Annotated in this window: 82 protein-coding genes, 1 tRNA gene and 1 pseudogene (2 of these 84 cut by a window edge); 56 read left to right on the top strand and 28 right to left on the bottom strand. The window is 40.9% G+C overall.

Translation table 11 applies throughout. The features are described 5' to 3' along the window. Both HUN01_RS34380 and HUN01_RS34375 read right to left on the bottom strand, forming a co-directional pair. A protein-coding gene (locus HUN01_RS34380) for a non-ribosomal peptide synthase/polyketide synthase (protein ID WP_181929915.1) crosses the window boundary here: on the bottom strand, positions 1-11,089 show its 5' portion. Its footprint begins 3,068 nt before the window's first position; 11,089 of the gene's 14,157 nt are visible here — the first part of the coding sequence; its start codon is at positions 11,087-11,089; its stop codon lies off the left edge, out of view. Further along, complete coding sequence (locus HUN01_RS34375; RefSeq protein ID WP_181929914.1) at positions 11,086-22,419, bottom strand: non-ribosomal peptide synthetase; 11,334 nt, start codon at positions 22,417-22,419, stop codon at positions 11,086-11,088. Before HUN01_RS34375 ends, HUN01_RS34380 begins: the two co-directional genes overlap by 4 nt. A gap of 738 nt (positions 22,420-23,157) precedes the next feature. On the opposite strand from HUN01_RS34375, the gene HUN01_RS34370 reads away from it, so the two are divergent. From HUN01_RS34370 to HUN01_RS35865, 11 genes are all read left to right on the top strand, one after another. Further along, on the top strand, positions 23,158-25,167 hold the full coding sequence (locus tag HUN01_RS34370) for an ABC transporter ATP-binding protein/permease (protein ID WP_181929913.1): 2,010 nt from the start codon (positions 23,158-23,160) through the stop codon (positions 25,165-25,167). A gap of 303 nt (positions 25,168-25,470) precedes the next feature. Beyond that, entirely contained in the window at positions 25,471-27,075 is a 1,605-nt protein-coding gene (locus HUN01_RS34365) for a serine hydrolase domain-containing protein (protein WP_181929912.1), read from the top strand. A 57-nt stretch (positions 27,076-27,132) separates the two neighbouring features. Beyond that, positions 27,133-27,297, top strand: a complete 165-nt coding sequence (locus HUN01_RS34360; RefSeq protein WP_181929911.1) for a hypothetical protein — start codon at positions 27,133-27,135, stop codon at positions 27,295-27,297. A 130-nt stretch (positions 27,298-27,427) separates the two neighbouring features. Further along, the gene (locus HUN01_RS34355; RefSeq protein ID WP_181929910.1) at positions 27,428-28,225 is read left to right on the top strand and encodes a 2OG-Fe(II)-dependent halogenase WelO5 family protein; all 798 of its coding nucleotides are present in this window, start codon (positions 27,428-27,430) and stop codon (positions 28,223-28,225) included. A 55-nt stretch (positions 28,226-28,280) separates the two neighbouring features. Next, the gene (locus HUN01_RS34350; protein WP_181929909.1) at positions 28,281-29,387 is read left to right on the top strand and encodes a zinc-binding dehydrogenase; all 1,107 of its coding nucleotides are present in this window, start codon (positions 28,281-28,283) and stop codon (positions 29,385-29,387) included. Positions 29,388-29,426: 39 nt separating this feature from the next. Beyond that, positions 29,427-30,263 carry a pyrroline-5-carboxylate reductase gene (gene proC / locus HUN01_RS34345; protein ID WP_181929908.1) on the top strand — a complete coding sequence of 279 codons (837 nt, stop codon included), beginning with the start codon at positions 29,427-29,429 and terminating at the stop codon, positions 30,261-30,263. Between the two features lie 466 nt (positions 30,264-30,729). After that, positions 30,730-31,209, top strand: coding sequence for a hypothetical protein (locus tag HUN01_RS34340; RefSeq protein WP_181929907.1), 480 nt, complete (start codon positions 30,730-30,732; stop codon positions 31,207-31,209). A gap of 107 nt (positions 31,210-31,316) precedes the next feature. Beyond that, positions 31,317-31,697, top strand: coding sequence for a DUF423 domain-containing protein (locus HUN01_RS34335; protein ID WP_181929906.1), 381 nt, complete (start codon positions 31,317-31,319; stop codon positions 31,695-31,697). A 357-nt stretch (positions 31,698-32,054) separates the two neighbouring features. Further along, positions 32,055-32,945, top strand: coding sequence for a phosphate/phosphite/phosphonate ABC transporter substrate-binding protein (locus HUN01_RS34330; protein ID WP_181929905.1), 891 nt, complete (start codon positions 32,055-32,057; stop codon positions 32,943-32,945). Then, a complete protein-coding gene (locus tag HUN01_RS35870) occupies positions 32,905-33,576 on the top strand; it encodes a hypothetical protein (protein WP_238846440.1) in 672 nt (223 codons plus the stop codon). The genes HUN01_RS34330 and HUN01_RS35870 overlap by 41 nt, the downstream gene beginning before the upstream one ends. A 95-nt stretch (positions 33,577-33,671) precedes the next feature. Beyond that, positions 33,672-34,826 carry an ATP-binding protein gene (locus HUN01_RS35865; RefSeq protein ID WP_238845913.1) on the top strand — a complete coding sequence of 385 codons (1,155 nt, stop codon included), beginning with the start codon at positions 33,672-33,674 and terminating at the stop codon, positions 34,824-34,826. Positions 34,827-34,917: 91 nt separating this feature from the next. Here HUN01_RS35865 and HUN01_RS34320 read toward each other — a convergent pair whose 3' ends face one another. The 3 genes from HUN01_RS34320 to HUN01_RS35860 are packed head-to-tail and all read right to left on the bottom strand — an operon-like array spanning position 34,918 to position 36,069. Then, positions 34,918-35,679, bottom strand: coding sequence for a nucleotidyltransferase domain-containing protein (locus HUN01_RS34320; RefSeq protein WP_181929904.1), 762 nt, complete (start codon positions 35,677-35,679; stop codon positions 34,918-34,920). Positions 35,680-35,719: 40 nt separating this feature from the next. Further along, a complete protein-coding gene (locus tag HUN01_RS36465) occupies positions 35,720-35,908 on the bottom strand; it encodes a DUF6717 family protein (protein ID WP_338044520.1) in 189 nt (62 codons plus the stop codon). After that, a complete protein-coding gene (locus HUN01_RS35860; protein ID WP_238845912.1) occupies positions 35,863-36,069 on the bottom strand; it encodes a hypothetical protein in 207 nt (68 codons plus the stop codon). Before HUN01_RS35860 ends, HUN01_RS36465 begins: the two co-directional genes overlap by 46 nt. A 271-nt stretch (positions 36,070-36,340) precedes the next feature. Here HUN01_RS35860 and egtC point away from each other — a divergent pair, with 271 nt between their 5' ends. From egtC to HUN01_RS34240, 15 genes are all read left to right on the top strand, one after another. Further along, entirely contained in the window at positions 36,341-37,129 is a 789-nt protein-coding gene (egtC, locus tag HUN01_RS34310; protein ID WP_181929903.1) for an ergothioneine biosynthesis protein EgtC, read from the top strand. Next, positions 37,104-38,429 carry an ergothioneine biosynthesis protein EgtB gene (egtB, locus tag HUN01_RS34305; RefSeq protein WP_181929902.1) on the top strand — a complete coding sequence of 442 codons (1,326 nt, stop codon included), beginning with the start codon at positions 37,104-37,106 and terminating at the stop codon, positions 38,427-38,429. Before egtC ends, egtB begins: the two co-directional genes overlap by 26 nt. Positions 38,430-38,432: 3 nt before the next feature. After that, positions 38,433-38,612, top strand: coding sequence for a hypothetical protein (locus HUN01_RS34300; RefSeq protein WP_181929901.1), 180 nt, complete (start codon positions 38,433-38,435; stop codon positions 38,610-38,612). Positions 38,613-38,798: 186 nt separating this feature from the next. Continuing rightward, on the top strand, positions 38,799-39,833 hold the full coding sequence (gene egtD, locus HUN01_RS34295; RefSeq protein ID WP_181929900.1) for an L-histidine N(alpha)-methyltransferase: 1,035 nt from the start codon (positions 38,799-38,801) through the stop codon (positions 39,831-39,833). 340 nt (positions 39,834-40,173) lie between these two features. Next, entirely contained in the window at positions 40,174-40,368 is a 195-nt protein-coding gene (locus tag HUN01_RS34290; protein WP_181929899.1) for a hypothetical protein, read from the top strand. Between the two features lie 1,108 nt (positions 40,369-41,476). Beyond that, a complete protein-coding gene (locus HUN01_RS34285; RefSeq protein ID WP_181929898.1) occupies positions 41,477-42,769 on the top strand; it encodes a thioredoxin domain-containing protein in 1,293 nt (430 codons plus the stop codon). Positions 42,770-43,441: 672 nt separating this feature from the next. Beyond that, entirely contained in the window at positions 43,442-44,680 is a 1,239-nt protein-coding gene (locus HUN01_RS34280; RefSeq protein WP_181929897.1) for an acyl-CoA dehydrogenase family protein, read from the top strand. A 69-nt stretch (positions 44,681-44,749) separates the two neighbouring features. Then, entirely contained in the window at positions 44,750-45,940 is a 1,191-nt protein-coding gene (locus HUN01_RS34275) for an LLM class flavin-dependent oxidoreductase (protein WP_181929896.1), read from the top strand. 86 nt (positions 45,941-46,026) lie between these two features. Continuing rightward, positions 46,027-46,683: a methionine ABC transporter permease gene (locus HUN01_RS34270; protein WP_181927421.1), complete on the top strand. Its 657-nt coding sequence runs from the start codon at positions 46,027-46,029 to the stop codon at positions 46,681-46,683. A gap of 119 nt (positions 46,684-46,802) precedes the next feature. Continuing rightward, the gene (locus HUN01_RS34265) at positions 46,803-47,918 is read left to right on the top strand and encodes an ABC transporter substrate-binding protein (RefSeq protein WP_181929895.1); all 1,116 of its coding nucleotides are present in this window, start codon (positions 46,803-46,805) and stop codon (positions 47,916-47,918) included. Positions 47,919-48,523: 605 nt separating this feature from the next. Continuing rightward, complete coding sequence (locus tag HUN01_RS34260; RefSeq protein ID WP_181929894.1) at positions 48,524-49,657, top strand: substrate-binding domain-containing protein; 1,134 nt, start codon at positions 48,524-48,526, stop codon at positions 49,655-49,657. Positions 49,658-50,129: 472 nt separating this feature from the next. Further along, the gene (gene nifH, locus HUN01_RS34255) at positions 50,130-51,095 is read left to right on the top strand and encodes a nitrogenase iron protein (protein ID WP_181929893.1); all 966 of its coding nucleotides are present in this window, start codon (positions 50,130-50,132) and stop codon (positions 51,093-51,095) included. A 562-nt stretch (positions 51,096-51,657) separates the two neighbouring features. Then, positions 51,658-53,067 carry a nitrogenase iron-molybdenum cofactor biosynthesis protein NifE gene (nifE, locus tag HUN01_RS34250; protein WP_181929892.1) on the top strand — a complete coding sequence of 470 codons (1,410 nt, stop codon included), beginning with the start codon at positions 51,658-51,660 and terminating at the stop codon, positions 53,065-53,067. Then, positions 53,067-54,377 carry a nitrogenase iron-molybdenum cofactor biosynthesis protein NifN gene (gene nifN, locus HUN01_RS34245; protein WP_181929891.1) on the top strand — a complete coding sequence of 437 codons (1,311 nt, stop codon included), beginning with the start codon at positions 53,067-53,069 and terminating at the stop codon, positions 54,375-54,377. Before nifE ends, nifN begins: the two co-directional genes overlap by 1 nt. Positions 54,378-54,540: 163 nt before the next feature. Next, complete coding sequence (locus HUN01_RS34240) at positions 54,541-54,810, top strand: hypothetical protein (RefSeq protein WP_181929890.1); 270 nt, start codon at positions 54,541-54,543, stop codon at positions 54,808-54,810. A 441-nt stretch (positions 54,811-55,251) separates the two neighbouring features. Here HUN01_RS34240 and HUN01_RS34235 read toward each other — a convergent pair whose 3' ends face one another. From HUN01_RS34235 to HUN01_RS34220, 4 genes are all read right to left on the bottom strand, one after another. Then, positions 55,252-56,418, bottom strand: coding sequence for a pyridoxal phosphate-dependent aminotransferase (locus HUN01_RS34235; RefSeq protein WP_181929889.1), 1,167 nt, complete (start codon positions 56,416-56,418; stop codon positions 55,252-55,254). A gap of 423 nt (positions 56,419-56,841) precedes the next feature. Continuing rightward, positions 56,842-57,924 (bottom strand): class I fructose-bisphosphate aldolase, encoded by a 1,083-nt coding sequence (locus tag HUN01_RS34230; RefSeq protein WP_069074201.1) that lies wholly within the window; start codon positions 57,922-57,924, stop codon positions 56,842-56,844. 272 nt (positions 57,925-58,196) lie between these two features. Then, complete coding sequence (locus tag HUN01_RS34225; RefSeq protein WP_181929888.1) at positions 58,197-58,511, bottom strand: DUF1622 domain-containing protein; 315 nt, start codon at positions 58,509-58,511, stop codon at positions 58,197-58,199. Next, on the bottom strand, positions 58,498-58,863 hold the full coding sequence (locus HUN01_RS34220; RefSeq protein ID WP_181929887.1) for a DUF1622 domain-containing protein: 366 nt from the start codon (positions 58,861-58,863) through the stop codon (positions 58,498-58,500). The genes HUN01_RS34225 and HUN01_RS34220 overlap by 14 nt, the downstream gene beginning before the upstream one ends. 210 nt (positions 58,864-59,073) lie before the next feature. On the opposite strand from HUN01_RS34220, the gene HUN01_RS34215 reads away from it, so the two are divergent. The 3 genes and pseudogenes from HUN01_RS34215 to HUN01_RS35855 all read left to right on the top strand — a co-directional run. Further along, entirely contained in the window at positions 59,074-59,403 is a 330-nt protein-coding gene (locus tag HUN01_RS34215) for a hypothetical protein (protein WP_181929886.1), read from the top strand. A gap of 337 nt (positions 59,404-59,740) precedes the next feature. Continuing rightward, positions 59,741-60,379, top strand: a complete 639-nt coding sequence (locus HUN01_RS34210; protein ID WP_238845910.1) for an RNA-guided endonuclease InsQ/TnpB family protein — start codon at positions 59,741-59,743, stop codon at positions 60,377-60,379. Next, positions 60,307-60,594, top strand: a pseudogene (locus tag HUN01_RS35855) (RNA-guided endonuclease InsQ/TnpB family protein); the annotation flags it as partial. The gene HUN01_RS34210 and the pseudogene HUN01_RS35855, both read left to right, overlap by 73 nt. A 94-nt stretch (positions 60,595-60,688) precedes the next feature. Here the strand turns inward: HUN01_RS35855 and HUN01_RS34205 are convergent. Beyond that, positions 60,689-60,773: transfer RNA gene (locus HUN01_RS34205), tRNA-Ser, on the bottom strand. Positions 60,774-60,879: 106 nt separating this feature from the next. Here HUN01_RS34205 and HUN01_RS34200 point away from each other — a divergent pair. The 5 genes from HUN01_RS34200 to HUN01_RS34180 all read left to right on the top strand — a co-directional run bounded on the left by HUN01_RS34200 (position 60,880) and on the right by HUN01_RS34180 (position 65,113). Then, positions 60,880-61,248: a 2Fe-2S iron-sulfur cluster-binding protein gene (locus HUN01_RS34200; protein WP_069074190.1), complete on the top strand. Its 369-nt coding sequence runs from the start codon at positions 60,880-60,882 to the stop codon at positions 61,246-61,248. A 93-nt stretch (positions 61,249-61,341) separates the two neighbouring features. Further along, positions 61,342-61,887, top strand: coding sequence for a thermonuclease family protein (locus tag HUN01_RS34195; protein WP_181929885.1), 546 nt, complete (start codon positions 61,342-61,344; stop codon positions 61,885-61,887). 171 nt (positions 61,888-62,058) lie between these two features. Continuing rightward, positions 62,059-62,871, top strand: a complete 813-nt coding sequence (locus HUN01_RS34190; protein WP_181929884.1) for an inositol monophosphatase family protein — start codon at positions 62,059-62,061, stop codon at positions 62,869-62,871. A gap of 74 nt (positions 62,872-62,945) precedes the next feature. After that, positions 62,946-63,899 carry a J domain-containing protein gene (locus HUN01_RS34185; protein WP_181929883.1) on the top strand — a complete coding sequence of 318 codons (954 nt, stop codon included), beginning with the start codon at positions 62,946-62,948 and terminating at the stop codon, positions 63,897-63,899. Beyond that, entirely contained in the window at positions 63,899-65,113 is a 1,215-nt protein-coding gene (locus HUN01_RS34180) for an ATP phosphoribosyltransferase regulatory subunit (protein WP_181929882.1), read from the top strand. The genes HUN01_RS34185 and HUN01_RS34180 overlap by 1 nt, the downstream gene beginning before the upstream one ends. 111 nt (positions 65,114-65,224) lie before the next feature. Here HUN01_RS34180 and HUN01_RS34175 read toward each other — a convergent pair whose 3' ends face one another. Then, positions 65,225-65,407, bottom strand: a complete 183-nt coding sequence (locus HUN01_RS34175; RefSeq protein WP_181929881.1) for a DUF6887 family protein — start codon at positions 65,405-65,407, stop codon at positions 65,225-65,227. A gap of 1,376 nt (positions 65,408-66,783) precedes the next feature. Here HUN01_RS34175 and HUN01_RS34170 point away from each other — a divergent pair. The 7 genes from HUN01_RS34170 to HUN01_RS34140 all read left to right on the top strand — a co-directional run bounded on the left by HUN01_RS34170 (position 66,784) and on the right by HUN01_RS34140 (position 74,838). Continuing rightward, the gene (locus HUN01_RS34170; RefSeq protein ID WP_181929880.1) at positions 66,784-67,686 is read left to right on the top strand and encodes a hypothetical protein; all 903 of its coding nucleotides are present in this window, start codon (positions 66,784-66,786) and stop codon (positions 67,684-67,686) included. A 587-nt stretch (positions 67,687-68,273) separates the two neighbouring features. After that, positions 68,274-69,215, top strand: a complete 942-nt coding sequence (locus HUN01_RS34165) for a hypothetical protein (protein ID WP_181929879.1) — start codon at positions 68,274-68,276, stop codon at positions 69,213-69,215. A gap of 355 nt (positions 69,216-69,570) precedes the next feature. Beyond that, positions 69,571-69,795 carry an indolepyruvate ferredoxin oxidoreductase subunit alpha gene (locus tag HUN01_RS34160; RefSeq protein WP_012407913.1) on the top strand — a complete coding sequence of 75 codons (225 nt, stop codon included), beginning with the start codon at positions 69,571-69,573 and terminating at the stop codon, positions 69,793-69,795. An 84-nt stretch (positions 69,796-69,879) separates the two neighbouring features. Next, entirely contained in the window at positions 69,880-70,608 is a 729-nt protein-coding gene (locus tag HUN01_RS34155) for an ABC transporter ATP-binding protein (protein WP_069074186.1), read from the top strand. 953 nt (positions 70,609-71,561) lie between these two features. Next, a complete protein-coding gene (locus tag HUN01_RS34150) occupies positions 71,562-72,284 on the top strand; it encodes a carbonic anhydrase (RefSeq protein ID WP_181929878.1) in 723 nt (240 codons plus the stop codon). 416 nt (positions 72,285-72,700) lie between these two features. Continuing rightward, the gene (locus tag HUN01_RS34145; RefSeq protein ID WP_181929877.1) at positions 72,701-74,209 is read left to right on the top strand and encodes a UbiD family decarboxylase; all 1,509 of its coding nucleotides are present in this window, start codon (positions 72,701-72,703) and stop codon (positions 74,207-74,209) included. Between the two features lie 101 nt (positions 74,210-74,310). Next, a complete protein-coding gene (locus HUN01_RS34140) occupies positions 74,311-74,838 on the top strand; it encodes an SH3 domain-containing protein (RefSeq protein WP_181929876.1) in 528 nt (175 codons plus the stop codon). A gap of 67 nt (positions 74,839-74,905) precedes the next feature. Here HUN01_RS34140 and HUN01_RS34135 read toward each other — a convergent pair whose 3' ends face one another. Next, complete coding sequence (locus tag HUN01_RS34135) at positions 74,906-76,426, bottom strand: aminotransferase-like domain-containing protein (RefSeq protein ID WP_238845905.1); 1,521 nt, start codon at positions 76,424-76,426, stop codon at positions 74,906-74,908. 216 nt (positions 76,427-76,642) lie between these two features. Between HUN01_RS34135 and HUN01_RS34130 the strand changes: the two genes are divergently transcribed. After that, positions 76,643-76,858, top strand: coding sequence for a hypothetical protein (locus HUN01_RS34130; protein WP_181929875.1), 216 nt, complete (start codon positions 76,643-76,645; stop codon positions 76,856-76,858). Positions 76,859-77,036: 178 nt separating this feature from the next. Here the strand turns inward: HUN01_RS34130 and HUN01_RS34125 are convergent, their stop codons facing one another. Continuing rightward, positions 77,037-77,384 (bottom strand): hypothetical protein, encoded by a 348-nt coding sequence (locus HUN01_RS34125; protein ID WP_181929874.1) that lies wholly within the window; start codon positions 77,382-77,384, stop codon positions 77,037-77,039. A 195-nt stretch (positions 77,385-77,579) separates the two neighbouring features. Next, the gene (locus HUN01_RS34120) at positions 77,580-79,064 is read right to left on the bottom strand and encodes a CIA30 family protein (protein ID WP_181929873.1); all 1,485 of its coding nucleotides are present in this window, start codon (positions 79,062-79,064) and stop codon (positions 77,580-77,582) included. 528 nt (positions 79,065-79,592) lie between these two features. Between HUN01_RS34120 and HUN01_RS34115 the strand changes: the two genes are divergently transcribed. The 3 genes from HUN01_RS34115 (at position 79,593) to HUN01_RS35850 (ending at position 81,002) form a co-directional block, all read left to right on the top strand. Continuing rightward, on the top strand, positions 79,593-80,189 hold the full coding sequence (locus HUN01_RS34115) for a peroxiredoxin-like family protein (protein WP_181929872.1): 597 nt from the start codon (positions 79,593-79,595) through the stop codon (positions 80,187-80,189). A gap of 315 nt (positions 80,190-80,504) precedes the next feature. Then, entirely contained in the window at positions 80,505-80,711 is a 207-nt protein-coding gene (locus tag HUN01_RS34110) for a peptide-methionine (S)-S-oxide reductase (RefSeq protein ID WP_338044519.1), read from the top strand. Between the two features lie 120 nt (positions 80,712-80,831). Then, on the top strand, positions 80,832-81,002 hold the full coding sequence (locus HUN01_RS35850) for a hypothetical protein (protein WP_238845903.1): 171 nt from the start codon (positions 80,832-80,834) through the stop codon (positions 81,000-81,002). A gap of 2 nt (positions 81,003-81,004) precedes the next feature. Here the strand turns inward: HUN01_RS35850 and HUN01_RS34100 are convergent, their stop codons facing one another. The 10 genes from HUN01_RS34100 to HUN01_RS34060 form a co-directional block, all read right to left on the bottom strand. Continuing rightward, positions 81,005-82,339 (bottom strand): LLM class flavin-dependent oxidoreductase, encoded by a 1,335-nt coding sequence (locus HUN01_RS34100; protein WP_181929871.1) that lies wholly within the window; start codon positions 82,337-82,339, stop codon positions 81,005-81,007. A 98-nt stretch (positions 82,340-82,437) separates the two neighbouring features. Continuing rightward, positions 82,438-83,307 carry a MetQ/NlpA family ABC transporter substrate-binding protein gene (locus HUN01_RS34095; RefSeq protein WP_181929870.1) on the bottom strand — a complete coding sequence of 290 codons (870 nt, stop codon included), beginning with the start codon at positions 83,305-83,307 and terminating at the stop codon, positions 82,438-82,440. Between the two features lie 17 nt (positions 83,308-83,324). Then, positions 83,325-84,188, bottom strand: a complete 864-nt coding sequence (locus tag HUN01_RS34090) for a MetQ/NlpA family ABC transporter substrate-binding protein (RefSeq protein WP_181929869.1) — start codon at positions 84,186-84,188, stop codon at positions 83,325-83,327. 107 nt (positions 84,189-84,295) lie between these two features. After that, positions 84,296-85,273, bottom strand: coding sequence for a methionine ABC transporter ATP-binding protein (locus HUN01_RS34085; protein WP_181929868.1), 978 nt, complete (start codon positions 85,271-85,273; stop codon positions 84,296-84,298). Between the two features lie 39 nt (positions 85,274-85,312). Next, positions 85,313-86,206 (bottom strand): MetQ/NlpA family ABC transporter substrate-binding protein, encoded by an 894-nt coding sequence (locus HUN01_RS34080; RefSeq protein ID WP_181929867.1) that lies wholly within the window; start codon positions 86,204-86,206, stop codon positions 85,313-85,315. A 78-nt stretch (positions 86,207-86,284) separates the two neighbouring features. Continuing rightward, on the bottom strand, positions 86,285-87,370 hold the full coding sequence (locus HUN01_RS34075) for an aliphatic sulfonate ABC transporter substrate-binding protein (RefSeq protein WP_181929866.1): 1,086 nt from the start codon (positions 87,368-87,370) through the stop codon (positions 86,285-86,287). Positions 87,371-88,512: 1,142 nt separating this feature from the next. Further along, positions 88,513-89,349, bottom strand: a complete 837-nt coding sequence (locus HUN01_RS34070) for a hypothetical protein (protein WP_181929865.1) — start codon at positions 89,347-89,349, stop codon at positions 88,513-88,515. A 64-nt stretch (positions 89,350-89,413) separates the two neighbouring features. Further along, positions 89,414-90,502 carry an LLM class flavin-dependent oxidoreductase gene (locus HUN01_RS34065; protein WP_181929864.1) on the bottom strand — a complete coding sequence of 363 codons (1,089 nt, stop codon included), beginning with the start codon at positions 90,500-90,502 and terminating at the stop codon, positions 89,414-89,416. A gap of 742 nt (positions 90,503-91,244) precedes the next feature. After that, a complete protein-coding gene (locus HUN01_RS34775; RefSeq protein WP_194367993.1) occupies positions 91,245-91,397 on the bottom strand; it encodes a hypothetical protein in 153 nt (50 codons plus the stop codon). A 76-nt stretch (positions 91,398-91,473) separates the two neighbouring features. Beyond that, on the bottom strand, positions 91,474-92,958 hold the full coding sequence (locus HUN01_RS34060; RefSeq protein WP_203219518.1) for an eCIS core domain-containing protein: 1,485 nt from the start codon (positions 92,956-92,958) through the stop codon (positions 91,474-91,476). Between the two features lie 129 nt (positions 92,959-93,087). Here HUN01_RS34060 and HUN01_RS34055 point away from each other — a divergent pair, with 129 nt between their 5' ends. The 11 genes from HUN01_RS34055 (at position 93,088) to HUN01_RS34005 (ending at position 105,857) form a co-directional block, all read left to right on the top strand. Then, positions 93,088-93,390 carry a hypothetical protein gene (locus HUN01_RS34055; RefSeq protein WP_238845901.1) on the top strand — a complete coding sequence of 101 codons (303 nt, stop codon included), beginning with the start codon at positions 93,088-93,090 and terminating at the stop codon, positions 93,388-93,390. Next, a complete protein-coding gene (locus HUN01_RS34050; protein WP_181929863.1) occupies positions 93,390-93,914 on the top strand; it encodes a phage tail protein in 525 nt (174 codons plus the stop codon). Before HUN01_RS34055 ends, HUN01_RS34050 begins: the two co-directional genes overlap by 1 nt. A gap of 23 nt (positions 93,915-93,937) precedes the next feature. Next, complete coding sequence (locus tag HUN01_RS34045; protein ID WP_181929862.1) at positions 93,938-97,102, top strand: hypothetical protein; 3,165 nt, start codon at positions 93,938-93,940, stop codon at positions 97,100-97,102. A 38-nt stretch (positions 97,103-97,140) separates the two neighbouring features. Beyond that, positions 97,141-97,695: a CIS tube protein gene (locus HUN01_RS34040; RefSeq protein ID WP_181929861.1), complete on the top strand. Its 555-nt coding sequence runs from the start codon at positions 97,141-97,143 to the stop codon at positions 97,693-97,695. Between the two features lie 216 nt (positions 97,696-97,911). Beyond that, positions 97,912-99,645 (top strand): VgrG-related protein, encoded by a 1,734-nt coding sequence (locus HUN01_RS34035; RefSeq protein WP_181929860.1) that lies wholly within the window; start codon positions 97,912-97,914, stop codon positions 99,643-99,645. Between the two features lie 29 nt (positions 99,646-99,674). Continuing rightward, positions 99,675-100,172, top strand: a complete 498-nt coding sequence (locus HUN01_RS34030; protein ID WP_181929859.1) for a PAAR domain-containing protein — start codon at positions 99,675-99,677, stop codon at positions 100,170-100,172. Between the two features lie 24 nt (positions 100,173-100,196). Then, a complete protein-coding gene (locus HUN01_RS34025; protein ID WP_181929858.1) occupies positions 100,197-100,583 on the top strand; it encodes a four helix bundle protein in 387 nt (128 codons plus the stop codon). Positions 100,584-100,732: 149 nt separating this feature from the next. Beyond that, complete coding sequence (locus HUN01_RS34020; protein WP_181929857.1) at positions 100,733-101,146, top strand: GPW/gp25 family protein; 414 nt, start codon at positions 100,733-100,735, stop codon at positions 101,144-101,146. A 100-nt stretch (positions 101,147-101,246) separates the two neighbouring features. Further along, positions 101,247-103,445 carry a putative baseplate assembly protein gene (locus HUN01_RS34015; protein WP_181929856.1) on the top strand — a complete coding sequence of 733 codons (2,199 nt, stop codon included), beginning with the start codon at positions 101,247-101,249 and terminating at the stop codon, positions 103,443-103,445. 121 nt (positions 103,446-103,566) lie between these two features. Next, positions 103,567-104,598 (top strand): phage tail protein, encoded by a 1,032-nt coding sequence (locus HUN01_RS34010; protein WP_181929855.1) that lies wholly within the window; start codon positions 103,567-103,569, stop codon positions 104,596-104,598. 59 nt (positions 104,599-104,657) lie between these two features. After that, on the top strand, positions 104,658-105,857 hold the full coding sequence (locus tag HUN01_RS34005) for a DUF4159 domain-containing protein (protein WP_181929854.1): 1,200 nt from the start codon (positions 104,658-104,660) through the stop codon (positions 105,855-105,857). 444 nt (positions 105,858-106,301) lie between these two features. On the opposite strand, the gene HUN01_RS34000 is transcribed toward HUN01_RS34005, so the two are convergent. From HUN01_RS34000 to argZ, 4 genes are all read right to left on the bottom strand, one after another. Next, on the bottom strand, positions 106,302-111,740 hold the full coding sequence (locus HUN01_RS34000; RefSeq protein ID WP_181929853.1) for an ATP-binding sensor histidine kinase: 5,439 nt from the start codon (positions 111,738-111,740) through the stop codon (positions 106,302-106,304). 619 nt (positions 111,741-112,359) lie between these two features. Beyond that, positions 112,360-112,920 carry a RidA family protein gene (locus HUN01_RS33995; protein ID WP_181929852.1) on the bottom strand — a complete coding sequence of 187 codons (561 nt, stop codon included), beginning with the start codon at positions 112,918-112,920 and terminating at the stop codon, positions 112,360-112,362. Positions 112,921-113,253: 333 nt separating this feature from the next. Then, a complete protein-coding gene (locus HUN01_RS33990) occupies positions 113,254-113,778 on the bottom strand; it encodes a DUF2085 domain-containing protein (protein WP_181929851.1) in 525 nt (174 codons plus the stop codon). Between the two features lie 34 nt (positions 113,779-113,812). Continuing rightward, positions 113,813-115,343: the 3' portion of a bifunctional arginine dihydrolase/ornithine cyclodeaminase gene (gene argZ, locus HUN01_RS33985; RefSeq protein WP_181929850.1), read on the bottom strand. It continues 581 nt past the right edge of the window; 1,531 of the gene's 2,112 nt are visible here — the last part of the coding sequence; its start codon lies off the right edge, out of view; it ends in the stop codon at positions 113,813-113,815.

Below are 115,343 nucleotides of genomic sequence, written 5' to 3'. Positions count from 1 at the left end.
CAATACCTTCTAGCAATGTCACAAAATGACCCATCATCCGTTCGATAGTGCTGCTATCAAACAAGCCAGTGTTGTACTGCCACCACCCCACTAGTCCAGTGCCAGTGTTCTCCATGACTAAAGTCAGATCGAACTTTACTGTGGAAGTCTCTATTGGCAACTCACTGACACTTAACCCGGTCAACTCCAATTGAGACACAGGAGTATTCTGGAGAACGAACATCACTTGGAACAGTGGTGTATGGCTCATGTCTCGTTCTGGTTGCAATGCTTCCACCAACATTTCAAAGGGCAAATCTTGATGAGCGTATGCGGATAATGCCATTTCTCTCAGGCGCGGGAGTAATTCGCTAAAGCTGGGGTTTTCTGCCAAGTTCGTCCGCATCACTAAAGTGTTGACAAAAAAGCCAATTAGCCCTTCTGTCTCGGCGCGATCGCGGTTAGCAATTGGTGTCCCCACCAAAATATCTGATTGTCCGGTGTAGCGATAAAGCAGGGTATTATATGCTGCTAACAAAGTCATGAACAGGGTACAACCTTGCTGTTGACTCAGTTTTTCTAACTTTTGGGTTAGTTCCGCAGAGAGTGTAAACTCCAGATGCGCGCCATTGAAAGTCTGCACAGAACCTCTGGGTCTATCTGTGGGTAGTGGCAAGAACGTAGGTGCATTTGCCAATTGTTGTTTCCAGTAACTCAATTGGCTATTGAGTACTTCCCCTTGTAACCATTGTCTTTGCCATAAGGCGAAATCTGCATACTGAATCGGCAGTGGTAACAAGGGTGACGGTTGACCTTGAGAATAAGCATTGTACAGTGCTTGTAACTCCTTGATAAACACACCTATTGACCAGCCATCAGATACAACATGGTGCATACACACTACTAACCACTGTTCTGTAGAAGACAGCATCAGTAATGTTGCTCTGATTAATGCTTCTGACTCTAAGTCAAAAGGCTCAATTACTTGTTGTTGGAGTAATTTTTGTGCAGCCGTTTTTTGTTCTGTTACGGGTAAATGTTGCAAGTCAACAACTGCAACTGTCCAATTAGTCTGGGTTTGAATGATTTGTAAAGGCTTTCCATCAACGACAACAAAGTTGGTGCGTAATGCTTCGTGGCGATGAATAATTTCCCTAAAGCTTTGTTCTAAGGCAACAACATTAAGAGTTCCGACTAAACGCAAACCAACGGGGATGTTGTATGAGGCACTGTTCGGGTTTAACTTGTCTAAAAACCACAAACGCTGTTGAGCATAAGACAGTGGTATTTCTCCATTCTCTGCCCGCTTTAAGATGGGTGGTGCAACAATTTCTAAGTCTTGTTGCTGCAACTGTTGAATGTTTTGGGATAATTGAGCAATTGTTGGTGCAGCAAATAAGGTACGCAATGGTAGTTCTACTTTCAAGTTGGTACGGACGCGGGAAACCAGTTGCGTTGCTAGTAGCGAATGTCCTCCAAGTTCAAAGAAGTTATCATGTATACCCACAAGCTCTACTTTCAGCACTTGCGCCCAAATTAGTGACAAAATTTCTTCAACTGGGTTACGTGGAGCAACATACTGATCTGATAATTGACTGTGTAAATCAGGTGCTCTCAATGCGCGACGGTCTAATTTTCCGTTGGAGGTGATTGGTAGAGCTTCCAAGATAACTATTGCACTTGGCAGCATATACTCTGGTAACTTCTCCTTCAGAAAGCTACGCACAACGCTTACAGAAACTCTCTGCTCTGGCTGTGGCACAATGTAAGCGACTAAGCGTTTATCACCTGGAGTATCTTCTCGCACAACCGCACAAGAAGCCTGTACATTACTATGTTGGCTCAGTACTGCTTCAATTTCGCCCAACTCGATGCGGAAACCGCGAATTTTCACCTGATTGTCAATGCGTCCCAAGTATTCGATGTTACCGTTAGCTAAATAACGTGCTAAATCCCCTGTCTTGTAAAAGCGAGAATCAGGGTCAGGACTAAAGGGATTTGGGATGAATTTTTCTTGTGTTAACTCTGGGCGGTTCAAGTAGCCTCTGGCTAAAAGCACACCAGCAATGTACAATTCCCCTTGTACACCAATGGGTACAGGCTGTAAATATTTATCTAGGATGTAGATTTGAGTATTAGAAATAGGTCGCCCAATTGGAGGTAGTAGCGGCCAAGTGTCTACTAAATTAGGCAAAGTAAAACTGGTGGCTACATGGCTCTCGGATGGCCCGTAATGATTGTGCAGAGTACAGTTACTTAGCTGACTCAGCCACTTGGAAATGGCAGGAGTAATCTGCAACTGTTCCCCAGCAGTAATGATTTCCCGCAAATGAGTATTTACTAACTCACTACCAACAGCGAATTCTGCTAGTTGTTGTAATCCCACAACGGGGAGAAACATTCTTTGAATTGCTTTTTCTTGGATTACTCTTAACAAATTTGAGGTATCGTGGCGTAATTCCTCAGTTATTAAGAACAATGTACCGCCAGAACACCAAGTAGTGAAGATTTCTTGAAAGGAGACATCAAAGTTAATCGAAGCAAATTGTAGGGTTTTTGCTCCACGAGCAATTTTCAGATTGTCCGGATGCCACAAAATCATATTACAAAGGGCAAGCTGATTCATGGCTATACCCTTTGGTTGACCTGTAGAACCAGAAGTGTAAATTATGTAACCCAAGTTATTGGCTTGTACGCCAGTGATGAGATTATCTTGGCTGCACTGAGAAATTAATTCAGCGTCAGTATCTAGGCAAACAAGCTGTGTTTGATTTGGGGGCAGTCGGTCAAGAAGCGATCGCTGGGTTAGCAACACTTTAGCTTGAGTATCCTCTAAAATAAAGCTCAAACGCTCAGTTGGATACTCTGGATCAAGTGGTACATACGCTCCCCCTGCTTTGAGAATTCCCAACAGTCCAATGACCATCTCCAAAGAACGCTCGACACACAACCCGACTAGAATATCTGCACCTACACCCAAAGAGCGCAAGTGATGAGCTAATTGGTTAGCGCGACAGTTTAATTGGTTGTAAGTAAGTTGTTGCTCCTCAAACTCCACTGCCACTTCATCGGGTGTCAGTTCTACCTGTTCCTCAAATAACTGATGTATGCACTTATCAAGGGGATAATCAACTTGAGTATCGTTCCACTCAAAAAGTAATTTTTGTTGCTCAACTTCACTCAGCAGGGGCAATTGTGAGATTTGCTGTTGAGGATTAGCAACAATGCCTTCAAGCAAGGTGACAAAATGACTTGTCATGCGATCGATAGTACTAGCGTCAAACAAGTCAGTGCTGTACTCCCACAATCCTATCAGCCCAGTAGGACTGTTCTGCATGATTAAGGTTAAATCAAACCTGGAAGTTGTCAGTTTTACTGGTAATGGACTGACATTTAGCCCAGTTAGGTCTAATCCAGATGCAGTGGGCGCATTTTGGAGGACAAACATTACCTGAAACAGTGGTGTATGGCTAAGATTCCGTTCTGCCTGTAATGCTTCTACCAGCATTTCAAAAGGTAAGTTCTGATGAGCGTATGCCTCCATTGCCATGTCACGGACGCGAGTCAGTAATTCGCTAAAACTGCGATCGCCTGATATCTCTGTCCGCATGACTAAGGTATTGACAAAAAAGCCTATTAACCCTTCAATTTCGGAGCGATCGCGGTTAGCAATTGGCGAACCCACTAATATATCTTCTTGTCCGGTGTAGCGATAAAGCAGGGTATTATAAGCCGCTAACAAAGTCATAAACAAAGTCACCCCTTGTTGTTGACTCAGTTTGGTTAATTGTTGAGTTAACTCAACAGATAGGGCAAACTCAAGATATGCACCATTGAAAGTCTGCACAGCAGGTCTGGGTCTGTCTGTGGGTAGTGGCAAAAACGTAGGTGCATTTGCCAATTGTTGTTTCCAGTAACTCAATTGGCTATTGAGTACTTCCCCGACTAACCATTGTCTTTGCCATAAGGCGAAATCTGCGTACTGAATTGGCAGTGGTAATAAGGGTGAAAGTTCACCTTGAGAATAAGCATTGTACAGTGCTTGTAACTCCTCGATAAATACACCTATTGACCAGCCATCACTAACAACGTGATGGATAGACACTGATAACCACTGTTCTGTAGGAGACAACATCACTAATGTCGCTCTGATTAATGCATCATGAGCTAAGTTAAAAGGCTGAATTGCTTGTTGTTGGACTAATTTATGTGCAGCAGTTTCTTGTTCTGTTACTTCGGCTTCGCTCAGTACAAGTAAGGGTAAATGCTGCAATTCAACAACTGTCAGTGACCAATTTGGTTTTATTTGAATGATTTGAGTTGGTTTTCCATCAACGGAAACAAAATTAGTGCGTAATGCTTCGTGGCGATGAATAATTTCCCTGAAGCTTTGTTCCAAAGCGGCAATATTCACACTTCCGACAAAGCGCAACCCAATTGGGATGTTGTAGAAGGGACTGTCCGGCTCGAACTGGTCTAAAAACCACAAACGCTGTTGAGCATAAGACAATGGTAGTTCTGCATTGTTTGTCCGCCTTAAGATGGGTGGTGCGGCAAGTTCTAAGTCTTGTTGCTGTAATTGCTGAATTAATTGTGCTAACTCTGCAATTGTCGGTGCAGCAAATAACGAACGCAATGGCAGTTCTACTTTCAAGCTGGTACGCACACGAGAGACGAGTTGCGTTGCTAATAGGGAGTGTCCTCCCAAGGTAAAAAAGTTATCATGTCTGCCTACAAGCTCTATTTTTAAGACTTCTTGCCAAATCAGTGCCAGGATTTCTTCTAGGGGTGTACGTGGAGCTACATATTTATCTGATAATGTACCACTTGGCTCTGGTGCTGGTAGGGCGCGACGGTTTATTTTGCCGTTGGAGGTTAGGGGTAAAGATTCTAAGATGGCGATCGCACTTGGTATCATGTATTCTGGTAGCTTTTCTTTGAGGAAGCTACGCAGAACGCTTACTGTAGGTGTTATCTGTGGCTGCGGTACTATATAGGCGACTAGGCGCTTATCACCAGGAATATCTTCGCGGACGATGACTACAGATGTTTGCACATCTTTATGTTGACTTAGTGCTGCTTCGATTTCTCCCAATTCGATGCGGAAACCACGGATTTTTACTTGGTTGTCGATACGTCCCAGATATTCGATATTGCCATCTGGTAGATAACGAGCCAAATCTCCGGTTTTATAGAGACGGGGACTGGCAACTGGAGATTGCACTATTTTTCTCCTCCGCTCCCCTGCCCCTCTGCTCCTCTGCTCCCCTGCTCTCCTGCTTCCACTGAAAGGGTTGGGGATAAACTTTTGTTCTGTTAACTCTTTTGCGTTGAGGTAGCCTCTCGCTAATCCTGCACCACCGATGTGTAACTCTCCTGGAACACCCACAGGTACTGGTTGTAAGTTTTGGTCGAGTATGTAGATTTGCGTATTAGAAATTGGGCGACCAATAGGCACTGTCTTCAAATTACTCTCTGGTTGACATTCCCAGAAGGTGACATCAATTGCGGCTTCTGTCGGCCCATAGAGATTATGCAATTGACACCCTAAACAAGCAAAAAAGCGTTCTTGAAGTTCTAAAGGCAGTGCTTCGCCACTACAAATAACTTGCTTCAAGCTACTGCAATCTTTTAAACCTTGTTCTTCTAGAAAAATCTGGAGCATCGAAGGAACAAAATGCAGTGTAGTAACTTGCTGTTCTAGTATTAGGTTGACCAAGTAACCACTATCTTTATGTCCACCTGGTTTAGCTACAACTAAACGCGCTCCAGTCAATAATGGCCAGAAAAACTCCCAAACGGAGACATCGAAGCTGAAAGGAGTTTTCTGTAAAACGCAGTCTATTTCTGTTAATTGATATGCTTGCTGCATCCACAGGAGGCGATTGCAAATCCCTAGATGCGTATTTATCGCTCCTTTAGGCTTTCCGGTGGAACCCGAAGTGTAAATTACATAAGCCAAGTTACTAGCTTGCACACCAGTGATTGGATTTTGCTGATTCGACTGGGGAATGATTTGCCAGTCCGTATCTAAGCAAACAACACGCGCTTGATGTTCTGGTAATTTCTCAACTAATTGCTGCTGACTCAGTAATACTGAAACTTGAGCGTCTTCGAGCATAAAACTCAAACGGTCTTGGGGATACTCAGGATCAAGTGGTACGTAAGCCCCACCAGCTTTGAGAATACCAAGTAATCCCACCACCATCTCCAGAGAGCGCTCCACACATATTCCCACCAGCACATCGGCGGACACTCCCAAAGACTGCAAGTAATGCGCTAACTGGTTAGCACGACAATTTAACTCGTGATACGTCAATTGTTCATTCTCAAACACCACCGCCACAGCATCGGGTGTACGCTCAACCTGTTCTTCCAACAACTGATGAATACATTTATCTTGGGGATAATCTACGCTTGTATCATTCCACTCAACTAATAACTGCTGTTGCTCAAATGCTGTGAGCATTGGTAATTGAGAAATCCGCTCTTTGGGATTGGCGACAATACTTTCCAGCAGTGTCACAAAATGACCAGTCATGCGCTCAATGGTGCTGCTATCAAACAAGTCAGTGTTGTACTCCCACCACCCGACGAGTCCATTGTTAGTGTTTTGCATTCCTAATGTAAGGTCAAACTTAGCGATCGCACTTTCTATAGGCAATTCACTGACACTTAACCCAGTCAACTCTACTTCAGATGTGGGGGCATTATTAAGAACGAACATCACTTGGAACAGTGGTGTATGGCTCAAGTCCCGTTCTGGTTGCAATGCTTCCACTAGCATTTCAAAGGGCAAATCTTGATGAGCATAAGCGGATAATGCCATTTCCCGGATACGTGGGAGTAATTCGTTAAAACTGCGATCGCCTGATATCTCTGTCCGCATCACCAAAGTATTGACAAAAAAGCCAATTAACCCTTCTATCTCAGTGCGATCGCGGTTAGCAATTGGCGAACCCACCAAAATATCTGTTTGTCCCGTGTAGCGATAAAGCAGGGTATTATATGCCGCTAGCAAAGTCATAAACAAAGTTACCCCTTGCTTTTGACTCAGCTGCACCAACCGTTGAGTTAGTTCACCAGACAGATTAAACTCAATATATGCACCATTGAAAGTCTGCACAGCAGGTCTGGGTCTATCTGTGGGTAATGGCAAGAACGTAGGTGCATTTGCCAATTGTTGTTTCCAGTAACTCAATTGGCTATTGAGTACTTCCCCAACTAACCATTGTCTTTGCCATAAGGCGAAATCTGCGTACTGAATTGGCAGTGGCAACAAAGGTGAGAGTTGACCTTGAGAATAAGCATTGTACAGTGCTTGTAACTCCTCAACAAACACACCTATTGACCAGCCATCAGATACAACGTGGTGCATACACAATACTAACCACTGTTCTGTAGAAGACAGCACCAGTAATGTTGCTCTGATTAATGCTTCTGACTCTAAGTCAAAAGGAAGAAGTGCTTGTTGTTGGACTAATTGCTGTGCAGCAGTTTTTTGTTCTGTTACGGGTAAATGCTTTAACTCAACAACTGATAGTGTCCAAGGTATATTTTCCTGTTCCCTGTTCCCTGTTCCTTGTTCCCTCCAATTGTGAATGATTTGAGCAGCTTGTCCATCAACAGTAACAAAGTTAGTGCGTAATGCTTCGTGGCGATAAATAATTTCAATTAAGCTTTGTTGTAGCGCGGCAACATTAAGAGTTCCGATTAAGCGCAACCCGAAGGGAATGTTGTATGAAGCACTGTTCGGCTCGAACTGGTCTAAAAACCACAAACGCTGTTGAGCATAAGACAGTGGTAAGTTTGCATTCTCTGCCCGCCTTAAAATGGGTGGTGCAGCAAGTTCTAAGTCCTGTTTCTGTAACTGCTGAATCAATGGCGTTAATTCCGTAATTGTTGATGCAGCAAATAACTCACGTAATGGTAGTTCTACTTTGAAGCTGGTGCGGATGCGTGAAACCAGTTGTGTTGCTAGTAGTGAGTGTCCCCCAAGTTCAAAGAAATTATCGGAAATACCCACTTGCTCTACTTTCAAAACTTGCGCCCAGAGGAGTGCAAGCATTTCCTCAACGGGTGTACGCGGGGCGACATATTTTTCTAGGAGTGCGGTGTCTAATTCTGGTTTTGGCAGGGCGCGGCGGTCTACTTTGCCGTTGGGAGTCAAGGGGAAAGATTCCAAGATTACTATTGCCGAAGGTATCATGTAATCTGGCAGCTTTGCTTTGAGGAATTGACGTATTTCACCCATCGTAGGTTGACGGTCTTGATGCGTTACGATGTAGGCGACTAAACGTTTATCTCCAGGGGTATCTTCGCGGACAATGACACAAGATATCTGCACATCGCTGTGTTGGCTCAGGACTGCTTCAATTTCGCCCAACTCAATCCGTAAACCACGTATTTTTACTTGGTCGTCGATGCGTCCTAAGTATTCAATATTGCCATCACTTAAATAACGTACTAAATCCCCAGTTTTATATAATCTACTCCCTCCTGCCTTCTGCCTTCTGCCTCCTGCCGACGCTCGCGGACTCGCTAACGCTGCGCTATCCTCAAACGGATTAGGAATAAATTTTTCTTGTGTTAAATCGGTGCGGTTAAGGTATTCCCTAGCTAGACCATCTCCGCCAATGTATAATTCTCCCGGTACACCAATACCTACTGGTTGTAGTTGGGAATCTAACAAATAGATTTGTGTGTTAGAAATTGGTTGCCCGATGGGAATAGTTGTTGCGCATTCTGGCACATCCTGCACCAAGTACCAGGAACTAAATGTTGTATTCTCTGTTGGCCCGTAAACATGAAGTAGTCGCTGCGGCGCACCATTGTTGAGTACTTCTTTAACCCATTTAGGATCGACAGCCTCGCCGCCAAATAGAAGATGCCGTAGTGAATTGAAAGCAGAGGGGACTTCTTGAGCAATTTGATTGAACAAAGCAGTCGTCAAGAATAATACACTGATACTTTGCGATCGCATAAAGTCCGCAAAATCTCTGGGCGAAAGTGCCAAATCCTTTCTCACCCCTACCAACCGCGCTCCGTTCAGTAAGGCTCCCCAAATTTCAAAAGTAGCAGCATCGAAGGCGTGATTTGAGGCTTGGGCAATTACATCACCAGCCGAAATGCTGATATAGTTGGTTTCTTTGACCAGTCGAACTACACTTCGATGGACAATGCTCACACCTTTGGGTTGACCTGTAGAACCGGAGGTGTACATTACATAAGCTAAGTTATCAGGTGTGACGCTGGTAGTTGGGTTCTGTTGTGTGTGTTGATTGATGATATCCCAGTTTGAGTCTAAGCAAATTACACTAGCTTTGCCGTTGCCTAGTTTATTAACTAGTTTTTCTTGAGTCAATATGACTGATAACTGAGTATCTTCGAGCATGAAGGTCAATCGCTCTTGAGGATATTCTGGGTTAAGTGGCACATAAGCACCACCCGCCTTGAGAATCCCCAATAGTCCCACAATCATTTCTAAGGAACGCTCCACACATATCCCTACCAACGCATCAGCTTTCACACCCAAAGACTTCAGGTAGTGCGCCAACTGGTTAGCACGGTTGTTTAATTCGCGGTATGTGAGATATTGATTCTCGTACACCACTGCTACAGCATCGGGTGTAAGCTCTACCTGCTCCTCAAACAACTGATGAATAGATTTATCTTGGGGATAGTTAGATTGGGTATCGTTCCATTCAACTAATAGCTGTTGCTGCTCAGATTTTGTTAGGATTGGCAACTGGGAAATTCGTTGCTGAGGATTAGTAGCGTAGACGCAAAGCGGCTTGTCGTCAGACATCGCCTCAAGCATTGTTCTAAAATGACCCAGCATCCGGCTAATCGTTCCATCTTCAAACCGACTAGTGTCGTACATCACCCTCAGCGACAACTGCTCACCAGGGGAAACTGAAACTGCCAAAGGATAATTTGTTTGTTCAATCCACCTAAAATTCGAGAGGGAAAAATCGCTATTGCCTTGTAGAACAGCAGTATCAACAGGATAATTCTCAAAAACAACAATACTCTCAAATAAAGATGTACCTCTGGGAACATCACTCAGCCCCTGAATCTCTACCAATGAGCTATAGGAAAACTGCTCAGATTCAATCTGTTGCGCCTGTAAATCCTTCAATAAACCGAGCAATTCAGTCTGCTCGGAGATTTGCACCCGCACTGGCAGAGTATTGATAAATAACCCCACTATCGACTCTACACCAACAAGTTCAGGCGGACGACCAGACACAGTTGCACCAAAAACCACATCTGTTTCTTGGCTATAGCGAGACAGCAACAATCCCCAAGTCGCCTGCACCAAATTACTCATCGTCAATTGATGCTGTCTGACAAAAGACACCACTGCTGCTGTCGCTGACACAGTTAAGTCAATTTGCTGTTCACCATAGCCCGAATGCTGCTCCCGCATTGACAATGGTTTATCCACAGTCAAAGGAGTTGGTGTAGTAAAACCTTGGAGTTTTTGTCGCCAAAATTCTTTAGCTAAATCTCGATTCTGTTGCTGTAACCAAGCAATATAGTTGCGGTAGCTGACAGTTCCAATGTTAGATAAACTTTTACCTTGAGAAATAGCTTGATAAAACTCCAACAGGTCTTGGAAAACCAAAGGTGACGACCAGCCATCAAGTAATAAATGATGATGACACCAAACAAACTGATAAGTATCTCCATCTAACTGGATTAGATGTAGACGCATCAATGGCGCTTGCGACACTTGAAAACCCTGTTGTCGCTCAGAATCCAGAAAAGTTTCTAATTGCTGTTGCTGCTCTTGTGCAGATAACTCCCGCCAGTCATAAGTTTCGACCGTCACATTTACCTGTCGATACACCACTTGAACTGGCTGGCTCAAAGACTCCCAAAGGAAAGCTGTGCGAAAGACGGGATGCCGAGCTACAACTTGCTGCCAAGCTTGCTCGAAGGTTTTTACATCTAGGTTTCCTGTTAAAATGCAACTTATCTGCTCAAAATATACGCCTGAGTCTGGAGCATATAAACTTTCAAACAGCATCCCCTCTTGCATGGGAGATAAGGGATAAATATCTTCAATATTTTGGCGGTTAGTTTTGCTAAGTTCTAATTTCATAAATTTCCAAATATCTGATCTAGTTCTAGTTGGTTAAGTTGAATTAATGGGAAATCTGTAGGCGTATAACCTGCATTTTCTGTTGATAAACAATGAGCAATTAACTCTTGCAAAGTTTCGACAAATTCTTGGGCAATATTCTCAATCGTTTCGTAATGATGGATATTGCTGCTGTATGTCCAATCTATTTGCAGTTTTTCGTTGATAACGATGGCATTAATATCTATCAAATAATGGCGCTGACCTTGTAAACTCTGGCTGTTGCCGCTAGGTTCATGAGCTATTTGCATCAGAGAAGATGTATTCACAACTTGAGCAAATTGTCCCAAATAATTGAAGCTAATTTCTGCCTGGGGAATTTTTTCTAGTTGGGCACTAATTTCTGCGTCAATATTTAGATAACGCAATAAGCCATAGCCAATGCCTTTATTAGGAATTACACGTAATTGTTCCTTGACGGATTTTAACGCAGTACCAAGATCATCTATAGTTCCCAGTTCCACAACCACTGGAAAAATCGTTGTAAACCAACCAACAGTGCGTGATAAATCTACACCATCGATTATCTCTTCCCGCCCATGACCTTCTAAGTTGAATAACACTGACTCAGAGTTAGTCCATCCGCTCAACACTAGTACTAAGGCAGTTAACAAGATATCGTTTATTTGTGTTTTATAAGCTTTCGGAACATCTTGTAAAAGTGAAAGAGTTTCGGTTTCGTTTAATGATACTGTTACTGTTCTAGCCGATGCAGTAGTGTTTATTCCTTGTGCATAGTCTACCGGGATGGAGTCAACTGCATCGTAAGATGCACTCAACCAATAATTTAGTTCTGATTTCAAGACTTCTGATTGGGCATATTCTGTCAGTTGTCGCGCCCAATCTTTGAAGGATGTAGTTTTTGCAGGTAGTTGAATGGTTTTGCCTTGACTTAGTTGCTGGTAAGCTGTCTGCAAATCTTCTAACAATATCCGCCAAGAAACACCGTCTACTACAAGGTGGTGAATTAATATCAGTAATCGCGCTTTTTTGTGAATACCCAGCCAGAAAAATGCTACTTGCACGAGATTTTCTGAAAGATTTAAACTCGCCTGTAATTCATTGGCTGTGGTTTCAATGACAGTTTTTATCTCAGTTTCTGGAACTGTGGATAAGTCAAAACGGGGAATAGTAATATTATCGGTTGGCGCGGCATGAATCTGCTGCCATATTGTGTCTTTTTGGGTGAATCTTAACCTTAGAGCATCATGATGTTTTAGTAGTTTCAGCCATACTTGCTCTAATATTTCTAGGTTAAGGTCTGATGGTACTGTGAGGATAAATGATTGATTAAAGTGGTGTTTTTCTGGTAATTTCTGCTCGAAAAACCAGTGTTGAATTGGTGTTAGAGGTAATGCCCCTGTGACTAATCCTTGTTTAATTGAGAGTGCTTTTGTTGTGCCTGCAACTGTGGCTAATTGGGCGATGGTTTTATTGGCAAATAGTTGTTTTACCGTCAGTTCTATTCCGGCAACTTTTGCTCTACTGATGATTTGAATGCTGAGGATGGAATCTCCTCCTAGTTCAAAAAAGTTATCATGTATGCCTATTTGCTCTACTCTTAATACTTGCTCCCAAATTCGAGTTAATTTTTCTTCAACGGGGGTGCGCGGTGCTACTAGGCTGCTTTCTATTCCTGTGCGTGCTTCTGGTTCTGGTAAGGCGCGACGGTCTATTTTGCCGTTGGGGGTAAGCGGTAGGGATTTTAGAGTGACGATCGCACTTGGTACCATATATTCTGGTAGCTTTTCTTTGAGGAAGCTACGCAGAACATTTACTGTGGGTGTTATCTGTGGCTGCGGTACTATATAGGCGACTAGGCGCTTATTTCCAGGAATGTCTTCGCGGACGATGACTACGGATGTTTGCACATCACGATGTTGGCTGAGTGCTGCTTCGATTTCTCCCAACTCAATGCGGAAACCCCGGATTTTTACTTGGTTATCGATACGTCCCAGGTATTCGATATTACCATCTGGTAGATAACGTGCTAAGTCCCCTGTTTTATACAGACGCTCGGAATTAGAGGATTGGTACTCTATTTCCCCCCTGCTCCCTGCTCCCTGCCCCCTGCCTCTTTTAAACGGGTTGGGGATAAATTTTTGTTGTGTTAACTCTTTTGCGTTGAGGTATCCTTTTGCTAATCCTGCACCACCGATGTGTAACTCTCCTGGTACACCCACAGGTAGTGGTTGTAAGTTTTGGTCGAGTATGTAGATTTGCGTGTTAGAAATCGGACGACCAATGGGGACAAGTTGTGGATAAATCTCACGTTGACAATTCCAGAAAGTTGCATCAATACAAGCCTCTGTTGGGCCGTAGAGATTGTGTAAATTTACATCTAGCTTACTTAACAAGCTTTCTTGCAGAGTAACGGGTAAGACTTCACCACCACAGAACACGTGTTTGAGGGAGTGACAAGTTTCGATTCCTCCCTGTTCTAAAAGCATTTGCAGTAAAGATGGAACAAGTTGAATAGTAGTTACCTGCTGCTGGGCAATTAACTTTAAGAGATAAGCACTGTCAGTATGACCTCCTGGTTCAGCTATTAACAACTGTCCACCTGCTAACAATGGAGCGTAGAATTCCCAAACTGAGGCATCAAAGCCAAAGGGAGTTTTTTGCAGTACTTTGTCCTTTTCAGTCAGGGGGAATGTTGCTTGCATCCAGAACATGTGGTTGCAAAGGTTACTGTGAGATAGTATTACCCCCTTCGGTTGACCAGTAGACCCAGAAGTATAAATCACATAAGCTATGTTACTAGGTTGCACCTTAGCAATTGGATTCTCCTGGCTAGACTTAGCGATCGCAAACCAATCGTTATCTAAGTAGACTACACGCGCTTGATGTTGAGGTAACTTCTCAACTAGATGCTGTTGGGTTAGCAGCACGGAAACTTGAGCATCTGCAAGCATAAAGCTTAAACGGTCTTGGGGATACTCTGGGTCAAGTGGTACGTAAGCGCCGCCCGCCTTGAGAATACCAAGTAATCCCACCACCATCTCTAAAGAGCGCTCCACACATATCCCCACCAGCACATCGGCGGACACTCCCAAAGACTGCAAGTAATGCGCTAACTGGTTAGCACGACAATTTAACTCGTGATACGTCAATTGTTCATTCTCAAACACTACCGCTACAGCATCGGGTGTACGTTCCACCTGTTCTTCAAACAACTGATGAATACATTTATCTTGGGGATAATCTACGCTTGTATTATTCCACTCAATTAATAATTGTTGTTGCTCAAATGCTGTGAGTATTGGTAATTGAGAAATCCGCTCTTGAGGATTAGCAACAATAGCTTCTAGCAATGTTACAAAATGACCAGTTATCCGTTCAATTGTGTTGCTATCAAACAAGTCAGTGTTGTACTCCCATCCTCCCACTAGTCCAGTGCTAGTGTTTTCCATTGATAAAGTTAAATCAAACTTTGCCGTGGAACTTTCTATGGGCAAGGAACTGACAGTTAACTCAGTCAACTCTACTTCAGATGTGGGGGCATTATTGAGAACGAACATCACTTGGAACAATGGTGTATAGCTGAGATCCCGTTCTGGCTGCAATGCTTCCACCAACATTTCAAAGGGCAAATCTTGATGTGCGTAGGCGGATAATGCCATTTCCCGGATACGCGGGAGTAATTCGTTAAAACTAGGATTTTCAGATAAATCAGTCCGCATCACCAAAGTGTTGACAAAAAAGCCAATTAACCCTTCTATCTCGGTGCGATCGCGGTTAGCAATTGGTGTCCCAACTAAAATATCTGTTTGTCCGGTGTAGCGGTAAAGCAGGGTATTATATGCCGCCAACAAAGTCATAAACAAAGTCACCCCTTGTTGTTGACTTAACTGCAACAACCGTTGAGTTAGTTCACTAGACAAAGCAAACTCTTGATATGCGCCATTGAAAGTCTGTACAGCAGGTCTAGGTCTATCTGTGGGTAATGACAAGAATGTGGGTGCATTTGCCAATTGTTGTTCCCAGTAACTTAATTGGCTTTGTAGTACCTCTCCTTGCAACCATTGTCTTTGCCAAATTGCAAAATCTGCGTACTGAATCGGCAGTGGTAACAAGGGTGACGGTTGACCTTGAGAATAAGCGTTGTACAGTGCTTGTAACTCCTGGACAAACACACCTATTGACCAGCCATCACTGACAACGTGGTGCATACACACTAATAACCACTGCTCTGTCTCGGACAGCACTATTAATGTCGCTCTGATTAATGCTTCTGACTCTAAGTCAAAAGGTTCAAATGCTTGTTGTTGGACTAATTTTTGTGCAGCAGTTTCTTGTTCTGTTAAAGGTAAATGCTTTAAGTCAACAACTGCAACTGACCAATTTGGTTGTGTTTGAATGATTTGAGTAGCTTGTCCATCAACTGTGATGAAGTTAGTGCGTAATGCTTCGTGGCGATGAATAATTTCGATTAAGCTTTGTTCTAAGGCGACAACATTAAGAGTTCCGACTAAGCGCAACCCGAAAGGGATGTTGTATGAACCACTGTTCGGCTCGAACTGGTCTAAAAACCATAAACGCTGTTGAGCATAAGATAGTGGTGTTTCTGCATTCTCTGCCCGCCTTAAGATGGGTAGTGCAGCTAGTTCTAAGTCTTGTTGCTGCAACTGTTGAATATTATGCGATAGTTCAGCGATCGTTGGTGCAGCAAATAGCGATCGCAATGGCAGTTCTACTTTCAAGCTGCTACGCACACGGGAAATAAGTTGCGTTGCGAGTAGTGAGTGTCCGCCTAGCTCAAAGAAGTTATCATGTCTGCCTACAAGCTCTACTTTTAGGACTTGTTGCCAAATCAGTGCCAGTATTTCTTCGATGGGGCTGCGTGGGGCGACATATTTCTCTAATAATTCACTACTTGGCTCTGGTGCTGGTAAAGCGCGACGGTCTATTTTGCCATTGGGGGTTAGGGGTAAAGACTCCAGGATGACTATTGCCGAAGGAACCATGTAATCTGGTAACTTTTTCTTGAGGTTGCTACGCAGTTCGCTAATTGTGAGTGTTACTTGTGGTTGGGGTACGATGTATCCTACTAGGCGCTTGTCACCAGGAGTATCTTCACGAGCTATGACACATGATGCTTGAACATGGGGATGTTGGCTCAGTGTTGCTTCGATTTCTCCCAACTCAATGCGGAATCCCCGAATTTTTACTTGGTTATCGATACGCCCCAGGTATTCTATATTTCCATCTGGTAAATAACGAGCCAAGTCCCCAGTTTTATATAATCTACTCCCTCCTGCCTCCTGGCCTCTGCCTCCTGCCGACGCTCGCGGACTCGCTAACGCTGCGCTATCCTCAAACGGATTGGGAATAAATTTTTCTTGTGTTAACTCTGGTCGGTTCAAGTAGCCTTTTGCTAATCCTGCACCACCAATGTGCAGTTCTCCTGGTACACCAATGGGAACTAGTTGTAAGTTTTGGTCTAGTATGTATATCTGGGTATTGTCAATTGGGCGACCAATAGAAATCAAGCTCTCGCTGGATTCGAGTTGATATATTGATGACCAAATAGTAGCTTCTGTTGGCCCATAAAGGTTCCACAAAGAAGCGCTCCTGGCAAGCAATTTACTAACTAGATCCCAAGGTAAAGCTTCACCCCCGCAAAGTATTTTTAAATCGCTAAATTGGTAGTTGGAGTCTAAAAGCAATCTCCAAGTAGCCGGAGTTGCTTGCATAATTGTTGCCTTAGACTTAACTAGCAAATCAAATAACTCTCTTTCATCAAGGGTCACGTCACGACGGGCTATGACTAGACATGCACCTACAGTTATAGGCAGAAAAATTTCTAAGGCAGCAATATCAAAGGAAATAGTAGTGATTGCAAGCAGTGTATCTTGTTTTGTTATTCCTGGGCGCTGCTGCATGGCAGATAGGAAATTGCTCACAGCCGTATGTGAAATTTGCACACCTTTGGGCTGGCCTGTAGAACCGGAAGTATAAATCACATAAGCTAAGTTACTAGCTTGGACATTAGTGATGGAGTTTCCTTGAGGCAACTGAGAAATAAACTGCCAGTTAGTATCCAAGCTTACAAGCTGCGCCTGACATTCAGGTAATTTTTCAACTAAATGCTGTTGGGTAAGCAGCACTGAAACTTGAGCATCTTTTAAGATAAAGCTCAGACGGTCTTGGGGATACTCTGGGTCTAGTGGTACGTAAGCGCCGCCCGCCTTGAGAATACCAAGTAATCCCACCACCATCTCCAGAGAGCGCTCCACACATATCCCCACCAGCACATCGGCGGACACTCCCAAAGACTGCAAGTAATGCGCTAACTGGTTAGCACGACAATTTAACTCGTGATACGTCAATTGTTCATTCTCAAACACCACCGCCACAGCATCGGGCGTGCGTTCCACCTGCTCCTCAAACAACTGATGGATACATTTATCTTGGGGATAATCTACGCTTGTATCATTCCACTCAACTAATAACTGCTGTTGCTCAAATGCTGTGAGCATTGGCAATTGGGAAATCCGCTCGCTGGGATTTGCCACGATCGCTTCAAGTAGAGTCACAAAATGACCAGTCATCCGTTCGATAGTGCTGCTATCAAACAAGTCTGTGTTGTACTCCCACCACCCAAACAGCCCATTGGGAGTGTTTTCCATTGATAAAGTTAAATCAAACTTTGACGTGGTGATTCCTATTGGCAAGCCACTGACACTTAACTCAGTCAACTCTATTTCAGACATGGGAGCGTTCAGGAGAACGAACATCACTTGGAACAATGGTGTATAGCTGAGATCCCGTTCTGGTTGCAATGCTTCTACCAACGTCTCAAAGGGCAAATCTTGATGAGCGTATGCGGATAATGCCATTTCTCTGAGGCGCAGGAGTAATTCTTTAAAACTGGGGTTCCCTGCTAAATCAGTCCGCATTACTAAAGTATTGACAAAAAAGCCAATTAACCCTTCTATCTCGGAGCGATCGCGGTTAGCAATGGGTGTCCCCACCAAAATATCTGATTGTCCGGTGTAGCGATAAAGCAGGGTATTATATGCCGCCAACAAAGTCATGAACAGAGTACAACCTTGCTCTTGACTTAGCTCCAACAACCGTTGAGTTAACTCAACAGACAGAGTAAACACATGATATGAGCCATTGAAAGTCTGCACAGCAGGTCTAGGTCTATCTGTGGGTAGTGGCAAGAATGTGGGTGCATTTGCCAACTGTTTTTCCCAGTAACTCAAATGGTTTTGTAGTACCTCTCCTTGCAACCATTGTCTTTGCCAAATTGCAAAATCTGCGTACTGAATCGGCAGTGGTAACAAGGGTGACGGTTGACCTTGAGAATAAGCATTGTACAGTGCTTGTAACTCCTGGACAAACACACCTATTGACCAGCCATCACAGACAACGTGGTGCATACACACTAATAAGCACTGTTCTTTTGAAGACAGCATTACTAATGTCGCTCTAATTAAGGCATCATTTGCTAAATCAAAAGGCTCAATTGCTTTTTGTTCCAGTAATTTCTGTGCAGCAGTTTGTTGTTCTGTTACTTCTGCTGAGGCAGAGGCTTCGCTCAGTACAAGTAAGGGTAAATGCTGCAAGTCAACAACTGCAACTGTCCAATTTGTTTGAGTTTGAATTATTTGTGTTGGCTTTCCATCAACAGTAACAAAATTGGTGCGTAAGACTTCATGGCGATCAATAAGTTCTTTTAAACTTTGTTCTAAGGCGGCAACATTAAGAGTTCCTACTAGACGCAAACCAATGGAGATATTGTATAAGGCACTGTTCGACTCTAACTGATTTAAAAACCATAAACGCTGTTGAGCATAAGACAGTGGTATTTCTGTATTCTCTACCCGCCTTAAGATGAGTGGTGCTGACAGTTCTATATTTTGCTGCTGTAACTGCTGAATTGATGGTGCTAACTCGGCAATTGTTGGTGCAGCAAATAACTCACGCAATGATATTTCTACTTTCAATCTGCTACGCACACGGGAGATGAATTGCGTTGCTAGTAGGGAGTGTCCCCCTAGTTCAAAGAAGTTGTCATGTCTGCCTACAAGCTCTACTTTCAGAACTTGTTGCCAAATCAGTGCCAGGATTTCTTCGATAGGGGTGCGCGGAGCTACATATTTCTCTCTTAATTCACTACTTGGCTCTGGTAGAGCGCGACGATCTATTTTGCCGTTGGGGGTTAGGGGTAAAGATTCTAAGATGGCGATCGCACTTGGTACCATGTATTCTGGTAGCTTTTCTTTGAGAAAGCTACGCAGTTCTTTAACTGTGGCTGTACTTCGACTTACCTCGGCTCCGGCTCCATCGAGCGAAGTCGAGATGCTCGGCACAAGTCGCTCAGTACAAGTCTGCTCTGGTTCCAGTACGATGTAGGCTACTAGGCGCTTGTCACCCCTGTTATCTTCACGGGCTATGACACATGATGCTTGCACATGAGGATGTTGGCTGAGTACTGCTTCAATTTCTCCCAACTCAATGCGGAATCCCCGGATTTTTACTTGGTTGTCGATGCGGCCCAGGTATTCGATATTACCATCTGGCAGATAACGTGCTAGATCCCCAGTTTTATATAATCTACTCCCTCCTGCCCCCTGCCCCCTGCCCCCTGCCGACGCTCGCGGACTCGCTACCGCTGCGCTATCCTCAAACGGATTGGGGATGAATTTTTCTTGTGTTAATTCTGGGCGATTGAAATAGCCTCGCGCTAACCCTGCACCACCAATGTGCAGTTCTCCTGGTACACCCACAGGTAGTAGTTGTAAGTTTTGGTCAAGTATGTATATCTGGGTATTGGAAATTGGACGACCGATGGAAATTTTTTGGTCTTTGGGAGTGCATTTAGTGATCGCTGCACAAACACTCGCTTCTGTCGGGCCGTAGGCGTTGAAGAAGTTTCTGCCTTTTGACCATTGTCGCATCAGTTCCAGAGGACAGGCTTCTCCGGCGACAATGATCGCTTGCAATGTTGGCAGTTCTTCTACTGGCAGGACTGCTAAGGCTGATGGTGGTAGGGTGACATGGGTAATGCCATCATTCTTTAATCGCTCAATTAAAGGCATACCCGGCATGATCGAGTCTTTTGTTCCTAAGTAAAGTCTTGCCCCCGATCCCAAAGCCATCAAGATTTCTGATATGCAAGCATCAAAACTGAAGGAGGCAAACTGGAGAACTCGACTATCACCAGACAAACCGAAAGCCTGAATTTGAGCGTGAGCGAGATTGCACAACCCACTATGCTCAACCATTACCCCTTTGGGTTTGCCTGTGGAGCCGGATGTGTAAATCACATTCGCTAGATGAGTAGGCGTGACTACCTGAATCGGGTTGTTCTGTTTGTTTTGCAGAATTTCTGACCAGACTTCATCTAAACAAATCAGTTTTGCCTGATACTCAGGTAGTCGATCCAGGAGTCGCTGTTGACTTATTAATACTGGAACTTGAGCGTCTTCGAGCATGAAGTTCAGACGGTCTTTGGGATATTCTGGGTCAAGTGGTACGTAAACTCCACCCGCCTTGAGAATGCCCAATAGTCCTACCACCATCTCTAAGGAGCGCTCTACACAAATCCCCACCAGAACGTCGGGTTTCACACCCAAAGACTGCAAGTAATACGCCAACTGGTTAGCACGGCTGTTTAATTCGCGGTACGTCAATTGTTGATTCTCAAACACCACCGCTACAGTATCGGGTGTACGCTCTACTTGCTCCTCAAACAACTGATGAATACATTTATCGAAGGCGTAGTCTACTTGAGTATCATTCCACTCAACTAATAACTGCCGTTCTTCAGATTGTGTGAGCATTGGTAATTGGTCAATTCGTTGCTGGGGATTTGCCACAATTGCTTCGAGCAAAGTTACAAAATGCCCCATCATCCGCGCGATCGCACTGTCATCAAATAAGTCGGTGTTATAATTCCACGTACCTTTGAGTGAGTCTGTCCCCTCAAGAATAGTTAAGGTTAAATCAAAGGTGGCTCCTTTAGACCCTGAAATCAATGATTCCAAAATCAAACCATTATTAATATCTATATTCTGGTGAGAGCGATCGCAGACGAAAGCTACCTGATAGAGTGGCGAAAAACTGGGGTTGCGGATAGGTTGCAGTTGCTCCACCAGCAGGGGAAAGGGATAATCCTGATGGTCTTGGGCATCTAATACACAAGAGTGCGATCGCTCCAGCAACTCTTTAAAAGTCGGTTTTCCTGAAATATCTCCTCGCAAGACCACAGGATTAGTAAAATAACCCACAATATTTTCAAACTCCGAACGGCTCCGATTCACCATTGGAGAGCCAATTAAAATATCTTCTTGATTGGTATAACGTAGTAATAGTATTTGTAGTGCTGTCAATAAAACTATATAAAGAGACGCACCTTCTCTCTTCGCCAATTTTGTGAGCTTTTGCCGCAGTTCTTCGTCAACAGTAAACAAGCGGGAAGCACCATTATAGGTTTGGCTCTCAGGTCTTGGTCGATCTGTTGGCAAATTTAGCAATGGCAACTCACCAGATAGTTGTTGCTGCCAGTAAGTCCACAAACTTTCTCCAGCTGAACTAGCGAGCATTTGCTCTGACCACTTGACGTAATCTCGATACTGATAGTTTTGTGTAGATAGTTGGGCTGCTACACCTGTAGCAATCGCTTTATACAAGGTGCAAAGTTCACCGATTATGATTTCTAAAGACCATAAATCTCCCACTATCTGATGTAGCGTGACTAAGAAAATATGTTCTTTGGTGGCTAATTTATCAGTTTTAATATTGTTAATTAATAAATCAAACCGCAATATTGGCCCTTGTTCTAAGTTGAAGGGGCGATCGCTTTTTTCTGAGAGCCAGTTGTTTAGATTGTCTTGGCCAAGATCGAAAGCTTCTTCGATACTAAAGTCAACTTGCTGATTTTCGTGAACTGTTTGCACAGGTTCGCCGTTAATGGTTGCAAAGGTAGCCCTCAAAACTGGATGTCTTTCAACTAGAGCTTGTGCTGCCTGCTTTAGGGCGGGAATATCTAAATTTGTAACTAATCTTGCTGTATATGTGATGTTGTAAGCAATACTGTTGGGTGCTAATTGATATAAAAACCAGAGTGCCTTTTGACCGTGAGACAGGGGATAAGTTGCAGCCTGAGCAGTACTCTGGGATAAAATTCGGATAATTTCTGGTTCAGATTGCTTCATTTCCCGCAATAACTCAGAGGGGAGTGATTTTTCAGGCGATCGATAGCGCAGTTTGTCTCCATCAACCCAAAGCTCAACATTCTTCGCTGAAAGATTTTCTAGAATCTCTATTAAATTCATGATTTTACTCTAATCGATACTAATTTTAATAAACTAATATTTTCCTCTGAAGCTACCTTGAAATTTTACAGTCTTAGCTAAAACGAAAGTTAATATTAACTATGCTTTCTGATATTAATAATTATCAGAAATTTCTTTTTCCAATGATATATTTTACTAGTCTTCAATGAAAGTTTACTTTTGAATAAGCGGAGTTTGTTTATTTAAAAGTAAACTTTTTAATTTAATTTATGAATTATCTCACCTTAGTCAACAAAATACAATACCAATTAAGACAGTTAAGCGGACAGTTAAGTGGACAGTTAAGACAGTTAAGACAGTTAAGACAGTTAAGAGGTATCCACTCGGTAAATTGGGGTAAAAACAAAAAATAAAATGTAAATTGGTTTATACTGCGTTATAGAATATGAAACGTGGTTATAGAATATGAGACATGGCGCAAAAATTATTTGCTGAAAACTTATTAACTGCTGTCAACTTTCGACACCAAGGAGCTTGCAGCAGATTTAATGAATGCGTCAGTTAGTAGAAATATTGGGCTAAATAATACCTTCACAAGCATGTTTACCAATTTGTGATAAAAAGCCCATAATTCTCCAAAAAGCCCAACGATTACACTAGGTCAATTTGCTATTTTATTTATGGCTATAATGCTTATTTAGTAAGTAATTGAGCCTTGATACTACTTATATATAACTAGCTTAATTATTAGCTAAAGTCTTCGTTTAGTTTCAGAATATGCCAACCCAAGTTGTTCAAGCTCAACCTTCAACAAATGCTTTTTTAGGTTTTCTTCAATTTTGGAAAGACGTAAAAGCAGTCGCACAACCTTACTGGTATCCACACGAGCCAGGAGACAGAGCATTTTCAGAGGTGATTCGCTCATGGGGAATGCTTATTCTCCTAATATTATTAATAATTGCGCTTGTTGGTGCAAATGTTTTTAATAGCTTTATTAATCGCTACTTAGCCGATATCATAATTAAAGAGAAAGAAATATCTCAGTTTTATGATGCTTTACTACTTTATGGTTCAGCTCTAGCATTGGGAACTCTCTTAGCGGGGTTCTCCAGACTAGTGAGAAAAAAAATTGCTCTAGATTGGTATCAATGGCTGAATAATAATATTTTATCAAAATATTTAAACAGTCGAGCTTATTACAAAATCAACTTTAAATCTGATATTGATAATCCAGATCAACGTTTATCTCAAGAAATCGAACCCATTGCAAGTAATGCTTTAAGTTTTTCAGCTACTCTCCTGGAAAAAATACTGGAGATGACAGCTTTTTTATTAGTTCTTTTGTCAATCTCTGAGTCTGTTGCACTGATTTTAGTTACTTATACGGTTATAGGCAATTTTATTGCTGTCTACTTGACCCAAGAATTAAATAAAATTAATCGAGAAGAACTCGAAGCGAAAGCTGACTACACCTATTGCCTGACTCATTTACGCACTCATGCTGAATCAGTAGCTTTCTTTCGAGGAGAGAAGCAGGAATCAAATATTATTGCCCGTCGATTTAGTAATTTGATAAAAAATGCTAAACGCAAAATTGATTGGGAGAGGAATAGTGAGATTTTTAATAGAGGTTATCAATCTGTAATTCAAATATTTCCATATATAGTATTTGGGCCTTTACAGATTAGAGGTGAAATGGAATTTGGAGAAATTATCCAAGCATCTGTATGTTGCTATTTTTTTGCTAATGCTTTGGGTGATTTAATTAATGAATTTGGTAATTCTGGGAGATTTTCTAGCTATGTTGAACGGTTATCTGAATTTTCAAATGCTTTAGAAGAAGTAACTAAAGAACCAGAAAATGTCAGTACTATTAAAACAATAGAAGAAAACCATCTCGCTTTTGAGAATGTCACCTTACAAACGCCTAACTATGAACAGGTAATTGTCGAAGACTTGTCGTTGTCGATTCAGCCAGGTGAAGGTTTATTGATTGTTGGGCCAAGTGGTCGAGGTAAAAGTTCTCTATTAAGAGCAATAGCTGGTTTGTGGAATGCTGGGACTGGGCGTCTAGTGCGACCTCCTTTAGAAGAAGTCTTGTTTTTACCCCAACGTCCTTACATAATTTTGGGAACTTTGCGCGAACAGTTACTTTATCCTAATACTAATCGTCAGATAACTGACGTAGAACTCAAAGCAGTGTTACAACAAGTTAACCTGCAAAACTTACTTAGTCGAGTTGATGGCTTTGATACTGAAGTTCCTTGGGAGAATATATTATCGATAGGAGAACAACAACGCTTGGCTTTTGCACGACTGTTAGTGACTCATCCTAGCTTTACTATATTAGATGAAGCAACGAGTGCTTTGGATTTAAAAAATGAAGGAAGTTTATATCAACAGTTACAATCAACGAAAACAACATTTATCAGTGTTGGGCATCGGGAAAGCCTGTTTGATTATCACCAATGGGTTTTGGAATTGTCACAAGATTCTAGTTGGCAACTTGTGACTGTTCAGGACTATCGAAATCAAAAAGTAAGTCTTACTAAACCCCCAACAGATGGTCAAATCAAAATAGATGATTTATCTCAATATAAAGCTAAACATAAATCAGAAATAAGCACAAGCGAAAAGCTTACTCATAAAGAAATGAATGAACTAACGTACTATTCTCTTAGCACTATTAGAAGCAAGGCAAGCAAAGGAGAGTCTATAACTACTAAGGATGGCGTTAGCTATGGATATGATAAAGATCCCAAAGTACTGAAATGGGTGAGAGTTTAATAGCCGCTAGCCTTGAGAAGTCAAGAAAGCAGCTTTTCTAAACACTTAAAATACTTAAAATGTTTAATTAAATAATCATGCCAGGGGAAGGGAAGAGAGTAGTCTCTCTCTTCTTTGCGATTATTAACGTCAAAAATTTGGACAGGATAAATATTAAACAAAAAAAGTATTATCAGGATAAATAACTTTTTAATAAAAAATACATTAAAAAATTGTATCGCTTTCTATTTTGAGAAAACCCTAATTTACAAGATATAAATGACAAATTTTCCATGCTAAAAACAACCCAGTGGCAAAAAAGTAATGTTGCTAATTACCAAAGTCGATGAATTATTCGTCCGGTGGGATAAACCTAATTCCCCTGGCTGTGCTATTGCTGTTATTCAGAATGAGGAGATAGTTTACCAACGCGGTTATGGTATGGCTAACTTGGAATACAACATTCCCATAACCTCTAATTCTGTCTTTGATATTGCTTCTAACTCCAAGCAATTTACAGCAATGTGTATCGTCTTACTAGCCAGACAAAAATTGCTTGACTTAGATGATGAATTACAAAAATATATTCCAGAAATTCCTCAATATAGTCACCCTATTACTATCCGCTATTTAATCGAACACACCAGTGGTTTGCGTGACTATTTACATTTAATGTTATTTGCTGGGATGAGGTTTGAAAATAAGTATTCAAACGAAGAAATTATTGCCTTAATTGCTCGGCAAAAAAGCTTAAATTTCGAGCCTGGAACTGAGCAATTATACTGTAATTCTAGCTACATTTTACTAGCAGAAATTGTGAGACGCATCTCTGGCAAATCTTTACGTGTATTTGCCCAAGAGCATATTTTTGCCCCGCTAGGAATGAATAATACCCATTTTCACGATAACTTCAGAGAAATCGTGAAAAATAGAGCCAATGGATACGCTCCAAAAGATGGAGGGGGTTTCCAGATCGATATGTCTTTTCACGATTTCTGTGGAGACGGACAGCTTTACACAACGATTGAAGATTTACTACTTTGGGATCGAAATTTCTATCACAATATCCTAGGTGGATATGGACAAGATTTAATTGAAGAGGTAACTACTCCACGCAAACTCAATAATGGCGAAATTATATCAGGTGCATTTGGGTTGCAGATTGGCGATCGCGGCGGCTTAAAAACAATTAGTCACGGAGGCTCTTGGACGGGTTATCAGAGTAATTTTATTCGATTTCCCGAACGCCAGTTTTCTGTTATCTGTCTGGCTAATTTAAGTACGCTTAACGCGACTAAATTAGCTTTTCAAGTTGCTGATATATATTTAGAAAATGATTATATTGAAAATATCGATAAACCTATTTCGCGTTCTATTAGCTCTATTAATTTACCTGTAGTGGAGCTACAACTCAAAGTTGGATTTTATCATAACCCCACGATTGGAAGCATATTGGAGTTAGAGATAAAAGATGAAAAATTAATGGCTAAACTAGCATCGATGTATTTTCAACTTATTCCAATTGATACCAATCATTTTCAATCTGTCGATAATGAAATTGACTATGATATTGAGTTTTCTGAAGATATTACTCGCATGATAGTAAAATTAGATCCTGGTAATGGTATTAAAACCTACACATTTGAAAAAATACTAGATTCTCCAAAAAATATATTAGTCGATTATCCTGGTACTTATTATTCTGCTGAATTAGAGTGCGGTTTTAAAATAAATCTAGTAGATAATAAATTATATTATAAGAGCAAAAGCTATCCACCATCTCATCTCATAGTTGCTGGACAAAATGTGTTTATTAGATATCTTACATATATAGATAAGTTTGAATTGGTGCGAGATCGGGAAGGTCGAGTTATCGGTTTATATCGTTGTTGTGACAGGGTACGAAGACTGTATTTTAGCAAACAGTAAATAATCAAGAGCAGTAAGAAGCCATTCTCAAAGCTATTTATGGAGAACGTAGTAAAAATGAAAGACTTAGTTGCTTATATAGTGATGTTAGGCTTATTCGCACCAGAACAATTTTTGTCTCACTTACAAAAAAGTTTGCCTAGCGAATTGATAGCCAAAAATATGGTGTTAGGACTACTTGGTATTCTCAAATTCAGTGGGGCTTATGTACCAGTTGACTAAGAGTATTCTCAAGACTGCTTGAGCGTTGAAATTTTGCACTTAGCACAAGCAAACATAGCATTGCTGAATATGAATATGAATTGAGTTTGACTAAAGCTGAAGTTGAAATTTAAATGTAAGGAATTGTTTTATGACTGCTACTTCTAACCAGATTAAATCCAAGGTTTGGAACAAAAAGCAAGAGTATCCCTTAACTACAGAGTCTTTAAGAATGCTGTTTGAAAACCGAATTCCTTTAATTCGGCTAAAAGAATTTGCTACACCCCAAGAGTGTGAGATGTTAGTCAATCAAGCTGAATTATTCAACTTTGATTGCTATCAAAATGTGAATCCCAAGATTGAGCGAATTGGTATCACAGTCTTTGAATATAATCGCATTAGTAAAGCAGCTTATTTTCAAGCAGTAGAACGCACAACTAAATTAAGAGACTGCATTATGGCAGCCTCTTTTAATCCATTAGAACGCTTAATGGTGAAAATTCGAGAGTGTACAGGCGCGACTGTACGAATTGCTTCGGAACCACTCTATGGTAGTTATTATGCAGGACTGATCAGAAAAATAGAGCAGGGTACTCAACTTCATATTGATTATGCTCCGTTAGAACAATCAAAATGGGAAATTGGTACAGTTATTTATCAACTTTCTTGGAATTTGTACTTGAAATTTTCTCCAAACAATCATGGTCAAACACGCATTTACGATCGCCAGTGGCAACCAGGAGATGACCAATATAAACTCGATTCCTACGGTTATGGTGATACAGTAATTGCAGATGCAGACGCGATCGCCTTCCAACCTTATGTGGGAGATGTGTTCATTTTCAATACACGCAACTTTCACATTGTTGAGCCGATGGATGGACAACGTGTGACTTTCACCTCTGCGATCGGATTACTACCTAACGGTGAAATTATTTTGTGGTCTTGAAGCTGATAAGTAGGAAGTAGGAAGCAATTTGGTAAACATAGTGAGGAAGTGATTCATGCCCTTAGCAGCTGTGATGACTGCACCTAATCAACCAGTTGAAGTCCAACAATTAGCAGAGCCGATTCTGGAAAAGGGTGGAATCATTCTTGAAACCTTATATAGTGAGGTTTGTGGAACTGATGTACATTTACTACATGGGCGTTTAGAGGGAGTACCATATCCCATCATCCCTGGACACTTCTCAGTTGGTCGTGTGGTGGAAACAGGTGGAGCAGTTAGTGATGTCAATGGTAAATTAATTCAGCCTGGAGCGATCGCAACTTTTCTAGATGTCCATGAAACTTGTTACAACTGCTGGTATTGTCTAGTAGCCAAAGCATCCACTCGCTGTCCACAACGCAAAGTTTATGGTGTCACCTACTCAGCGAATGATGGTTTGCTGGGTGGTTGGTCTGAATTGATTTACCTCAAACCAGGGGTTAAAGTTCTAACTTTACCTGAAGAAGTATCACCAAAGCAATTCATTGCTGGGGGATGTGCTTTGCCAACTGCACTACACGCTATTGATCGAGCGCAGATTCAAATTGGTGATGTTGTCGTGGTGCAGGGTTGCGGGCCTGTGGGTTTGAGTGTGGCAATTCTAGCTTTGCTCTCAGGTGCAGGCAAAGTAATTGTAATTGATAAATTTGAGAGCCGATTAGTAGTTGCAAAATCCTTCGGTGTAGATGAAACCCTTGCAATTAAGGCTAACGATCCGCGACAACATATTGAGCGAGTTTTGGAATTGACAAACGGACACGGTGCTGATGTCACTATTGAAGCCACAGGTATTCCCATTGCTGTCAAAGAGGGCTTGAATATGACGAGAAATGGAGGTCGCTATGTGATTGTTGGGCATTACACCAACACGGGTGAAATTCTCATCAATCCACACTTGGAAATTAACCTAAAACATATTGATATTCGCGGAACTTGGGGAATTGATTTCAGCCATTTTTACAGAATGATTGAATTACTAAAACGTCATAGTGATTCCAGCAAAAATATTGCTTGGTCAAGCATAATTAGTCGTTCATATACACTACAAGAAATTAATCAAGCGCTGGCAGATGTAGAGCAAGGCTCTGTATTAAAAGCTGTGATTCAACCTAATCTATCTTGATGCCAAGATATCAAATGACTTAGATAATAGGGAGAAGAGATGCTCGAAAATTTACAAATTGCCTTTATCGGCGGTGGCACGATGGGCGAAATGATAATTAGTAGATTGTTATCAACGAAAATTGTTCAAAAAGCCGATCTAATTATAGTCAGCGATCCAGTTTCTGCGAGATGCCTTCATTTAGAAAGGGAATATGGAGTACGTACTACAACCTCCAACATAGAAGCGGTTCTTGGCACATCTATTGTGATATTGGCGGTGAAGCCGCAGGTTTTGGCAGAGGTTCTGGGTATGCTTAAGGATAAAATTCCACCTAATACTTTAGTAATTAGTATTGTGAGTGGAGCGAGTATTTCATCTCTGTGCCAAGGGTTGAATCATCCTGCTGTTGTCCGTACAATGCCCAATATTGCAGTACAAGTTGGTCATGGGACTACAGTGTGGAGTGCATCATCAAGTGTGACAGAGATACAGCGATCGCATACTCAAGTAATTTTACAAGCGTTGGGCAAAGAATTTGTTACCCAAAATGAACATTACCTTGATATGGCAACGGCGTTGAGTAGCGCAGGGACTGGATTTATATTTCTGTACATAGAGGCGATGATTGATGCTGGGGTTCAGATGGGTTTAACTCGGACACAAGCCCAAGAACTAACATTGCATACGATTGCTGGCAGTGTAGAACTGATGTTTCAGACTGATGAACATCCAGCAGTCTTACGAAACAAGGTAACGAGTCCTGGGGGAGTGACTGCTGTTGGCCTTTACGAGTTAGAAAAAGGTGGTATGCGAACTCTCATCTCTAATGCGGTGCTTGCTGCTTTGAGTCGCACTCAACAATTAGGTAATATAGGAATCCGCTTTGATTTATGAAATTATTTGCGTGGTGCGCGTTCGCGTTCGCGGAGCGTGTCGCAGACAAGCGCAGCGCAAGCGCGATAGGTAGGCAATAGTCAAGAAGGCTTCTTAGTTGTACTGAGTTTTTTCAGAAATCAAATATGATTCCTATATGCTAAGGCATTCAATAATGGCATTAGCGATCGCATAGAGAATTTCACCTAAAGTTGCATATCCGTGTTCTTGTAAATCGCAAGGCACAAAGACAAATTCATCTTGAGATACAAAGAGGGGAATATGTTTGAGTACAGAAGATTTATTTATATTACATGATTACTGGTGTAATTTGTACGCGCTTAATTATGCTTGTTTTTTCAAGCTAGGTACGACAAGAAGTTCGGTACAATTACTAAAAACTGTCCAGGGGAGTAGATTGATATGTTGGAACCTCTGCAAAAGTAAGGTTAGAATCTCTAACAAAGTTCAAATCTGAAGTGGAACTATGAAAACTGCTGAAAAATTGGCTGCCGGTTGGCTACTGACACTCGGATTCATGTTTTTAACGCTCTCAGCATCAGCAGCACTAGAAAAATTTGCTACACGTAAAGTGTACATACCAGTAAAAGATGCGTATGATTTTCCCGCACCAAATCCTACTCCTGAAGAGGATAATACTGCTGTCGGTGGTTTAATTTTTGGTGTCCCTAGCCTCACATTGGGGGCATGGTTAGCATTGGGATTGTATCGTCAAAGTCGGCAGGAGAAAAAGGCACTTAATCAACAACGTAGCGATCGCTTGCAATCGATTTTTTATGAGATGCTACAAGAAAATCATGGGCGCGTAACTGTTTTAGGCTTTGCCATACAGTCACAAATACCCGCAGCTAACGCCAGACAATATTTAGATGAAAAAGCTAAAGAATTCAATGCAAATTTTAAGGTGAATGAAGAAGGGGCTGTATCATATCATTTTGATGTCTAATTGTCATTAGTCATTTGTCCTTTGTTCTTTGTTCCTTGTCCCTTGTTATTAACTAATGACCAATGACTAATGACTAATGACTAATAATAAACTTACGGCTAGGTGTAATGACGCAGATTTTTTTGAGCGTAGCTGCCATTTTAGGCGGTTTGTCAGTTGCTGCTGGTGCTTTTGCTTCCCATGCTTTGCGGGAAAAAATTAGTGAGCGATCGCTAGAAATTTTTGAAACTGGTGCTCATTATCAAATGTATCATGCTCTGGCACTTTTCTTAGTAGCAATCCTAATTAGTCGTAGCGAGTCCCCTCAACCCACTCTCATCGCCAGTGCTTGGCTGTTTATCATAGGTATAACTCTTTTCTCAGGTAGCTTGTATGCCCTTAGCTTAACCGGTATTAAATCTTTAGGAGCGATCGCACCACTAGGCGGTGCAGCCTTTCTTGCCGGTTGGGGTGCTTTAGCTTTTGCTGCTTGGAATTTGAAGTTGTAAAAAAGTTAGGAGTTAGAGTTAAAAATTCTTAACTCCTAACTCCATTTATTAGAGCTTAAATTTCCTCTTTTTCATAACATATCTTATATGAATCGAACATATACAAGCTTTTATAAAAGCTATATAAGCAAGTTTACTTTATGTGCAAAATAAAATTATAGCTAGCGATATTTAATCGTTAGGTATTTGTTCTAAAGTGAAACGCACCCAATATTTTAAAACAAACAGGATTGCCAAATTTATAAAACTTATTTCCGTAATATTACAGAAGTCATGAATACAAAAAAGCAATAAACTGCACAAGTAGATTACTAAATAGCAGTTAAGAATTTTACATTTGTAATATTATTTAGACCTATGAAACGGCGCAACCTGCTTTGGTATTCGCTACTGTTTGCTGCTGGCTGCACAACAGGAGTCAATTCTACTAATAATAGTTCAGATCAGACAGAAATAACTGCACCAAAAAATATCAAATTTGCAGTTACAGATATTACTGGAATTGAAGATTTACAACAAGATTATGGAGCTTTTCGCACTACATTAGAAGACATACTAGACATAAAAGTTGAGTTTTTTCCTGTAGAAAATCCTACAGCGGCAGCACCAGCACTGTTATCGAGAGAAGTGGATATTGTATTTGCAGGGCCTTCAGAATACTTGATTTTGAATGCTAGGGCAAAGGCTATTCCTATAATTGCCATTGAGCGCACGAATTACCATTCCATTATTGTAGTTCGTGTAGATAGCAAAATTAAATTATTATCTCAATTGAAAGGCAAAACAATTGCCATGCGAAAAATTGGCTCAACCTCTGGACATATTGCTCCCACAAAGCTATTAATAGATGCTGGATTAGATCCAAAAACTGACTTCAAAGTTGTCATGTTAGACGATAAGGGAGTAGAAGCCTTAAAAAAAGGTGAGGTAGATGCTTGGGCGACTGCATCTGACAGATACAAAAATATTCTGGAATCTGAGGGCTTACTTGAAAAAGATTTTTCTATAATATTTAAAGGCCCATTACTGCCTAATGATGTATTTGTTGCTAGTAACCAATTAGCACCTAACTTTATAGCAGATATACGCTCGCGCATGATTCAACATCAAGATAAACTAATTCAAAGTTTGTTAACTTCTAAAGCACTTCAAAGATATAAAGGAAGTAAACTAATTGCGGCAAATGATGCCGACTATAATATGATTCGTGAAGTTTATCAAAAAATCGGACAAGGAAAGTTTTTATAATAGTATAGTCGATAAACTAATGATAGTTAATGTAAAAAGCTATTTAAAAATAATTTTGAGCTTGCTTGGTCATTTAAGCGATAACTGGAGCATTTCTAAAAAAATTAGTTATGGCTACACTGTAGCAATTAGTATTGCTTTCATAGGGGCAACAAGTGGTTTGTTAATTGCATACCGCTATGAAACACTTGCCCAAGAACAGTTGAATTTATCTTATCAAAAACAATCACTATTAAAAAATTTAGAAAATACAATAACTAGAGTGAGACTACATCCACAAAAATTAGTTACTGTACTAGAAGATTCTATTTGGCTAGAATTTGAAAAAAATAAATTCATTGATGAAATTAATCAGGTTAATCAGGACTTATCGGAACTAGAAATATTTATAAATAATCATCCTGATAAACTAACAAAAAATAATATAGATAATATAGATTTATTGAATTTATTGAAAAGTTATCAAAAGAATACACAAATATATACTCAAACAGTAAAATTGTTTTGGCAGCAGATTGAAAAAAATCAATTATCCACAAAGGAAGCAAAAGCTAACCAGGAACAGCTATTGTTTTTTTTAATCGAGAAGCTAATCTTTCAGTTGAGTTTGAGAAGCTTTCAGACGAATTAATTCTGATTATAGGACATGCTGAAATTCAAAAAAAGCAAGCAAATGCTAGTTTTAAGAGTGCCCAACAATTGCGAGTTCAAGTTATTATTGGAAGTATGCTGCTATCAGCTGCGATCGCAGCTATACTAGCAGTATATACCAGTCAGTTAATTGCACGTCCCCTACAAATAGTTACTAGCGTTGCCAGAAAAATTACGCAAGAGTCGAATTTTACACTGAGAGCTAATATTACAAGCAATGATGAAGTAGGAACATTAGCTACTTCTCTTAATCAATTAGTGGAATGGGTGGGAGATTACACCCAAGAACTAAAGCTAGCTCACCAAAGTTTAGAGCAACGCGTAGAAGAACGAACCCAAGAACTAGAACTAGCTCGTCAAACTTTAGAGCAACGTGTAGAAGAACGAACCCAAGAACTTCAAAGAACTCTGCAAGACTTAAAAGAGGCTCAGGGGCAATTAATTCAAACAGAAAAAATGTCTTCTCTTGGGCAGATGGTAGCAGGTATAGCTCATGAAATTAATAATCCTGTTAACTTTATCTATGGGAATATTGAATGCGCTAGTGACTATACTCAAGATTTGCTGAATCTAGTGACTTTATACCAGAAACAATACCCAAATCCTATTCATTTAATAGAAGAAAACATTGAAAAAATTGATTTAAATTTTATTCATAAAGATTTGCCTAACCTACTTTGTTCTATGAAAATTGGTGCTCAACGTATTCGAGAAATTGTGTTATCTTTGCGGAATTTTTCTCGATTAGATGAAGCTGAAATGAAAGAGGTAGATATTCATGAAGGTCTTGAAAATACTCTGTTAATTCTGAATCACAGACTTCAACAAGAAATTGAAGTAGTTAAAAAATATGGAAATTTACCCTTAATTGAGTGTTATCCATCACAACTCAATCAGGTGTTTATGAATATTTTGAGTAATGCGATAGATGCTCTGCTAGAGCAAAAAGCTCATTCAGTTAAAAGTCAAAAAAATATTATTATAAGCACATTAAATATAGATAATATTTATATCAAAGTAGGGATCAGAGATAACGGCTCTGGAATTTTACCAGAGATTAAAAATAAACTGTTTGATCCTTTTTTCACAACTAAGCCAGTGGGTAAAGGTACTGGATTAGGCTTAAGTATTTGTTATCAGATAATTGATAAACACAAAGGTAAAATAGAAGTAATTTCAGAATTAGAAGAAGGAACAGAGTTTGCAATCATTTTACCTATTAAAACATAAATAAATTAGTACCATTATCTACAAGTAATACATAATTTAAATTTACTAAAATTATGTATTTTAAAACAATCATGAGCGAGAAGTGATGAACTCATGATTCATAGCTTCTTGTTCTCAGGCGTACCAACAAATTATGCAAAGCCACATTTGCTGAAGGTGCTTCAGGTAATGGGCTAGATTCATACGCCTCCTGCAACTTATTACGCAGACGTTCATATTCTCTTTGATAAAAATCTATATTAAAATCTGACAAAACAGACCTTTCTGTACCTGCTAACTTTTGGGCGATTAAATCAGGAATATATGGTAAATCAAAAACCTCATTGAGATTAATTAAATTAGCTTCGACTATCCCTGTTTGCATCAGATAAATCCCAGCTAACAGGACTCGATAAACATAAAGTAATGGCTTAATTCTATATACATCTTCTTTCTCAAAAAGTTTCCATTGTGTCGTAGCAAAACCAATATAATGGTAGCTATGATGACGGGTAATGCAATTTTTGGCAATAACTTTCAATTCATCATGTTCGGGTGAAGTTGTTAATATTAAGGGTGAGTACAGTTGTTCTAACACATAGCCATTCTTTTTAAGTAGCATCAAAAATAACTTTTTGACATCATGAGTGACTAAATCAATTTCCAAAGATTCACGAACTTCTGAAACTTCAATAGTTTCATTCCCCGTCTCTAATCCCACCACTTCTGTAACTGGTAAAATATGCACACCACGCAAGTCATAATCAGAATCAGCTGACGGAAAGCCATATAAGTGGGAACCACTGATAGTTGCAAATAAAAGCGGGTAAGGCTGTTGTCTAATAATTGTTATAATAGGGTTTGGAATCTTCATGATATTTTCTTATGTTAAATTATAACTTTTGAGATATTGTCTAGAAATAAAGGCTTTCAGCTTTACAATATATTCTATTTGGCGGTTCACTGAAGTATTTGAACAAAGCTGGACATAGCCAACCTTCCAATTTATTTTTATCCCAGTAATACCAATGACCGTTATATTCTGCTCTTAACCAAATTAGTTCAGCTTGATAACCAGGAAAAGGATTTGCAGAAAATAACAATTTAAAGCCTTCATCAACACTAGCAATACATCAACCAAAATATCAATCATTTCGGGTATACCACTGACAAATGGTTCTTGGATTAGTTCCATTCGCTCATCATCAAATACCCATGTTTGATTATGTCTATATGGGAAAATTACCATTATTGAGTTAGACATCAGTCATTGTTTTTTGATTTTTGATTATTGGTAATTAATCTTGATTATTTGTCTATTTTGTTGAACATTACTCCTGAAGTTCAAAATTACGGCAAAATAATACAAGTTTGAATAAAACATTAGTAAGCTAAATGTTTTGTGTAGTGAGGAGGTCAATAGGGTGATATGAGGTAGCACTCGTTAACAAGGATAGTGCAAAATTATCCAAAAGTCAGCTAATTCTCAGTGAAAAGCTTACTCCATACAGCTATTGGGAGCAAATACTTTAATCATGTGCCGTTTACTTGCTTACCTCGGTTCGCCTGTTTCTTTAGAATATCTTCTGTATAAACCAGAACACTCACTGGTAGTCCAGAGTTATCAACCCCGCGAAATGACCTCTGGGGTAGTAAATGCAGATGGCTTTGGTGTGGGTTGGTATCATAGTCAAAAAGATACTGACCCTTTTATCTACAAAAATACCCTGCCTATTTGGAATGATATAAACTTACCCAGTCTCAGCCGTTACGTTGAATCTAAATGTATACTTGCTTATGTCCGTAGTGCTACACCAGGCCAAGCTGTAGATTTTGCTAATTGTCAGCCCTTTAACCATCAACAACAACTCTTTATTCACAATGGACGAATTGAAAATTTCCACAAAACATTACACAGAAAAATCCGCAGCACTTTAACCCAAGAATTTTACGAAAAAATTAATGGCAGTACTGACTCGGAACACATTTTTGCCTTATTACTTTCACAAAGTCAAATCAATAAACATCGACCTCCAGAATATGCTTTACGTAATACATTATTAACGCTTTTAGAGATGGCAAAACGCTATCAAGTAGAAGCCTCACTCAACGTAGTTTTTAGTGACGGACATCGCCTGATAGCTTCTCGTTTTGCTACCAATTCACCAGTTCCATCTCTTTACTGGATAAGAGATGATCCGACTTTTCCAAAATCTGTAATTATTGCATCCGAACCTCTATTTATAGGTAATTGGATTGCTTGCCCAGAAAATAGCATTATTAGTGTGGGAGCAGACTGTGAGATCCAACTTGAGCAAATCTAGTGTGAAAGAGGTTATTTTTCAAGCCTTTTATGAATGTCGTCTGCAAACTTTTGCACTGTTCCAGGATATGGACGAAGCCACATTCTGTAGTCAGCCTCATCCTGACTTTAGCCCTGTTGGCTGGCACTTGGGGCATATTGCCTATATCGAGTCTTTATGGTTGCTAGAGCGCAGTGCAGGTAGCCCTTGTTTGTTTCCGCAATACCGTAAGCTATTTGCGGCTGATGGTTTACCCAAATCAGAACGTGTTCATTTACCAAACTTAGAGGAAATTCGTTATTACCTAGACACAGTTAGAGAAAAAGTTCTCGAATACTTAGAAGTAGCTGACATTGAGCAGCAAGAACGTCTATGGCACTTTTTGATTCAGCACGAAAGTCAGCACTGTGAAATTATTAGTTTTGTCTTGGAATTAAACAAGAGACAGGATGCAGAAGTTGTTGCCCTCCACATCCCCACATCCTGCACTCCTTTTACCGAAATGATTCAAATCCCAGCAGGTGAATTTGAACAGGGAAGCGACTCAATTGATGCACTAGATAACGAGCGCCCCGCCCATCGTGTGTATTTGGATACATATCTGATTGACCGCTATCCTGTTACTTGTGGACAGTATCGTGAATTCATCAAGGCGGGAGGCTACCAAAATCCTCAATGGTGGTCAGAAGACGGATGGCAATGGTTACAAGTTGAGTCAGTGATTCAACCACTTTACTGGTGCAGCGATGCCTACAGCAGCAAGCTACGGAGTTATGATAATCACCCGGTTTGCGGTGTTAGCTGGTATGAGGCCGAGGCTTACTCCCGATTTGTGGGTAAGCGGCTACCTACAGAAGCCGAATGGGAAAAAGCAGTCAGTTGGGATGCACAGACTAATAGTCGCTGCACCTATCCTTGGGGAGATGAAAAACCAACCGCCCAACATTGTAACTGCGTAGGCGTAGCCCGTGGTAGACATCGCCTAATTGGTAAGACAACAGCAGTAAATGCCCACCCTGCTGGGCAAAGTACCTATGGTTTGTACGATACTCTCGGCAATGTCTGGGAGTGGACAGATTCCTGGTTTGATGGCTACAACGGTTTCCAAAGTTACCCTTACACAGGTTACTCGCAAGTTTATTTTGACCACCAACACCGTGTTTTAAAAGGCGGTAGTTGGGCAACTCGTTCTTGGGCACTGCGTTCTAGTTTTCGCAATTGGTATCATCCCGGTGTACGCCAACTTTTCGCAGGGTTTCGCTGTGCTGCTGATGAAAAACTCCACCCACATGGGGATGGAGTTTTTGGGCATGGGGAATAGGGCATGGGGCATGGGGAAGAGTCACCAATGCCCAATGCCCAATGCCCAATGCCCAATGCCCAATGCCCAATGCCCAATGCCCAATGCCCAATGCCCAATGCCCAATGCCCCAAGTCGGCGGGTGGCTATCCCTCTCCATGCCACTTGCGGGATGGAGTTTCCCGCCGACTTTCGATGAAGTAACGGGTTAGTAATAGCACTTAAACGCTTACTTGCTGTCATTTTAATGGGAAAATCGCTACAAATAGCATTAATGCTTGAGCAATATTGCTCAAGCATGATTTTATTAGCTATGACAATGTGTTTCACTGATTGGGGTAAAGGTCTGCCATAAAAGGTAACTTATTACGCCAAGCATACGGAGGTTTAATGTCGATATCTAAAGCTGTTAACAGCAAGGTTACTTCTCAAAGCAGCGTTGAAAAACGCTTGCAGATAGAACGTTTGGTAGAAGCAACTCAAATAGTTGCACCTAGTGCTGGGAGTGATGTGGTTAAGGGATTAACTCAAACACCTAAATCTCTACCCCCCTGTTACTTTTATGACGACCGTGGTTCTGATCTGTTTGAGCAAATCTGTTATTTGCCAGAATATTATCTTACACGCACAGAAACAACGATCTTACAGCATTTTGCTAGTGAAATTGCCCAGATAACTGGCCCTTGTGAATTGGTAGAACTTGGCAGTGGCAGTTCTAACAAAACCCGCATTTTACTAGATGCCTACCAACGGCTAGGCTATCCCCTGCACTACCTACCAATTGATGTGTGTGCAGGTATGTTGGAAAGTAGTGCCAAGCAGTTATTAGAAGATTATCCCTTACTGCAAGTCTATGCCCTGGCAGGAACCTATGAATTAGCCCTTGCAAAACTCCTACCGACGCAATTACCCAGTCGGATGATTTGTTTTATTGGTAGCACTTTAGGTAATCTTACGCCTGATGAGTGTGATGTATTTTTCTCTCAAATTACCAATGCTCTACAAGTAGGTGAGTATTTATTATTGGGGATAGATTTACGAAAGCCGAAACAGATTTTGGAACCAGCTTATAACGACAGCCAAGGAGTAACGGCAGCTTTTAACCTTAATATGCTGGAGCATTTAAATCAGCGGTTTGAGGGTAATTTCGACACCATGCAGTTTGAACACTGGGCGTTTTACAATGAAAACGAGCATCAAATAGAAATGCATTTACGCAGCTTGCGATCGCAAATTGTAGAATTACGCGCTCTTAACCTCAAGGTTAATTTTGCCCTAGATGAGACTATCCTCACCGAAATTTCTCGCAAATTTGACCTTAATACTATCAAACAGCAACTTACCGCACAGGGTTTATTACCTCTTCATGTGTGGACAGATCCAAATCAATGGTTTGGTTTACTGCTCTGTCAACTGCAAGCATAAACAAAATCAGGTATGTCTCACATAATATAGCGGTTCTCTGTTGAGTCCAATCTAGACCTAACAAAAACAGCACCTTCCCTACAAGTGTTGGGAAGTAATACTCCAAACCTCTCTTCTTTGAGGAAAAAGGTTTGGAGAAAGGTCAAATTACATTGGATAAAAACGAAAACTGCTATAAATGATGATATTCGTCCTACCCCTGTGAGAGATTCTAATTTTTCTCTCTCGCGGGGGTAGTATTTTTACTAAGTAATGTTGTACATTGTGTATAAATGCAGATATCTATCAGCGCAAGAAGTAAACTAAATGTTTAGCCACTAATTATTGCTGCATTGAAGGTGTGCGAAAGATTCTGCTGAATATAGGAACCCTTGGTTCAGGCTTAGTTGAAGTTATATTTGTATTAGCAGTAGAAGAATTATCAGCTGCCTCAGAGAGGATAGGTGGTTTGCTATTAGTAGAATTAGCAAAATCACTCAATTGGATAACTGAAGATGAATTTGAAGATACGGAAGTAGTATTATCAGTATTTTGACTGTTGGGCTTGACCGGAGTTTGAGCTTGAGATGGAGTAACCATGAAAGTCGAACTTGTTCCTAATACCAGTATGAGCAAATGAAAAATATATTGTTTCATGGGGATTAATTAAATGGGTTGATAAATATTCAAAGCTTGAAGAAGTTGTGTTTGTTATTAGTTGGAAATAAAATCGCAATTTCCCAATATAAATCATGACGTTGTTTTACCATAAAGCTTGTTCACAGCGATTGAGAAGCGAATATACTACCTGACTTTTCACGTCATGTGGAAAAGTCCACGGAAAATCTAACTTCCAAACCAGTAATTCAAAGTCTCTCTCCTTGCAGGAGAGAGATTTAGAGAGAGGTTTTCCAGATACCGTGAAAAGTTAGAATATACTACTAGCGCTTAGTACATTAATTCCCTAACAACAACCGAACCTCCCTAAATTACCTTTACTACAAGGCAAGGAGAAGGTAAGCTTCTCTTTAGTAAAAAGAGAGCGGTTATTTTAAGACTATGAATCAGTCTGATAGAGAGTTGGCAAATAGATACACCTGGAATAATTGACGCTTTTTAATCAACTAAGCCAGCACAACCATTAATATCTTAGTTATATTTAACCTCTTAATAGAAGAGGGATGTTACGGAAATTGTTAAAAAGGCAGATTTACATAGATAAACTCTTAATTAGCATATTTAACTAACTCAAGCAAAAAGTATATGAACTTTTAACAAAACCTGAGTTTGATGAAGTAGATTTAGTTAATAAATATATGTGTACGTTTAGCAATAGATACTAATCTGACTATGTTAGGTAAATACTCAGAATATAAACCTACAGATCCATGAATTTTCAAATAAGTCAGGAAGCTTGTTTATCACGAATAATTTAAGATTGCTTACTATATATTGAGTTGAGCTATGGAGATCCTAAAACAGCAACCCGTTTCTCTGAGAGGAGGCAATTAAAAATTAGATAAGATTTTTTTTGATTTATGTCTATATTGTAAGGTTTACCATTCCATCATAAACTTTCACAGCAGATGAGATTCTTACAAGTTAAACTAGACTTCTCTATTTAGTGATGGCGACACCCGCATCTCCTATTTTTCTGAAAATATATGAAATTTAGAACCTTAAAATATCCTTTCGCACTAATGCTAGTCAGCTTCAGTTTTTTGCAGACAGCTGATGCTCAAACTCCTGTCGCTAATATTTCCCAGCTATCTCAAGAAGTTTCTGTGCTTCGGAAACAGGGCCCAACAGGGTTACAAGTATTTCTCAAATCCCATACTAATATGCTAAATACCGATTCTTCTGGTGCAGTTATACCTTCCGCTGCACTCCGGATTGCTTTAGATGAACTTTGCCAACAACGCGACTGTTACGCCTCTCGTCTGTACTGGTATACTGACATAGAACAAGCCAAAGCTGCTGCTAGAACCAGTGGTAAACCCATTCTATCTCTGCGGTTATTGGGCAGGCTGGATCAGGATTTGAGTTGTGCTAATAGTAGATTCTTTAGGGTAGCGCTGTATCCGAATGTTGAGATTTCTAAACTACTTCAAGACCGCTTCGTTTTGCACTGGCAATCAGTGCGACCTGTACCTAAAGTAACTATTGATTTTGGCGACGGACGCAAGTTAGAGCGAACGATTACAGGCAATAGCATTCATTATATATTGGACGCATCGGGGCGTCCAATCGATGCAATTCCAGGGTTATACAGTCCCAAAGCATTTTTGCGTCAGCTACAGCAGGCTGAAATAGCAGTAAAAAACTACAGTAAACTTACACCAAGCGATCGCGAGTCTTATTTAAGAAAATACCACAGCGATCGCTTAAATTCTATCCAAGCCCAATGGGTTGCAGATTTATCTCGCCTGGGTATCCAGTCTCCCCCTAAGTTGGTGGAAACTCCGAACAATTCCAGTCAGCCACCTACAGCAGAAATAGCAAGCTCTCTAGCAGTTTCTAAAATGATAGTTGAAAGGCCAATGCTAAGTGCTCTCCAGTCTGATGCTGAACGAAATCAAAACGCTTTAGCTAAAATAACCGACCAGGAAGTTTGGAACAAAATTGCTCAACTCTATGCCGCCGATGTCAAGCTAGATCAAAATAGTATCTCTCTAATCAAAGCTAAAAAGTCTCAGTCTGCAAACACTGAGGAAGATAATTTGCCGATAATAGTGAAAAAATTTGAAGCCACAATGGCTTTAGATACAGTCAGAAATGAATATATGCTGCACAGCCAAATTCATCAATGGTTTATGCAGGGTAAGCAAACAAGCAGTGTGGAAACGCTCAATGAACAGGTATACGCCCAACTATTTTTAACTCCTAGTTCTGACCCTTGGTTGGGGCTTTTCCCCAGCGACAGCTACAGCGCCATTGATAATGATGGCATCCGATAATCGGATAGCACGGATAAGATGTTAATTTTTATCTAAAGAGCCTTTGGCTAGTTGTTGTAATAATTGTGGCGATCAGGGATGAATGAAACGTATATTCACGGTAGCTGAGTACTTCCAAGATACGTTTTCCAGATTAGCAAGTATTGGAAGCGGGTATTTTCGATGCTGTGTAATACTAGGGGGAAGATTTTTCAAAAACTGATACCTCAACCCCATGAGTACAAACGAGTTTGAACGTCATGTTATTGATTGACAGCAGCCCAATTGATTGCTGTATTGCTCAAACAGCACTAGCAAATAACTTACTTTTGATACACGTCGATCGCGATTTTAAAACCATTGGCCAAATGCGTTAGCGCAGCTTAACTAAGTTATCGCTTCAACACCTCCGCTTTCAAACCTGAGTCTTGATTGCAAAAAGACGTTAAAAAAGATTGACAACTTGTGGAAAATTTGGGATAGTAAACTACGGTAATTCGGTAGTTGTTTAGTAGATTAAAAAGCATAAATACACCTGAAACCATTACAAAGCTTTTTGTCGGGTACAGTCGGTGGTTTGAATGTGTTACCAGACGTGATCGCCTCAAGGCTGGAAACATTCGTTGATTTTGTTGTGCCAAAGTTGTGCCGTCGGAATATAGATTTTTCACACCATATTCGGAGATAGAAACAATGATTAAGAGTCTAGAAAAACTTGCAGATCCGACAATCCAGTTTTCGGCTCCGGTAACAGCCAAATCACCAGAACTCCAGCAGCTTTTCGATTTTATTGCTCTGGGGGCAAGTGAGCGCGATCGCGATCGCATCCTTCCCTATGATGTAGTCGAACTGATCCGGCGTTCGCGGTTGGGTGCATTGCGAATCCCCGTTGTCGAAGGTGGTGGTGGTAGCACAGCACGCGAACTATTCGAGGTCGTGATTCGCTTAGGGGATGCCGATCCAAATGTCGCTCACATTGTGCGGAATCATTTCTCTGTTACAGAGCGAATTTTGCGTTCTGAGCGCACCCAAAGGAATCGTCGCTGGCTCAAAGCAGTCGTCGATGGCGCGATTATTGGACTTGCTTCAACCGAACTAGAAGTTAAGCGATCTGGTGGTGGTCAAGTCGCGAATACAAAATTAACACCTGATGGTGATGGCTATCGTCTAAATGGGACGAAGTATTATAGCACTGGCAGCCTTTATGCAGACTTGATTTTCGTGCGTGTGCTAGTACCCGATGGCACTAAAGCGTTTATACTCATTCCTACAAACCGCGAAGGGATTGACCTTGTGGATGACTGGGACGGCTTTGGTCAAAGGCTTACAGGCACTGGAACGACAACATTTAAAAATGTAAGTGTAGAGGCTGATGAAGTAATTTTTGAGACAGATACAGACAAAGACAACCTGCCATACAACATCGTCCCGCAATTATTTTTAACAGCAATCAATGCTGGCATTATTCGCAGCGTTCTACGCGATGCAACAGCCCTTGTCCGTACCCGGCCCCGGACTTTCTACCATGCTGTATCCGAGCAAGCCTCAGAAGATCCAATCTTGCAGCAGACTGTCGGGCAGATTGCCGCCAATGCCTTTGCTGCCGAAGCGATTGTTTTAGCAGCAGCTGATGGTCTCGATCGCCTCCCTGCTGCCCAAGCTCAGGGTGAAGAGGCAGAAACGGCTGCGGCACTGGCAACTTCTCTGAGTGCATCCAAAGCCAAATTGATTGTTGATGATTTGGCTCTACGTTCAGCCACTTTGCTGTTTGAAGTTGGTGGGGCTTCCACAACAAAGAAAAGCTCCAACTTTGATCGTCACTGGCGCAACGCCCGCACCTTGTCCTCACACAATCCAAATCATTTTAAGGCTCGTGCGATCGGCAACTACGAGATCAACGGTATACCATTGCCGCAACGAGGATTCTTCTAATAAACCAGTTTATGAGTATTTATCAGAAGTCGGGGATCTGGCAGCCAAGCGAAACCGTTGAGAGGAACTATGAGTACAATTGACACTACTTTTTTGAGAGCAAGTAAAGAGGCGATCGCTAGTCCCACAGACTATCCCCAAAGCCCATTATCCCAAGCTCTCCGGCAACCAGTACTGCTAGGGCTGTTCTTACCGATTCATCACGGTGGTTGGAGTTCTTCTAACCTCCCGCGTACCACAGACTGGTCGTTTGATTACAATGCCAAATTGACTCAAAAGGCTGAGGAGTTAGGTTTCGACCTGGTTTTCGGCTATTCCACATGGCAGCCGAAGGGCGGACAAGGGCCAACTCGCACAGAAGCAGGTTTAGATGCCTTCATTGCTACTGCTTCCCTTGCTGGTATTACCTCACGCATTCTATTAATCTCAACAATTCACGTTCTCTACGGGCCTTGGCATCCCATCCATCTGGCTAAATTTGGTGCGACACTTGACCACATTTCTAAAGGTCGCTGGGGAATTAATGTTGTCACTGGACACCGGGCTTATGAGCATGAACTGTTCGGTTGGAGCCAAATCGAACACGATCGCCGCTATGAACTCGCTGATGAATTTGTTACCGTCCTTAAACGACTCTGGTCAGAAACAGAGAACTTTTCTTACAAAAGTCAGAGTTCTTGGCAGTTTAAGGATGCTTACATCAGTCCCCGCCCGCTTTATGGTCGCCCCATCCTAGTTAACGCCACTGGCTCGGATGCTGGCATCGAGTTTGCAGGTCGCCATTCTGATATCGTATTTATCACCAGTCCGGCTGGCGGTGACATAGAAAGCGCCTTGTCGTCGTTACCCGCCCATACAGCCCGTGTCAAACAATCAGCGATCGCTAATGGTAGACAAGTCCGCACTCTCCTAAATCCGCTTATTGTCGTGCGTGAAACTGAAAAAGAGGCAGAAGAATATGCTCAGGCGATAATCGACCATGCCGATTATCAGTCAATTGCTGGACGTTCTGGCGTTACCAGCGATGCACATGCTTGGAGGGGGCATCAGAAGGGAAATCTGCGTCATGGTGTTGGCAGTGCGATCGGCGGTAATGTGCAGCTAATCGGTTCACCCGAACAAATTACCGAGCAAATTTTGCAGCTGAATAAAGCTGGTGTTGATGGCTTCCAGCTTGCCTTCTACGATTTTGAGCCGGATCTCGATTTCTTCGGTAAGCGCGTTTTACCACTACTGAAACAGGCTGGACTGAGACTTTAAACGCAGAGGAACACAGAGGTAAGCGCAGAGGAACGCAAAGTTTATTTGAGTCCATTCGCTAAAACTTATGTTTAAGAGGTGCATCCATGCAAGGACAAGAATTACTCCAAAGCTTGTTGCTAGCCACCAGTGAAACTTTTTACATGGTGGGTATATCTACCCTGGTTGCAATAGTATTAGGCTTACCTTTGGGCTTGTTGCTAGTGATGACAGGCCCCGGAAACTTGCTAGATTTTCCCCAAGTACATAAAGTGCTGGGTGCGATCGTCAATACTGGACGCTCATTTCCTTTTATTATTTTGCTTGTCGTTTTAACACCACTAACACGCCTAATTGTTGGCACTTCCATCGGTAGCACAGCCGCTTTAGTTCCCCTAACTCTTGCCGCCATTCCATTTTTTGGTCGTATTGCTGAAACTAGCATTTTAGAAGTTGATAAGGGATTAATAGAAGCTGCCCAAGCAATGGGGTGCAATTATTGGCAAATCGTTCTCAAAGTATTGATTCCCGAAGCTTTGCCTTCACTGATATTAGGTATGACGATTCTGATTGTGAGTTTGCTTAACTCTTCCGCGATGGCCGGGGCTGTCGGTGGAGGTGGATTAGGTAATTTGGCAATTCAATACGGCTACCAACGCTTCGATGTAGGGGTGATGTTTTCTACCATTGTGGTTTTGATTGCACTAGTACAAATTATTCAATTTATAGGTGATTTAATTGCACAGCGAATGAGAAAACGCTGAACGAAAACAGGCATAGGAGCAGAGAGACAAATATAATTCTTGACTCTTAGCTCTTGTACAATCAAGATTAATCGCGTCTCAGCATTCATCATTTAAAATTTACACTAATTAAAAATTTTATGAATAGACGCAGATTCTTCTTAACAGCTTGTAGTTGGTGGTTATTTTTCTTCATTGTATTTTTATACCCAAAAATTAACGTGTCTACCAATTGGCTGCGGCAGAATTTTTTCTTCTCTCTGGGTTGCTTGTTAGCTCTAGCAACAACAGCTTGCTCAGAGGTTAAGTCTAACAGTCCGGCAACTATCGCTGCTAATCCTAGTCCATCCCAAATCGCAGTGTCGAATATAACTCAATTGCGTGTTGCTAAATATAAAGGTGGCTGGGACTTAAATTTAAAGTTAGCTGAACTAGATAATTTCTCTTACAAAACTCAATTTACTGAGTTTACTGGGGGTAATTTGATGGTACAGGCAATCAATGCTGGTGCGATTGACCTGGCCTCAGCTAGTGAAATTCCACCGATTTTTGCGATTGAATCGAAAGCATCTGTAAAAATTATTGCAACTCTCAAAGGGCCTACGGTTGGTCAAGTTCTACTCGTACCCAAGAACTCGACTGCCAAAACGATCGCTGATCTTAAAGGTAAGAAATTTGGTTACGTTAAAGCTACAACTGCCCACTACTTCCTGATTAAGATGTTGGAAAAAGTGGGGCTGACGATGAAGGATATCAATGCAATTCCTTTATCAATACCCGATGGACTTTCGGCTTTTCGTAAAGGTGAGCTTGATGCTTGGGCTACCTACGGTTACTCCATCCCCCAAGCCCAAAAAGAAGGGGCGTGGGTGCTAGAATCTGCAAAGGATATTTTGAGTGGTAACTTCGTAATTATTGCTTCACCCAATGCGATCGCTGATCCACAAAAAAAAGTTGTAATTGCTGATTTTCTCTGTCGTTTGCAGAAATCCCAAGCTTGGCGGGAATCTCATCTTAAGCAATGGTCGAAGAATTATGCAACTACCATTGATGTTGATGAAGGCATCGTTTATCAAGATGCCAAGCAAGGACAACAACAACGTCGTCAAGAATTACTTCCTGTTTCTGATGCAGCTATTGCTTCTCAGCAAAAGGTTGCTGATACCTTTTTTCAAGCGGGTGTAATTTCCACAAAAGTTGATGTAAAACAACTTTGGGACAGCAGTTTTAACGAAGATATCGCCAAATGCCAATAATTGCAGGGTTGACTATTTACATGAGCGAGTGCATACCAATTTAGATGTAAGTCTAGCAACTTTACCCCACTTTCAAACATCTGTTGCTGAAATTAAAGCATTACTATAGCAATCCTAAATGATTTATGAGAAAACACTAGACTCATGAAGTTTAGGGAATGTCAATACTCTGCCACCTGAATCCCTAGCGATAACGTAGCTGTTGCCGCCAAATTTATCATGGATGGTCTGGTTACAGGACGAGCAATTCGTACACGATAATTTGACAGTTATCCAATCGCCTGTTGTTCATTACTATCATCGCAGTAGTGGTGATGACGGTGTGCCTATCACCCACCTGATTTTCGCTTTCGCCCTGGGGGCGAAAGCGACGGTGGGGCATTTTATTACTGGTAAGTGCCTACAAAGTAACCACCCGCAAAAATAATTTGCGCTTGGCAAGCAAACTTGCAATTTCTGTGATAGTCTTTTTATATAGGGAATCAACACAGCGAAAGCACAAAAAGTTGTCAGAGAGAAATGATATAAACTCAAAGACCATACTTTCGCCTTGGCAGATACAAGTTAAATCCGCTACGGCTTTTTGAAACTAAGAGACAAAGCCAATGAAGCAGGATAGTGATCTCCGTAATAACTTGAAGTCCATTAGAACTCGCTTAGGCATGAGCCAACAAGATTTGGCTAACATCGCTAGTGTGACTCGTCAGACTATTAGTGGTGTAGAGTCGGGACTATATGCTCCTTCAGTAGCCATAACACTTCGCTTGGCCAAAGCGCTTGGCTGTCAAGTAGAGGATCTATTCTGGTTAGAGCGAGATTTACCTGAAATTGAAGCAGTTCTTGCCAAACCCGTTCCTAATGGTCAGCAACTACGAGTTAGTGTGGCTCGTGTCGGAGGACAATGGATAGCTTATCCCTTGATTGGTAAGGATGCTTTTCGCCAAGATATGATTCCGGCTGATGGTGAAGGCACTAGTCAAACAGGTACAAATAAAGTTCAAGTCCGTCTTTTGGACGATAATCTCGACACACTTCATAACACCGTTGTGATTGCTGGTTGTGCCCCTGTGATTTCACTATGGGCAAGAGCCACCGAACGCTGGCATCCTCAACTGCGAGTCCAATATAACTTCGCCAACAGCATGGCGGCATTGCACAGTCTATGCAGAGGTGAGGCGCACATCGCTGGGATGCATTTGTACAATTCTGAGACTGGTGAGTATAATACTCCCTTTGTTCGAGATGTTCTGGCTGGGAGGGAAGCAGTTCTGATTACCCTTGGTGTCTGGGAGGAGGGACTTTTGTTGAAGTCAGGGAACCCAATGGGAATTAGAACAGTTAGCGACTTAGTTGCTGGGGGAGCGACTATTGTTAACCGCGAAATCGGTTCTGGTAGTCGGATGCTTTTGGAACAAACACTCCAAAAAGAGCAGATACCGTTCGATGCTGTTCAGGGCTTTGACAATATACTCAAAAGTCACCAAGATGTTGCCCAAGCTGTAGTCAGAGGAGTTGCCGATGCAGGTATGAGTACAGCATCTGTAGCTACCGCCTTTGGGCTGGGATTTATCCCTTTACATCGGTCACGATATGATTTAGTGATTCTCAAGGAATATCTCGAAGAAGCACCTGTACAGCAGTTGCTCAGTACTTTGGGACATCGAATGGTTCACTCCCAATTTGAAATTCTCGGCGGTTACGATATCAGCAAAATCGGGGAAGTTGTAGCGACTGTTTAGAGTGGATTGCAATGGTTGGTTGTGTGCTTTAGGGAAAACTTGGCGTAAATTTAAATTCCTGCTGTAACCACTCTTTAGGTATGAGCAACCTTTGATAATTCGTAATTCGTAATTCGTAATTCGTAATTAGGAAATTCGGATTGAATTGTGGTTTCCAGTTTGGAATCTGTAGCTTTCTTTTTCCCGTTGGTATTACTACCGTCAGAGAAATCATTTGGGTGAGGGTCTGGTAATACTTGCAATATTCCTTGAGTGATGTCTTATCGCTCTAGCTATTAGTCAGAAAAAACAATGACTAATGGCCAAAAAACTAACCAAAACTTAAATATGTTCTGGATTAGGACTCTTTTTGCTGTAGAACGAGCGCCTCCAAAAACGTTCTACATAAGGTTACTGCTGTCATTTTACAGCAAGTGCCTACGCCTCATAAACCGACAAACTCACCAAACAAACAATTGCAGGATAAATTATCATGTCCGACGAAAGAATTAGACAGATTGCTTTTTATGGTAAAGGTGGTATTGGTAAATCTACCACTTCCCAAAACACCCTTGCTGCAATGGCAGAAGTGGGTAAACGCATCTTGATTGTCGGGTGTGACCCGAAAGCTGACTCTACTCGTTTGATTTTGCACTGTAAAGCTCAAACTACCGTACTGCATTTAGCCGCTGAACGGGGCGCTGTGGAAGATATTGAACTCGAAGAAGTGGTAATCACTGGTTTTCGGAATATCAGATGCGTAGAATCAGGTGGCCCAGAACCTGGTGTGGGTTGCGCCGGTCGGGGTATTATCACCGCCATTAACTTCCTTGAAGAAAACGGCGCTTACTCAGATGTAGATTTTGTATCCTACGACGTATTGGGCGACGTTGTGTGCGGTGGTTTTGCGATGCCAATTCGTGAAGGTAAAGCCCAAGAAATCTACATCGTTACCTCTGGTGAAATGATGGCGATGTTTGCAGCTAACAACATTGCTCGTGGGGTTCTCAAATATGCTCACACTGGTGGGGTACGCTTGGGTGGGCTAATTTGTAACAGTCGGAAAACTGATCGGGAAGACGAACTGATTAGTACTCTTGCAGCCAGATTAAGTACCCAGATGATTCACTTCGTCCCCCGTGACAATATCGTGCAACACGCCGAATTGCGTCGGATGACTGTAAACGAATACGCACCCGACAGTAACCAAGCTAATGAATACCGTACACTAGCAGACAAGATTATCAACAATACAAATCTTGCCGTTCCCACACCCATCGAAATGGATGAGCTAGAAGATTTGTTGATTGAATTCGGTATCCTTGAAAGTGAAGAAAATGCTGCGAAACTAATTAGCCAAGCAGATGCTGTCAAGAAGCAAGAAGATGCTGAAGGTGAAGCATTAGAAGCACTGAAAAAAGGAAGTGTAGAAATAGTTTCCGGTAGCGACAAGAAGTAAGGTTGTTGTTTAGACTCAGGTGCTAAACACAGAGTAAATATCAGGTGGGCTATTTTTGCCCACCCTCTCACAGAAACAGTGCTTAGTGCTGAATAAAGTTAGAACATAGCTAATGTTTATTCTGTATTGAGTAAAAAGTAAAGTTAGACCGACTAAGCATTACATTAGTTTCGAGTAGCGACTGCTTTGGCTGAGAGTAGGAAGATTCGTTAATACTACTGATTCATTACTTCTTACTCAGAACTCAGAACTTCTGAAAAATACTTTAAAATGGAGGTAATCGAATAGTCAATCTTAACTTCTGTTTGTTTCAAATTCACCGTGCTAACACTAATCTATTAAGGTCTAGACAGCAACATTAATACTTTAATAGTCTAGTTCGTGTTTTTATTTTCTCCTTCTCTAACCTAGTTGGTGTTTATGTTTTAGGGGATGGGAAACTACTTTTCTCATTCCCTTTTATTCCATCCTTTAGATACATGGTTAATAAATGAAAATCCTATGAAAGCCTTTTGAAATTCACTTAACACCTAATAACTTCTACCTATTGTCACCAAAAAAAATGAATCCCACCCCAGGAAAAATTAACGATTCGTTCAGTGACTTCAATTCTGAAGATGCTCCTCAGCAGCAGAAACAAAAGAAAAAAAAGTCCTCCACACAATTACCCCAACCCGGAACTACTCAAGGAAGTTGCGCTTTTGATAGTGCAATGATCACCCTAGTACCAATCACTGATGCTGCTCATGTAGTTCACGGGCCAAGTGGCTGTGCTGCCAGTATTTGGGGAAGTTACAGCAGTCTTTCATCTGGTTCGATGCTGTATAAGATACGTTTTAGCAGCGACATCGATGAGAACGATATCATCTTTGGTGGAGCCAAAAAGCTGTACAAAGGCATTTTAGAATTAGCAAGACGCTACAAACCGGCAGCGGTATTTGTTTACTCCACTTGCATCACCGCCCTGATTGGGGATGACATTGAGGGAGTTTGCAAAAATGCCACTGAGAAAACAGGAATACCCACTATACCTGTACATTGTCCTGGATTCATTGGGAACCAAAATTTGGGCAACCGTGTTGCTGGTGAAGCAATGCTGGAACACGTTATTGGAACAGCTGAACCAAACACTAGTACACCTGATGACATCAACCTAATTGGTGAACATAATATCGCAGGTGCAATATGGAATGTTCTACCGTTATTGGAGAAATTAGGTATTAGAGTTTTGGCAAAAATTACAGGCGATGCTATCTATAAAGAAGTTTGCTATGCCCATCGCGCTAAACTTAACGTGCTGCTCTCCTCAAAAGCACTAATTAACATGGCAAAAAGCATGGAGAAAAAATATGGCATTCCCTATATTGAAGAGTCTATCTATGGTATAGAATCAATCAATCAGTGTTTAAGAAATATTGCTGCAAAGTTGGATAATCCTGATTTGCAGGAACGTACAGAAAAGCTAATTGTAGAAGAAACTGCTGCAATAGATGAAAAACTCTCTCTGTATATTACCCGATTACAAGGTAAGCGTATGATCCTTTCTATTGGAAGTTTCAAGAGTTGGTTGATTATCTTTGCAGCAAAGAAATTGGGGATAGAAGTTATTGCTATTAGTACTAAGAATAATACTGAAGAGGATAAAATTAGACTCAAAAGTTTGCTGGGTCAAGATGGCATAATTCTAGAGCAAAATAGTTCTGAAGAAATTTTACAGATAATTAACGAAAATCAAGCTGATATGTTAATTGCTGATAAACGCCATCAAGACGCTTCTCTCACAGCTAGGATTGCATTTCTAGATATTAATCAAGAACGCAACCATCCCTATGCAGGCTATATAGGAATCTTAGAGGTAGCACGAGAATTGTATGCTGCTTTTTACAATCCTGTGTGGGAACAAGTATGCCAGCTAGCCCCGTGGGAAGTAGGAGTAGAGGAAGCAGGAAATTCTCAACAGGAGGAAATTTGATGGCGATTATTAGTGTTACGAGTACATCAGTTGCAGTTAATCCCCTGAAGCAAAGCCAAACTGTGGGTGCAGTTTTAGCCTTTATGGGATTGAAGGGAATCATGCCTTTATTACACGGTTCTCAAGGCTGTACTGCTTTGACTAAGAAAGTATTAGTACAACATTTCCGTCAGACGATTCCCCTTTCCAGTACAGCGATGACTGAAGTTGCAACCATTTTGGGTGGTGAGGAAAGAGTTGAACAAGCAATCTTGACTTTGGTGCAGAGATCCAAACCAGAAATTATCGGTCTTTGTAGCACTGGACTTGTGGAAACCAGAGGTGATGATATGGGGCGCTTTGTCAAGGAGATTCGCCACCGTCGCCCAGAACTGGATTATTTACCAATTGTGCTTGTCTCTACACCGGATTTCAAAGGTACATTACAGGATGGCTTTGCTGGTGCAGTTGAGAGTATAATCAGGGAAATTCCCCAAAAAGGCTCCAAGCAAGACCCTTGCCCCACACAAATCACTATTTTGGCGAGTTCTGCCTTTACACCAGGGGATGTCCAGGAAATCAAAGAGATTGTTACCTCTTTTGGACTTGTACCTATTGTTGTACCTGACCTTTCTGGTGTATTAGATGGTTATATAGAAGATTCTTCTAGTGCCATTACAGCTAATGGCACGACTTTGGCACAATTACGCTCAATTGGTAGTTCTGTATTTACTTTGGCACTAGGTGATAGTATGCGCGGTGGGGCGCAAATTTTGGAGCAGAGATTCAATATACCCTATGAGGTATTTGGTGAACTGACGGGATTAACAGCAGTAGATAAATTTCTGCAAGCTTTAGCGGATATCAGTGGTGTCAGCGTACCGGATAAATATCGGCGTCAACGCCGTCAGTTGCAACATGTGATGTTGGAGAATCACTTTTACTTTGGGTGCAAGCGAGTTTCTTTGGCGCTGGAACCAGATTTACTTTGGTCAACAGTTTCTTTTTTGCGATCGCTAGGAGTTGAGATTCACTCAGCAGTCACAACGACACGCTTTCCTCTGCTAGAAAAACTTCCGATCAAGAGCGTCACTATCGGCGATTTGGAAGACTTTGAGCAACTGGCGGTTGGGTCTGATTTGCTAATTACCAATTCTCATGGAGTAGCGATCGCTCAACGCTTAAAAATTCCTCTCTACCGTCAAGGTATTCCCATTTTTGACCAGTTAGATCATGGTCAGTTTACCAAGGTTGGCTATCGAGGTACTATGCAACTTTTATTTGATATTGGAAACCTGTTTTTAGAGCAGGAAACAAAGGTTAAGCATTAAACACAACCAACTCTAATTATTTACTAGATACAATCTCAACGATCAACTTCAGCTTTGATAGTTACTGAAAAGCCGTATACGTTCATTGGTGAATATACCAACCAATCTTCAGCAAATTCGTGCCTAGCTCCTGCATTGACTCAAATAAAATCTTTTACTGTTGATGAATCCAGCACAGCTAAAAAAAACAACTGCCAAAGCGAGTCGTGTTACAAAAAAACTTCGCCGCCGTTTTGATTTCACACAATCTGCGATGCCTGGGTTGGGCGCACAATATGCGCTCACTTGGTTCGAGGTCATTGGCTACACAGTTTTATTAGAGCCAGATATTACTTTAGGTAAGCACCAGATCGGGCGGAGTAGTTATAGTGATGTGGTTTTGTATTACCCACTCTTGATTGATGGTATGTTTCCCATCAATCAGGGTGGATAAGATAACGTGAGTTCGATGAACCTCTCCCTCCCAGCCTGCCTCTGGGAAACGGAAAGGGAGGAGCAAGAAAAATTACGCTTTTTGCTCCCCTCTGGGCGTCGGAGAGGGGCTGGGGGAGAGGTCAAATAAGACTTGTCGAACTCACGTTAAGATAGTCAATTTCAGACACGGTAGTAGATACTGGAAGTAGATTTGGCGATGAACTTTACCATATTGCGTCTACATTTATAAATGAAATAGCCCTGGGGATTTAGGAATATCTAAAATTTTTGATCCCAACAAGAGGACTTTTGAAACATCCTCTTACTAAAAGCCTCTGAAACTTCAAGTTTGGAATACGAAATATTAAATTTTAAAATTAACTCCACCTGTTCTTGAGTCAAAAAAGGTGGAGTTAAGAAGTTGGAGAGTTGGTAAATTATCCTCACAAATAACAACTAACTAAATACGCGACTTGACAAATTTTTCCAATCTATCCATTCCCTTTTCAATCGTCGCCATATCTGTGGCGTAGGAAAGGCGAATGTTGTTATCAGCGCCAAAAGCAATTCCGGGAATGACAGCAACTTGATGTTCTCCCAGCAAAGCGTCACAAAATTCTAGGGATTTTAGACCGGTTTTGCTGATATCAGGAAACAGATAAAAAGCGCCATCTGGTTTTGCGGTACTCAATCCGGGAATGGCGTTGAGTCTGTCTAGCATTACCTGTCGGCGTTTAGCGAAGGCTTGGCGCATTTCTTCGACACAATCTTGGGGACTTTCTAAAGCAGCGATCGCACCATATTGGGCAAAGGTACAAACGTTAGATGTACTATGTCCTTGGATGGTACTCGCTGCTTTAATGATTTCCACGGGCCCTGCTAAATAACCAAGTCTCCACCCAGTCATAGAATAAGCTTTGGCAAACCCATTACTGATCAAAGTGCGGTCAAAAATTTCCTTCCCAAGAGAACCGATGCTGATATGTTCTGCACCGTCGTAGAGAATCTTTTCGTAAATCTCATCAGAGACGACTAGGATATCTGCATCAACTATTACCTGCGCCAGGGCTTTGATTTCATCTGGCGTGTAAACCATCCCTGTGGGATTAGATGGGGAGTTGAGGATAAATAGCTTTGTCCTGGGCGTGATTGCTTTACGGAGTTGTTCGGGAGTAATTTTATAACCCGTCGTGGCATCTGTGGGCACAATTACCGAAACTCCACCGACCAAAGTCACCATTTCGGGATAACTTAGCCAGTAGGGTGCAGGGATAATTACCTCATCACCTGGATCGATTAGCGCCACCATTAAGTTGTACAGAGAATGCTTACCGCCATTGGTGACGATGACATTCTCTGATTTGTAATCAAGACCGTTATCAATTTTAAGCTTACGGGCGATCGCTTCCCTTAACTTTGGTTCTCCGGCGGCGGCACCATACTTGGTTTTGCCTTCATCCAAAGCTTTGACTGCTGCGGCTTTAATATGCGCTGGGGTATCAAAATCTGGTTCTCCAGCGCTAAAACTACAAACATCTATTCCCTCTGCCTTCAATGCCTTAGCCTTGGCTGCGATCGCTAAGGTTAATGAAGGTGTTACCTGACTTACTCTTGCTGCCAGCTTCATTCTTACTTTTTTTTGGCAAATCTTCACTTATCTAAGGATATCCCAGAATCCATGCCAAGATTTGCTTTTTCTGAATTCGTTGGGGATTGGGGAGATGAGGCAATACGCTTCGGTTAAGGCAAGAGACGCGATGAATCGCCGTCTCTACAATAATCAGTCTTTTGTCTTGACGGCGATTTATTGCATCTTTGTTCTGGTTCGGGAAGATTTTTGCAAGAAGTCTTCTTTTGTTATTCCAAAAACGGCGAACCTGGTATTTGTAGCGCCGAAATTTTGAAGCGATCGCAAAAAAGTTGTGGTCAGCCAGATTTCTTATTGAGAAACGTTAGATAACAATGGGGGATTAGGTGACAGGTGATAGGTGACAGTGAATAACCTGTACCCTGTAACCTGTAACCTGTAACCTATTCCCTTCCCCATTCCCTAAGCTATCGTCACATCCGGCGACAAATAAACATCTTGAATGGTGTGAAATAGCTTCACGCCTTCTTCAAAGGGACGCTGAAAGGTCTTCCGCCCAGAAATTAATCCTGAACCACCAGCCCGTTTGTTAATTACAGCAGTGCGAACGGCTTCGGCGAAGTCATTTTTCCCAGTTGCGCCACCAGAATTAATCAGCCCCACACGCCCAGAGTAGCAATTCAGCACTTGGTAACGAGTTAAATCAATTGGGTGATCAGTTGTTAATTCTGTGTAAACCCGCTCATCGGTTTTGCCGTAACTCTTACCACTGGCTTTGGCAACTGCACCGTAACCATTGTTAGTTTCGGGTAATTTTTGTTTGATGATGTCGGCTTCAATGGTTACACCCAAATGATTCGCCTGCCCGGTGAGGTCGGCTGCAAGGTGGTAATCTTTATCTTGTTTAAAGGCGTTATTCCGCAGATAGCACCAGAGAATAGTAACCATCCCTAGTTCATGGGCGCGTTTAAAAGCTTGGCTGATTTCTTTGATTTGTCTGGTAGAATTCTCGGAACCAAAGTAAATTGTCGCACCTACGGCGGCTGCCCCCAAATTCCAAGCTTGTTCCACATCAGCAAACAATACTTGGTCAAATTGATTGGGGAAAGTCAGCAATTCGTTGTGATTGATTTTGACAATAAAGGGAATTTTGTGGGCATATTTGCGCGAAACTATGCCTAATGTCCCTAAAGTAGTAGCAACAGCATTGCAACCTGAAGCGATCGCTAGCTTGACAATATTTTCTGGGTCAAAGTAAATCGGATTGGGTGCAAAAGACGCACCTGCTGAGTGTTCAATCCCTTGGTCTACTGGTAAAATAGACAAATAACCTGTGTTTGCCAGACGACCAGTAGAATAAAGTAGCTGGAGATTACGCAATACTTGAGGGTTGCGATCGCTGTTGAGCCAGATTCGATCTACAAAATCTGGCCCTGGCAAATGTAGTAAATCACGAGAAACTTTTGCTTTGTAGGTAAGCAGGTCTTCTGCCTCTTTACCTAGCAATGACTCGATAGAATTAGCCTCTATGAGCGTTGTAGTCATAGCGTTTTCCTCAAAATTTGAGCAAATGACCTTTGCCTTTAAGATAGCATTTTTAATATTACTAACCTGGTTATGCAAGCATTAACTATATGTAAAATTATTCTGATATATAGTAATCCGATTTGATTTCTGAATCACTCGTAGAGGTAAGGAACTGGGGATTGGGGACTGGGGACTGGGAAGAAGGAATAAAGGTGTACTGAGTTTTTTTCAAAAATCAAATATGAGTCCTATAGCAGTCTTAAATCATTTGTAAAAACTTATTTAACTCATTAAACGTGAGATTTAATTGTCAAAATTTGCATTTTCTCCCAAGTAAATAACTTCTTAAGAAAGATGCGGAGTGATAGGATAACGCTAAAGACCAGAATTTGTCTCCAAGTTTGCAGGTTAATGGTCTTTAACAAAGTTGCTGCAACCATAAAGCTCAAACTTGTGAGCACTCCCTCTGCGACTATAAGCCTTGCCTGGTAAACATTACACCTGATAACTAGAGAAAAGATTGCAGCGATGACATAACCAGCGATCGCTAAAGAACCTAACAACTGGATGATTGCTGCCCATACAGAGAAATTAAAAAGATTCATCCTTGATATTGTTCTTTTTAGTCTTTGCTTGCTCAATTTCTTTTGCCAAAAAGAAATTCAGAATAGTTCGTAGTGCAATGATGGCAGCAAGTTTACCAATCTCATCCCAAGTTGGAGCGATCGTACTACGTAAAATGTCAGCAGCCAGTGAAAACTCAAGGGAAAGAGCCAGCCACATACCTAACCCTAAGCGAATTTCCTCTTTAGCATCGTTCAGCTTTTTACGGCGGCTAAATAAAAAAACTAGGATTTTGATTACGGCTTCCAAAACAGCGATACCAATGATAATGCCAGTGAAGATATCAACTGCTGTCGCAAGTACAGTCGTCAAATTCGTGACGAAAGCTTCCATATTGTTTATTTCATGGGTTCAAGCAAGAAAATGCCCACACACAAAGCATTGGCGATACTTGTCAGTGTTAAGTTAACAAATTCAATACAACCTGCCATCTACTAGCTGCTCAATCATGCTATCTTCGTATCCTATCTAGGATTTACAGAAAAGTAAAACCTATCTTCTCCTGATTGTGGTAATAATCGTTAAAAGAACAAACACAATTCTATGAGTAAGTTTCAAATCGATATCGACTTCAGCAATATAGATTTAGCTTCCCTGGAAACAGAAGACGATTTTGAAAGAGAGGCCAGAATATTACTACCAAAGGTACTGGTCAAACTAGGTGAAAGTGTGGGTGAAAAGACTTGGGAAGAATTACAACAAAAGCTCCAAGGAACTGGAGGTAAACTCAAATCTTCTCCAAGCGAGAAACGCAAGTTTATCCAAGAAACAGGAAGAACTTATCAACGAAATGCCAGTAAAAGGGAAAGACAAGAACTGGAAGACTATATAGTAGAGGAATTACGCCAGCACAAGCAGCAAAGATCCACCTAAGCTTGATGCAAGTGTATTCTAACTTCTATTTTTAGTAGTAGTTTTGGGAGAGTGCATTACGCCAAAGCAAAAAAAATCACAAACTTGCATGATAAGTTCATCTATGAACAGTTTAACTATGGAAAGTTGTGCGTAGCTTGTTTTAACGTGTCGCGGAACTACCCACCTTCAATGTACTCATAAGGTGGGGGTAGGGAGTAGGGAGTAGGGAAGACGGCATTGGTCGCGGCTTGAAACCACGGGCCTTTGCTATCGTCTTGAAAGACGGGGCTTGGTCAACTGTAATATCATATAACAAACTAAAAAGGAGGTAAATAATTTAGTGGCTACGAGGCGAATGACTTTTCGGTTATACCCAAATGAGCAGATAGAGCAGTCTTTGAGATATCACCGAAAGTTGCACAAAGACCTCTACAACGCCGCAGTCAATAACAGATTCACGCAATATCAAAAATTCAACCACAAGGTTGATTATTTTGAGCAGCAAAATTGCTTACCAGCGTTCAAAGACGTTTGGATTGAGTACAAAGAAATTAATTCTCAGGCATTGCAAGCAACTCTTAAGCGTGTTGACTTTGCTTTTGAGCGCTGGTTCATAGGGCTAGGTAAACGTCCAAAGTTCAAATCAATTCGCCATTACTCAGGGTGGAGTTATCCGGCTAAAAGTGGGTACTCTGTTGAGTCAAGTGGCGAGAATGGTTATCTGATTTTGTCTAAGATTGGACGTATTCAGATGCGTGGTCAGGCTAAGTATTGGGGTAAACCAACTACTTGCACTATTGTTTATCGCAATGGGAAATGGTACGCATCTATTACAGTTGAAATTTTAGATCAAGTTCTCAAGCCAGAAATTTTGCCTATTCTCAAACCTGCCCCAAATGTGGACACCAACACAAGAAAACACTCAATATTCGAGTACATGAGTGCTGTGTTTGTAGCTATCGTCAGGATAGAGATATCGCTGCTGCCGAAGTAATGCTTTATTGGGCGAAAGGCACTCTACCGGGGTTAGGAACTAGCCTCGCAGACGCAGAGCCATCTAGCTCTACTTCATCCACCAAGGCGCGGAATCTTGCTGGAAGTATGAAGCAACTAGGGGCGTTGAAGCGTCAAAAATCTGTGGAAGTCTTCGCTAAAAACGAACTGAGGGATGTAGAAACCCACAGTTCAGGCGAAGCCAACTGTGTGTAGTTCATGAATATCTTTGGCAATATTGCGCTTTTTTCTGAACCTTACTATTTGTAGAAATCTGGTTCAAACTATATATTGAGACTAGGTTTGAAAACGGAGAGGGGGGGATTCGAACCCCCGTTAAGTTTCCCTAAACAGACTTTCCAGGTCTGCGCCTTAAACCACTCGGCCACCTCTCCAGGTGCCACAAGTTACGATCATACTATAGAATCCCAGAAAATGCAAAGATAAAGAAAGATATTTTAGATTGAATCTGAAAGTCCTAATCCCACAACGCAAATCCAGATGTCCCGTACATACACAATTAGAGTTCGCGATCGCGCCACTGGCAAAACATACACCTTACAAGTACCTGAAGACCGCTACATCCTGCACACTGGCGAAAAACAAGGAGTGGAACTCCCGTTTTCCTGCCGCAACGGGGCTTGCACCGCTTGTGCTGTAAGAGTTTTGTCAGGAGAAATTTATCAACCAGAGGCGATCGGATTGTCGCCAGATTTACGTCGGCAAGGTTATGCCTTGTTGTGTGTGAGTTATCCCCGTTCTGACTTGGAAGTGGAGACACAAGACGAAGATGAAGTCTACGAACTCCAGTTTGGACGCTATTTTGCTAGGGGGAAAATTAAAGCGGGTTTACCCTTAGATGAGGAATGAATTCAGAAGTCAGAATTCAGGAGTCAGAATGAATTCTGTATTCTGGCTCCTGAATTCTGTTTCGATAAACAATTCAAAATCACCGAATTTGTAATGGTTGTAAGTCTTGGTGAGTGGGTGCGAAAAATAGTGATTTTGGCTTGTTTATTGCTCTTGGTGAGTTGCCAAGCTAAAAACCAACTGCTGAACAGTGAAGCCCAGGTGAAAGTAGCGCGGGTAGTTAGTGGGCAAAGCTTGGAAGTTTTAGGCATGGCTGAACAACCAAATTTGATTTCCCAAGTGCGGTTAGTAGGTGTTGATGCACCAGATTTGCGACAGCGCCCTTGGGGGGAAGCAGCAAAAGAACAGTTAGAGAATCTAATTGGTGGTGCAGAACAGTCGGTAACGCTGGAGTTCGATTTAGAAGCAAAAGACAAAATCGGGCGAACTCTAGCTTATGTGTGGAAAAATAAGGTGTTATTGAATGAAGAATTAGTCAAACAAGGGAATGCGATGTTTGTAGGGCGATCGCCTAACCACAAATATGACCAACGTTTAGAACGTGCCCAACAATGGGCTAGACTCATGGGGCAAGGAATCTGGAAACCAGAAAAACCCATGCGCCTCACTCCCGCTGAGTTTCGCCGCCAAAATCTTTAATTAGTGCTGAGTACTGAGTGCTGAGTGCTGAGTGCTGAGTGTTGAAGGGGAGAGTGGGGGAGTGAGTAAGTGAAGAAGTAATAACCAATGACCAATGACCAATGCCCCATGCCCAATGCCCCATGCCCAATGCCCAATGCCCAATGACAAATGACAAATGACAAATGACAAATGACAAATCTACAAATTTTTCTAGATATTGCGACAGAAGCGGCCTTGGCTGCTGGTGCTATTTTACAAGATTACTTGGGTAAGTTAGAAGACGCAATTATTGAAAAAGGACGCCCTGGTGATTTAGTCACCGCTGCTGATAAAGCCTCAGAAGAGTTGATTTTAGAAATTTTGCGTCGTCACTTTCCCCAGCACTCTATCCTCGCTGAAGAATCAGGGAAATTTGGTAATCAAGAGAATGAATACCTCTGGGCAATAGATCCTTTAGATGGCACAACTAACTATGCTCATCAATACCCATTTTTTGCTGTTTCCATCGGGCTATTAATTAATGGCGTTCCACAAGTTGGTGTAATTTTTGACCCATTTCACAATGAGTTATTTAGTGCTGCTGCTGGCTTAGGAGCAACGCGTAACCATCGTCCCATAAAAGTTTCAAAAACATCTGAACTGAATAAAAGCCTACTAGTAACAGGATTTGCTTATGATCGCCGCGAAACCTCTGATAACAACTACGCAGAATTTAGTCACCTCACCCATCTTACCCAAGGTGTCAGACGTAGCGGTTCTGCATCGCTAGATTTGGCTTATGTCGCCTGTGGGCGTGTCGATGGTTACTGGGAACGGGGACTTTCTCCTTGGGATATTGCCGCCGGGATAATTTTGGTACAAGAATCTGGAGGCAAAGTCACCGCCTACGATGGTACTCCCGTCAAAATTGAGTCAGGTAGAGTTCTCGCTACAAATAGTTATATTCACGACTCCCTCAGTAGCGAACTTTTACAAGTTCCGCCACTGTCAGCATGGGTGTAGCAGATGGGGGCTTTCCTCCCGACTTTGGGTAAACTAAGAGGAATCTAACGCTCCTTTGGTGCAAAAAAATCTATATGTCTTTCAAAATAGATCGTGGACTATTTAAATATGATTTCATAGATCATCACGCAATATTGTGCGTTCCAGTTGATGCGGATGTTAAAGAGATTCGCAAACGCTATCTCCAAGTCGCCCGCCGCTTACACCCGGATAGTAGTTTTACTGAAAGTGCTGAACAAAAACAGCTAGGTAACGAATTTTTATCAAAGCTGGTTAACCCTGCTTACGAAAAACTTTGTGGCGATCGCACTCGCACGGAATATATTTTAATTTTGTCGCAAATTGGCAAGCGCCTGGTACAAGAATCTACTTCGGTAACTTTAAACACCGACTTGGCTAGACAGTTAGTTGAGGCGGCTAATCTCGATCATTTCTATAAAAGTGCGATCGCGAAACTAGCCCAAACTCAATATGATTCTTTAGAGCAAGTGCTGCAAGTTATTGCCCAAGTTAGTGAGTTGAACTTAGTGTATTTAATGCGGAGTGCGGCTAAATCATCCGCAGCGCCGCCGCCACCTGCTCAACCCAAAGTCGTCCAATCAGGTACGCCTCAGCAAAATACACCAAAAAACACACCACCAGCGCCACCAAAAGAAGACTCGGTTGTAGAACAGTATGTTCGTCGCGCTCAATCTTTGATTGATAAAAACCAATTTGCCTCAGCCAAAGTAGAGTTGCAAGAAGCCCTAAAGCTAGAACCTAAAAATAGCCGCTGTCATAGCTTAATTGCAATGGTGTATTTGAAGCAAAATCAGCTAAAAATGGCAAAAATCCATTTTGACAATGCTCTAAAATTAGACCCCAATGACGAAACAGCTCTGCAATGGAAACCTAAAATAGATAAAGCTCTAGGACAACAACCTAGTGATCATAAGGTGACTTCATCCCCCAATAATGGAGATAAGCAACCAGATAAATCTGGTAGTGGTGGTTTGTTCGGTGGTTTGTTTGGTGGGAAGAAAAAATAATGGTGTATCAACCAGCAGCGGGAGCCAGGGATTTATTGCCCTTGGATGTGGAGAAAAAACGCTGGATTGAAGATCGGTTACAGCAAGTGTTTCACCGTTGGGGATATCACAGGATTATCACCTCAACTTTAGAGCGCATGGATACCCTGATGGCGGGGGAAGCAATCCAGCGTCAAATGGTCATTCAACTACAACAAAATGGCGAAGATGATGAATTAGGGTTACGTCCAGAATTAACAGCATCTATTGCTCGTACTGTTGTGACTCGGATGGCAGGTGTCACTTATCCGCAACGGTTGTATTACAACGCCAATGTGTTTCGCCGCACTTGGGAAAGTAGACACAATCGCCAACAGGAGTTTTATCAAGCTGGGGTGGAGTTGTTAGGTACTGGCGGATTGCTGGCGAATGCCGAAGTACTACTGTTAGTAGCAGATTGTTTGGCAGCATTGGGTTTGCAGGGATGGCATTTAATTTTAGGTGAGGCGGGAATTACCCGATCGCTCCTGAGTGCCTTTCCTGCTAATCTACAAGATCAAGTTCGCAGTGCGATCGCTCATCTTGACCGCATTACTATAGATACTTTACCCCTGAGTGACAAACTACGCGATCGCGCCCGAATCATCATGGATTTGCGCGGGCCAAGTGCAGACGTGTTGCAAAAAGTTAGTAGTTTGGATCTAGATGAAGAACAGCGAGAGGCAGTAAATAACCTCAAATCCCTAGTAGAATTACTAGAATCAGAGAAAAATTTTCCGTTAATCCTAGACCTCAGCCTCATCCAGACCATAGATTACTACACTGGCATCGTCTTTGAAGTTGTCAATGATACTGAATCCAAAGCCAGAGTTTTAGGGCGGGGTGGTCGCTATGACCAGCTTTTGGGGCTATATCATCCCCAAGGAGAAAACATACCTGGTATTGGCTTTGGACTCAGCATCGAAGATTTATACCAAGTTTTGTTATCTACTCAGCAATTACCACAGTCAACCCCAGCGAGTGACTGGTTGGTAGCACCAGAGACGGCCAGTGCTAACGCCTTTGCTTTTGCCTACGCGCAAAAACTCAGAGATTCTACTGATTTAGTGCGGGTAGAAATTGATTTGGGGGGAAGGGATGCAGAGGCTATTCGCCAATACGCACGCGATCGCAGCATAGCCCAAATTGCCTGGATCAAAGCTGATGGTTCACCAAAAATAGAACCATTGCGTTAGTGGGAATTGGGCATGGGGCATCGGCGGTGTGGGAGGTGTAGGAAGGATAAGAAGCTTTTTTATAATCTCCCCACACTCCCCAGACTTCCCCATCTCCCAACTCTCCAGTCCCTAATCCTCAAGAGTTTGCTCTTTGACGTGTTCTAAAAACTCTTCAAATGTACCTGTTTTCCCCTGATTGCGAAGACGTATAGCCATCGCATGAATAGCATCCTCGTCGTCTCTATGAGCCAATATGTACTCTCTTAGGTCTTTCATGGTCATTTGTTCAAAATTCCGCTTCGGTTGACTCATAATTCACCCTGACTTTTCACGTCATGTGGAAAAGAAGAGGCGGAACCTAACCCCCCAGCCCCCTTCCCTACAAGGGAAGGGGGAGAATTCAAAGCCTCTCTCCTCGCAGGAGAGAGGTTTGGAGAGAGGTTTTCGAGATCCCGTGAAAAGTCAGATAATTCACCTTTCCTTCTGGGCTAATTGATGCTTCTATCGCTTCACTAGCAATCAATAATGATTAACTCGCCTGAAGAAGACAAGGAGTTGATTTATCCTCCTGCGCCAAAACCCGATCACTGGCATGAAACGATCCAACAATGGTTGGAGTTAGTGCGAAAGAATTCCCATCTGTTGATCAATTGTCGAATACAGAACAGAGTCATCCTCGTATCAACTGTCAGGTTTTGTTGATTGATATGTTGAAGGTATTGGGTGATTCAGAAGAGTTTTCTTGTGACGATCTCGATCTCGCCTAAAAGTATGGTGTCGAACAATCGAAGGTGCAGAGATTTTGTAAAACACGATGTTTCTCTCTATTTAGAAAGTTATTACCTGAATAATATTCCGCTTTTGATTAGACCCATCCTAAAATTAAATTAGCCTAAAAATAGGATATAAAATTTTATATTTATAAATCCTAAAACATGCCTTATATAGGTTTTAGATATTTTACACCATAATAAGTCTTGTTGAATTTAAAAATTTGAAAATCCTATTTTTTGTCTCTAAACTATCATCAACTATGTCAACCCCTTATTGCTCCGTTGATTGAAGACATATAGACAGGCTTGAAAACCCTTGTACAGACTGGGTTATAAATTTCAGGACAAGTCTATTGCCTCACTTTTCCTGCCTCAGTATGACGAGTATTTATACTTAATGATGTCAGCCCTCAATTTGTAACATTTTATGTTGTATTTTGAAGTGTGTAACCTGCGGTCAAAGTTGTCTTAACCTTTAATTTTATATTTGAATTTCTAATCTTCTTTGATGGCAAAAAATGATATATATCAATTCAGAAAAATTGCCATTTTTCAAAAATTCACCAAGAAATTCTCAAAAAATATATTGACTTTATAGACATTTACTGAATATGGCGGCTTTTTGCACAAAATATCATAAGTGGAAGTTATAAGTATTTTAATATACAGTGTTGGCTATTTGCTGTTTGGAACTATGCTATTAGCTAGATAGTAGATGCATCTCAACAGAAAAACGAATGCTTAATATCCAACTGTTAGAACCCTAAATAAGATTCAAACACAGACCTGTTGTAATCCTTATAATTTAGGGATCTACATATCAGGCGTTCATAAATCAAATAGGATTCTTAATATCGGTAATGTGTGCATATAGTTTTTCTCCAAATTCCAAAAATTAACTGAAGAGGTAAAACCATGACTAACTTTCAGCTTACTCCAATTCAGAAGGTAGCAAGTGATTATTATAATGGCAAATTAGCCAAGGCTTTTTCATCTCCTGTTTTTGAAAAACTACATAGAGGTTTCACAGGAATTCCTAATTTAAATGACCTGTTAAATCAGCTTGATAAAGCTCCAGACACCAGCCCACCATCAGTTATAGCTATCCCACCTACTATTGACCAAAATATATATCAAAATCTTTTAGATCTTCAACTTCTGACTAGTTATATTAATGTTGTCAGCCTAGGTTTAATGTACGAGATAAAACCACAAGGCTGGAACATAACCGATCCAAAAGAAGCAACAGATTTTACAAGAAGTTTTGCTAATTCATCATTTAAGGTAATAACACAAGGATTAGCAGGAATTTTAAATATTCAAACTCAACTTGCATCAACAGTTAGGGAGTCAGTAACATTAGGACAAGCTCATAGTATAATATTAAATGAGCTTTTTGGTTCTTTTGGGTTTCCAGACTCAACAATCAAGCAATTGGATTCCATACTGACCCGTACAACAAAGAAATTATACGATTTGTCTATAGATTTCAGAACACAAAGTGAAACTTTAGATTTTGCAGTTCTGCTCTTTTATTTTGAAGAAGTTATGGGAATTAATTATAAAATCCCATATATGCGTCTTTTCTATCTAAGTGTAGATCAGTCATCATGGAGAGCATCAGTAAAGATTGGTAAATCTAGTGCATCCGTAGAACGGTTCTCTTTTAATATGAATTATACTGATACAAGACTAACGATGAATTCGGAACTATTGAGAGAATATCGTCCAGCGATGGAAGCGTACATTAAAGACAGAGTAGGTGACAATCTTCAAAAAATACAAGAATTGACACAACCTTCCATAGTAGACAGGTAGCTGTAGGTAACTGCAAACATAAATCGTCAAAACTTTCAGGATTTCCCACAGTCGGTATACCCATAATATTGCCGCTTTAGATGTAACTTAAAGGATAAAGTGTCCATTTTTTGACCATAAAGTGACCGCAGAACATAACCTGTAGTTAAAGCCTATTTGAAAAAACTGAATGTGAGATCCAGAGATTTTGTACAACAAAAAAATAGGACTTATAGCTTAATTGGTACTTCCACTTTATCCTTTAATTTCGCCCACTTTATTCTTTAAACAACATCTGTCCCGGCAAGATTACAGCACTTCCTTCCGGCGGCTATGAGGTACATCCCCAAAACTGAAAGCTTTGATAGGAGAGGGGCAAGAGGAAAACTGTATTGCATAATAGCCGGAAACACTGTATGGTTCCGATTTTTTACAACCTATCTAACTTTTTAAACAGCCTCTAAGAAGAATAGTATCATTATTTAGATATATAGGGATCTGGTTTGATTCCTTAAATTATTTGCGTAGGCACCAAAAGGCAACAGGATTGTAGAGAATTTAGTTTTACCAAGTTCTGTTCAAAAACAAAATCGTAGTCCTATAAAATTATGACTAATTTTGAAAATCTGACAATTAACCAGCTAATAAATAGTTTTAATAATAGCCAATTAGCTAAAGCTTTTTCATCTTCTGTTTTTACAGAAAACACCGGAAATAAATTACCGAAACCAATATATGATTTGCATCTACAAAATTTTTTAGACAATCACAGTAAAGCCCAAGAGGCAACACCAAAAACAATTATTGTTGTACCACCCACATCCAATATAACGACAGATATATACAATAATCTTTTAGCTATCCAATTACTGAATAATGTTATTTTTGTTGAAACTTTAGCTGAGATTTACCGCAATAATCCAAACGGTTGGGATATAGGTGTTCCACAAGAAGCTTCAGATTATATAATATCTTTTTCTAATGCAAAATTGAGAGTAATAACAAACCAATTACAAGACATTATAAGTTTTAATCAGGGAATTGCATCAAATATTGATCAATCATTAACATCAAGAGAAGTTCATAATTTATTATTAGATAAAGTTTTTGGATCTTTTGGTTTTCCACCGTCAACAATGAATCAATTAGATAACATACTTACTAATATAGCCAATAAATTTTCGAGTTTAAATTTACAATTTAAAACAGAAAGTGATACTTTAGATTTTCTAGTAGTTATATATTATTTTGAACCCATTCTGGGAATTGATTTGGCACTCCCGTATATGAATTTTTCCTATATTCGTATAAATCAGAAATCATGGAAAGAATTAGTAAGAATTGGTAAAGTGGGCGTATCTATAGAGAGATTAAATTTTCAGATGAGTTATTTCTCTCAAAAAGGATTGATGAATCTGCAAAAGATTAAAACAAATAGTGAAGGTTTGAATACTACTATCAGTATAAGATTAGGTAATAAAGTAAAAGCGATACTAGAAGAGATACAACCTTCCATAATAGAAGAAGGGAAATCGGACAAGCATTTGTGATACCCTAGAATAAGTGTATTTTATCAATACCTCTATGTAATGAAATTTGTAAGCATTGAGGTCAGGGTGATATTGACAAGTGTGGTGTATTACACACTTGCTGTTTGCTCAAATAGTTCATCAAGCTCGGATGCGGGGAGTGCCGCTTTCAATAGAATTGGCACTATTACGGTTAATGGACTTTGTTGGGCAATCGTTCAAACCCACATTCGGCAACCTAAGAAAGACTTGTTGTGTTGTAAATTGTCCTCTTCTACCCTTATCTCGTTGTCCCCACTCCCCACTCCCCACTCCCCAGTCCCCACTCCCCTGCTAGGCTAGAAATAGCCGATACAGAAAAGAGGGAATCGAGAACATGCCGCACACGATTGTTACAGAAGTCTGTGAAGGCGTCGCTGACTGCGTAGATGCCTGTCCAGTAGCTTGTATTCATGATGGCCCAGGCAAAAATGCCAAGGGAACTGATTGGTACTGGATTGACTTTGCCACTTGCATCGACTGTGGTATATGTCTCCAAGTTTGCCCTGTGGAAGGGGCAATTCTTGCAGAAGAACGACCGGAGTTGCAAAAAACTCCGTAATAGTCCATAGTCAACAGTCAATAGTCAATAGTTATGTTTGACTTGACTGTTGACCAATGACAAATGACAAATGACCAATGACAAATGACAAATGACTATTTACTAGACGTTCAAAATGTCCACGCTGGATACATCAAAGATGTGGATATCCTGCAAGGTGTGAATTTCCAGGTTGCAGCAGGAGAATTGGTGACAGTGATTGGCCCCAACGGTGCGGGTAAATCTACTTTGGCAAAAGCAATTTTTGGACTTTTGATCCCCCACACAGGCACAATTACCTTCAAAGGTGAAAATATCGTGGGGCTAAAGTCCAATCAAATTGTCCAACGAGGAATGTGTTATGTACCGCAAATAGCCAATGTCTTTCCCTCTCTCAGTGTTGAAGAGAACTTGGAGATGGGTGCTTTTGTGCTTAACGTTCCTTTGAAACCAATTAAAGATAAAATATTTACTATGTTTCCCAGACTAAGCGATCGCCGTCGTCAACGCGCTGGTACTCTCTCTGGAGGAGAACGCCAGATGCTAGCGATGGGAAAAGCTTTAATGTTGGAGCCTAGCTTACTGATTTTGGATGAACCATCTGCTGCTTTGTCCCCCATCTTGGTGACACAAGTGTTTGAGCAGATTAAACAAATTAATCAGGCGGGTACTGCGATCGTATTAGTAGAACAAAATGCCCGTAAAGCTTTAGAGATGGCTAATCGTGGATATGTATTAGAGTCGGGACGTGATGCGATCTCCGGCCCTGGTGAAGAATTGTTGAATGACCCGAAAGTGGGTGAGCTATATCTAGGAGCGGGTAAGAGACATTAATCTTTTTTAATCACTCTTGCCCCATTCAACATAACACCAGCTTCATAAGGGAGCTTCATCAGGCGATAGCGATGCCTCTGGTGGGCTGCGCCGACGCTATCATATAACTAAATACAAATCCTGCCACTGCCGCGACCGTCGTTTTCGATGCTCAAAGAATTCTCCCCAATAATCCTTGCGTTTCTAATCACATCTACAGCGAGTAGAAAGGTAAAACAGGACAATCATTCAGGAAAAATTGACCAAAATGTAAATTACCCGGATTTGTCAGAACCCCCATTAGCAATTCGTAATTCTTGATTACGTCATGGATGAGTATTTAAACCCAAACCGTAAGGTTGCAACCTATACAACCTATATCCGTATTGCTCACAAGCTTCAAACGTTTGATAGAGAAGAGGGGCAAAGGGGCAGGGGAGAAATCCGGGTATAGAAGTCTCTGACTCTAATGGCACTAACTGGTTTCTTAAATTACGAATTAGTAATTACATTGAGTGCTTTTGGCAATTTGGCATCCAAAATTTTTCTGTTGCAGTTTTAATTGAGATATCAACAGGGTTACAGGGAAATTGAGAAAATTCTACAAGGGATAAATTCCCGTCTCAAAACCCCACCCAATGGCCAGTTGTTGACGCCCACGCTCTCCGAACCACCCTAAAGTGGATGCAGCGCAAGCGTCATCGCTTCACCACAACTGGCTAGAAATCAAACAGAAAACACATAGTACAAATGAACTTACACAGATTTAAGTTGGGTGATGACAGGCATCACTTAGCCAAGAAGATCATATCAAAGCGATCGCACCATTTATTTAATATGCTTACCTACTTAACTTCTAAATTACGATTAATGTGAAGATTAAATGACTCTTAAATCGTGTAAAAAGGTACTCTTGTATCTTGCTTGAATCTGATATCTTCCTGAGAACAGCTTTGTTGTTATCAGCTAGATTAATGAGTCGAATTAATGGATTTGTAGGGCGACGTGATTTCTTAAAATTTGCAAGTGTAGTAGGTATTGCGGCTACTGCTTTTGGTGATAGCTTTTGGAATTCAGAGCAAACTGCTGTTGCTGATATTCACCCAGTTAACCCTAATCCAATCAGTCCGAATGAAGCCATCAGACGTTTACTGGATGGTAATCAAAGATTTATCCAGCAAAAACGTCAATATCCCGCTCAATCACTAGAACGTCTACGATTAGTTGCTAAAGCTCAGTATCCGTTTGCCGCTATATTAGGCTGTGCAGATTCTAGAGTACCTGCGGAAATCGTTTTTGATCAAGGACTTGGAGATTTATTTGTCGTGCGAGTTGCTGGTAATGTCGTCAGTGACACGGTTATAGGTAGTCTGGAATACTCTACAACCGTATTGGGTTCGCAGTTAATTGTAGTTTTGGGTCATAAAAGATGTGGTGCAGTAGCAGAAGCAATCAAGAACGAACCACTTCCTGGCAGAATTGGTTTAATTATTGAGAGCATTAAACCATCTGTAGAAAGAGTAAAGTTCAGAACTGGTGATAATATGCAAGATGCGGTTATAGCTAACATTCAGTATCAGACTGAAAAATTGCAGGAAAGCTCAACTATTTTAGCTAAATTGCTTCGTGAAGATAAACTAAAAATTGTTGGCGCTTGTTACGACATTGACACTGGTAAAGTCAACATTATTACTTGAACAAAACTAACAAAAATTCAGAAAAACCTAAAAGCAATGCACAGCCTAAGCTTGTAACAAATAAACCTAGCAGGAACCACATAACAAGGCCACCTGCCAGGAAGGTATAGTATATTCTGGCCATGTTTGATTAGGTTAGCGCTTATTTATAAAAAATAATTGCGTATCCCTAGATACAATAACTAAATACTTTGGGAAACACAGTTAAGAAAAGTTACTAAATAGGTTAATTTCCAATTAAAACCAATAATTTACAGAATGAGGACACGGGGCACGGTAAAATATTTACCAAATGCACCATCCCTATACTTCTCTATGAGAGGCTGTGCTAACGGCAAAGCTCAGTACAAGTGCCTCATGCCCCATAATATAAGAAAGCGCTTCACACTTCTTAAACAATCAGTTTTATTAGAACAATGGCGAGAGACTTACGGGGATTCATTAAAATTTTGGAAGAAAGAGGACAATTAAGGCGAATTTCAGCTTTAGTTGACCCAGATTTAGAAATTGCTGAGATTTCCAACCGGATGCTGCAAAAAGGTGGCCCAGGGTTGTTGTTTGAAAACGTCAAAGGCGCTTCTTTCCCGGTGGCGGTGAATTTGATGGGAACTGTGGAAAGGATTTGCTGGGCGATGAATATGCAGCATCCAGAGGAATTGGAAACTCTGGGGAAAAAACTCAGTATGCTGCAACAGCCAAAACCGCCGAAGAAGATTTCCCAGGCGATAGATTTTGGAAAAGTATTGTTTGACGTGGTAAAGGCGAAACCAGGACGGGATTTTTTCCCTGCTTGTCAGCAAGTTGTACTTCAAGGTAATGATTTAGATTTAAACAAGTTGCCTTTGATACGTCCTTATATTGGTGATGCTGGCAAGATTATCACGCTGGGATTGGTAATTACCAAGGATTGTGAGACGGGGACACCAAATGTAGGTGTGTATCGTTTACAACTGCAATCCAAGAATACGATGACCGTTCACTGGTTATCGGTGCGGGGTGGGGCCAGGCATTTGCGAAAAGCGGCCGAACGTGGGAAGAAATTAGAAGTTGCGATCGCACTTGGTGTTGATCCTCTAATTATTATGGCAGCTGCCACACCCATCCCTGTAGATTTATCAGAATGGCTGTTCGCTGGACTGTACGGCGGTTCTGGTGTGCAGTTGGCGAAATGTAAAACCGTCGATTTGGAAGTTCCCGCAGATTCAGAATTTGTCTTAGAAGGGACGATTACACCAGGGGAAGTTTTACCCGATGGGCCTTTTGGCGACCACATGGGTTATTACGGCGGCGTGGAAGATTCGCCGTTGGTACGCTTTGAGTGTATGACGCACCGGAAAAATCCGATTTACTTAACAACATTTAGCGGCCGTCCACCTAAAGAAGAAGCGATGATGGCGATCGCACTAAATCGCATTTATACGCCCATACTGCGGCAACAAGTATCAGAAATTGTCGATTTCTTCCTCCCAATGGAAGCTTTGAGTTACAAAGCGGCGATTATTTCCATAGATAAAGCATATCCGGGACAAGCGCGACGAGCAGCTTTAGCGTTTTGGAGTGCTTTACCACAATTTACATACACAAAATTTGTAATTGTTGTGGATAAAGACATAAATATTCGTGATCCGCGTCAAGTTGTGTGGGCGATTAGTTCCAAAGTTGACCCAGTGCGGGATGTCTTTATTCTGCCAAATACACCTTTTGATACCTTGGATTTTGCCAGTGAAAAGATTGGCTTAGGTGGACGTATGGGAATTGATGCAACTACAAAAATTCCGCCAGAAACAGACCATGAATGGGGTTCACCTTTGGAATCTGACCCAGAGGTGGCGGCGATGGTAGAGAGACGATGGGCAGAGTATGGTTTAGCAGAGTTGCAGTTAGGAGAAGTAGACCCGAATTTGTTTGGCTACGATATGAGATAATACCATCTCATAAAATACCTAATAAAGATACATAGTAGGGGCGTACATCTGTATGCCCCTACAAATGGTGGCAGAAAATTGAAGAAATTATTTACAAAAAAGTGAAAAATCCAGCATCAAATTTAGTGATAAGATTAGCATTAAGCTGTATTAGTGTAATCCTCAATACTGGTATAGCTAATCAAATAAGTTTAGCGAAATCAACTAATCTTCAAAAGTGCGATCTTCTTGCCTACGTCACCGATCCAGATCCACAAGGGTTAAATGTGCGGAGTGGTGCAAGTAGAAATAAGACAATTCTAGGGCAAATCCCTATCAACGAGACAGTTCAGGTTATTGGTGCTGCTGGAGATTGGGTACAGATTACTAATGCTAGCGATGGTTTTCAAGGAACTGGATGGGTATTCGTGCCAAAGTTAGGCTTAACAACGCAGGGTTACGGTACTAATGGTGTGGATTTATATAGTAGTATCAGTCAAGAAAGCCGAAAATTGAGAATAATTCCTGCTAATACGGCTGTCAAATTACTCGGTTGTCAAGGAGATTGGGCACAGGTGGAATATCAAGGTGTTAAGGGTTGGTTAACAAGGGAAGATCAATGTGGTGCAGCTCTTACTAGTTGTTCTTAGAACCCTACCCCGCAAACCTATCCATGCTTGCGACTTGGACAGATGCGGCATCTTTTCTATTTTCTACCTAACGCTGCGCGATCGCTAATGCTGCGCTAACTGAGCGCTGGCTTTCGGTATTCAGACAACTCTCGGCGTCTCTTCTGGAAATATACTTTTTCAGCAACTTACCCACAATCGAAATACCTTGCTCAATCTCCTCTTGCGGAAGGCAGAAAGTCAGACGCATCGCTGGATAACCCTGCTTATCGGGGAAAAATGCCGAACCACACGCCAGATAAACATTTTGTGCGAAGGCTTCCTTGCGAATTGTCCCAATCGGAAGATCATCTGGTAACTGTACCCAAAGAAATAATCCTCCCGTGGGAACTGTCCAGCGAATCTCTTCAGGAAAATAACGTTCCAAAGCTTGCAGCATCGTATTACGACTTTGCAGATTATCTGTGCGAAGTCGGCTGAGGTGACGGCGGTAATGTCCGGAAGCAAGATATTCGCTAACTATTGTTTGCGAAATACTGGATGTATGCAAGTCATGAAGCAACTTCTGCTCAATAATTGCTTGATAATGCTTACCTGTAACTACCATATAGCCCACTCGTAAACCAGGCATTAAAGTTTTAGAAAAGGTGCTTAAGTAAGTTACCAAATTATTTTTATCTAAAGCTTTAATTGGCGCCGGCACTGCATCAAAATTTATTCCTTCATAAGCATTATCTTCCAAAATTGGACACTCATACTTTTCGGCTAATGCTAATAATTGTTGACGATGATTTTGTGTTGTTGTCAATCCGGTTGGATTGTGAAAGGTACTAATGGTATAAATTAATTTCGGGCGGTGGCTGTGTAGATATTGCTCTAATAAATCTAAATTCATTCCCTCGGCAGTCATGGGAATACCAATAATCTTGGCTCCTAAGTTTTCTAAGATAGAAATTGCACCATAATAAGTGGGAGCTTCCACAATCACCCAATCACCAGGTTGTACATAGTAATTCATCGCTAATGACAACCCTTGCTGAGAGCCATTAGTAATAATTAAATCCTCTGGAAAAACCTCTAATCCTTGATGTACTAGCATCTGGGCAATTTGTCTGCACAGAGTTAGTTGTCCTTGAGGCATCTCATGAGGAAAGAAAATATCAGTATCTTCTTGTCTTAGCGCTCGTCTGGCAATGAGGTTGATATCTTTTGGTGGACGAGGATAACCGTAGCCAAAATTAATTATCCCTGGCTCAGTTTGTGATTGCACCAGTGGAGTATACATTTCATAAAAAGAACACTTTCCTGGTTTTGTAATTATGACATTTTGGGCTGGGGCAAATGTAGATTCTAGGTTGGTACTGTTCAGAGAAACACTGCTGACAAAATATCCCGAACCCTGACGGGCGGAAACAATCCCATCTGCTTCTAAAACGTTATAGGCTTCAATAATAGTGAGTTTGTTAACTTGTAAACTATCTGCCAGAGAGCGGATAGAAGGCAGGCGATCGCCATTTTTGAGTGCGCCAGATTTAATCAGACGACTGATGCGATCGCGGATCTGCAAATAAATCGGTTTGTGTGACTGCCGTTCTAACAAAATCTTCATTTTGGCACACTCGTCAATGACTGAATAATCATCAATATTGGCAATATAAGCTATTTGTACGAACTTTACCTAGTACAGTTGAGAGTTTTTTTACTATACCAGTTGAAACGAAGCTGAACTGTACTAGATCAAATCTGCCAAAACTGTACCTTCTCAGTTTAAAACTCTTACGTGAAAGTAAAAGTAATAGTTCACTATTTATCAGGTGCTTTAACTATGAATAAATTTAATTTTTTGTTAAATTTACAAAAATATTGGCAACATTTTGTTATCTGGATGGCTAGTGGTTCTGACCTCCAAGTGTGGCACGAATCAGACCGTCGTGGTCACACTTCTTGTTGGCACGCTTACGATCCAATCACAGGACGATCTGCCTGTTTTGGTTCTGAAGAAGAAATGCGAATTTGGATTGATAAGTGTTACTACAGATAGCATTTATTAACACGATTATTGTAGAGACGGCGATTTATCGCGTCTGTGTGATAAATTATCGAATCTTTGTGATCTAAAATTTTCATCAAAAAGCCTTAACCGAACCGTATTGCTATAGTAGGGGAACTAAATTCTATCTGTCCCTACCAAAAACCTGTATTCTAGACAATTGAAATATTCAGCGTGGTTCTAATTTAGCAACTCGCTCCTCTAATTTGTTGACTTGTTGCTTTAATTCAATCACCAAAGTTGCAAGCCGATCAAACATCCGATCTTGCTGTGATAAATTTCCTCTAGAACCAGTTGGCTGTCGTGGGGTAAGTGTTGTCCTTGGGGATGGAGACTGGCCGGTTCGACCTAGTTGAGACTCTATCTGATTTAACCGCGACTCAACACGATTAAAGTCCGCTTCCAGGTTATTGATTCGGGACTCCACTTGCTGGGATGAAGCAGTTTTGGGAAATAACCCAGCCCAGATAATTGTTACTAAAATACCGGCAAGTACTAGCACTTTGATTTTATTCATGTCAATAGCTAAAGTCTTACAGAGGTTGTTTGAAAAGTGTTTCGCTGTGACTTGAGGCACTTTTAGATCCCCCCTAACCCCACTTGAAAAGGCTACGTTGTACACACCGTAGCCCAGAGGGAGAGGAGCAAGTGGCGTGGATTTAGGAGGAGCTAAAGTTTTTTCTACCGACAAGAGGACTTTTCAAACATCCTCTTATTTATCCTGTTCTAAGTTAGAAAATAGCTTCTGCCAATCGATAGAGTTAAGAGTATTGTCTCCTTGTTTTACCTCAAATGTGACATTACAAGCTGTCGCTAGTTTGAGAGCTTGTACGCAAAGTTTTGCCACATCTTCACGGCTGACTTTTCCCTTAATATTATCACCTTGCTCGAATATTAATTCCTTACCTCCTGCCTCTTCAGTTAAAGCACAAGGTCTAATAATCGTATAAGGAATTCCGCTTTCTCTTAAACTATCTTCTCCCTTCAATTTCCAAGTTAAAATTCCTCCCAATTGGTCATTTAATTTCACTGCTGGGGGTTCTTCATCTAAATTAATACCGGGGCGTCCGGGACGGGTTACACCTGCTGAACTGACAAGGATAAATTGTGGTAAAGTTGTCCCGCCATAAGCTTTGACTGATTCCAATTGAAAAGTAAAACCACCAGGAGTAAATTTGGGATTTAAAGCGCCATCATATTCAAATTTGCTCAACATCAGTTGGAATGAACAAATTCTACTTTGCTCAATTGGCGGCGCATCTTTGACAACTTTTGCCCGAAATACGGGAATCAAATCTGCAAACGGAATGTGAATATCTATCCAGGTATTAGCTACCGTGTCAAAGGAATAGCTATAGCCAATACCGTCCCATTTTGTATCTGTTCGCAGAAAGATTTTATAACGCTGACCGTCACCTTTGACGCGCAATTTCACACCTACGTAACCAGATAAGTTGAAGGGTGGATCAAAATTCTTAGTTCTGACAGAAGCAAATCCGCCAGAGTTAGCGGTGGAGACATTACCAGCAAATAAGGCCGTATTTTCTAACAGTTGGATATTACTGGCACTCACACCACCCATGACAACATCATCCAACGCTCCCCAGTTATCTTTTAATTCTGCCGATGGCTTTGTGAAATCAAATATTAGTTTTTCGTTTGCTTGGGGTAAATATTTGGCCGCAGCTTGGACTAAGTTTTTGACACCTTGATATTCTACATTTTCTGGGGTGTCACCAACGATTTCTGGTTGGTAAAATTTAACACCTTGGTAATATTTTGCTCTATCTGCTGTATCTCCCTCAACTGGTTGTACGCGCACTGCTGTACAACAAACTACAGCTTGGATATCAGCCATAACTAAAGGAGTTAAAGTTTCTGGTTGAGTAATATCCGCAACTACTAAATCTATATCGTTACCAAGAATTGACCGCGCTTTGTCAATGTCTCGTACTAGTGCGCGAACTTTATAACCTTGCTCAAGCGATCGCAGCACTACTCGTTTACCTACACCACCTGTTGCACCCGCTACTAATATTACACCCACGTTTCTTCCTCCATTGGGTCTATATTGATTATCCTTAGGACGACCTTGGATTAACTGCTGTACCCAGTTAAGGAAAGGAATTACCTCAAAGTAAGTCAGGGTTTCGATAAACCTGCCTAAGTCCCATTGAGAACGATTTTTGTCAGTCATATTTGCGTCCTCATAACTTTCTTAAGTCTAGCCCAATCAGTCGATGAAGAAGTAGTTCAAGTATTATCTATTTTACACTTGATTAAGTACGGTACTGGTATTATTTTTTATTCTACTACTCAGCAAAATTTGGGTTCGGCATACCTGCTTTTACTGACGCAGATGGTATTTAATATAATCATGATTTTTTGAAGTTCAGTACCCATATACTTTAGCGATCGCTAACTGAAGATTTAGATTGTCAGCCATTAGGCATAATCGCATTTTCACTGTTTTCTGCGTTCTGAAGCTTCCTTATTATAAGTAATTGTCTCATTGAATGGATGACTTAACGTGTATAAAAATAACCAGAGTAGTAATAGTAGATGATAATCATCCCTTGGAACCTAAAGCAATTATCCCAGCCATGCAAATCCAAGGGTCTACTTTTTTAAAAAATGCATTTCATTACTTTTCAGTAAATTCACTGCAACAGTATTTCTCTAGAAAGGTACATAAAAGTATAAGTTAACTTTCAGGAAAATTACGATGAATTTTACAGACTCTATTAAAAATGAGCTAGTTTATTCTGGTATGATTGACCAAATTTTAAAGGTAGGAGATATTATTCCTAATTTCATTCTACCTAATGCTTTCGGTCAATTAGTAGAAATAGAAAAACTACTGGCTAGTGGGGCTGTAGTTATTTCCTTCTTCCGAGGTTCTTGGTGTCCTTTCTGTAACTTGGAACTAGCAGGACTCCAGCAAGCATTACCTGCAATTCAAACATTAGGAGCATCACTAATTGCTATTTCACCTCAAACTACTCGCCATACTATCTCAACTGTAGAAAAACATGAACTAACTTATGAAGTATTGAGCGATCGCAGCAATCATATTGCTCGTCAATTTGGGATTGTGTTTCAAATCCCAGAGTCTCTAAGACCTATATTAAACGAGAAAGGTCATGTGTTGCCTAGATACAATGGAGATGAGTCTTTTGAACTACCTATCCCAGCTACATTTGTAGTTGCTCAAGACGGAAAAATCATTTATGCTTTTGTTGATGCAGATTATACTAAACGGTTAGACCCAATTGAAATTGTGAGTATTCTACGAAATATTCCTATAGTTGGCAAAAGCTAGAATATCGATTTTAGATTTCCACTATTTTTTCCAATTCTTAGATAATACTCAGCTTTATATAGGACTCATATTTGATTTCTGAAAAAACTCAGTACAACTAAGAAGCCTTCTTGACTGTTGCCTATTGCCTATTCCCTGCCTACGCAAATCAGTTCAGAAATCAAAGCGGATTCCTATATCAGACTCATATCAGGATAATCTGTCATGATCGTATTTAGTAGAAATCAGGCAATTTTAAGAAATCGTTTTCTTTTCAAGAATTTGCCTGATTTGACGAATTTTCTCTAACGTTATCACAAAAGAATTATCAAAGATATGCAAAATGCTACTCTACAAAAAGCGATATTTGGAGCAGGTTGTTTCTGGGAAGTTGAAGCAGCATTTCGTCAACTAAAAGGTGTAACTTCTACAGCAGTTGGTTACAGTGGCGGACACTTTGAGAATCCAACTTACGAAGATGTCTATAGAGGCACAACTGGACACGCTGCGCGTAGGGGGAGCATGGTTGTAGACATTGCCTGACTTCCCTTCAGCAACCATTGTTCAATGCGATGTCTGACGACAACAAGCTATATATTAAAGTGGCGATCGCTTTTGATTAACCCATAGCTGGACGGATGGGCGTGAGATCGCTACGGAGCCATGCTTGTACCTGACGCGCTCTGGCTCGACTCTGTGATTCTTTTGGATACAAAGGTGTATCAGGAAAAACCTCGTCGATTTATTCTGCAATCGCTGATGACTCAGACAAATCGACATAGAGAAGAAGAGATGTGGATGTCAATGTATCCTCCTTTGGGGGGTAATGACTAAAATTAGCGATCAGACTTGAAAAAGCGGTTAGCGGGGCGGGCAAGTCCCAGATTTTCGCGCAGAGTTTTCCCCTCATAGTCTTTGCGGAAAATCCCACGCCATTGGAGTTCTGGGATAACTTTGTCTACGAAATCATTTAACCCTTCAGGCAGAAAAGGGAACATGATGTTGAAGCCATCAGACCCTTCCTCAATCAGCCATTTTTCCATTTCATCAGCGATGGTTTGAGGCGTACCGACGAAAGACAGCCCGCCGTAACTACCCACACGTTGAGCCAACTGGCGAATGGTCAACTTCTCCCGTTGCGCCAAGGCTACTATCCGCTCCCTAGAACTGCGTCCGGCGTTAGTTTCAGGGATTTCTGGTAAAAAACCATTGGGATCGAAGCCGGAAACGTCGTAGCCAAGAGCGCCATTCAAGCTAGCGATGCCACTGTCATAATGTACTAGGCTATCTAAATGTTTACGCTTGGCGATCGCCTCTTCCACAGTTTCGCCCACGATTACCAAAGCACCTGGAAGAATTTTGATGCTTTCTGGGTCACGTCCAATTATCCACGCCCGCTTTTTAATATCTGCAAACAAAGCCTTGCCTGCCTCCAAATTACCAGCAGGTGCAAACACCATCTCGGCAGTTTCGGCAGCTAATTGCCGTCCGGCTTCAGATGCACCCGCCTGAACAATCACCGGCCAACCCTGGACAGGTCTGGCGATGTTCAATGGCCCCCGCACCGAGAGATGTTTTCCCTGATGACCCAAAACGTGAATTTTTTCAGGATCGAAATAAATTCCTGATTCCACATCCCGAATAAACGCATCGTCAGCGAAGGAATCCCAAAGACCAGTTACGACATCATAAAATTCCCTAGCCCGCACGTAGCGTTCGTCATGTTCTACCTCTTCTTCTAATCCAAAGTTAAGCGCTGCATCTGGATTGGATGTGGTGACGATGTTCCAGCCAGCACGACCGTCACTGATATGATCAAGAGACGCAAAGCGACGAGCGATGTGGAAAGGCTCGTCATAAGTCGTCGAAGCGGTGGCTACTAGACCGATGTGTTCGGTAACGCTGGCAAGGGCAGAAAGCAGGGTAAATGGCTCAAAGGAGGTGACAGTATGGCTGCGCTTTAGGGCGTTGATTGGCATATTCAGCACCGCTAAGTGGTCAGCCATGAAGAATGCGTCAAACTTGCCCTGCTCTAATTTCTGGATGAATCGTTTCAGCGCTGGGAAGTTGAAATTGGCATCAGGTAAAGCTCCAGGATATCGCCAAGCGCCTGTATGTATGCTTACCGGACGCATGAACGCACCCAGTTTTAATTGTTTCGATCCGCTCATTATCCCTCCGTATATATGGTTTTAAACGCGCCGCTCTCCCCTGGAACCTCAATCTCTCAGGATGAGGCGGATTGACGATCAATTTGAACAAGTTAAGTTTAGAACACAGGCGCGATCGTACCCTTATAGGTGGCGTTGATAAAATCCTTCAATTTGGGATCAACAAGTAATTGATTGAGTTTTTGAATATTAGGCTCATTAGCTTTTGATCGCAAAGTTGCCAAACCCACCGCATAATTTTTGTTAGCCATCCCAATCTCGTCTATCACAATGGGGGTTAAAGATACCTTTGCTTGTGCAAGGAAGGATGCAGATATCACACCTAAATCGAGATCATCCAACCCTCTGACTAGGGCGTAATTGTCTAATTCCTTAATTTGGAGATTTTTGGGATGCTTGATCACATCTTGGACGCTGAAATACTCACCTGACTTTTCTTTTAAATTGATTACGTTAATATTTTTGAGGAATTTCAAGGCGCGATCTTGATTGCTGTCATCATTAGAAATACCGATTGTCGCTCCTACAGGAATTTCAGCGATTGATTTGATTTTTAGTCGTTTTGAGTATAGTCCGCTTAGGGTAGTATAACTGCGATTGAGCATGACAAAATCTGCATTGAGTCTCTTGGCAGCTTGCTTCATAAATGGTTCATGCTGGAAAACGTTAGCATCAATTTCCCCATTTTTGAGAGCATCATTAATCTTCACTGAGTCAGCTATGGTAACAATTTGAAAGTCTAAACCGTGGCTGGGAGCTATTTCTTTTTGAATGAATTTTAAAACATCTTCAGTGGTACTATTTCGAGAACCTACTTTTAGTGGTGTTGGCTGACTGGTTGACTGGCTGACTAATTGACTAGTTGGTGAATTCTGGTTTGGTGTACAACTGGCGAAAAGAATAGATGCGATCGCTAGTATAAAATAGCGACGTTTTATCCCTGTTAAACCTTTGTCTTTAACGCTCATCTCGATGATTTCCTAGTTTAGAATGAAGGCACGACTGTACCTTTGTAGTTGGTGTTGATAAAGTCCTTCAATTTGGGATCGACAAGCAATTTATTTAGTTTTTGGATATTGGGGTCATTTGCTTTTTCTGGCAAAATTGCCAACCCTGTTGCATATTTTTTATCAGCAATCCCAATATCGTCTAACGCAATTGGGGCGAGATTTATCTTTGCTTGGAGAAGGAAGGATGAATATGCCACAGCGAAATCGATATCATCCAACGCTCTCGCAAGGGCATAATTGTCTAATTCCTTAATTTGGAGATTTTTCGGATGAGAAATCAAATCTTGCAATGTGAAATACTCACCTGACTTTTCTTTCAGATTAATTAAGCCAAGGTTTTTGAGGAATTTCAAGGCACGATCTTGATTGCTGTCATCATTAGAAATACCAATAGTTGCGCCTACAGGAATTTCATCAACAGATTTTATTTTTAGTCGTTTTGAATAGAGTGCGAATACGGAAGTATAACTGCGATTGAGCATGGAGAAATCCGCATTGAGTCTTTTGGCTGCTTGCTTCATAAATAGTTCATGCTGAAAAAGATTAGCATCAATTTCCCGATTTTTCAGGGCATCGTTAATCTTTATCGAATCACTGATTGTCACAATCTGAAACTCTAACCCCTGACTGGGAGCTAGTTCTTTTTGAACGAACTTTAAAATATCTTCAGTAACGCTATTTCGAGAACCAACTTTTAGAATTTCTGTCTTAGTTGATTGGCTGACTAATTGACCCGTAGATGAATTTTGTTTTGGTGTACAACTGGTGAAAAGAATAGATGCGATCGCAGATCCTGTTGTTAGGATAAAATAGCGGCGATTAAACTTTGGAGAAAACATGATAATAATTCGTAATTCGTAATTTTTAATTCAGTTCAGAAAGGAAATTCTCTAATTAACAAAGTGAGATTTAATATTGATTTTCTTCCCAATCCCCAATCCCCAACTCAATGCACCTGTACTTCAAATTCTGCTTCGTGTAAATATTTCAAAGCTTGAGTTACCTTTTGACCTTCTAATTCAACGTGAAACTGACCAACTCGGCGATCGCCTACTGTTTCCACACTCCCACTGAGGATATTGATATCCACATCAAAATTACGGGCTAGGGTGGCGAAAATGGGTTGACTAGCTTGTTCTCCTGCAAAGGCGATCGTGGCAATAACTGCACCAGGCTTTGGTTTATAACCATTGCGATGGGGAAAAAATTCCTGCGCTAGAAATGATTCTGGCTTGGCGATTAAATCACTAACATATCCCTTTTCCACAATCTTGCCAGCATTGAGTATAGCGACACTATCGCAGATTTGCTTGACTACAGCCATTTCATGGGTAATCAGCAAGATTGTTAAACCCATACGCTTGTTCAAGTCGCGCAATAAATCTAAAATTGACCTCGTAGTTTGCGGATCAAGTGCTGATGTCGCTTCATCAGAAAGTAAAACTTTTGGTTCTCCAGCCAAAGCCCTAGCAATACCTACCCGTTGCTTTTGACCACCAGAAAGTTGTGCCGGATAAGCATCAGCCTTACCTGTCAACCCAACAAGTGAAATTAATTCTTCCACTTTAGTCCGGCGTTTCAGTCTACTGTAACCCATCACTTCTAGAGGAAAAGCAATGTTTTCCGCGACAGTTCTGCAATTAAGTAAATTGAAATGTTGAAAAATCATGCCAATGTGTTGACGAGCTTGACGTAACTTATCTCCAGAAAGTTTTGTCATCTCCTGTCCATCAACTACAACTGAACCCGATGTAGGTTTTTCTAACTGATTAACACAACGAATTAAAGTACTTTTACCTGCACCACTTTGACCTAAAACACCAAAAATTTCTCCTGGTTTTACCAGAAGACTAACTCCATCTAAAGCTATAGTCTTTTGGCTGTCTTGATTATAAACTTTGCGGACATCGGTAAATCCAATCATCTCAGAATTTCTCCACAATAAATTATTACTAACAACTTTTTAAGGAATGGGAAGTACTGCCCCTTGATATTTATCTTTCATAAATTCCTTGACTTTATCATCACGCAACAACTTATACAGTTTTTGAATTCTGGGATCGGTTTCTTTGCCTTTTAATGTTGTGACGGTAACAGCATAAATTGGGTCGTTAGCTGACTCCAATGCTAAGGCATCTTTATCAGTTTTTAATCCAGCTTGGACAATCCAATTACCTGTAACTCCTGCTAAGTCAACATCAGGAAGAGTAGGAATTGCTTGCGCTCCTGGTATCTCTTTAATTTGGATATTCTTGGGATTTCCAATAATATCTTTAGGACTCACAGGACGGACATTTGGCTTGAGTTTGATTAAGCCTGATTCTTCCAACACTTTTAAAGCACGATGGGCATTACTAACATCATCAGGAATGCTGACTAGGGCTTTATTTGGCACATCCTTAATAGACTTATATTTTTTAGAAAAAATACCTACTGGATTCAAGTGAATTTGGGGAGTAAAGGCATACATCTCGAAATTATGTTTCTTACCATAGTCCTCCATAAAAGGAATATGTTGGAAATAATTGGCATCAATTACTCCATCTTTTAAAGCAGTGTTATTCTGTACAAAGTCATTAAAAGTAACTATTTCGATATCTAGCCCAGCTTCATCTGCTAAATTCTTTTTGACAAAATCTAAAATTTCTCCGGCTGGAACTGGCGTTACACCAACTTTGATTTTCTCTTTAGCTCCAGCTGTAGATGCATTCCCAACTGGGGCTACTGATGGATTGGTAGTTGTATTAGCAGCAGAATTATTTTGAGGTGAACTACAGCTAGAAAATACTGTAGAAGCCGCAAATGATATAAATGCTATTAAAAACAATCGACGGTTAATATTGATGGAAATTTTCATGTGATCGCCTAATCTAATAAACAAAAATGTGAGCAGAAATTCATTTTTTATTAATTACGAATTACGAGTTATCTAGATTTACCACTTTTGTTCAGAAAACCAGTTGTAATTTTTATCTTTGACATCAATTTTTTTAGGAATGATTTTGAGTTCATAGAAGGTATCTGCCATACGTTGCAATCCACTCAAAACCTCATCTGTTACAGGTAACACCTCACGTTTACCACCACGTTCTTCTACAGTTTCCATTGTTTTCAAATCAATTTTATACAGCTTAGAAAGGAGTTTGGCTGAATCCTGATAATTGTCTCTAGACCAAGCACCAGCCTTTTCTAGCTCTTGCAAAATTGTCTTGAGAATATCTGGATAATCGCGCACAAAATCTGGAGCAGCATAATAAAAGCTTGGGCTTTCTAGTGGAGCTTTGTCTCCAAATACAGTGCTATTATCTGCCAATAGACGAGTGCGAAGTTTACGTTCAGCTTCAGCAGTATAAGGGTCCCAAATTAACCATGCATCAATATCACCACGATCAAACGCTGGTAAAGCCTCAGCTGGTGTCAGGTAAAGAGGTTTAATATCGCTAAATTTCAAACCTACTTTCTCTAAAGCACGCACAATAATATAGTGCTGACCAGAACCTTTTGCAAAAGCAACTTTCTTACCTTTTAAATCAGAAAGAGTCTTAATCGGTGAATTTTCTTGGACTAAAATAGCTGAACCTCTAGTGCTACCTGTACCGGCTGCAACTCTGACAAATGATTTATCTCCTGCTTGAGCAAAGACGCTTCCTGTACCGCCACCGCCACCAAAAACGATCGCACCTGCACCCATCCCATCCAACAGAGGTGCTGTAGAGGAAAATTCATTCCAGGTGACAGAAATACCCAAGGGTTGTAAGCGCTTTTCTAAACTTCCTTGCGCTTTGATAATATTTAGCAATGCCATTCCTTTTTGATGTCCCATTTTCAGCACTGTTAGCTTGGGTACTTGGGGTTGTTGTGCGGGTGCATCAGCGGAATTACTAGGAGTACAAGAAGCGATCGCTAAACTAAAACCTATACCAATAACAAAGAATAGAATAAAAGTTTTAATATCGTGATGTCGAAATAAGCTTCTTTTCTTGATAGCGTCTAAAAACTGATTTATCAATCGAGTGACCATATTTTTACTTTGCCTCTTAGCATTTTTGTCCGAATTTAAAATCTAGGTTATATGTAAAAAAAAGTTATAGCTCAAATTAAATATCGAACTTTCTTACAAAAATAGGAGTTCCACAGTTATAAAGGAAAATCGAACCATAGACAACGCAGAGTAATAAGAGTTTGAGAGGTATTTGGCGTAAGTCTTGAAAAATTAGTTTTATTAGATAAAATATGATAGAACTTACAATTTTAAAATTGTAGTGTTTTCCGCGACTAAATTTAAAATTTTTGTATATCAATCGAAAAATAGTTAATATTCTATTTAGCCAGAATAAATGAAATATTGATAAATTAATTTGGTAAACATAAATATTCCTAATCTATTAATAATTAGGAATATCTAAAATTATATAAAATCTAGCATTTTGTAAGTAAGAGAGTTACAAGATGTAGAATTAAAATCAGATGTTATCCCTCTTCTGTCACTTTCCGGGAAAGTGATCGCTAGAAGCCTCATGAGGCAATCAATACAAGCTATACTATTAGAAAAAAATAGGACTTGTATTTGTTATTAGAAAATAATCGCGCAATCGCTTGTTATACAAAAGCTCTAGATTTTAGAAAAGGCAAATGTTTTCGGAGAGTGACAGAAGAGGGTTATCCCTCTTCTGTCACTTTCCGGGAAAGTGATCGCTAGAAGCCTCATGAGGCAATCAATACAAGCTATACTATTAGAAAAAAATAGGACTTGTATTTGTTATTAGAAAATAATCGCGCAATCGCTTGTTATACAAAAGCTCTAGATTTTAGAAAAGGCAAATGTTTTCGGAGAGTGACAGAAGAGGGTTATAGCGTTTCCCAGGCAACTGAGGTACACCCAAATCTTGCTCACCAAGGTTAATAGCTTTAAAAACGTACCTCACTAGATCGGGAACCGCTATAACCCTCTTCTGTCACTTTCCGGGAAAGTGATCGCTAGAAGCCTCATGAGGCAATCAATACAAGCTATACTATTAGAAAAAAATAGGACTTGTATTTGTTATTAGAAAATAATCGCGCAATCGCTTGTTATACAAAAGCTCTAGATTTTAGAAAAGGCAAATGTTTTCGGAGAGTGACAGAAGAGGGATAAAGAGTTCCTATCTTGTGTCTCCTTCAACATCAATCATTCACACTCACAAGTTTGGGCAGTCTAGATATAGGGATATCCAAGAAGTAAGAAAGAACCTCTTGCCGCCAAGCATCATAAATTACTGGCAAATCATCAATTTCAATACCAATAGCTTTTTGACTCAACTGCCAATGATCCCGAAGGTAAGGATTGCGTCGGCGTTGACCTTCTTCATCTGCTTCTATGACTTGTGCAATTAAATCCTCTTTCTCGGCGGGTGAAGCTTGATCAAATTTACGTTGCCACCAATCCACAACTCCCAGGCGGTGAACAGCTTCATCTGGCAGGATTCTTTCTGCCGAAAATTTAGCTGAGTCTGGGTCATTAATTTTGCTGGTACTACTATTGATGAATAACAAAGCCACAATATGAAGTTCGTAATGCAACTCAAATGCTAAAAAGCCTTGCCAATTACGAATGGGTAAATCACCCATGTAATCCCAATGCTTCTGCACCTGCTTTTGGATATCCTTAATAGGGTCACGTCCCGATATAGCTTGCGCTCTTAAACGAGTATTTTGAGCATGTGCGCCATCATCACCTATTTGTCTACTCAAAAATAGCTGTAATTCTGGGTCAGGAAAGGAGTCGATTATCTTAGCGCAGACTTGCACAATAAACAGGTCATGGGCTGCACCAGCTACACGAAAGCGGTAGAAATTCTCTCTTTCCTCATCAGTTTCCGGCGATCTCGGTTCTTGCGTAGGCGTAGCCCGCCGCAGGCATCGCTTCTTCGGCAGATGAGGAGCATATTTATCAAGTAGTTTGTCAAAAATTTCCAGTTCTAAATCAGTAGTCCAAGCTGGACGAGTAAGTATTGCTGTCATAAAGTTTCCTTTAGGTAGTGGAGAACAATTTAATCCAAAATCTAAAATCTAAAATCTAAAATTCTTAGCCTCTAGCTCCTATTTTCAAGTTGGCGCTCGCTTCACTATCTACCGTTAACGATCGCACCCTCGGTATAATTTCCGCAGCAAAACGCTCCATTTCTGTGGCAAAAGGCTGGAATTGCAGCATGAAAGTACCAATTCCTACTTTGGTAAATTCAGCAATCCGATGGGCTACAGTTTCATAACTACCAACCAATCCTGCTGCTGTACCGCCATTGCTCCCTACACCAGGGTACTTAGCCATGTTTTTGAACATAACTACTTCCGAATCTACTCCTTTGAGTAATTCTGAGCGATCGTCTTGTGCTAGTACCATTGCTCTAAGGTTTTGATATTCCGCTTCTGCTTCTTCGTCTGTCGGTCGAGCAATGACAAAAGCTGACATGGCGAAGCCCAGAGGTTGAGAGCGAAACTTAGTTTTTTGAGCAACAGCCGCAATGGTTTCGCGGATGACTTCAATCGGACGACCATTGAGGAAAAATGTATGGGCTTCTTTTGCAGCTAGTTCTTGGGCTGGTTCTGACTCTCCCCCTAGATACACACGCGGATGTGGTTTGGCTACAGGTGGAGGATTGAGCTTCAAATCATTGATCTGAAAATATTCACCGTGAAAGTTGACTTTTTCTCCACTCCACAAAGTTTTTACGACCCTAATCCATTCATCCGAATAGCGATAACGCTCATCATGAGTAAGAAAATTTATCCCCGGTTTTTCCATTTCTGGCTTGAACCAGGCACTTACTAAGTTAATCGCAAAACGTCCATGACTTATAGCATCAATACCTAAGGCCATCTTTGCTAAGACGGCGGGATGAAATAGTAATGGCTTAACAGCTGCAATAATCTCGATAGAGTTTGTTGCTTCTGCCAGTGCTGCTGCTGCTGTCCAAGTTTCTAGCTGGTCAAGTTCTTGGTTCCTGGGATTGATGATATGTTGCGCTATTAAAGTTGTGGTAAATCCGCACCTTTGGGCCAACTGGATTAAATTCTTGGCTCGTGAGTAACTAGCATCACGAGGTTCAAGAGGATGGTTCATCACGCCGCAGTTACCGTAAACGGGAATCCAAATCCCATAGCGTGGTTCAGACATAGTTTTCTAGAACCTTTGTAGTAGGCACTAAAACTTTATTTATTTTTGTACCTGGGTTAAATCATACGATAAATCTATCGAGCTACCGTAGTATACTATGAGATTTGCATAGATGAGGATAAAAAACAAGGGGGTATCTGGATTCTGTGGTTGGGGACAGGGAACTTGAGGAAAGGAGAATATATTATTGAAAAAGGCAGTTCTTGCAGATAGCGCAGCGTAAAGCCTTCTCTACGAGAGGCTCCGCCAACGGCATGGCTTCGCTTAGAGCGAGTCCGCGAGCGTCGGGCAGCTATACTAAAGGAACTTTTTCGTCGGGGATCTAGCCCTGATTTAAGCACTTTAGTGCTTAATACAAAATCCTTTAACCTGTAAAAAGCTTGAAGTAAGTAAAAAGGAGTGACGAGATTTTATAGTATTGACACCTCACCCATCACTCCTTATAACTTGCGCGTTGATTAGCTGTTACGCATTGTTAAATTACACCAGCTTACTACTTCATTTATCCTCTAACTAAAGAGGCGGATAATTATTAAGTTAGTTTGTGCTTTTCTATACAAAAAGTTGTAAATGATTAATATCTATTATGCAATTCTATAGGATTACTATTTGAATTCTGAATACACCCTTGTATCTTACTAAGAAGTGGTAGACCGTCACACCCTACCAATGCAAAATCTGGATACCCGTATCAGGCATCACCAAATCAGCGAAGCAGTTCCCCAGTTGCGTCAACTTGTTTTCAGGTTTTTCTTTTGCGATCGCACTTGACCTTCAAGACAGTCGCTACGAGATCAGCGATCGCACTCATCAAGCAATTCACCTTTATAATATCAGGCGATCGCACTTCAAGAGGTGTAGGGTGGGCAAATTCTGATAATTTGACAAATTTCAAGTCTGTAGGAACTTCCGCCTTCCCTGAAGCTATATAGGGTGCGTTCGCGACAGCTTAACGCACCGCACCATACTGTTTATACATCCGTCCAATTAAGAGAGCCGAGAGAAGCTGGCGACACCTTGGCTTCGAGTGCATTTTTGAATTTCCCATCGAGTTCGTTTGCCGAGTTCTGGTTAATGAAGCCGAGCATTTTTGACAACTGGTAAACTATATTTATTCCGGTACCTTGATAGCTGTTCTGCTTGCGACCATCGTCGGTCAGCATATCCCCCGATACCCAAACACTGTCTAGTTTCTTAAGGTCGTACTCCGCATAATATTTCATATTAGACAACCAAGTTCGGTTTGGAACTTCCCCATCGATCGCTATTAGTCCAAAGACATAACCTTGGTTTCCGAGATCCTCCCAGTCTCGAGCATTTGTGTTTTTGCTTGCTTCTATTCCCTTTGCTTCCAGTTGTGCAAGCGATTGGAGGCTTTCATACTTTTGGGTTGTGTAGTGTCTAAAAGTCCATTTTTTGTCCACATGTTTCTTCCCAAATTTAGGGTCTGGTTGAGATGTCAAGTCTTCGATGTTGAACTCTTTTTGATTCCGGGCTTTAACAAAATCCACCAAAGCACGGGCAAAGTTAGGGTCATTGCGATCGGATTCGTCCAGTTGTTTCAAACCGTCAATTATTTGCTCTTTTTTAAGCTTGCCCTCGACCATGACCGTTTCTAGGCTGTTGACCAATTCTGTTACCTCTTTGCGTTGAATGATACCTTTGGTGAGGACTCCATTTTGCTGCACAACGTGGGTCAACTCATGCGCCAACAACTCCTGACCGCCCCGACTACCTGGGTTATATTCCCCCTGTCGAAAGAACACATCCTGTCCCGTTGTGAAAGCCCGCGCCTGAATTGACCGATTCAACTGATCGGATTGACCATCCGTGTGAACCTTCACCCCACTGAAATCTGCACCAAACGCCTGTTCCATCGGTTCGCGGATATTGTCTGCCATGATTTGTCCACCCCCCCGCGCTTGGTTAATGGACGCTTCCAAGTCAGGTGCAGAAGCCATCCCAGCCTCAGCCTGACGCTGCATCATCGGCTTCATCTGTAATTCTTCTTCTTCCTCTGGCAATGCTTCTCGTTGCAGTGTATTGTCCAGAGATTTCATTTGCAATTCTTCCTCATCCTCTGGCAATACTTCTCGTTGCAGTGTGCTATTGTCCAGAGATTTCATTTGCAATTCTTCTTCTTCCTCTGGCAATGCTTCTCGTTGGATAGACTGATGATTTACAGGTTGCGCCATTCTTTGCATTACCTGCTGTGCTACGCTATCAGCTTCCTGTTCGTAAATGTCTCCAGGCTGGCTAATTGAGAGTTTTGCTTGGCTACGCAGTGGTATGCAACTTATATCATGAGTAAGTGGCTTATCGAGTGGTTGTATTTTTGGAACCGCTTGGCGTGAAATTGCCGACGACTCCAAACCAAAGCCGGGTGTCGGATGTTTCAGAGATGGAATTGAGAAGTCTGTAGTAGTTTTTTTCTGCCGACTAACCTGTTCTCTCATTTTCTTCTCCTGATACCCAAGCAGTAGCTAGATGAATATTTTCCTGTTACCAATACCTAGATTACTGCGATCGCACTTTTAGCACAATTGCTCAAAAGTCTGAATCTAGGCAAAAGGCAAGTTCGACTTTTGGCTACTTTTGATTCTGACGCAGTACCTTTAGCCTTGATTTTAGGAGAGGTTTTTTTATTTATGGACTCAAATCAGCAACCAAGTTTTTTCACATTCGATGGAGATGTTGGCGGTACTGCTGGATACGCGGGGGTTTCGGCGGCATCTGATGCTAGCAAGACAGCTATTGCTGCGGGTAGATACCTCAACGACTCACGGCTTTTGAACCAACTTACAGAACACGTATATAAACTTTTGCTAGAAGACTTGCGATCGCAGCGAGAAAGACTTGGTAATTATAATTCCCAAAGGTGGTTGTGATGGCTACAGGCGCTAATAACGGCAACATTACTCACGAATTAAATTATGTCACTACTAATCGTTTTTACGTTGAGATAGACAGTTCTATTGCTGCATCTTTCGCCGAATGTACAGGATTAAGTATTCAAATTAAGAAAAATGTTTTTCAAGAAGGTGGTGTCAACGACCAGCAAAGAATTTATTTAGGTCATACAGAATTTGCAGACATAACTCTTAAACGTGGAGTTACCGATCATCCAGGTTTTTGGAACTGGATGAATGCAGTTTTTGATGAACAAAAGAAAACATCTCGACGCAATGTCAACATTCTGATTTTCAATCAAGCTGGTGAAACGATGATGAGTTGGACTTTGATTGGTGCTATTCCTATAACCTGGAAAACACCAGCACTCCAAGCAGATGGCAAAGCAGTTGCCATTGAAGAATTAACTTTAGCTTATGAAGGTTTACAAGTAGCAAGAGCGACAGGAGGAGGAACTTCTGTACAACGAAATCAAAAAACAGGATATTTCGTTTCTAGCTAATTGCCTCTTTTGAAACTATAACTATGCAAATTATTCAATCTCCACTGGGAAACAATATTCATCCACTTGGAATAATATCATCTTTATCTAATTCTCATAGAATGTTATTGAGAAAAGAGTCTCATTCTCTGAATCTACGAAGTAATTTTATCAGTCCCATACAAACTAAACCAGCATTAGTAACATCCTCTAAATTTTTCTTATCTCGTGAACATGAACCATCGATACAACCATTAATTGGTTGGGATACTCAGGATATAAATAGTGAGTTTTCACTACTTAAGTTGGATTCTTCTGATTCAATAACTCCCCCAGGAAATAGTAATGAAACAACAAAAGACAGTATTCCAGAGATAATGCCAACTCGCATTGAGAAAAATACGGGTAATGATGCATCATCAGAAATAAATCTTAAAGGTAAATCTAAATCTAAAAAAACAAATAAATCTCAACAGCCACCAGAAAAAAAGTCAAAACCGAAATCTAAGACTAAAAAAACAGTTAAATCATCAGTGGCTAAGAATGTTGAGAAACTTATTGATAAAAGTAACGTTCCTATTAGTTTTAATGAAAATAGCTTATTAGCATCAGATGAGCCTCTATCGATTAAGCCTAATTCGGAACTCGATCCTTTACAACTTGATATTGCTTCGGAACATACTACAACTAGCAATAACTCTGTTAATAGTATAACGACATCTACTTCACCTAATATTGAAGATAAATCGATTTCCCTCAAGAATATTACTAATGAAAGTCAGCAATTAAACTCTGAGTTACCATATAGTTCGCCTAGTGCAGAGTCGTCTGTCACAGAAAGTATTTTGATATCACCAGAAGAGATTAATTTAGACGATACTATAAGTGAAACAGAAGATACTTCGCCTCTAGAATTCACTTTACCTAATAATTTAGAGCAAACAGTTGTCCCATATATTAACTTTAGAGATAATGAACAACAAATAATCACTGAAGCATCAGAATCAGTTAATATCTCAGATATCCCAGTCAGCCCAACGCCACCACAACAGGATATTAAATATCAAGTTCCTTCTATAGTTGATAATCAAAGCACCACTTCCCAAACAAATTTAATCCAGAAAAAAGAGGTGTCACCAACCGTAAATTCTTCATCGCAGCCAGAAGAATCACCACATACAAATAGAAATTTTGAGGCAATTCCAGCCATTGAACCAGACTTAATATCAGAAAGTGCCGCAAAGGATTTTGTCAAAGATAATGCTGTGGCTGATAATTTTCTAGAAAATGCAGCTTTATCTTCAAAAGTTACCCCAATTGATGTTGATGACATAGTTCATTCTTTGGCGAATGATGAAAATATTGTAGGGACGGATAGCTTTGCGCTCAAAGCAGATGTTGCTCTACCTAATTCTGAATCTTCAGCCGCTTTATCATCAGCATTTACTTCACCTGAAGTTGATGATGTACCTACCTTAGTCCATACTTTAGCGAATGATGAAAATATTATAGGGGCGGATAGCTTTGCGCCCAAAGTGGATGTTACTCTACCTATTTCTGAGTCTTCAGTTGTAAAAATCCCTATTACATTACAACAGGAAATTGATTCTAGTGTTACGAGTGAGCCTCAAGTCAGTGCGCCTGTTGAGTTAACACCTACCTCCGCTAATATTGGAGATACACCTAGTTTATTCAGAAACTCTGATAGCAATGAACAGTTAGTCACTTCAGAGTCAAAATCTGCTATATCGGTTAATGTTTCAGATGTCTCAGAAAATATGAATTCACTGGAACATGACAGCAATATTGAGAATACTACCAGCGAGTCTACAGAAAATCTGCCCATATTAGCGCTACCTGAGATTAATGAAACAGAAAGAATTATCGCCACATCACCTGAGATTGTTGAAACACCAGTAGTTAACGCCACATCGTCTGAGATTGTTGAAACACAAGTAGTTAACGCCACATCGCCTGAGATTGTTGAAACACAAGTAGTTAACGCCACATCGCCTGAGATTGTTGAAACACCAGTAGTTAACGCCACATCGCCTGAAGTTGCTGAAGCACCAGTAGTTAACGCCACATCGCCTGAGATTGCTGAAACTGAGAGTATTTTCAGGGAAATTATTGACAATGAACAACCAGTAGAATCAGAATTTCCCTTTGCAGTAACAAATCCTGAAATATCAACCTTTGTTGATACCTCAGATAATCCAGATATCCCAGAAGAACCAACTTCCTCACAAAATGAGGTAAGCACAGTACCTAAAGTTGAGCAAAATACGACTGTAGAAAATTTGCCAGCACCTAAAGGTTATGCTACTGGTGGTCATGTGACAGACTCCCACGTTGAAAATCGTCAGCAAATAGCACCCTCGGATACTGTACCAGCAATGCTTACGCCTGGGGAGTTTGTGATTAATACCAGAGATGCACAGAAAAATTTACCTCTACTACATCACATCAACACTGGTGGTACACCGCAGGATATTATCCTTCCAAGTTTACAGACACCCAATTTTAAAGAACCAGAAGAAACAACTTCTCCAGAGACTCCGACTAAAGTCGATTCTTTTCCAGACACTTCATTACAGCTAAAAAGCGCTGAGACTAACTCATCTCAAATATCTAATCCTTTTACTCCTGCTTCCTTGGGGTTAGATATTGGAAAACAGAAACTTTCGATACTCAATTCTCCACAGCTTAATCTTCTTCAAAACCAAGCAATTGATGTAGGTGAAACTTCACCTCAATATTCATCACCTCCTCTGATTTTCCGAAAAGCAAATTCCAGCATTAATACATCTGCTCAATGGTCAAATACACCTTCTCAATGGTCAAGTGTTGAAGATTTACTAAATGAAAATAATGATGAGTTCACTAGCTTTAATTTTAATGATGGTGAATCTAATAGCAAAAATTCTGAATTTTCTCATGTCTCAGAATCGCCACAAATTTTTGCTAAACATATTCCTACATTTAGAGGCTTTGCTGATGGTGGAGAAGTCACTCCACCCGACATATCTAGAGAAATAGAACCGATAACTGAGACGATAGAGAGTATATCCTCGTCTTCTGAAGAAGGTGATAAAGATGATACAGCTAATCTTGAAGCTCTAGCCCGTGAAATTTATAGCAGATTACGACAACGGATAGAAATTGAGCGAGAGCGTCATGGCGGTTACTCAGGTAGATTACCTTGGTAAATTTGTATTTAAGAATTAGTTTTTGGAGAAATATTCAAATGGCAACTCCTGCAATTATTGTTATTCAAAAGCGTCAACCACAACTTGAGAAAGCCAAACTTGTAGCTTATAACGGCGAAGCACCAGATATTGAATTAATGTTTAATCCTACAGATATTAGTTTTGCTCGAACTGTGAAGTGGGAAAGTAAGCAAGGTAATAGAGGAACTACTTTACTTCCGAAGGTGAATTTTTCTGGTGTTGAGCCTTATAAATTTACACTCAAACAGTTACTATATGATACTTATGAAACGAAAGAATCGGTGATGAAGAAGTATATAGATAATATTAAAAAAGGAGTAGAAACTATTAATAGAACGACTGATAAACGCCCACCTGTTTACATATTGACATGGGGAACAGAGTATTTTTATTGTGTAATCACGAGTTTAACTTACACATTAAATATGTTTCTGAGTGATGGCACACCAGTCAGGGCGCTGGTAGATATAGCATTACAAGAAGTAGATAAAAATAACCTTCCTGGAGGACGCGAATCTGCTTCTAAAGGCGCAAGTCGTCAGCCAAATTCCAAACTGGGAAAAACTACTTAAATTTTAGGATTGTTTGAACATTTTAAATTTATCGAACAGAATTCAGGAGTCAGGAGTCAGAATACAGGAAAGGTATTCTGTATGACTGGCGGATAGCACAGCACAGCGTTAGCGAGTCTTGCCTACAGCACGCCAAGGGCGAACGAGCGTCACGAGCGTCTTGATTCTGAATTCTGAATTCTGCATTCTGCATTCTTCTTCAATAGATTACTACTTATGCCTCCTAAAAAAAGCCTTTATCTAAGCGAACCTAAAATCCAGATAGAAGGACAAGCTGCTTCTCCTGAATTAATGAAGGATGTGTTGCAAATCACAATAGAAGAAAGCCTTCATTTACCAGCAATGTTTACGCTAGTTATACATAATAGCTATATTCCCACATCTGACCGTTCAGAAAACAGGGCTTGGCGACATGAGCAGTTGTTTAAAATTGGCAAAAAAGTAAAGTTGGGTTTTACTTCGAGTACGACTCAAGATAATAATTTTCAATATGAGGTAGAAAAAGTTCTGATAGAAGGCGAAATTACAGCGATGGAAGTTCACTTCAATGAAAAATCGGAAGCTGATATCATTGTTCGCGGTTATGATATTTCCCATCGTCTACACAGAGGTCGCTATAATCGTTCTTTTTTAAATGAAACTGATAGCGATATCGTTAAAAAAATAGTTAAAGAAGTAGGCATAAAACCTGGCAATATAGAGCCAACTGGCGAAGCTCATAAATATGTATTCCAAGAAAATCAAACTAATATGGAGTTTTTGCGAGAAAGGGCTGCCCGTATTGGTTTTGAATTATTTATTACAGAAGATAAACTAAATTTTTGCAAGCCAAAAACTCAGGGAGATTTACCACTAGAATGGCTAGTTGATATTAGTAAATTTAGTACTCGCGTCACCAGTTCTGAACAGGTGAGTTCTGTGGAAGTGCGTGCTTGGGACTATACCCAGAAAAAATTGATTAGCGGAACAGCCAAGAAAGAGAAGCAAGTAACCGAGACAGGTAATCAGCTAGGAAGTAGTACTAGTAATGCATTTTCCAATCTTAAGTCACCGAAAATGATTGTTGTTGATAAACCAGTTGCTAGCAAAAAACAAGCAGAGACAATGGCTCAGGCTTTGTGTGATGAACTGGGAGGAGAATTTGTTTATGCAGATGCCAAAGCATCAGGGAATCCTGAGATTCGTCCTGGACGAGTTGTTAAGCTTCAGGGTATGGGCGATCGCTATAGTGGTAAGTATTATGTTACAGAAACCCGCCATTTCTTCAGTCAGCGCGTTTATGAAACTGAGTTCAGCGTGCGGGGACTCCGTTCTGGTAACTTATTCACAACTCTATCCCCAGAAAAACGCCTACAGCCATCTGAGACTTTATTAGTGGGGATTGTGACTGATAACAAAGACCCAGAGGCATGGGGTAGAGTAAAGGTCAAGTTTCCCACTCTCACTGAAGATCATACAAGTGACTGGGCGAGAGTTGTAGCTGTGGGAGCAGGCCCTAACAGAGGTTTTGACTGTTTGCCAGAGGTGAACGATGAAGTTTTAGTAGGTTTTGAACATGGCGATATCCACCGTCCCTACGTCATTGGTGGGGTATGGAATGGCAAGGATGCACCACCAGAAAAAGTAAGGGATTCAGTTACAAGTGGTGTAAGATTACGTACCATTAAAACTCGTGTAGGTCATGTTTTACAGTTTGTTGAAGAAGATAAAGGAAGTAGTAAAAAAGGTATTCGCGTAGAAACTGAATACGGTCACAAAATATATCTCAATGACAGTCAAAGGTGCATAGAGATTGAAACCAAGGGCGGCCATAAAATCAAAATGGACGATATGGGTAAATCTGTTTCAGTGAAATCAACAGGTAATATGTCATTAGATGCTGCTGGAAATATAGACATTTCAGCCAACGGTACGATTACAGTCAAAGGTGCGTTGATTCGACTTAATTAATTCGTAATTCGTAATTATAGGAGGTTGTGATGGGTAGACCAGCAGCAAGAATTACCGACAATGTGGCGCACCCTTTACCCCCAGTTTTAACAGGAGGGCCGGGTAGTCCCAATGTGTTGATTGGGTCTTTACCTGCGTGGCGGGGCGTACTTGCAGCAGCAGTACCAGGTTTGCAGTCTGCTAAAACATCTTCTGATATAGCTATCAAAGCGGCTGAGGCTGCTACTTTAGCGGCGGCTGGTACACCAGGGGCACCTGCTGCCTTAGCCGCCGAACAAACTGCAAAGACAACGGCAGCTTCTACTATGGGTAGTGCGATCGCAGCAGCAGCAGCAGGTGCTGATATTCATAATTGCGCGACACCCTTGCCTGTCCCTCCTCACGGCCCTGGGGTTGTGATTGATGGTAGTCAGACTGTGCTGATTAACAATCTACCTGCCTCTCGGATGGGCGACACTATTTTAGAAGCATTAGGGCCACCGAATAAAATTATCAAAGGTAATCCCACTGTTTTGATTGGCGGCTGATTGGAGAGGCAGGAGGCAGGGGGAATGGAAAAAGAACCAATTAAAAGTCATGAAGACTTGGAAGTATACAAAATGGCATTTGATACAGCCATGAAAATATTTGAACTATCCAAGAAGTTTCCTGTAGAAGAGAGATATTCGTTGACCGACCAAATTCGTAGATCGTCACGTTCTGTATGTGCAAATCTGGCGGAAGCATGGAGAAAACGTCGATATGAAGCTGCTTTTGTAGCTAAGTTAAATGATTCGGAAGCAGAGGCAGCAGAGACTCAGACTTGGTTGAAATTTGCTGTCAAGTGTAGTTATTTAGATGTTGATACAGGTAGAGAACTTTATGGAAATTACAACCGAGTTTTAGGCATTCTAGTAATCATAATCAACAATCCATCCCCCTGGCTCATAAAACGCTAATTATCCATCATCTCCCTGCCCCCTGCCCCCTGCTCCCTGCTCCCTGCTCCCTGCCCCCCGCTTCATCCTCGACCTTTGGCGAATAGGCTTAAACCATCTGTGCCGATATCTTTGAAGATATCCATGTAACAGCTGTCTAAGTGCCAGATATGGTTTATGGTCGCGATCGAGCCTATTTGGGAACAGGTTGGGCTTATCCACTGCATTTAAGTGTGCAAGGTGGGATACAACTTAGCCGTGAAGATCAAAAAGTTAAAGAATCTATTTGGATTATCCTCCGCACGGGAGTAGGTGAGCGGGTTTATCGGCCTACCTTTGGTTCGCGCTTGTCGGAACTGGCGTTTGCACCCATGAATAGCGATACCCTACTGCGAATCCGTCTTTATGTTTTGGAAGCTTTAGAAGTTTGGGAACCACGCATTACTATCGATGAAGTTGTCACCGATCCTGACCCTGTGCGTGGCAGAGTGGATATCATCATCAATTATCGACTCAAAGACGGCCCCGATATTTATAGTTTTGTTTATCCTTATTATTTGGTTTCAGCTGGGGAGGAATCGTGATACCAATTAAGAATTAAGAATTAAAAATTAAAAATTGAGAAGCTAAATTTCATCTGGGTTTCTAGGCTTGTATCTGTCACATTATTTATTTTAAATTGGTATGAACTTTGACTTTTTACCGAAATTACCTTCTTCCAATTTAGACGATCGCGCCTTTGATGATTTGGTGCAAGAATGTATCATGCGTATTCCTCGGTACTGTCCAGAATGGACAGACCACAACCTCAGCGACCCAGGAATTACGCTAATTGAGTTGTTTGCTTGGTTAACTGACCAAATGTTGCTCAGATTCAACCAAGTACCCCGAAAAAATTATGTTGCTTTCCTCGAATTACTGGGTATCCGTCTCCAGCCTCCCGCCCCAGCCCGCACGGAATTAACTTTTTATTTAAGCGCTGCACTACCTGAAGCCTACACGATTCCAGCAGGATTGGAAGCCTCAACTATCCGCACTGAAACCACAGAAGCGATTACCTTCAGCACAGATTCTCCTTTAATTATCGGCAAACCCCGCATCCAACATTTCTTAACTGCCCAAACTACCGAAGATATTCCCCAATCTCTGCGCGAAAGAGTCACAACTTCATGGACTCGTCAATCTAACGGTTTCTGGACAGGTAATGAACAACCGATTTTTGAAGAGGAACCCCAGCCTGGTAACTGCTTTTATTTAGCAATTAATTCTGATGATCCTTTAGACGCTAACGTTTTAGAAATTATTTTCCAGGGAGCTGCGGCTACTCCTGCTGGGATTAACCCCAATCAACCACCCCGCAAGTGGGAAGCCTGGGATGGAGAAAATTGGCAGCCAGTTTTATTGCAAGAGTCAGATGATAAAACTCGCGGGTTTAGTTTTTATGAAATTGCTCAACAGGGTGGAAACCCGTCTCAAGGTGCAGAGGTACGTTTGCATCTACCGCAGATTTGGCCTGTGGCTAATTTTACCTCTTATCGAGGTCGCTGGTTGCGCTGTAGCTTTGTTTCCACTGAAGCCAATGAAACTGGTTACAATCGTCCGCCAAGGATTATTGGTTTAGCAGTGCAGTCAATTGGTGGTACTGTTAGGGCTAGCCACAGTACGCTGATTCAAGATGAGCGATTAGGAATTAGTGATGGTACACCTGGTCAGAGTTTCCAGTTACAAACAGCACCAATTTTAGAACGCCGAGAAAATGAGTATATTTTAGTTACTCCGGCTGGTGGTTTGCCTCAAAAGTGGACTGAGGTGAGAGATTTTGCTGATTCTGGGCCGCATAATTTTCATTACACCATCGATTCAATCACGGGTACAATCCAATTTGGGCCACTGATTCGAGAACCTAGCCAACTTAAACAACAAACACAGGTAAGAACGCGGATTCAAGAACCATCGCTAGATAACACATCTGTACAAGTTCTGGAAAATAACCAGTCAGAACACCAATATGGGGCGATTCCTCCCCGTGGTTCAGAAATTAGAATGGTTACTTATCGTACAGGCGGTGGTAGAGAAGGTAATGTTCAAACTGGGGCAATCCAGTTTTTGAAATCTGCATATCCATATATTGCTAGTGTGGTCAATCGTGTACCTGCAATCAATGGAGCGGATGCAGAGTCACTAGAACAAGCTGTGATGAAGGCTCCCCGCATCCTCCGCACGCGCGATCGCGCCGTCACCGCTGAAGATTTTGAAGTTTTAACTCAACAGGCGGGTGCTGGTGCGATCGCTCGCGTCCGTTGCTTGCCAGCAAATTCTCGGAGACAAGCTGGTATAGTTAGTTTACTGGTAGTACCTTATGCAAATACAGATGCGATCGCTCAAGGCGATGGGATGACACCAGAAGAATTTGCCCTCAGTAATGCCCTGCAAGAGCAAATTTTGAGTTACTTAGATGAAAGACGCTTATTAGGGGTACAAGTAGAGTTACAAGAGCCGAATTACGTAGGTGTTTCTGTACAGACAGAAGTTGCTTTAGAGCCAGCATACAATAATCCTTTTGCCAGCGAAGAAATTCGTCGGAATTTAAGGCGATCGCTGTATAAATATTTAAATCCCTTAACTGGAGGAATCGACGGCAAAGGTTGGCCATTTGGACGACCAGTTTATACATCAGATATTGTGGCATTACTGCAACAAACCCCAGGCGTGCGTCATTTAGGCCCTGTTTTGCTATTTCCCATCCGCAAGCAAGGAGAAAATTGGCGACGACAACCATCCCCAGAACAGTTGATTGATCCGGGATCAGAAGGTTTGATATGTTCTTGGGCTGATACAAATCTGCGTTCAAATCACGACATCCAAATAATTCGTAATTCGTAATTTGTCATTTGTCATTTGTCAGTAGTTATTCTCGCCCCAATTCCCAATTCCCCATTCCCCATTCCCCATTCTCAATTCCCCATTCCCCATTCCCCATTCCCCATTCCCCATTCTCAATCCTATGGTTCAAAGTCGCTCTAGTCCAGCTGTAAGCATTCAATTAACGCCGATGCAAATTCCTGAAGCTTTACCTGTGGCAGGTTTAGCATTTGCAAATGCAGAAAATATCGATGTAGCTGGACGTAGTTTGCTCTTGCATCCTGGACATCCCAGCGAGATGATTGTGCAAGTGCAAAACTTAGAACAACGTCCTTTGCGGGTAAGCTTAAGCGTTGAAGGAAACTTTCCATCTCAGTGGTGTCAGATTGGTACAGAAGGCAGTGAGATACCGCCTCGTGGACAAATGGACGCTGTTCTCTACTTCTCAATTCCCGACACATTTTTTGAAGACCAGGAAGCAATTTCCCCTGGAAAAAAAGACAAACTAACACTCAATTTTCGCAGCCTAATTACTCTACATATAGACCCAGGCACGGACAACGAACAAATCGAAAGAAGCGAATATTTCGATTTATACATCCGTCCCTACACTGCCTACATGGAATTCTTGCCAATTTTGTATCGGGAAGTGGATTTTATTGGTCGCTTCATGAAGATATTTGAGCAAGCTTTTCAACCAATAGTTAATAGTTACAATGTCATGTGGGCAAACCTCGATCCCTTGACAGCACCGCAAGCACTACTACCATTTATGGCTCATTGGGTTGCTTGGCAAGTAGATTCAGTTTGGGATCTCCAACAACAGCGACGTTTAATTCGCCGGGCTGTAGAACTTTATCGCTGGCGGGGAACTCGTAAAGGATTGCGTCTCTATTTACATCTTTATACTGGTTTGCCGCTAGACGAACATTTACCTAATGAAGCCGATAAACATATTAGTATTACAGAACCTTTTGGCCCAAGTTTTATTATAGGAGATGCCCAATTAGGAAATGCCGTTTTAGCAGGTGGACAACCATATCATTTTATAGTGCGTTTGCGTTCCAACATTTCTAGTGGCATCATCAACGAAGAACTTATCCAAAGAATTATAGAGCAAGAAAAACCCGCTTTTTGCACCTATGAATTATCTATCGAAAATCCCTCTAATTAAATAATTCATAATAAAGTAACATTTAATCCAAAATCTAAAATTCAAAATCTAAAATTACTATGTCTCATCCTTTCCCACCTCCACCAATTAAATCTTTTGAACGCTTGCAAGCCGCAGACGGGTTACTAATCAATGCAGAACGCTGGCGCACAGCCCATGAATATCACCGGAATCGGCAAAATGCTCAATATCAAAGTTTAAACCAACCGGGAATTGTCTGTGGTTTGGGCGTGCGAGATGTGACTGCCCCAAGCCAAGTTGAAGCGAGATATCGAGATGGACGTTGGGTGCAAATTCAACCTGGTATTGCAATTGATTTAGCAGGTAATCTAATTGTTGTACCGACTTCTTATGATTTTCCCATTGATATAGAAGTAGTAAGTTCTGAACCGCTCATGATCTACTTAGTAGTTAGCTATGTAGATCCTGATGAATTGCGACGCGGACAGCAAAGAGATATTGTTCAAGAAACTTATCGAATTGACCAAAGAAACTCTACACCAGCCAGTTCAGAAATAGAAATATGTCGGATACTTCTGCAACCAGGACATACTGACATTACCCAACCTGCGGATGCTTTCTTTCCTGGATATAACAATATTGATTTACGTTATCGCCGTCAGGCACAAATGCGTCCCCAAGCACTTGTTTGTATGGCGCAGGCGACTCATAGCGATCCTGAATGTGCGCGTAATTTTTTCAGCCTTTCGTATTTATTACAAGCAGTGGAACCCCTATACCCAAGTTTGCGAGGGGCTGATGAACCAGGTCAGGTTTCTTTAGCAGAAAATATCCAAGACTTTGACATACTTTATCTAACAGGTGGACAAGCCATATCTTTAAATAGTCTCGAATTTGAATCCCTCAGAAATTACTTAAATTTAGGTGGTGTTCTTTTAGTTGATGCACCAACAAATGCTAATCCTCTCATTGAGAGTACTCAAGCCTTAGCACAACAATTAGAAAGTCCTTTAAGACCTTTAGAAGAATTGCAACGCAGTCATCCTTTAAGGACAAAACCGTTCTTATTTGCTGCCTTGCCAATGGTTAATCAACAGCAAATTAAACTGTTAATCGGTGGAGGAATTATTTTAGCAATTGGAGATTTAGCAACTGCTTGGGGACTGGATAGAGATTTGAGTTTACCCAGATTGACTATTCGTACAGCTCAGGAATTAGGGATTAATATTCTTCACTATGCTTGGAAGCGGCGACAGTTAATTGGTTTGCAACAAGAAGATAATTCAGGACAGTGGTGAAAGTGGTATTTTAGTCCTGACTTTTCACGGCATCTGGAAAACCTCTCTCTAAATCTCTCTCCTAAAAGGAGAGAGACTTTGAATTACCCCTTTTAATCCCACCGATGCATTGGGGGAAAAAAGAAATCTAGTACAGCACGACGGAAATAAACCACCCATTCCCAATCAACAAAACCCTTACACTGTCTTCATTTTTAATTTTTAATTTTTAATTCCGCCTTGCGGTACTAGTTCCCTCCCCTTTGCAAGGGGAGGGTTAGGGTGGGGTAAAACTGACGCGAAAAACTAAGTGAGTAAACTATTTTATGACTTGTGTATACAGCCACCGTAGTACTTTTTAAGGGGAGTTAGGGGAGATCGAAAAGTGCCTAAAGTCATAGCGAAACACTTTTCAAATAACCTCTGGGTGGAAACTTGGGAATCAAGAGTGCTTTCAATAGCAGATCAGGAATTTGCAAAAGTATCAACATTTACCGCTTCATGTCGAACTGGAATTAACATCACAAATTCTGTACCGTTCTCTGTAGAAGAATTACATTCGATTGAGCCACCATGTTTTTCCACTATAATTTGTCGAGCGATCGCTAATCCTAATCCCGTTCCTTTACCAACGCTTTTAGTAGTAAACAAGTGGTCAAATATTTTTTGTCTAACTGATTCATTCATACCTTTTCCATTATCAGCAATCTTCACCTCAACTTGGTTTTCTTTTAAAGAAGTGCTAATTTTAATTTGGTTTGGATTAACTGTTATCTCCTCAAAACTCCGACCTATATTTGATTCATCCAATGCATCAATAGCATTTGCTAAAATGTTCATAAATACTTGATTCAATTGTCCTGGAAAACATTGGATTTGGGGGAATTCACCATACTCAGTAACTACTTCAATTGCCGGACGCTTATCATTGGCTTTGAGACGATGTTTTAAAATTAGAATTGTACTATCAATGCCTTCATGGATGTTAAATGGTACTTTGTAATCTCTATCGGCACGAGAAAAAGTACGTAAGCTGGTGCTAATATTTTTGAGCCTGTCACAGGCTATCGTCATCGAATCAATCATCTTGGGCAAATCTTCTAAGCTATATTCTAAATCGATTTCTTCGGCATGGGTAAGAATTTCATCTCCAGGGGTAGGAAATCTTTGTTGATATAGTTTCAAGTGTTTGGTAACATCAATCAATGTTGGTTTAGCTTGTTGGAGACTGGCAGCAATAAAACCAAGAGGATTATTCATTTCATGAGCTACTCCAGCAACTAAGTTACCTAATGCAGACATCTTTTCACTTTGCACAATTTGTAATTGAGCTTGTTGCAAATCTTGTAAAGCTTGCCCAGCTTGCTGATAAAGTCGAGCATTTTCTAAGGCTATTGCTGCTTGAGAAGATAGTAGATTAATCACTTGTAAACGGTTACTAGTAAATACTCCTTGATTCAGTTGATTTTCTAGATAGAGAATCCCCACCAAATGACCTTGGTTAATAATGGGCGTACATAAAACACTTTGAGGTTGATGTAGGAGCATATATTCCCCAATTACACCAGGAATACTTGTTTTACAATTGTCTATGATGACAGTTTCTTGGGTATTCTTAACGTAATTGATCAGTTTTCTAGGAATATCTTGGCAAGCATCTAGTAGTTGTGAATCAAGAATGGTTTTGACATCAGTCTGAGAATTTGACTGTTGATCGATAAAGGTAATTGCCCGCACTTGCCAAATATCTTCTTGAGGAAGAATTAATACAGATGTTTTTGCACCAGAATTTTCTAGGATAATGCGAGTGAGACTGCTGATGAGTACGTCTAATTCGATACAACTGGAGATGGTTTGAGCGGCTTTGAGAATGCAGGTTAAATCTAGACCATCAGAAATATTAGTACTGCTGGTAGCGTAAGTGGATGTACGGGAAATGCTGGCTATGCTTTCTAAGGGATTGAAGTTGAATTCTTGCTGTTGCAAAATGGATTTGAGTAATTTGGGATAGCGTTTTTCCAAGTCATCAGTTTTGGCTTTTGCTCCCCAACGGGCATAACTGTAATATGCTTGTTGCAGATATCCTTCTGCGGCTTTTTCTTTACCCCACTCTAGGTAAAATTTGGCAGCAAGTTCATTCGCGATCGCAACTTCCTGAACATATTCATTGGCGATCGCTTCTTGGATAGCAATTTCATAATAATCTGCGGCTTGTAAGCGATCGCCAGTTACACGAGCTTGTTCAGCTAAAATTAAATTGTACTTATGCTGATAATTGACTGGCGCATGATCTGCCCATTCTTGCATTTTTGCCTGGTTTTGGGCTACTTTCTGGAGATAAAGCTGTTTCTGCGCTTCATTTACCTGAGAACAAAGGGCTAACAAGCTCAGAGATTGATAGAAATTCCGCAAAGGAACAATTAATAAGCCTGCTGCTCCCTGTTCATACTGCTCAAATTTTTGGGAATATTCCCAAGCAGATTCGTATTCACCAAAAAGATAAGCTAGTAGCGTTTTTGCCAAAAATACATAACAAATACCATTGATATTGTTAGTTTCAATCAAATTTGGCAACATTTCTACTTCGTGAAAATGCTTACCAGTTAAACAACAGGGATTGATCGCTTCTCCTTGTAAATTTAGAACTGTCTGCCGCCAAATATTTCCCCAAACGAGAGATACCTCTTGTTTAATCTGCTGCATTAGTTCGCAATATTTATCCGCCTCCGACACAGCATTTTCTAGGTTTTCTCCACTCCAAAAGAGAAATTGACAATAGCAATTGGCGCAATAGCCAACATATTCTAAATTTCCGGTTTCTAATCCACTTTGCAATCCATCTAAAAATAAACTTAATGTGGATTTAATTGAATCTTTCCAATGTTTAATAAACAGGCTGAATGTGAGATATACTCTGCTTTTAAGCTCTTTGGTTTGAAATTTATCTAAAAGTTGTACTGCTAGTTTTCCAAAGTTATAACCATCTTCAATTGCACCAATACTGCACAAAAATAATCCGTAGAGACTGTAAGCAACAGCTGCCTGTGGTGAGTTGCCACACTGGATGCAAATTCGGATCATTGTAAAAATCTTGAGCGGCAATAACATCGGTTTGGCTATATAAACCGGGGCAAACAAACCTGATAAAATGCGGAGTGCAACTAATTTTTGGGGATCGGTTATTTCTGGCAAATCTGCCAATGCTGCAATTGATTGATGAAGCAACATTTGTTGCAACTGGTGATGTTCATCAAAAATCATTTGAGGATTACCTTCTTCAGGTAACGTCAAATCTAGTAATTGGAGTGCTTCTCTACCTGTAGCTATTGCTTCAACGAATTTATTTTGTGCTGTATAAGATTGGATTTGAATCTCATAGGTACGAACTTTTTCTAACGGAGATTTAGCGTTTTTGAGGATAATCTCTACTAATGATTTTGATGACTCAAAGTTTGTATTGAGATATTCTGCTTCAGCCGCAGATTCGTAAACAGCAAGGGCTAAATCGTAGCTACTTTGCCAAACATTTATCGGTAATAGAAGCATCGCCACTTTTAAATAATCAACTGCTGTCGCATAAGCAGTGGAATTCTTGGCTTTACAACCAGCTATCAGATTTAACCGGGCTAGGTGTTCTCGTTCACCAGGTTCCTCTAATAAATCTAGTCCGTAATTGAATTGGTTAGCGATCGCAAAAATTCCTGCCTCTTGTTGCTCTGGAGGTGTATTTTGCAACAACAATCGCCCAATTTGCAGGTGTGTTGACTGTTTTTCGGCTTCTGGAATGAGTGAATATGCAGCTTGCTGGACGCGATCGTGTAAAAATTTATATACAACCATCTCAGAATGTTCTTGAGTAGCTGCTTGATTTTCTGAACCAACAAAAAACTTATAAACCTCACTTTGCGGCAAAATCAACCCTTCTTGCAAAGCCTTCCACAAGCAATCTGCGGTTTCTACCTCCGATTGTTTAGAAACAATCGCTAATGTTTTTAAATCAAACTGATTTCCAATACAAGCAGCTAGCTTCAATTGTTGTTGAGTTGATTCTGGTAGTCTTCGTAATTGAAATACCATAAACTCAACAACATCATCTGCGAGAGTTTGTTGATTTATTTGGGAAATGTCACATTGCCAACATCCCTCTACGAAATTAAATTGAATCAGTTTATCTTGATATAATGATTTGAGAAGCTGAGTTGCGAAAAATGGATTACCTTGAGCTTTACGATAAATCAATTGTGAAAGAGATAACGCCACACTTTCTGCACAATTTAACGTATCAGCTACAAGTTGATTTAATTGTAATTGGTTAAGCGGCTTCAGGATTAACCTATTGACAGTTACACCTGTTTTGTGAATTTTATCCAACATCACCATCAACGGATGTGCGGGAAATACTTCATTGTCTCGATACGCACCAATTAACAATAAATATCCCTGATTAGCTTCATTCATTAATAATTGCATCAGTTTCAATGAAGCCGAATCTACCCACTGCAAGTCATCTAAGAATATGACTAAGGGATGTTCTTTAGTTGTAAATACTTGGAGAAATTTTTGAAATAATAAATTAAATCGGTTTTGTGCTGCGTTACCTGATAATTCTGGTGCAGGTGGTTGTCTGCCAATAATTCTTTCTAATTCAGGAATGACTTCAATAATTACCTGTCCGTCTTCACCTAATGCTTGAACAATTTTATTCTTCCATTCTTGTAGTTGAATACTGCTTTCTGCTAATAGCTGCTCCATAAAATTGCGGAAAGCTTGGACAAATGCGGAAAAAGGAATATTTTTATTAAATTGGTCAAATTTACCTTTGATAAAATAACCGCGTTGACGAACAATAGGTTTATGGATTTCGTTAACAACCGCAGTTTTACCAATCCCTGAAAATCCAACTACCAGTGTTATTTCTGTTGCCCCTAGACTGACATTTTCAAATGCTTGTAGTAAGGTTTCTACTTCTAATTTTCGACCATAGAGTTTATCAGGGATAATAAATCTATCGCACATATCCCGTTGTGCAATGGGGAAACTTTCAATTTGTCCTGTTGTCTTTAGTTGAGACAAACTAATGTCTAAATCATACTTCAATCCGAATATACTCTGATAGCGATCTTCAGCATTTTTTGCCATTAATTTGCTGACGATATCTGAAATTACAGGTGGTATTTGTGAGTTAATTTTATATATTAAGGGTGCTATTTTAGCAATATGGGAATGCACCAACTCCATTGCTTCATTTGATTGAAAAGGTAACTTTCCTGTGAGTAACTCGTAGAAAGTTACACCAAGTGAATAAAAATCAGTCCGGTAGTCAATCCCCCGATTCATTCTCCCTGTTTGTTCTGGAGAAATATAAGCTAGTGTTCCTTCTAACACATTGGGGCTGATTAGCGTTTGCGTTTCTCTTGGTAATAGAGAGGCAATACTAAAGTCGATTAATTTAACTTGTTTGGAATCAGGATTAATTAAGATGTTGCTCGGTTTGATGTCTTTATGAATAATGCGCTGACTATAAAGTATCTCTAAGGCGTTACACAGTGCGATCGCTATTTGCAAAAACTCTTGTAAAAACCTGATATCTCGCGTATGTTCACGAGTAAAATAATCTTTGAGAGAAATGCCGCCAAAATCTTCCATCACCAACGCATAGCCATTTTGATACACCTCCAGGCTATAGGTTTGGATGATCAGGGATGAGTTGAGATTTTTGGCAATGGTGTATTGATTGCGAAACTGCACCAGTTCATTGAAGGAGGGATATGGATTTTTCAACAGTTTGATCACTACAGGTAATGAGTCAGTTTCTCGATACCCCCGATAAACTATAGTTCTCGAACCATTGTAGATTTCTTCAATAACTTGATATCCGGAAATACTAACATGAGTGCTGAACATATTGCTAAATCCTAGTGATTTATAAACTTATTGTTCCCAAATTAGTAAGGGTAATTTAATGTTTATTGGTAAATATTACTGTGAGTTAATTTTAGATTTAAAATTCCCAGGCTCTTGATAAAAATTGATGACAAGCAAATTTAGGCAGACATTATTTCTAAAGTCCAGCAGTGGAGAAAAATTTTTAAGGCATCAAATGCAGACATAAAATACCCCACACAAAAGTGTCGAGGTTTTCAGTAGGAAACTGCAAAATGTAGTACTTTTTTAAAAAATGATTACGACAGATGTAGGTTGGATTTAAGAACTAAATCCAACGTTAAAAACCTTAATTTTGTTGGATTTCACTACGTTTAACCCAACCTACGCATCTGTCACATTATTTTCGCAAATTGCTATAATCTAATAATTTTTCAAGCCAAAAATGCCCTTATTAGGGCTGGAGAAAGATTAAAGGGAAAGGGATTAAAAACCTTTCGCTCTTTCCCTTTAACTTTTAAAGAGCCAAGTTAGAGAGACGCTATAAATCGCCGTCTCTACAGGGGATTTACCCATCAATTATTTATTGCGAATTGCGAATTGGTTTAATGGAGAGGCTCCTTGCTCCATTGCCTCTTTTTCAATCACGCTTTTCTGGAATTACCGCATAAGCATCAATTTCAAACAACATACCGTCAAGTGCAAGTCTAGGAACGGGAATAAGAGTGTTTGCTGGTGGTTTATTCCCCCAAAAATTCCCAATTTCACGTCCTAACGGGATCAATTTATTTTGGTTGTAATCCACTATAAGAACGGTAGTCTTTGCTACATCTTGTGGCTGTGCACCAACCGCTGCTAAGGCATAACGGAGGTTTTTAAAAGCCTGTATTAACTGCTTTTCAAAGTCAGCGGAGACAAGATTACCTTGTAAATCCGAACCAAATTGACCAGAAATATAGACGGTTCTCGCCCTTGCTGGTGTAATAGCTATATGACTATAACCATTTTGGGTTGGATTATATAAGGTTGGTGGGTTCACCAATTTCAACTCTTGCTTGTCTTTGTCTTTGGCGCTCACTTCATTTTGTGTTGCCACCATCAAGGCGGTAGTTACTCCGCTACCTCCAAGCCACAGAAGTGCATTTCGTCGCGAGAAGTTTGCCACTAGTGAATTTACAGCACTGGTAATACGTCTAGTCATTAAAGCTCCTGAAATATGAGTTCTCTATTTTTGCTCATACTGAGTTCTATTATCTACCAAATTGGAGTAAAAAAGCACTAGTTAAGAGGTAAATTTAAGGGTGCTCACGCAATTGCAACATATAAAACAGGAGTCAGAATACAGAATTCAGAATTCAGAATACTCTACCCATAAAGGGATAGAGTTTTAAGACGAGAATATTTTAATTTTTTTCGCCCACTAGGGGCGTTAGCGCAGCGGGACGAAGTACGGTTTTAACCAATATTCGTCACCCAGTCGTACAGAATTCATACTGAATTCTGACTCCTGAGTTCTGAATTCTTCTTATAAAACCTACAATTTGTTCAAACTAGTTTTAGCACCCTGCCACCTGTGCAAAATCGGCATGGTAAACAATCCCCACGCCAAACCTGTAATCAACCCAAAAGGCGTAACCAGATAGTTATTAAAATTCCACAAACCAAAAACTTGTGCTGCTAATTCCAAAGGATAAGCCATCATCAGCACACTGGCTAAAGCAGCACCACTCCAACCATACTGACTTAACCAGTAAAATCCTTTACCACCAGTTAGCCCATACAGCAGACGAGTAATTAGCAAACCTGTGACAGTGCCGTAACAGCGCATACACACAGCCATAATAAACGGTGGTGCTAAATCTAACCCCATCTCTGGTTGCGGACACACATGATTACCCATGAAATAAATGATGTCCGCAATCCCAGGAAGCAAAGACACTCCAGACGCAGCCAAAAAGGGAGCGATAGGCGGGCCAAAAACCATTCCTACCAACAAGAAATCAGCTATCAAACTGATCCCATTAATCTGCAACTCTTCACTGAAAGCTACTCTTGTCATTTCCCTTTGTCTGCGTCTTTGCGTCTACGTTTTCTTAACCTACCTTATTTACATACGGACTTGTCAACTTATCCAACTGCTGAATCAACAGACTGAGGAACAATCCTACATCTGTTACTACACCTACCGATTCTACAGAACCGCGATCGCTTAACTTAGTTACCACAGCTGGATTAATATCGACACACACCATTTTCACACCAGCCGGAGTCATATTCCCCACGCCAATGGAGTGCAGCATTGATGACAGCATCAAAATCATCTCTGCGCCTTCTAGGTGTTTGGCATATTCTTCCTGTGCTTTAATCAAATCCATTACGGTATCAGGCAAAGGCCCGTCATCCCGAATCGATCCCGCAAGCACAAAAGGTACATTATTGTGGACACATTCATACATCACGCCACTTTTAATTGCCCCCGCCTCCACAGCTTTAGGAATGCTGCCATAACGGCGGATGCTATTAATTACCTTGAGGTGATGGCGGTGTCCACCACGAACGGCGACACCCCGCTTCATGTCTACACCCAAGGAAGTGCCCATGATATTTTGCTCGATGTCGTGAACTGCGATCGCATTTCCACCAAGCAACGCCTGTACATATCCTTCTCGAACCAGTTGCGCCAGATGTTCACCGCCACCAGTGTGAATCACCACGGGGCCAGCCGTGACAACTACTTTACCGCCAGCATCACGGATTTTACGCAATTCCCAAGCTACTTGCTCAACGACTAATTCCACACGCCGTTCGCTGGAAACACCCGCCGACATAAAGCTGAATTCTTGAGTGCTGCGTTGTTCGCGTGATTCAGTTTTGCGGATGGTGCGGATGCCTAATACATCTACAATTACTTGTTCGCCAACTTCTAAATCGCGGAGGATTTTACACCGAGCAACTAAGCCAGAAGGAGTTTGAGTAATTGCGATCGCGCCATCCATCCGCTGATTTTCTACCTTCACCCACTGACCCTTTATTCGGACTTCGGTAGGATAAATTGTACTTACGTAGAAATCATCGGGCGCAACACCATTTTGGATCACAGGCTCCAGGATGGCATCTCGCTCATCATGGGGTAAATCTACTGCACCCAAATCAATCAATAGGGAGATGATTTCTTCCATCACCTCATGAGATGGTGCTGATACCCTCACCTCTGCGGCTGAAGTACTTTGCCGTTGTTCTCCCAAGTTGAAATTCAGGACTTGGAAACTTCCCCCGGCATCTATAATCAAATCCAAGGCGCGGTTAATTAAGCCAGCGTCGAGTAAGTGTCCTTCCATGCGAATGACGCGGCTTTCTACCGAGACATTGGCATGAATTTCATCTCTAACTGGTTCTGTTACCCGCAAAGTTAAGCATTTAGCCGCACCACCAGCTTTGAGAAATTCTGTCAGTGGTGTTTCCAGCACTTGGAAACCTAAATCTGCAAGGCGGGTTTTCAAAGCTTCACTCGCCTTGTTCATGATCACAATGCTGTCCACATTTACCGCATTACAAGCGAAGTTGACTGCATCGGCTTCAGCAAGGGCGATTCGCTTTTCGGGTGCGACTCGCATTTCAATTAAG

This window comes from Nostoc edaphicum CCNP1411, from assembly GCF_014023275.1.
GTDB lineage: Bacteria > Cyanobacteriota > Cyanobacteriia > Cyanobacteriales > Nostocaceae > Nostoc > Nostoc edaphicum_A.
Note: the sequence above shows the minus strand (reverse complement) of the source record. Positions and strands in the feature narration are given on the sequence as shown.

Bases quoted from the DNA above. Each gene is read 5' to 3' on its own strand.
- HUN01_RS34350 (WP_181929909.1), top strand. From the start codon at position 28,281: ATGCCCTTAGCAGCTGTGATGACTGCACCTAATCAACCAGTTGAAGTC.
- HUN01_RS34020 (WP_181929857.1), top strand. From the start codon at position 100,733: ATGGTTTATGGTCGCGATCGAGCCTATTTGGGAACAGGTTGGGCTTAT.
- HUN01_RS34285 (WP_181929898.1), top strand. From the start codon at position 41,477: ATGAAATTTAGAACCTTAAAATATCCTTTCGCACTAATGCTAGTCAGC.
- HUN01_RS33990 (WP_181929851.1), bottom strand. From the start codon at position 113,778: ATGACAAGAGTAGCTTTCAGTGAAGAGTTGCAGATTAATGGGATCAGT.
- HUN01_RS34150 (WP_181929878.1), top strand. From the start codon at position 71,562: ATGAGTCGAATTAATGGATTTGTAGGGCGACGTGATTTCTTAAAATTT.
- HUN01_RS34000 (WP_181929853.1), bottom strand. From the start codon at position 111,740: ATGTTCAGCACTCATGTTAGTATTTCCGGATATCAAGTTATTGAAGAA.
- HUN01_RS34275 (WP_181929896.1), top strand. From the start codon at position 44,750: ATGAGTACAATTGACACTACTTTTTTGAGAGCAAGTAAAGAGGCGATC.
- HUN01_RS34120 (WP_181929873.1), bottom strand. From the start codon at position 79,064: ATGACTGACAAAAATCGTTCTCAATGGGACTTAGGCAGGTTTATCGAA.
- HUN01_RS34175 (WP_181929881.1), bottom strand. From the start codon at position 65,407: ATGAGTCAACCGAAGCGGAATTTTGAACAAATGACCATGAAAGACCTA.
- HUN01_RS34070 (WP_181929865.1), bottom strand. From the start codon at position 89,349: ATGACAGCAATACTTACTCGTCCAGCTTGGACTACTGATTTAGAACTG.
- HUN01_RS33995 (WP_181929852.1), bottom strand. From the start codon at position 112,920: ATGACTAGACGTATTACCAGTGCTGTAAATTCACTAGTGGCAAACTTC.
- HUN01_RS34060 (WP_203219518.1), bottom strand. From the start codon at position 92,958: ATGAGAGAACAGGTTAGTCGGCAGAAAAAAACTACTACAGACTTCTCA.
- HUN01_RS34075 (WP_181929866.1), bottom strand. From the start codon at position 87,370: ATGGTCACTCGATTGATAAATCAGTTTTTAGACGCTATCAAGAAAAGA.
- HUN01_RS34085 (WP_181929868.1), bottom strand. From the start codon at position 85,273: ATGATTGGATTTACCGATGTCCGCAAAGTTTATAATCAAGACAGCCAA.
- HUN01_RS34145 (WP_181929877.1), top strand. From the start codon at position 72,701: ATGGCGAGAGACTTACGGGGATTCATTAAAATTTTGGAAGAAAGAGGA.
- HUN01_RS34160 (WP_012407913.1), top strand. From the start codon at position 69,571: ATGCCGCACACGATTGTTACAGAAGTCTGTGAAGGCGTCGCTGACTGC.
- HUN01_RS34235 (WP_181929889.1), bottom strand. From the start codon at position 56,418: ATGAAGCTGGCAGCAAGAGTAAGTCAGGTAACACCTTCATTAACCTTA.
- HUN01_RS34115 (WP_181929872.1), top strand. From the start codon at position 79,593: ATGAATTTTACAGACTCTATTAAAAATGAGCTAGTTTATTCTGGTATG.
- HUN01_RS34190 (WP_181929884.1), top strand. From the start codon at position 62,059: ATGACAAATCTACAAATTTTTCTAGATATTGCGACAGAAGCGGCCTTG.
- HUN01_RS34025 (WP_181929858.1), top strand. From the start codon at position 100,197: ATGGAAAAAGAACCAATTAAAAGTCATGAAGACTTGGAAGTATACAAA.
- HUN01_RS34185 (WP_181929883.1), top strand. From the start codon at position 62,946: ATGTCTTTCAAAATAGATCGTGGACTATTTAAATATGATTTCATAGAT.
- HUN01_RS34155 (WP_069074186.1), top strand. From the start codon at position 69,880: ATGACAAATGACTATTTACTAGACGTTCAAAATGTCCACGCTGGATAC.
- HUN01_RS35860 (WP_238845912.1), bottom strand. From the start codon at position 36,069: ATGTCTAACTCAATAATGGTAATTTTCCCATATAGACATAATCAAACA.
- HUN01_RS34180 (WP_181929882.1), top strand. From the start codon at position 63,899: ATGGTGTATCAACCAGCAGCGGGAGCCAGGGATTTATTGCCCTTGGAT.
- HUN01_RS34365 (WP_181929912.1), top strand. From the start codon at position 25,471: ATGTTGCTAATTACCAAAGTCGATGAATTATTCGTCCGGTGGGATAAA.
- HUN01_RS34130 (WP_181929875.1), top strand. From the start codon at position 76,643: ATGAATAAATTTAATTTTTTGTTAAATTTACAAAAATATTGGCAACAT.
- HUN01_RS34220 (WP_181929887.1), bottom strand. From the start codon at position 58,863: ATGGAAGCTTTCGTCACGAATTTGACGACTGTACTTGCGACAGCAGTT.
- HUN01_RS34225 (WP_181929888.1), bottom strand. From the start codon at position 58,511: ATGAATCTTTTTAATTTCTCTGTATGGGCAGCAATCATCCAGTTGTTA.
- HUN01_RS35865 (WP_238845913.1), top strand. From the start codon at position 33,672: ATGCTGCTATCAGCTGCGATCGCAGCTATACTAGCAGTATATACCAGT.
- HUN01_RS34050 (WP_181929863.1), top strand. From the start codon at position 93,390: ATGGCTACAGGCGCTAATAACGGCAACATTACTCACGAATTAAATTAT.
- HUN01_RS34320 (WP_181929904.1), bottom strand. From the start codon at position 35,679: ATGAAGATTCCAAACCCTATTATAACAATTATTAGACAACAGCCTTAC.
- HUN01_RS34010 (WP_181929855.1), top strand. From the start codon at position 103,567: ATGGTTCAAAGTCGCTCTAGTCCAGCTGTAAGCATTCAATTAACGCCG.
- HUN01_RS34110 (WP_338044519.1), top strand. From the start codon at position 80,505: ATGCAAAATGCTACTCTACAAAAAGCGATATTTGGAGCAGGTTGTTTC.
- HUN01_RS34015 (WP_181929856.1), top strand. From the start codon at position 101,247: ATGAACTTTGACTTTTTACCGAAATTACCTTCTTCCAATTTAGACGAT.
- HUN01_RS34200 (WP_069074190.1), top strand. From the start codon at position 60,880: ATGTCCCGTACATACACAATTAGAGTTCGCGATCGCGCCACTGGCAAA.
- HUN01_RS34125 (WP_181929874.1), bottom strand. From the start codon at position 77,384: ATGAATAAAATCAAAGTGCTAGTACTTGCCGGTATTTTAGTAACAATT.
- HUN01_RS34330 (WP_181929905.1), top strand. From the start codon at position 32,055: ATGAAACGGCGCAACCTGCTTTGGTATTCGCTACTGTTTGCTGCTGGC.
- nifH (WP_181929893.1), top strand. From the start codon at position 50,130: ATGTCCGACGAAAGAATTAGACAGATTGCTTTTTATGGTAAAGGTGGT.
- HUN01_RS34300 (WP_181929901.1), top strand. From the start codon at position 38,433: ATGGGGCATGGGGAAGAGTCACCAATGCCCAATGCCCAATGCCCAATG.
- HUN01_RS34270 (WP_181927421.1), top strand. From the start codon at position 46,027: ATGCAAGGACAAGAATTACTCCAAAGCTTGTTGCTAGCCACCAGTGAA.
- HUN01_RS34280 (WP_181929897.1), top strand. From the start codon at position 43,442: ATGATTAAGAGTCTAGAAAAACTTGCAGATCCGACAATCCAGTTTTCG.
- HUN01_RS34195 (WP_181929885.1), top strand. From the start codon at position 61,342: ATGGTTGTAAGTCTTGGTGAGTGGGTGCGAAAAATAGTGATTTTGGCT.
- HUN01_RS34095 (WP_181929870.1), bottom strand. From the start codon at position 83,307: ATGAGCGTTAAAGACAAAGGTTTAACAGGGATAAAACGTCGCTATTTT.
- egtC (WP_181929903.1), top strand. From the start codon at position 36,341: ATGTGCCGTTTACTTGCTTACCTCGGTTCGCCTGTTTCTTTAGAATAT.
- HUN01_RS34035 (WP_181929860.1), top strand. From the start codon at position 97,912: ATGCCTCCTAAAAAAAGCCTTTATCTAAGCGAACCTAAAATCCAGATA.
- HUN01_RS34030 (WP_181929859.1), top strand. From the start codon at position 99,675: ATGGGTAGACCAGCAGCAAGAATTACCGACAATGTGGCGCACCCTTTA.
- HUN01_RS34230 (WP_069074201.1), bottom strand. From the start codon at position 57,924: ATGACTACAACGCTCATAGAGGCTAATTCTATCGAGTCATTGCTAGGT.
- HUN01_RS34040 (WP_181929861.1), top strand. From the start codon at position 97,141: ATGGCAACTCCTGCAATTATTGTTATTCAAAAGCGTCAACCACAACTT.
- HUN01_RS34100 (WP_181929871.1), bottom strand. From the start codon at position 82,339: ATGAGCGGATCGAAACAATTAAAACTGGGTGCGTTCATGCGTCCGGTA.
- HUN01_RS34090 (WP_181929869.1), bottom strand. From the start codon at position 84,188: ATGTTTTCTCCAAAGTTTAATCGCCGCTATTTTATCCTAACAACAGGA.
- HUN01_RS34065 (WP_181929864.1), bottom strand. From the start codon at position 90,502: ATGTCTGAACCACGCTATGGGATTTGGATTCCCGTTTACGGTAACTGC.
- HUN01_RS34375 (WP_181929914.1), bottom strand. From the start codon at position 22,419: ATGAATTTAATAGAGATTCTAGAAAATCTTTCAGCGAAGAATGTTGAG.
- HUN01_RS34340 (WP_181929907.1), top strand. From the start codon at position 30,730: ATGAAAACTGCTGAAAAATTGGCTGCCGGTTGGCTACTGACACTCGGA.
- HUN01_RS34005 (WP_181929854.1), top strand. From the start codon at position 104,658: ATGTCTCATCCTTTCCCACCTCCACCAATTAAATCTTTTGAACGCTTG.
- nifN (WP_181929891.1), top strand. From the start codon at position 53,067: ATGGCGATTATTAGTGTTACGAGTACATCAGTTGCAGTTAATCCCCTG.
- HUN01_RS35850 (WP_238845903.1), top strand. From the start codon at position 80,832: ATGCTTGTACCTGACGCGCTCTGGCTCGACTCTGTGATTCTTTTGGAT.
- HUN01_RS34335 (WP_181929906.1), top strand. From the start codon at position 31,317: ATGACGCAGATTTTTTTGAGCGTAGCTGCCATTTTAGGCGGTTTGTCA.
- HUN01_RS34260 (WP_181929894.1), top strand. From the start codon at position 48,524: ATGAAGCAGGATAGTGATCTCCGTAATAACTTGAAGTCCATTAGAACT.
- HUN01_RS34215 (WP_181929886.1), top strand. From the start codon at position 59,074: ATGAGTAAGTTTCAAATCGATATCGACTTCAGCAATATAGATTTAGCT.
- HUN01_RS34080 (WP_181929867.1), bottom strand. From the start codon at position 86,206: ATGAAAATTTCCATCAATATTAACCGTCGATTGTTTTTAATAGCATTT.
- HUN01_RS34170 (WP_181929880.1), top strand. From the start codon at position 66,784: ATGACTAACTTTCAGCTTACTCCAATTCAGAAGGTAGCAAGTGATTAT.
- HUN01_RS34135 (WP_238845905.1), bottom strand. From the start codon at position 76,426: ATGAAGATTTTGTTAGAACGGCAGTCACACAAACCGATTTATTTGCAG.
- nifE (WP_181929892.1), top strand. From the start codon at position 51,658: ATGAATCCCACCCCAGGAAAAATTAACGATTCGTTCAGTGACTTCAAT.
- HUN01_RS34360 (WP_181929911.1), top strand. From the start codon at position 27,133: ATGAAAGACTTAGTTGCTTATATAGTGATGTTAGGCTTATTCGCACCA.
- HUN01_RS34165 (WP_181929879.1), top strand. From the start codon at position 68,274: ATGACTAATTTTGAAAATCTGACAATTAACCAGCTAATAAATAGTTTT.
- HUN01_RS34355 (WP_181929910.1), top strand. From the start codon at position 27,428: ATGACTGCTACTTCTAACCAGATTAAATCCAAGGTTTGGAACAAAAAG.
- HUN01_RS34210 (WP_238845910.1), top strand. From the start codon at position 59,741: ATGACTTTTCGGTTATACCCAAATGAGCAGATAGAGCAGTCTTTGAGA.
- HUN01_RS34240 (WP_181929890.1), top strand. From the start codon at position 54,541: ATGAATCCAGCACAGCTAAAAAAAACAACTGCCAAAGCGAGTCGTGTT.
- HUN01_RS34045 (WP_181929862.1), top strand. From the start codon at position 93,938: ATGCAAATTATTCAATCTCCACTGGGAAACAATATTCATCCACTTGGA.
- HUN01_RS34265 (WP_181929895.1), top strand. From the start codon at position 46,803: ATGAATAGACGCAGATTCTTCTTAACAGCTTGTAGTTGGTGGTTATTT.
- proC (WP_181929908.1), top strand. From the start codon at position 29,427: ATGCTCGAAAATTTACAAATTGCCTTTATCGGCGGTGGCACGATGGGC.
- egtD (WP_181929900.1), top strand. From the start codon at position 38,799: ATGTCGATATCTAAAGCTGTTAACAGCAAGGTTACTTCTCAAAGCAGC.
- HUN01_RS34370 (WP_181929913.1), top strand. From the start codon at position 23,158: ATGCCAACCCAAGTTGTTCAAGCTCAACCTTCAACAAATGCTTTTTTA.